Annotated in this window: 104 protein-coding genes and 3 pseudogenes (1 of these 107 running past the window's edge); 37 read left to right on the top strand and 70 right to left on the bottom strand. The window is 64.9% G+C overall.

The annotated features are described in order from the left end of the window. Positions 1-465 (top strand): annotated as a pseudogene (locus tag HHL21_RS17175) (DUF817 family protein); its annotated part reaches 66 nt to the left of the window's first position; the annotation flags it as partial. A 57-nt stretch (positions 466-522) separates the two neighbouring features. Here the strand turns inward: HHL21_RS17175 and HHL21_RS22190 are convergent. After that, a pseudogene (locus HHL21_RS22190) lies at positions 523-774 on the bottom strand (Cache 3/Cache 2 fusion domain-containing protein); the annotation flags it as partial. Positions 775-1139: 365 nt separating this feature from the next. Here HHL21_RS22190 and HHL21_RS17165 point away from each other — a divergent pair. Further along, positions 1140-2165 carry an LLM class flavin-dependent oxidoreductase gene (locus HHL21_RS17165; protein ID WP_169468075.1) on the top strand — a complete coding sequence of 342 codons (1026 nt, stop codon included), beginning with the start codon at positions 1140-1142 and terminating at the stop codon, positions 2163-2165. 48 nt (positions 2166-2213) lie between these two features. On the opposite strand, the gene HHL21_RS17160 is transcribed toward HHL21_RS17165, so the two are convergent. After that, entirely contained in the window at positions 2214-3320 is a 1107-nt protein-coding gene (locus HHL21_RS17160; protein ID WP_169468073.1) for an S-(hydroxymethyl)glutathione dehydrogenase/class III alcohol dehydrogenase, read from the bottom strand. A 182-nt stretch (positions 3321-3502) separates the two neighbouring features. Between HHL21_RS17160 and kefC the strand changes: the two genes are divergently transcribed. Continuing rightward, positions 3503-5284, top strand: coding sequence for a glutathione-regulated potassium-efflux system protein KefC (kefC, locus tag HHL21_RS17155; protein ID WP_169468071.1), 1782 nt, complete (start codon positions 3503-3505; stop codon positions 5282-5284). Between the two features lie 21 nt (positions 5285-5305). Here the strand turns inward: kefC and HHL21_RS17150 are convergent. Continuing rightward, positions 5306-6033 (bottom strand): annotated as a pseudogene (locus HHL21_RS17150) (class I SAM-dependent methyltransferase). Between the two features lie 155 nt (positions 6034-6188). Beyond that, positions 6189-7535: a metal-dependent hydrolase family protein gene (locus HHL21_RS17145; RefSeq protein WP_206085848.1), complete on the bottom strand. Its 1347-nt coding sequence runs from the start codon at positions 7533-7535 to the stop codon at positions 6189-6191. A gap of 196 nt (positions 7536-7731) precedes the next feature. On the opposite strand from HHL21_RS17145, the gene HHL21_RS17140 reads away from it, so the two are divergent. Next, positions 7732-9534, top strand: a complete 1803-nt coding sequence (locus HHL21_RS17140) for a tetratricopeptide repeat protein (RefSeq protein ID WP_229496532.1) — start codon at positions 7732-7734, stop codon at positions 9532-9534. Between the two features lie 65 nt (positions 9535-9599). On the opposite strand, the gene HHL21_RS17135 is transcribed toward HHL21_RS17140, so the two are convergent. Further along, on the bottom strand, positions 9600-9995 hold the full coding sequence (locus HHL21_RS17135) for a hypothetical protein (RefSeq protein WP_308640250.1): 396 nt from the start codon (positions 9993-9995) through the stop codon (positions 9600-9602). After that, complete coding sequence (locus HHL21_RS17130) at positions 9992-12673, bottom strand: bifunctional diguanylate cyclase/phosphodiesterase (protein WP_169468069.1); 2682 nt, start codon at positions 12671-12673, stop codon at positions 9992-9994. The genes HHL21_RS17135 and HHL21_RS17130 overlap by 4 nt, the downstream gene beginning before the upstream one ends. A gap of 255 nt (positions 12674-12928) precedes the next feature. Here HHL21_RS17130 and HHL21_RS17125 point away from each other — a divergent pair, with 255 nt between their 5' ends. From HHL21_RS17125 to HHL21_RS17110, 4 genes are all read left to right on the top strand, one after another. Beyond that, complete coding sequence (locus HHL21_RS17125; RefSeq protein WP_169468067.1) at positions 12929-13948, top strand: sulfate ABC transporter substrate-binding protein; 1020 nt, start codon at positions 12929-12931, stop codon at positions 13946-13948. A gap of 17 nt (positions 13949-13965) precedes the next feature. Further along, positions 13966-14634: an RBBP9/YdeN family alpha/beta hydrolase gene (locus HHL21_RS17120; RefSeq protein WP_169468065.1), complete on the top strand. Its 669-nt coding sequence runs from the start codon at positions 13966-13968 to the stop codon at positions 14632-14634. A 92-nt stretch (positions 14635-14726) separates the two neighbouring features. Continuing rightward, on the top strand, positions 14727-15668 hold the full coding sequence (locus HHL21_RS17115) for a CysB family HTH-type transcriptional regulator (RefSeq protein ID WP_169468063.1): 942 nt from the start codon (positions 14727-14729) through the stop codon (positions 15666-15668). Positions 15669-15914: 246 nt separating this feature from the next. Continuing rightward, positions 15915-17546 (top strand): methyl-accepting chemotaxis protein, encoded by a 1632-nt coding sequence (locus HHL21_RS17110; RefSeq protein WP_229496530.1) that lies wholly within the window; start codon positions 15915-15917, stop codon positions 17544-17546. Positions 17547-17613: 67 nt separating this feature from the next. On the opposite strand, the gene HHL21_RS17105 is transcribed toward HHL21_RS17110, so the two are convergent. Further along, positions 17614-19671, bottom strand: a complete 2058-nt coding sequence (locus tag HHL21_RS17105) for a S9 family peptidase (RefSeq protein ID WP_169468061.1) — start codon at positions 19669-19671, stop codon at positions 17614-17616. A 67-nt stretch (positions 19672-19738) separates the two neighbouring features. Between HHL21_RS17105 and HHL21_RS22275 the strand changes: the two genes are divergently transcribed. From HHL21_RS22275 to HHL21_RS17080, 6 genes are all read left to right on the top strand, one after another. After that, entirely contained in the window at positions 19739-19924 is a 186-nt protein-coding gene (locus tag HHL21_RS22275) for a hypothetical protein (protein WP_229496528.1), read from the top strand. Then, positions 19921-20043, top strand: a complete 123-nt coding sequence (locus HHL21_RS21960) for a hypothetical protein (protein ID WP_267874100.1) — start codon at positions 19921-19923, stop codon at positions 20041-20043. Before HHL21_RS22275 ends, HHL21_RS21960 begins: the two co-directional genes overlap by 4 nt. 122 nt (positions 20044-20165) lie before the next feature. Further along, complete coding sequence (locus HHL21_RS17095; RefSeq protein WP_169468059.1) at positions 20166-21443, top strand: HD-GYP domain-containing protein; 1278 nt, start codon at positions 20166-20168, stop codon at positions 21441-21443. Continuing rightward, entirely contained in the window at positions 21443-23119 is a 1677-nt protein-coding gene (locus HHL21_RS17090; protein WP_169468057.1) for a PAS domain-containing sensor histidine kinase, read from the top strand. Before HHL21_RS17095 ends, HHL21_RS17090 begins: the two co-directional genes overlap by 1 nt. A 405-nt stretch (positions 23120-23524) precedes the next feature. Then, a complete protein-coding gene (locus tag HHL21_RS17085) occupies positions 23525-23875 on the top strand; it encodes a hypothetical protein (RefSeq protein WP_169468055.1) in 351 nt (116 codons plus the stop codon). Between the two features lie 106 nt (positions 23876-23981). Beyond that, positions 23982-24263, top strand: coding sequence for a hypothetical protein (locus HHL21_RS17080; protein ID WP_169468053.1), 282 nt, complete (start codon positions 23982-23984; stop codon positions 24261-24263). An 89-nt stretch (positions 24264-24352) separates the two neighbouring features. Here HHL21_RS17080 and HHL21_RS17075 read toward each other — a convergent pair whose 3' ends face one another. The 16 genes from HHL21_RS17075 to HHL21_RS17005 form a co-directional block, all read right to left on the bottom strand. Next, positions 24353-26035: a 4Fe-4S binding protein gene (locus tag HHL21_RS17075; protein WP_169468051.1), complete on the bottom strand. Its 1683-nt coding sequence runs from the start codon at positions 26033-26035 to the stop codon at positions 24353-24355. Next, on the bottom strand, positions 26032-26562 hold the full coding sequence (locus HHL21_RS17070) for a DUF3306 domain-containing protein (protein ID WP_169468049.1): 531 nt from the start codon (positions 26560-26562) through the stop codon (positions 26032-26034). Before HHL21_RS17070 ends, HHL21_RS17075 begins: the two co-directional genes overlap by 4 nt. Next, positions 26552-27016, bottom strand: coding sequence for a DUF3305 domain-containing protein (locus HHL21_RS17065; protein ID WP_169468047.1), 465 nt, complete (start codon positions 27014-27016; stop codon positions 26552-26554). Before HHL21_RS17065 ends, HHL21_RS17070 begins: the two co-directional genes overlap by 11 nt. 9 nt (positions 27017-27025) lie before the next feature. Beyond that, on the bottom strand, positions 27026-27451 hold the full coding sequence (locus tag HHL21_RS17060; protein ID WP_169468045.1) for a hypothetical protein: 426 nt from the start codon (positions 27449-27451) through the stop codon (positions 27026-27028). A 4-nt stretch (positions 27452-27455) separates the two neighbouring features. Beyond that, complete coding sequence (locus tag HHL21_RS17055; protein ID WP_206085846.1) at positions 27456-27938, bottom strand: hypothetical protein; 483 nt, start codon at positions 27936-27938, stop codon at positions 27456-27458. 18 nt (positions 27939-27956) lie between these two features. After that, the gene (locus tag HHL21_RS17050) at positions 27957-29054 is read right to left on the bottom strand and encodes a formate dehydrogenase subunit gamma (RefSeq protein ID WP_169468043.1); all 1098 of its coding nucleotides are present in this window, start codon (positions 29052-29054) and stop codon (positions 27957-27959) included. A 13-nt stretch (positions 29055-29067) separates the two neighbouring features. Further along, positions 29068-29286, bottom strand: a complete 219-nt coding sequence (locus HHL21_RS17045; protein ID WP_169468041.1) for a hypothetical protein — start codon at positions 29284-29286, stop codon at positions 29068-29070. After that, entirely contained in the window at positions 29283-29954 is a 672-nt protein-coding gene (gene fdh3B / locus HHL21_RS17040; RefSeq protein ID WP_206085844.1) for a formate dehydrogenase FDH3 subunit beta, read from the bottom strand. Before fdh3B ends, HHL21_RS17045 begins: the two co-directional genes overlap by 4 nt. A 31-nt stretch (positions 29955-29985) precedes the next feature. Beyond that, a complete protein-coding gene (locus tag HHL21_RS17035; protein ID WP_169468040.1) occupies positions 29986-32868 on the bottom strand; it encodes a molybdopterin-dependent oxidoreductase in 2883 nt (960 codons plus the stop codon). A 27-nt stretch (positions 32869-32895) separates the two neighbouring features. Then, positions 32896-33114 carry a formate dehydrogenase gene (locus tag HHL21_RS17030; RefSeq protein ID WP_169468037.1) on the bottom strand — a complete coding sequence of 73 codons (219 nt, stop codon included), beginning with the start codon at positions 33112-33114 and terminating at the stop codon, positions 32896-32898. 18 nt (positions 33115-33132) lie between these two features. Continuing rightward, positions 33133-33747: a TorD/DmsD family molecular chaperone gene (locus HHL21_RS17025; protein WP_169468035.1), complete on the bottom strand. Its 615-nt coding sequence runs from the start codon at positions 33745-33747 to the stop codon at positions 33133-33135. Between the two features lie 160 nt (positions 33748-33907). After that, positions 33908-35116, bottom strand: a complete 1209-nt coding sequence (locus HHL21_RS17020; protein WP_229496526.1) for a serine hydrolase domain-containing protein — start codon at positions 35114-35116, stop codon at positions 33908-33910. A 168-nt stretch (positions 35117-35284) separates the two neighbouring features. Next, entirely contained in the window at positions 35285-35905 is a 621-nt protein-coding gene (locus tag HHL21_RS17015) for an SAM-dependent methyltransferase (RefSeq protein WP_169468031.1), read from the bottom strand. A gap of 41 nt (positions 35906-35946) precedes the next feature. Continuing rightward, positions 35947-36927: an APC family permease gene (locus tag HHL21_RS17010; protein WP_267874098.1), complete on the bottom strand. Its 981-nt coding sequence runs from the start codon at positions 36925-36927 to the stop codon at positions 35947-35949. Next, a complete protein-coding gene (locus HHL21_RS21955) occupies positions 36831-37349 on the bottom strand; it encodes an amino acid permease (protein ID WP_267874097.1) in 519 nt (172 codons plus the stop codon). Before HHL21_RS21955 ends, HHL21_RS17010 begins: the two co-directional genes overlap by 97 nt. A 110-nt stretch (positions 37350-37459) precedes the next feature. Next, the gene (locus HHL21_RS17005; protein WP_169468029.1) at positions 37460-39085 is read right to left on the bottom strand and encodes a M28 family metallopeptidase; all 1626 of its coding nucleotides are present in this window, start codon (positions 39083-39085) and stop codon (positions 37460-37462) included. Between the two features lie 137 nt (positions 39086-39222). Between HHL21_RS17005 and HHL21_RS17000 the strand changes: the two genes are divergently transcribed. The 12 genes from HHL21_RS17000 (at position 39223) to HHL21_RS16945 (ending at position 48585) form a co-directional block, all read left to right on the top strand. Next, positions 39223-39663, top strand: coding sequence for a hypothetical protein (locus HHL21_RS17000; RefSeq protein ID WP_169468027.1), 441 nt, complete (start codon positions 39223-39225; stop codon positions 39661-39663). 115 nt (positions 39664-39778) lie between these two features. Then, positions 39779-40324, top strand: a complete 546-nt coding sequence (gene mepK / locus HHL21_RS16995; protein WP_169468025.1) for a peptidoglycan L,D-endopeptidase MepK — start codon at positions 39779-39781, stop codon at positions 40322-40324. Between the two features lie 70 nt (positions 40325-40394). After that, the gene (locus HHL21_RS16990; RefSeq protein ID WP_169468023.1) at positions 40395-40907 is read left to right on the top strand and encodes a DEAD/DEAH box helicase family protein; all 513 of its coding nucleotides are present in this window, start codon (positions 40395-40397) and stop codon (positions 40905-40907) included. Then, positions 40856-41572: a hypothetical protein gene (locus tag HHL21_RS16985; RefSeq protein ID WP_370659749.1), complete on the top strand. Its 717-nt coding sequence runs from the start codon at positions 40856-40858 to the stop codon at positions 41570-41572. The genes HHL21_RS16990 and HHL21_RS16985 overlap by 52 nt, the downstream gene beginning before the upstream one ends. Next, positions 41569-41874 carry a hypothetical protein gene (locus HHL21_RS16980; RefSeq protein WP_169468021.1) on the top strand — a complete coding sequence of 102 codons (306 nt, stop codon included), beginning with the start codon at positions 41569-41571 and terminating at the stop codon, positions 41872-41874. The genes HHL21_RS16985 and HHL21_RS16980 overlap by 4 nt, the downstream gene beginning before the upstream one ends. A gap of 60 nt (positions 41875-41934) precedes the next feature. Beyond that, on the top strand, positions 41935-43176 hold the full coding sequence (locus tag HHL21_RS16975; RefSeq protein ID WP_370659748.1) for an MFS transporter: 1242 nt from the start codon (positions 41935-41937) through the stop codon (positions 43174-43176). Positions 43177-43191: 15 nt separating this feature from the next. Next, positions 43192-44487, top strand: a complete 1296-nt coding sequence (locus HHL21_RS16970; protein WP_169468019.1) for a M20/M25/M40 family metallo-hydrolase — start codon at positions 43192-43194, stop codon at positions 44485-44487. A 105-nt stretch (positions 44488-44592) separates the two neighbouring features. Then, positions 44593-46044, top strand: a complete 1452-nt coding sequence (locus tag HHL21_RS16965; protein WP_169468017.1) for a PQQ-dependent sugar dehydrogenase — start codon at positions 44593-44595, stop codon at positions 46042-46044. A 31-nt stretch (positions 46045-46075) separates the two neighbouring features. Next, a complete protein-coding gene (locus HHL21_RS16960) occupies positions 46076-46519 on the top strand; it encodes a thioesterase family protein (protein WP_169468015.1) in 444 nt (147 codons plus the stop codon). Between the two features lie 76 nt (positions 46520-46595). Next, complete coding sequence (locus HHL21_RS16955; protein WP_169468013.1) at positions 46596-47183, top strand: RNA polymerase sigma factor; 588 nt, start codon at positions 46596-46598, stop codon at positions 47181-47183. A 14-nt stretch (positions 47184-47197) separates the two neighbouring features. Continuing rightward, positions 47198-47662 (top strand): hypothetical protein, encoded by a 465-nt coding sequence (locus tag HHL21_RS16950; protein WP_169468011.1) that lies wholly within the window; start codon positions 47198-47200, stop codon positions 47660-47662. Positions 47663-47685: 23 nt separating this feature from the next. Further along, complete coding sequence (locus tag HHL21_RS16945; protein ID WP_169468009.1) at positions 47686-48585, top strand: hypothetical protein; 900 nt, start codon at positions 47686-47688, stop codon at positions 48583-48585. A gap of 48 nt (positions 48586-48633) precedes the next feature. Here HHL21_RS16945 and HHL21_RS16940 read toward each other — a convergent pair whose 3' ends face one another. Next, positions 48634-49122, bottom strand: coding sequence for a DUF3016 domain-containing protein (locus HHL21_RS16940; protein ID WP_169468007.1), 489 nt, complete (start codon positions 49120-49122; stop codon positions 48634-48636). A gap of 298 nt (positions 49123-49420) precedes the next feature. Between HHL21_RS16940 and HHL21_RS16935 the strand changes: the two genes are divergently transcribed. Next, entirely contained in the window at positions 49421-50926 is a 1506-nt protein-coding gene (locus HHL21_RS16935; RefSeq protein ID WP_169468005.1) for a DUF3369 domain-containing protein, read from the top strand. Positions 50927-50960: 34 nt separating this feature from the next. On the opposite strand, the gene HHL21_RS16930 is transcribed toward HHL21_RS16935, so the two are convergent. The 3 genes from HHL21_RS16930 to HHL21_RS16920 all read right to left on the bottom strand — a co-directional run bounded on the left by HHL21_RS16930 (position 50961) and on the right by HHL21_RS16920 (position 53807). Then, positions 50961-52919 (bottom strand): GAF domain-containing sensor histidine kinase, encoded by a 1959-nt coding sequence (locus tag HHL21_RS16930; protein ID WP_169468003.1) that lies wholly within the window; start codon positions 52917-52919, stop codon positions 50961-50963. A gap of 111 nt (positions 52920-53030) precedes the next feature. After that, positions 53031-53522: a hypothetical protein gene (locus HHL21_RS16925; RefSeq protein WP_169468001.1), complete on the bottom strand. Its 492-nt coding sequence runs from the start codon at positions 53520-53522 to the stop codon at positions 53031-53033. 114 nt (positions 53523-53636) lie between these two features. Continuing rightward, positions 53637-53807, bottom strand: a complete 171-nt coding sequence (locus HHL21_RS16920) for a hypothetical protein (RefSeq protein ID WP_169467999.1) — start codon at positions 53805-53807, stop codon at positions 53637-53639. Positions 53808-54006: 199 nt separating this feature from the next. On the opposite strand from HHL21_RS16920, the gene HHL21_RS16915 reads away from it, so the two are divergent. Then, positions 54007-54387: a hypothetical protein gene (locus HHL21_RS16915; protein WP_169467997.1), complete on the top strand. Its 381-nt coding sequence runs from the start codon at positions 54007-54009 to the stop codon at positions 54385-54387. A 16-nt stretch (positions 54388-54403) separates the two neighbouring features. Here the strand turns inward: HHL21_RS16915 and HHL21_RS16910 are convergent, their stop codons facing one another. Continuing rightward, entirely contained in the window at positions 54404-55147 is a 744-nt protein-coding gene (locus tag HHL21_RS16910; protein WP_169467995.1) for a metallophosphoesterase family protein, read from the bottom strand. A 3-nt stretch (positions 55148-55150) separates the two neighbouring features. Further along, a complete protein-coding gene (gene queC / locus HHL21_RS16905) occupies positions 55151-55864 on the bottom strand; it encodes a 7-cyano-7-deazaguanine synthase QueC (protein WP_169467993.1) in 714 nt (237 codons plus the stop codon). A gap of 138 nt (positions 55865-56002) precedes the next feature. On the opposite strand from queC, the gene HHL21_RS16900 reads away from it, so the two are divergent. Both HHL21_RS16900 and HHL21_RS16895 read left to right on the top strand, forming a co-directional pair. Further along, positions 56003-57799, top strand: coding sequence for an autotransporter assembly complex protein TamA (locus HHL21_RS16900; RefSeq protein WP_229496524.1), 1797 nt, complete (start codon positions 56003-56005; stop codon positions 57797-57799). Beyond that, positions 57799-62199 (top strand): translocation/assembly module TamB domain-containing protein, encoded by a 4401-nt coding sequence (locus HHL21_RS16895; protein ID WP_169467989.1) that lies wholly within the window; start codon positions 57799-57801, stop codon positions 62197-62199. Before HHL21_RS16900 ends, HHL21_RS16895 begins: the two co-directional genes overlap by 1 nt. On the opposite strand, the gene HHL21_RS16890 is transcribed toward HHL21_RS16895, so the two are convergent. After that, a complete protein-coding gene (locus tag HHL21_RS16890; protein ID WP_169467987.1) occupies positions 62196-62360 on the bottom strand; it encodes a hypothetical protein in 165 nt (54 codons plus the stop codon). The genes HHL21_RS16895 and HHL21_RS16890 overlap by 4 nt on opposite strands. 111 nt (positions 62361-62471) lie before the next feature. Between HHL21_RS16890 and HHL21_RS16885 the strand changes: the two genes are divergently transcribed. Continuing rightward, positions 62472-62984 carry a CcdC protein domain-containing protein gene (locus HHL21_RS16885; protein WP_169467985.1) on the top strand — a complete coding sequence of 171 codons (513 nt, stop codon included), beginning with the start codon at positions 62472-62474 and terminating at the stop codon, positions 62982-62984. A 35-nt stretch (positions 62985-63019) separates the two neighbouring features. Here the strand turns inward: HHL21_RS16885 and HHL21_RS16880 are convergent, their stop codons facing one another. From HHL21_RS16880 to HHL21_RS16860, 5 genes are all read right to left on the bottom strand, one after another. Next, positions 63020-65848, bottom strand: coding sequence for an AAA family ATPase (locus HHL21_RS16880; RefSeq protein WP_169467984.1), 2829 nt, complete (start codon positions 65846-65848; stop codon positions 63020-63022). 9 nt (positions 65849-65857) lie between these two features. After that, a complete protein-coding gene (locus HHL21_RS16875) occupies positions 65858-66598 on the bottom strand; it encodes a hypothetical protein (protein WP_169467982.1) in 741 nt (246 codons plus the stop codon). Continuing rightward, a complete protein-coding gene (locus HHL21_RS16870; protein ID WP_206085843.1) occupies positions 66591-67961 on the bottom strand; it encodes a hypothetical protein in 1371 nt (456 codons plus the stop codon). The genes HHL21_RS16875 and HHL21_RS16870 overlap by 8 nt, the downstream gene beginning before the upstream one ends. Before the next feature lie 186 nt (positions 67962-68147). Then, complete coding sequence (locus HHL21_RS16865) at positions 68148-68888, bottom strand: DUF3108 domain-containing protein (RefSeq protein ID WP_169467980.1); 741 nt, start codon at positions 68886-68888, stop codon at positions 68148-68150. After that, the gene (locus HHL21_RS16860) at positions 68878-70035 is read right to left on the bottom strand and encodes a DUF3108 domain-containing protein (RefSeq protein WP_370659747.1); all 1158 of its coding nucleotides are present in this window, start codon (positions 70033-70035) and stop codon (positions 68878-68880) included. Before HHL21_RS16860 ends, HHL21_RS16865 begins: the two co-directional genes overlap by 11 nt. 121 nt (positions 70036-70156) lie before the next feature. On the opposite strand from HHL21_RS16860, the gene HHL21_RS16855 reads away from it, so the two are divergent. Beyond that, positions 70157-70711 (top strand): PhaM family polyhydroxyalkanoate granule multifunctional regulatory protein, encoded by a 555-nt coding sequence (locus tag HHL21_RS16855; RefSeq protein ID WP_169467978.1) that lies wholly within the window; start codon positions 70157-70159, stop codon positions 70709-70711. A gap of 36 nt (positions 70712-70747) precedes the next feature. Here HHL21_RS16855 and HHL21_RS16850 read toward each other — a convergent pair whose 3' ends face one another. From HHL21_RS16850 to pdxR, 6 genes are read right to left on the bottom strand one after another with little or no spacing between them, the layout of a single operon-like run. After that, entirely contained in the window at positions 70748-71062 is a 315-nt protein-coding gene (locus tag HHL21_RS16850) for a hypothetical protein (protein ID WP_206085841.1), read from the bottom strand. Positions 71063-71097: 35 nt separating this feature from the next. Next, a complete protein-coding gene (locus HHL21_RS16845; protein WP_169467976.1) occupies positions 71098-72765 on the bottom strand; it encodes a response regulator in 1668 nt (555 codons plus the stop codon). Further along, on the bottom strand, positions 72762-73469 hold the full coding sequence (locus HHL21_RS16840; protein WP_169467974.1) for a sensor histidine kinase: 708 nt from the start codon (positions 73467-73469) through the stop codon (positions 72762-72764). The genes HHL21_RS16845 and HHL21_RS16840 overlap by 4 nt, the downstream gene beginning before the upstream one ends. After that, positions 73462-75153 (bottom strand): FAD-dependent 5-carboxymethylaminomethyl-2-thiouridine(34) oxidoreductase MnmC1, encoded by a 1692-nt coding sequence (mnmC1, locus tag HHL21_RS16835; protein ID WP_370659746.1) that lies wholly within the window; start codon positions 75151-75153, stop codon positions 73462-73464. Before mnmC1 ends, HHL21_RS16840 begins: the two co-directional genes overlap by 8 nt. Beyond that, complete coding sequence (locus tag HHL21_RS16830; RefSeq protein ID WP_169467973.1) at positions 75132-75692, bottom strand: DNA-3-methyladenine glycosylase I; 561 nt, start codon at positions 75690-75692, stop codon at positions 75132-75134. The genes mnmC1 and HHL21_RS16830 overlap by 22 nt, the downstream gene beginning before the upstream one ends. Before the next feature lie 14 nt (positions 75693-75706). After that, positions 75707-77185: a MocR-like pyridoxine biosynthesis transcription factor PdxR gene (pdxR, locus tag HHL21_RS16825; protein WP_169467971.1), complete on the bottom strand. Its 1479-nt coding sequence runs from the start codon at positions 77183-77185 to the stop codon at positions 75707-75709. A 109-nt stretch (positions 77186-77294) separates the two neighbouring features. Here pdxR and HHL21_RS16820 point away from each other — a divergent pair, with 109 nt between their 5' ends. Next, the gene (locus HHL21_RS16820; RefSeq protein ID WP_169467969.1) at positions 77295-77756 is read left to right on the top strand and encodes an OsmC family protein; all 462 of its coding nucleotides are present in this window, start codon (positions 77295-77297) and stop codon (positions 77754-77756) included. A 2-nt stretch (positions 77757-77758) separates the two neighbouring features. Next, the gene (locus tag HHL21_RS16815) at positions 77759-78307 is read left to right on the top strand and encodes an FMN-binding negative transcriptional regulator (RefSeq protein ID WP_169467967.1); all 549 of its coding nucleotides are present in this window, start codon (positions 77759-77761) and stop codon (positions 78305-78307) included. Here HHL21_RS16815 and HHL21_RS16810 read toward each other — a convergent pair. From HHL21_RS16810 to HHL21_RS16790, 5 genes are all read right to left on the bottom strand, one after another. Continuing rightward, a complete protein-coding gene (locus HHL21_RS16810) occupies positions 78297-81134 on the bottom strand; it encodes a sensor domain-containing diguanylate cyclase (RefSeq protein WP_169467965.1) in 2838 nt (945 codons plus the stop codon). The genes HHL21_RS16815 and HHL21_RS16810 overlap by 11 nt on opposite strands. Before the next feature lie 125 nt (positions 81135-81259). Beyond that, positions 81260-83701, bottom strand: a complete 2442-nt coding sequence (locus HHL21_RS16805) for a glycosyltransferase family 4 protein (RefSeq protein ID WP_169467963.1) — start codon at positions 83699-83701, stop codon at positions 81260-81262. Positions 83702-83777: 76 nt separating this feature from the next. Further along, positions 83778-84815, bottom strand: a complete 1038-nt coding sequence (locus HHL21_RS16800) for a CapA family protein (RefSeq protein ID WP_169467961.1) — start codon at positions 84813-84815, stop codon at positions 83778-83780. An 84-nt stretch (positions 84816-84899) separates the two neighbouring features. Then, the gene (locus HHL21_RS16795; RefSeq protein WP_169467959.1) at positions 84900-85586 is read right to left on the bottom strand and encodes a DUF4336 domain-containing protein; all 687 of its coding nucleotides are present in this window, start codon (positions 85584-85586) and stop codon (positions 84900-84902) included. A 59-nt stretch (positions 85587-85645) separates the two neighbouring features. Next, a complete protein-coding gene (locus HHL21_RS16790; protein WP_169467957.1) occupies positions 85646-85846 on the bottom strand; it encodes a hypothetical protein in 201 nt (66 codons plus the stop codon). A gap of 109 nt (positions 85847-85955) precedes the next feature. Here HHL21_RS16790 and HHL21_RS16785 point away from each other — a divergent pair, with 109 nt between their 5' ends. Beyond that, the gene (locus HHL21_RS16785) at positions 85956-87020 is read left to right on the top strand and encodes a WD40/YVTN/BNR-like repeat-containing protein (RefSeq protein WP_169467955.1); all 1065 of its coding nucleotides are present in this window, start codon (positions 85956-85958) and stop codon (positions 87018-87020) included. Here the strand turns inward: HHL21_RS16785 and HHL21_RS16780 are convergent. From HHL21_RS16780 to HHL21_RS16690, 19 genes are all read right to left on the bottom strand, one after another. Beyond that, the gene (locus tag HHL21_RS16780) at positions 86998-88113 is read right to left on the bottom strand and encodes an HAF repeat-containing protein (RefSeq protein ID WP_169467953.1); all 1116 of its coding nucleotides are present in this window, start codon (positions 88111-88113) and stop codon (positions 86998-87000) included. The genes HHL21_RS16785 and HHL21_RS16780 overlap by 23 nt on opposite strands. 115 nt (positions 88114-88228) lie before the next feature. Continuing rightward, positions 88229-89287, bottom strand: coding sequence for an AI-2E family transporter (locus tag HHL21_RS16775; protein WP_169467951.1), 1059 nt, complete (start codon positions 89285-89287; stop codon positions 88229-88231). A 151-nt stretch (positions 89288-89438) separates the two neighbouring features. Further along, complete coding sequence (locus HHL21_RS16770; protein ID WP_169467950.1) at positions 89439-90737, bottom strand: putative bifunctional diguanylate cyclase/phosphodiesterase; 1299 nt, start codon at positions 90735-90737, stop codon at positions 89439-89441. Then, positions 90665-91135, bottom strand: a complete 471-nt coding sequence (locus HHL21_RS16765) for a PAS domain S-box protein (RefSeq protein ID WP_169467948.1) — start codon at positions 91133-91135, stop codon at positions 90665-90667. The genes HHL21_RS16770 and HHL21_RS16765 overlap by 73 nt, the downstream gene beginning before the upstream one ends. Before the next feature lie 314 nt (positions 91136-91449). Continuing rightward, entirely contained in the window at positions 91450-92229 is a 780-nt protein-coding gene (locus tag HHL21_RS16760; RefSeq protein ID WP_169467946.1) for an enoyl-CoA hydratase, read from the bottom strand. A gap of 187 nt (positions 92230-92416) precedes the next feature. Beyond that, entirely contained in the window at positions 92417-93613 is a 1197-nt protein-coding gene (locus HHL21_RS16755; RefSeq protein ID WP_169467944.1) for an acetyl-CoA C-acyltransferase, read from the bottom strand. 28 nt (positions 93614-93641) lie between these two features. Continuing rightward, complete coding sequence (locus HHL21_RS16750; RefSeq protein ID WP_169468198.1) at positions 93642-96041, bottom strand: 3-hydroxyacyl-CoA dehydrogenase/enoyl-CoA hydratase family protein; 2400 nt, start codon at positions 96039-96041, stop codon at positions 93642-93644. 73 nt (positions 96042-96114) lie between these two features. Beyond that, positions 96115-97905 (bottom strand): acyl-CoA dehydrogenase C-terminal domain-containing protein, encoded by a 1791-nt coding sequence (locus HHL21_RS16745; protein ID WP_169467942.1) that lies wholly within the window; start codon positions 97903-97905, stop codon positions 96115-96117. A 51-nt stretch (positions 97906-97956) separates the two neighbouring features. Beyond that, positions 97957-98556, bottom strand: coding sequence for a TetR/AcrR family transcriptional regulator (locus HHL21_RS16740; RefSeq protein ID WP_169468196.1), 600 nt, complete (start codon positions 98554-98556; stop codon positions 97957-97959). A gap of 193 nt (positions 98557-98749) precedes the next feature. Continuing rightward, on the bottom strand, positions 98750-99124 hold the full coding sequence (locus HHL21_RS16735; protein ID WP_169467940.1) for an RNA-binding S4 domain-containing protein: 375 nt from the start codon (positions 99122-99124) through the stop codon (positions 98750-98752). 6 nt (positions 99125-99130) lie between these two features. Then, positions 99131-100291 (bottom strand): cardiolipin synthase ClsB, encoded by a 1161-nt coding sequence (gene clsB, locus HHL21_RS16730; protein WP_169467938.1) that lies wholly within the window; start codon positions 100289-100291, stop codon positions 99131-99133. 20 nt (positions 100292-100311) lie between these two features. After that, positions 100312-101136: an endonuclease/exonuclease/phosphatase family protein gene (locus HHL21_RS16725; RefSeq protein ID WP_169467936.1), complete on the bottom strand. Its 825-nt coding sequence runs from the start codon at positions 101134-101136 to the stop codon at positions 100312-100314. A 184-nt stretch (positions 101137-101320) separates the two neighbouring features. Then, complete coding sequence (locus tag HHL21_RS16720; protein WP_169467935.1) at positions 101321-101602, bottom strand: DUF2442 domain-containing protein; 282 nt, start codon at positions 101600-101602, stop codon at positions 101321-101323. Further along, positions 101577-101804 carry a DUF4160 domain-containing protein gene (locus HHL21_RS22180; RefSeq protein WP_370659751.1) on the bottom strand — a complete coding sequence of 76 codons (228 nt, stop codon included), beginning with the start codon at positions 101802-101804 and terminating at the stop codon, positions 101577-101579. The genes HHL21_RS16720 and HHL21_RS22180 overlap by 26 nt, the downstream gene beginning before the upstream one ends. A gap of 94 nt (positions 101805-101898) precedes the next feature. Next, positions 101899-103164 carry a hypothetical protein gene (locus HHL21_RS16710; protein WP_169467931.1) on the bottom strand — a complete coding sequence of 422 codons (1266 nt, stop codon included), beginning with the start codon at positions 103162-103164 and terminating at the stop codon, positions 101899-101901. 9 nt (positions 103165-103173) lie between these two features. Then, positions 103174-103635 carry a dihydroneopterin triphosphate diphosphatase gene (gene nudB / locus HHL21_RS16705; RefSeq protein WP_169467929.1) on the bottom strand — a complete coding sequence of 154 codons (462 nt, stop codon included), beginning with the start codon at positions 103633-103635 and terminating at the stop codon, positions 103174-103176. Positions 103636-103735: 100 nt separating this feature from the next. Next, positions 103736-105532 carry an aspartate--tRNA ligase gene (gene aspS / locus HHL21_RS16700; protein WP_206085853.1) on the bottom strand — a complete coding sequence of 599 codons (1797 nt, stop codon included), beginning with the start codon at positions 105530-105532 and terminating at the stop codon, positions 103736-103738. 58 nt (positions 105533-105590) lie between these two features. Continuing rightward, positions 105591-106196: a DUF502 domain-containing protein gene (locus tag HHL21_RS16695; RefSeq protein WP_169467924.1), complete on the bottom strand. Its 606-nt coding sequence runs from the start codon at positions 106194-106196 to the stop codon at positions 105591-105593. 42 nt (positions 106197-106238) lie between these two features. Beyond that, the gene (locus HHL21_RS16690) at positions 106239-106529 is read right to left on the bottom strand and encodes an FmdB family zinc ribbon protein (protein WP_169467922.1); all 291 of its coding nucleotides are present in this window, start codon (positions 106527-106529) and stop codon (positions 106239-106241) included. A 170-nt stretch (positions 106530-106699) separates the two neighbouring features. Here HHL21_RS16690 and HHL21_RS16685 point away from each other — a divergent pair, with 170 nt between their 5' ends. Further along, the gene (locus tag HHL21_RS16685; protein WP_229496522.1) at positions 106700-107551 is read left to right on the top strand and encodes a foldase protein PrsA; all 852 of its coding nucleotides are present in this window, start codon (positions 106700-106702) and stop codon (positions 107549-107551) included. A 51-nt stretch (positions 107552-107602) separates the two neighbouring features. Here HHL21_RS16685 and HHL21_RS16680 read toward each other — a convergent pair whose 3' ends face one another. The 5 genes from HHL21_RS16680 to ubiE all read right to left on the bottom strand — a co-directional run bounded on the left by HHL21_RS16680 (position 107603) and on the right by ubiE (position 112250). Next, positions 107603-108196, bottom strand: a complete 594-nt coding sequence (locus tag HHL21_RS16680; RefSeq protein WP_169467920.1) for a methyltransferase — start codon at positions 108194-108196, stop codon at positions 107603-107605. Continuing rightward, positions 108197-109765, bottom strand: coding sequence for a ubiquinone biosynthesis regulatory protein kinase UbiB (gene ubiB, locus HHL21_RS16675; protein WP_169467918.1), 1569 nt, complete (start codon positions 109763-109765; stop codon positions 108197-108199). 13 nt (positions 109766-109778) lie between these two features. After that, positions 109779-110429, bottom strand: coding sequence for a ubiquinone biosynthesis accessory factor UbiJ (locus HHL21_RS16670; protein WP_169467916.1), 651 nt, complete (start codon positions 110427-110429; stop codon positions 109779-109781). Positions 110430-110537: 108 nt separating this feature from the next. Then, a complete protein-coding gene (locus HHL21_RS16665) occupies positions 110538-111503 on the bottom strand; it encodes a Tim44 domain-containing protein (protein ID WP_169467914.1) in 966 nt (321 codons plus the stop codon). A 12-nt stretch (positions 111504-111515) separates the two neighbouring features. Further along, the gene (gene ubiE / locus HHL21_RS16660; RefSeq protein ID WP_169467913.1) at positions 111516-112250 is read right to left on the bottom strand and encodes a bifunctional demethylmenaquinone methyltransferase/2-methoxy-6-polyprenyl-1,4-benzoquinol methylase UbiE; all 735 of its coding nucleotides are present in this window, start codon (positions 112248-112250) and stop codon (positions 111516-111518) included. Positions 112251-112389: 139 nt separating this feature from the next. Here ubiE and HHL21_RS16655 point away from each other — a divergent pair, with 139 nt between their 5' ends. Continuing rightward, the gene (locus HHL21_RS16655; RefSeq protein WP_169467911.1) at positions 112390-113229 is read left to right on the top strand and encodes a phytanoyl-CoA dioxygenase family protein; all 840 of its coding nucleotides are present in this window, start codon (positions 112390-112392) and stop codon (positions 113227-113229) included. Positions 113230-113372 lie beyond the last annotated feature (143 nt).

Raw genomic sequence — 113372 nt, 5'->3', positions numbered from 1 at the left:
CGCCGCGGCTTGCTCGAATTCTGCTACTTCGGCATCAAGAATGCGCGCGCATGCCTGTTCGTCGGGCTGTTCTTCATCGCGATGATGGTGATTCCGCGGACCGGCATCGCAGGACTGCCGCGCTACGACGTGCTGCTGGCAGTGGCCTTGCTCATCCAGTTCTGGATGGTCTGTTCGAAGCTCGAAACGATGGATGAGCTGAAAGCCATCTGCCTGTTCCATATGGTCGGCTTCGCACTTGAGGCGTTCAAGGTCTCGGGCAGCATCAGGTCATGGAGCTATCCCGACTTCGGTTATACCAAGATACTCGACGTGCCGTTGTTCGCGGGCTTCATGTACGCGGCGGTGGGCAGCTACGTGGTCCAGGCCTGGCGCCTGTTCGACCTGCGCATCCGCCACCATCCGCCGTACTGGATGGCGACGACCGTGGCCATCCTCATCTACGCGAATTTCTTCACCCATCACTAAGTCGTCACCTTGCTTGATGAAGACAGTCGCGTTGCCGCCGGTCATGGCAGAGAAGCGGTCGACGGCCTCGAAATTGAGGTTCAGGTCCACGTCGTCATGCTTCATGACCGGCAACTCCTTCCCGCCCGTGTCGACGGTACGGCTGGCGTCTACCGAGAACGCCCCCGGCAGCAGGCTGGAGAACACCCGCGAAAACTTCTCAACCGCGCTCAGCTGCGCGCGGTTGAACGTGTCGATCATTGTCCCGACGCCTTCAGCCTGCGTATTGACGAGTTCAGTCGCCCTTCTTTCGAGGGAACCCGACATCGTATGTGCAACGAAGAGGATAAAGGCAATAAAAATGCTGCTAATCAGTGCCAGGGTAAAGGCGGACAGCTTGGTACCGACCATGAAATTGCGGCCGGTCGTGATCGAAGTTTTCATTGAGGGGAACTAGTTGGGGCTCGCCGACCGTCGTGATGTGTGGACTTGGAGCAATATCGAACGATACCGGAAGTCTTTCTGTAGGGCACCATATTTAGACCGTTAATGACGCGATTGGGGCTTTTGCACAACGGCACAAAATAGCCGTTATTGAAATCGCAAGAGCTCAAAAATTCAGCTTTCAAATGCCCCTTGTCGTCCCCATAACTGGAACAGCAACCGCCTCTCTACCGCAAGCGAAAGAACTAATGATTCCCTTTTCCGTACTCGACCTCTCCCCTATCACAGAAGGCAGCGACGCACGCACGTCGTTTCACAATTCCCTCGACCTGGCCCAAAGCGCCGAGCGCTGGGGATTCAACCGCTACTGGCTTGCCGAACACCACGGCATGCCCGGCATCGCCAGTGCGGCGACGGCGGTGCTGCTTGGCTATATCGCAGGAGGGACCTCGACGATCCGCGTCGGCGCCGGCGGCGTCATGCTGCCGAATCACTCGCCGCTCGTGATTGCCGAGCAGTTCGGCACGCTCGAATCGCTCTACCCCGGCCGGATCGACCTTGGCCTGGGCCGCGCGCCCGGCTCCGACCAGGCTGCCGCGCGCGCGATGCGCCGCAATCTCGCTTCCAGCGCGGATGAATTCCCGCAGGACGTGGTCGAATTGATGGATTACTTTGCCGGCTCGTCGCGGCGCTCAGTCCAGGCGGTGCCGGGCGCCGGCCTGAAGGTGCCGGTCTGGATCCTCGGCTCCAGCCTGTTCGGCGCGCAACTGGCCGCGACGCTGGGCCTGCCGTACGCGTTCGCCTCGCATTTTGCACCGGCGATGATGATGCAGGCCGTCGACTTCTACCGCAGCAACTTCAAGCCTTCCGCGCAGCTGGCCAAGCCCTACGTCATGCTCGGCTATAACGTGTTCGCCGCCGACACGGACGCCGAAGCACAAGTGCTGGCAACGTCGATGCAGCAAGCTTTCGTCAACCTGCACAGCGGGCGCGCCTCGCGCCTGCAGCCGCCGGTGCCCGGCTACCTGGACCAGGTCGGCCCTGCCGGCCGCGCGATGCTCGACCAGGTGCTGTCGTGCTCGGCCATCGGCTCGCCCGGCACGGTGACCCGCCAGTTGCAGGAGTTCGTGGCCCGGACCGGCGCGGACGAACTGATGATCACCTCGCAGATCTACCACCACGCCGCGCGCCTGCGCTCGTACCAGATCACGGCCCAGGCCCACCGCGACTTGTCCGAACCGCTCGACCCGGCCGACACGCACCGGACGGCGTGATAGAAAAGGGCGGCGCACTGCGCCGCCCAATTGCCTTGCCTGGCCCGCTTAGTACAGGACCACCGAGCGGATCGATTCGCCCCGCTTCATCAGGTCGAAACCTTCATTGATGCGTTCGAGCGGCAAGGTGTGCGTGATCAGCTCGTCGATGCGCAGCTTGCCGTCCATATACCAGTCGACGATCTTCGGCACGTCGGTACGGCCGCGCGCGCCGCCGAAAGCGGAACCTTTCCATTCGCGCCCGGTCACCAGCTGGAACGGACGGGTGCTGATTTCCTGGCCTGCCGCCGCCACGCCGATGATGTACGACTGTCCCCAGCCCTTGTGGCAGCACTCGAGCGCCTGGCGCATCGTGGTGGTGTTGCCGATGCACTCGAACGAGTAGTCGGCGCCGCCATCGGTCAGCTGCACGATGTGGTCGACCACATTGGCCACTTCGTTCGGATTGATGAAGTCAGTCATGCCGAAGCGCGTCGCCATTTCGATGCGCGCCGGGTTGATGTCGACGCCGATGATCTTGTTGGCGCCAACCATCTTGGCCGCCTGGATGACGTTCAGCCCGATGCCGCCGAGGCCGAACACAACCACGTTGGCGCCCGCCTCGACCTTGGCCGAGAACACCACCGCGCCCACGCCGGTGGTCACGCCGCAGCCGATATAGCAGGCGGTTGCGAACGGCGCATCCTTGCGGATGTTGGCCAGTGCGATCTCGGGCACCACGATGTAGTTCGAGAACGTCGACGTGCCCATGTAGTGGAACAGCTGCTTGCCGCCGATCGAGAAGCGCGAGGTGGCGTCGGGCATCAGGCCCCTGCCCTGGGTCGAGCGGATCGCCTGGCACAGGTTGGTCTTGCGCGACAGGCAGAACTTGCACTGGCGGCATTCCGGCGTGTACAGCGGGATCACGTGGTCGTCTTTCTTCACCGTCGTCACGCCCGGACCGACGTCGACCACCACGCCCGCGCCCTCATGTCCCAGGATCGCCGGGAAAATGCCTTCCGGGTCGGCCCCGGACAAGGTGTAGTAGTCGGTGTGGCAAATGCCGGTGGCCTTGATCTCGACCAGCACTTCGCCCGCCTTCGGGCCCTCAAGGTCCACTTCCTCGACCGTCAGCGGGGCGCCGGCCTGCCATGCGATTGCGGCTTTTGTTTTCATAGTGAGCAATTATTCATTGGAATAGATGAAGAAAGATCATATCCCACCCGCGCCACGCGCGTCGGCGCGCCCCGGGGAAGCGGTGCGCGGGAGTGGCTCCGATATAATACTGACAAGGCCTCTCGCGGCCAGGAACCCGGCCGCACGGCTGGGAAATTTCCATTCCAGGCCAGAGGCGCGCCATGCCCGAATTTCTGCTGACCCCCATCGTCTTCCTGCTCACCGCCGTCCTGCTGGTACCGCTGGCCCAGCGCCTCGGACTTGGATCGGTGCTCGGCTACCTGATCGGCGGCTGCATCATCGGCCCGTGGGGCCTGGCGCTGATCCAGAACGTCGAAATGATCAGCCATGTGGCCGAGATCGGCGTGGTGATGATGCTGTTCCTGATCGGGCTGGAACTGCAGCCGAAAAAACTGCTGGAAATGCGCATGCTGGTGCTGGGCGGCGGCACCCTGCAGGTGGCCGCCTGCGGAGCGGCATTGGCCGCGGCGGCCTTTTTCCTCGATATGCAATGGACCGCCGCGCTGGTTGCCGGCTTCGCGCTGGCGCTGTCGTCGACCGCCATCGTGGTCCAGAACATGCACGAACGGCATCTCGAGCACACGCCGGCCGGCAAGGCCGCGTTTGCGATCCTGCTGTTCCAGGACATGGCCGCCATCCCCCTGCTCGTCGTGACGCCCCTGCTCGGCGCCGCCGCAAGCAGCGGGCCCGGTTTCAACTGGCCATTGACGGCCGCGGCCATCGCTGCCGTCCTCGTCATCGGCCGCTACGCGATTCCACCAGCGTTGCGGCTGATCGCCAAAAGCGGGCTGCGTGAAATCTTTACCGCGTTCGCGCTGCTGCTGGTGCTCGGCATCGCACAGCTGATGACGCTGGCCGACCTGTCGATGGGCCTGGGCGCCTTCCTTGCCGGCGTGCTGCTGGCCGGGTCCGAATACCGCAAGGCATTGGAAGCCGACCTGGAACCGTTCAAGGGCTTGTTGCTGGGGCTGTTTTTCACGTCAGTGGGCATGTCCGTCAACATGGGGCTGCTGTCCGACGGACCGCTGCATATCTTGGGCCTGACGCTTGCCTACATGGCGCTCAAGATGGCGCTGCTGGCGCTGATCGCGCGCGCGATGCCGATCCCGGCGGTGCAGCGCTGGCCGTTCGCCGGCCTGCTGGCCCAGGGGAGCGAATTCGCGTTCGTGGTGTTCGCGGTGGCGCGCCAGGCCCAGGTGCTGCCGCCGGCACTGAACGAAACGCTGGTCGTGGTCGTGGCCGTGTCGATGGCGCTGACGCCTTTGGCGGTGATGGGCGGCAGCTGGATCAGTAGCCGTCTGCACGCGCCACCGCCGATGGAACCGGACGTGATCGAGCCGGAGGGCGCGCGCGTCATCATTGCGGGACTCGGACGCGTCGGGCAGATTACCGCGCGCCTGCTGATCGCATCGGGCATCAAGGTGACCGTGCTCGACAACGACCCCGACCTGATCGACATGCTGCGCAGGTTCGGCATGCGCGTGTTCTACGGCGACGCAACCCGCCTCGACCTGCTGCACGCGGCCGGAGCGCGCAAGGCGCATTTGCTGATCAACGCCATCGATGACATGGAAGGCAGCCTGAAGCTGACCGACCTGGTGCGCGAGAACTTCCCCCACCTGGAGATCATTGCCAGGGCGCGCAACCTGACGCATTTGTTCGAGCTGCGCAGCCGCGGCGTCGAACAGGTCGAACGAGAAACCTTCGAGTCGGCGCTGCTGATCGGCCAGCACGCACTCGAAAAAATGGGCATCGATCCCCTTACCGCCGAGCGCGCGCGCATCAAGTTCCGCGAGCATAACCTGTCGACCCTCGACGCGATCTTCCCGCATTATCGCGACGAAAAAACGATGATCTCCATCCAACAGGCAGCGCGCGACGAGCTGGAGCGTTCCTTCGAACAAGATCGAATCCGCCTGGCGCCGGAGCAAGCGCAACGCTGAATCCATGCGGCCGCGCCGGCTTTATCCGCTGCGCTTGGTAATCACCACCTCCAGGTACTCGGCCGGCACAACCAGCGACGACGAACCCGCAATGTTGAAGCGGTCGAGCAAGGCGAGGATGTCTTGCTCCAACGCCTGCTGCCCACCCGCGTCGAGCGCGCCAAACGCCTTATTGGTCGGCCCGTAGAAGTCGCGGAAGACCTGCAGCCAGTGCGCGGACGATGCGTATTGAACAGCTGGCCAATAAAACCTTCGGGCGTCCAGTTCGCCAGCGCGATACGGCCGCCATCCCGCACGACGCGCAGCAGTTCACTGGCGGAGCGAGTATGGTCCGGCGTGAACATCACGCCGGAGGTCGAGATGGCCACGTCGAAGCTTGCATCGGGGAATGGCAGGTTTTCCGCATCGGCTTCGCGGAAGTCTATTTGCAGGCCTTCGGCTTCGGCACGCTTGCGCCCTTTGTCCAGCAGCGCCGGAACGTAATCGGTGGACGTGACTTTCGCGAAGCGGTGTGCAGCGGCCAGGGTGGCGTTGCCGTTGCCGGCGGCGACATCGATCACTCGTTCATTGGCGCGGATGTCAGCGGCCTCGGCCAGCGATTCGCCGACAATCTGCAAGGTGACACCGATGACGGCAAAGTCGCCGCTCGCCCATGTCGCTTGCTGGCGTTGCTTGATCGCCGCGAAATCCGGCATGTCGGGCGGCCGCGACTCCTGGCCGGAAGCGGGGGATGGACCAGGTTGGGGCATGGCGAATCCTCCTTGCGTCGGAATTGATTGCGTATCCCATTTGACTCGGACGGCATCTCCAAGTTCGCCGGTATGGGCATAACCCAAATACCGTCGTTTCGCCCCCCGGAGAAACGCCGTGCCGGCGGCGCAGCTTCCCTCAGATTCCCTTTAATTTAGTGGCGGCTCTTGACCACTTGTCCCGACTTCATCACGAAGTCGACCTTCTTGAGCGCGGTCACGTCGGCGAGCGGATTCGCGGCGACGGCGATCAGGTCGGCGCCCTTGCCCGCCTCGAGCGTGCCGGCCACGGCGCTGATACCGAGCAGGTCCGCGGCATTGACGGTGGCGGACTTGATCGCTTCGGCTGGCGTCATCCCGAACTGGACCATCAATTCGAATTCGTCGGCATTGCGGCCGTGCTTCGACACGCCGGCGTCGGTGCCGAAGGCGATCCTGATGCCTCGGCTGTGCGCCTGGCGCAGCGCCTTGCCGGTGATGCCAATGCGCCAGTCGATCTTCGCACGCACGGCCGGCGGGTAAGCATCCGGATTATTGGCGATCCGCTCCTTGTAGCCGTTGATGGTCGACAGGGTCGGGACGTAATACGCGCCTGATTTCAGGAACAGTTTGACGCCCTCCTCGTCCAGCAGCGTGCCGTGTTCGATGGAATCGGCGCCGACCGCCAGCGCCAGGTTGATACCGCCGGCGCCATGCGCGTGCACCGCCACCTTCTTGCCGTACAAGTGGGCGGCCTCGATCAGCGACTTCGCTTCATCGTCGAACATCTGCTTGCCGACGCCGGCGCCGACCACGCTGTTCACGCCGCCCGTGGTGGCGATCTTGATGACGTCGACGCCGCGCCCGATCTGCACCCGTACCGCCTTGCGGCAACTCTCCGGGCCATCGCACAGGTTTGCGGTCGGCACGCCATGCTGCACCCAGTCGGCGTACCCGAGCCGGCCGTCCATGTGGCCGGAGGTGGCCGAAATCGGCATGCCGGCGTCGATGATGCGCGGTCCTTGCACCCAGCCCCGGGCAATGGCGTCGCGCAGCGCCAGCGTTACGCCGTTGCCGTCGCCAAGGTTGCGCACTGTGGTGAATCCGGCCTGCAGGGTCTTCCCGGCGTTCATCTGCGCCTCGTAGGCCGCCGCTGCGACGCTGTCGGTCACGCCGGCCAGCTGGCCTTCGATGCCGGCGCGGTCGCTGGTCAGGTGCACGTGGCTGTCGATCAGTCCGGGAAGCACGAAGCGGTCGCGCAGGTTGACGATGGTAGCGCCGGCGTAGCGTTCAACGCCGGCGTAGCCGTCCAGTACCTCGGCCACTTTGCCATCCCTGATGACCAGCGTCGATGCGCCGCGTTGCGGATGGCCGGGACGGTCGAGCAGGTGCCCGGCCTGCACCAGCGTGACGGCGCCTGCCGCAGCGGCATTGATCGATAGCGCCAGCAAGGCGCTGGCAAGAATGGTCCTGGTTGGCAAAGTGCGCATGGCGGTCATGGTCTCGAGTGGCAAACCACGCATGCTGGCACAAGTTTAGAAGCAAGGCAATCACGGCTGCGGCCGCAAGCAGGCCGGCCTGGCAAAACTGAATAACTCGGTGCACAGGATGGCCGGCATCCGGTAAAGCCGCCGTGCGGAACTCGGAAAAACGTTGCGACTCTAAAAAGCCAATGACGATACAATCCGATGATCTGCATGTTCCCGCCGAAAGGGGGAGATGATGAAAAAGAAAAAGCTTGCAGCCGCCTTTGCCGGTGCGGCTTGCCTGGGGCTCGCGTTTGCGCCGACACTGGCCGAACGCCAGCCGGACGGCGCTGCTTTCGATCCCTTGTTTGCCGGCGGCGCCAGTTGCGCGCCCCCCCAGGGCGGGCGTCCTCGGCTGCTTGAACAGCTGGTACTGGCGCAGGCGGAAACCGCGCCCTTCAAACCCGGCCAGCAAGCGCCGGCACCCGCCGCCGCCGAGAAGCCACCGCTGTACAAGGACCTCGGCAAGCTGCACGTACCGGTCAGCACCCGCAACCCCACCGCGCAAGCCTATTTCAACCAGGGCATGCGGCTGACGTTCAGCTTCAACCATGCCGAAGCTGCGCGCGCCTTCCGCGCGGCCCAGCAACTCGATCCCAACTGCGCGATGTGCTACTGGGGCGAGGCGTTGGTGTTAGGGCCCAACATCAATGCGCCAATGTTCCCGACCGCAGTTGCACCGGCCGTCGCGGCGGCGGCTAACGCCGCCAGACATGCCGCAAGCGCCACGCCTGCGGAGCAAGCGCTGATCCGCGCCGTCGCGCGCCGCTATGACGCAGCCGCCGGCGCCGACCGCTCGGCGCTCGACAAAGCCTATGCCGACGCCATGACCGACGCCGCCAAGGCATTTCCCAACAACGACACGATCCAGGTGCTGTTTGCGGAATCGCTGATGGACCTGTCGCCATGGGACTACTGGGAAGGAGGCGGCACGCGGCCCAAGAACCGCACCGCCGAACTGGTCGATGCGCTGGAACGCGTGCTGGAACGCAATCCAACCCATCCGGGCGCCGCCCACTATTACATCCACGCGATGGAAGCGTCGGTCCATCCCGAGAAAGCGCTCGCGCCGGCGCGCGTGCTGGCGAAGCAGATCCCCGGGGCGGGCCACATCGTCCACATGCCCTCGCACATTTACTACCGGGTCGGGCTGTACAAGGAGGCGCTTGAATCGAACCTTGCCGCCATCGCAGCGGACGAGCGCTACTTCCGCCGCTCTGGCAGCGACCCGGTGTACCGGGGCGCCTATTACCCGCACAACATCCACTTCGTGATGGTCTCCGCGCTGATGGGAGGGGATGGCAAGACCGCGCTCGAATCGGCGGCCAAGCTGGACAAGTCGCTGCCTCCCGAACTGCTCAAGGATTTTGCCGGCATGCAGCCGGTCAAAGCCGCGCCCTACTTCTCGCACGTCCAGTTCAGCAGCCCGGACGTGCTGATTGCGCTGCCCGATCCGGGGCCTGACTTCGTGCTGGTCAAGGCGATGTGGCACTATGCGCGCGCCACCGGATATGCGCGCAAGGGCGCGCTGCCTGAAAGCCGCAAGGAAATTGAGGCGCTGGACCAGCTGGAGCGCACGGCCAACTTCAAGCCCATTGAAGACTGGGCCGTGCCCGCCAGGGATATCGTGCGCACCGCGCGCGCGGTGGCCAGCGGCCGGCTGGCGGACGCGCAAGGCGACGTGCCCGGCGCGATCAAGGCTTACCAGGAGGCTGTGGCGGTGCAGGACAGCCTGCCTTACACGGAACCGCCGTACTGGTATTACCCGGTGCGCCAGTCGCTGGGAGCGGCGCTGCTCAGGGCCGGCCAGCTGGAGGCGGCCGAGCAGGTGTTTCGCGCATCGCTGGCGCGCACGCCGAGCAATGGGTGGGCGCTGCGGGGGCTGATTGAGGTTTATCGCAAGCGTGGCGATACGGCCGCGCTTGCTGCGGCGCAGAAGCGGTTCGAGACGACGTGGCTGGGCAAGAAAGGCGGGCCGGATTTGGCGTTGTTGTGAGCGAACGTTAGAACGGCGGATGCGCGCTTATCCGCCGAAATTGTGCGCGTCGCGATCCGGCTTGCTTACTTCGGCGCGTCCGCCACACACTTCTTCATGAACGACGTCTTCGCAGCGCCAGCCAACGCCTTGCCAGTCTTGCCCATCGCCTTGGCCTCGCAGCTGCGCGACACCGGATCCATCATGTCCGCTTCGCATTTCTTCAAGAACGATTTTTTCGCCGCACCGGCAAGCATCTTGCCGCTCTTGTCGATGGCGCGCGACTCGCAGGCCTTCGCGCCCGGGGCGGTAGCGGCTGAGGAAACAGGAGCCTGCGCGAAAGCAAGGTTCGACAAAAGCAGACCAGCTACAGCAAAAATGAACTTGTTCATTGCGTTTTCCTCAGTAAATGGCGAAATACCAATAAAAAAAACGCGCGGCGGAACTGTCTCGTTGACATCTTTCTTCAGCCAACAACTCAAGCCAGTGTCTTGTTCACTTCAAGCAGCGCCAGCACCTTGTCGGCGGCCACCGCCCGGCTGAACAGGAATCCCTGGTACTCGTCGCAGGCCATGTCGCGCAGCATCGCCAGCTGCTCTTCAGTCTCGACACCTTCCGCCACCACCCCGAGCTTGAGGTTGCGCGCCAGGCTGATCACGGAGTGGACGATCGCGGCGCTGTCGTCGTCCTGGCCGAGGTCGCGGATGAATGCGCGGTCCACCTTCAGGCGCTGCACGGGGAAGCGCTTCAGGTAGGCCAGGCTCGAATAACCGGTGCCGAAATCGTCGATCGACAACTCGACCCCGAGCGCGCGGATGCCGCGCATCAGCACATCGACTTCCTGCTCGCGGCTGACCAGCGCGGTCTCGGTAATTTCCAGCTCGAGCGCGCCCGCCGGAACGTTCCAGCGGTCGATGCAGTCGCGTATACTCGGCAGCAAGTCTTTCTGGTGGAACTGGCGCGGCGACAGGTTGACCGCCACCTTGACCGGCGCGCCGGTGCTGGCAGTCCAGCTGCGCATCTGGCGGCAGGTCTCGTCCAGCACCCAGGCGCCGATTGCGATGATCAGGCCGGTACGTTCGGCGATCGGGACGAACAGGACCGGCGACACTTCGCCCAGCACCGGGTTATTCCAGCGCAGCAGCGCCTCGAAACCGACGATGCGGCCGTCGGCAATGTTGACCTTCGGCTGGTATTCAAGACGGAATTCACGGCGTTCCAACGCGCGCCGCAACTGCGCTTCGATGGCCAGGCGCTCGTCCAGGTCGGTGTGGGTGCTGGGCGAGAAGAAGTGGATTGCCTCGTCGTCGTCGCCGCCTTCCCGGTTGCGGGCGCTTTCGGCACGCCGGTACAGTTCGTCCGCCGTGGTCCCGTCCTCGGGGAACACCGAGACGCCCATCACTGGGCCGAGGTAGAAATCGCGCCCGCCGATGGTCATCAGACCCGACAGGCGCTGCTGGAGGTCGATCACGAATTCCTCGATCGCGAGACGGCCACGCTCGGCGGCGATCAGCACCGCGAATTCGCTGCCCTTGATGCGCGCAACGACGACTGCTGGCGGTAGCAAGGTGCGGAAGGTCTCGCCAACCTGGCGCAGTGCGCCGTCGCCCGCCTCCTGCCCAAGCAGGTCGCTGATCTCGTGCAGGCGCTTGAGCGACACGACCACGGTGCCGACGATGCGGTCGTGTGTGGCGGCATCGCCGATCACCGCTTCCAGCACGCGCAGGAACTGGTGCTGGTTCGGCAGGCCGGTGAGCGAATCGAAGTCCGCCAGGTAGGCAAGGCGCTGTTCGGCCCGCTGGCGCTCGGTGATGTCGGTCAGCACGCTCACCAGCTGGGCCTGGCCGGCCTCGTTGACCAGTTTCGACGTCAGCTGGATCACGGTGCGGGTCTCGCCGGCGCCATCGCGCAGTCGGGCCAGCGCCTCGCTGGTGGCGGCGTCGTCCAGTACCTGGCGGTAGCGGCGCTCGCGGTCGCCCAGGTTGCCCGGGTCCAGTACCTCGTGTTCGGGCAGCCCGGCCAGGTCGGCTGTGGGCCGCCCGACAAAGCGGCTGAACGCCTCATTCGTCGTGACAAACTTGCGCGCACTGTCGAGCACCCAGATCGGCGTGCCGACCGCGTTCAGGATGTTGGCCAGGTACTCGGCGCTCGCTTCCGCGCGCGCTTCGCTGGCGGCCAGCCGCTCGATCAGCTTGACCTGGCGCGCAGTGTCGCGCGCCACCCGCCATGCGAGGAAGACCAGCGTCAGCGAGACGAGGCTGAAGAAACCGAGCGCGGTCCGCAGGCGCCCATACCATGCGGCCAGTGCATCGGTTTTGTTCGTGCCGGTAATGATCACGAGCGGGAAGCCCGGCACCGAATCGTAGCCGTACAGGCGGATGACCCCGTCGATCGGGCTGACGCTCTCGAACCCGCCGCGCTCGGCAATCGGCAAATGCTGCACGAACAGCGGTGTCGTCTTGAAGGAGCGTCCGATGCCTGAAGGAAGATTCGGACCGCGCACCAGCATGGTGCCATCGCGCTGGAGCAGCGTGACCGAGCCGCCCTCGCCCAGTTCGACCAGCGTGTATATCCGTTCGAAACGTTTTGAATCGACCTGGGCGAGGATGGTGCCGAGACGCTCGCCGCGCGCGTTGCTGATAGCGCGCGCAAAATTAATGACACCGCGCCCCGTGGCCGGGTCGATGTTGCTGATCGTGATGCTGACCGGCGTGGGGCCGTCCTGCTGGGGCGCATTGGGCGGCGGCTGGATCGGTTCCGAAGCAATGGCGACGCTGGCCGGTACACCGCTGGCAATCAGGTGGCCGGCCGCATCGTACAGGTGCACGCCGAGCAGATATTCCTGGGCCGGGCCATTCTCTTCAAAATAGGGTGACAGCGACGGCGGCGTGGCGGCGCCGCCACGGTGCACGCGCCCCACCTGGCGCATCACCTGGTCGACCGCCTGCGCCACGGTGAGGGTCTGGGCCGCAAAGGCAATCGACAGGTTGCGCAGGCTGGTCTGTTGTTCGCGCAAGGCGTCGTTGTAGCTCACATACAACATCGCCGAGTTCGCCACTGCCAGCACCGAGATCAACAAGGCAGTCGCGGCAACCAGGCGCGTGCGCGCATACGGCCTGGTCTTGCCTACGGAGGCTGTCGGATCTTGTGGCAGGGTCATGTGCGATCTGCAAATCTATGGCGGTGGTGAATGGACTAATTCTACACGCGACACCAAGGTCCTCCACGTATTAAATGCGCCATGAATACCCCGCTTCGCCGATGGTTCGATGCCCTTGCTGCCCCATCAGCTCGCGCCCTGCAACGGGGCCATTACGCATGAGCTGATAAGCATTGCAGAATTTCTTGGTTCGGTTTCGCGAACCCGGCCGGTAGACTCGATCCATACCAAATCCACCACAGACCGAGGAAAACCATGTTCCGCCCTACCCGCCGTTCGCTCATTCTCGCCGCCCTGCTCTCCGGTCTTGCCGGCCTTTCCGGCGCAGCGCTTGCGCAAACCACCCTGCTCAACGTCTCCTACGATCCAACCCGCGAGCTGTATGCGGAATACGACCTGGAATTTGCCAAATACTGGAAAGGCAAGACCGGCGAAACCGTGACGGTGCGCCAGTCGCATGGCGGTTCCGGCAAGCAGGCGCGCGCCGTCATCGACGGACTCGAAGCCGATGTCGTCACACTCGCGCTGGCCTATGACATCGACGCCATCGCCGAGAAAACCAAACGTGTTCCTGCCGACTGGCAAAAAGCCCGCGCCAACAACAGCTCGCCGTATGTGTCGACCATCGTGTTCCTGGTTCGCAAGGGAAATCCAAAGGGCATCAAGGACTGGGGCGACCTGGTCAAGCCAGGCGTACAGGTCATCACGCCGAATCCGAAGACCTCGGGCGGCGCGCGCTGGAACTATCTCGCCGCATGGGGCTACGCCCTGAAACGCCCGGGCGGCACCGAAGCAAAGGCCAAGGCTTTCGTGGCTGAACTATTCAAGCACGTTCCGGTATTCGATTCGGGCGCGCGCGCATCGACCAACACCTTTGTCCAGCGCGGCCTTGGCGACGTATTGCTGGCATGGGAAAACGAAGCCTTCCTGTCCGTCAATGAACTGGGCCCGGACAAGTTCGAGATCGTGGTGCCGTCGGTTTCCGTGCTGGCCGAGCCGCCGGTCGCTGTGGTGCGAGGCGTGACCGATCGCCGCGGCACCACCAAGGTCGCCACCGCCTACCTCGACTACCTGTACTCGCCGGCCGGCCAGAAGCTGGTGGCCAAGCACTACTACCGCCCGGTCAAGCCCGAACTGGCCGATCCGAAAGACGTGGCGCGCTTTCCGAAGCTGAAGACCTTCACGGTCGACGACACCTTCGGCGGCTGGCAGAAGGCGCAGAAAACCCACTTCGCCGACGGCGGCACCTTCGACCAGATCTACGCATCGAAGTAAGCAAGGGCGGAGGCATCGTGCACCACACCACCCTGATCGTCCCGGGTTTTCACGGCAGCGGCCCGGCGCACTGGCAAACATGGCTGGAAGGCCGGCTGCCCGACGCCCGGCGCGTGACGGGCATCGACTGGGAACTGCCGGTGCTGGCGCTGTGGGCAGCCGAGGTCAGGCGCGAAATCGATGCCACGCCGGGCGCCGTCTGGATCGTCGCGCACAGTTTCGGCTGCCTGGCCAGCGTGATCGCGGCGGCCGACCGGCCCGCCAAGGTCGCCGGGCTGCTGCTGGTGGCGCCAGCCGAGCCGCGCCGTTTTTCGCTGCTTGGAACTCGTGAGCAATATCCCGGCGGCGACAGCGTTGCCGCCGCACTGCCTGCCGAGCAACTCGGCTCTCCCAGCCTGCTGGTTGCCAGCCGCAACGATCCCTGGCTCGACTTCGGCCGCGCCCGCGAGCTGGCGGAACGCTGGGGCAGCCGGCTGGTCGATATCGGCGAGGCTGGCCATGTCAACACCGCGTCCGGCCACGGCGCCTGGCCACAAGGCATGGGGCTGCTGGCGGAGCTGCAGCAGGCCTGCGACGGTTTCCCGCTCGGCGCCATCGACGACGCCGGCAAGGCGCCAGCCGCAGGGCGACGCTTCAGTGCGCTCGCGCGCCTGCGCCGCCAGACCCGCGCCAACATGGGGGCTTAGCTCTTTTCGTAATAAATTGTTGAGTTTTATGTATTTCCAGATAGTGGACCTTACAGCATAGACTGGCTGTCAATCCTCGATCCGGAACAATCATGAAGTTCCAGCAATTGCGCATCATCCGCGAAACAGTACGCCGCGGCTTCAACCTGACCGAAGTGGCCGGTGCGCTGTTCACCTCGCAATCGGGCGTGTCCAAGCACATCAAGGACCTTGAGGACGAGCTCGGCATCGAGCTGTTCGCGCGCAAAGGCAAGCGCCTGCTGGGACTGACCGAGCCGGGACAGGAACTGCTGGTGATGGTCGAGCGCATGCTGCTGGAAGCGGCCAACATCAAGCGGCTCGGCGACCAGTACAGCCAGCGTGACGTCGGCCAGTTGACCGTCGCCACCACGCATACCCAGGCACGTTACGCGCTGCCGGCCGTGATTACCGAATTCAAACGCGCCTATCCGAAGGTCCACCTCAAGCTGCACCAGGCCAGCCCTGGCGAAATCGTCAAGCTGCTGCTCGACGGCGAAGCCGACATCGGCGTGGCGACCGAAGCGCTGGCCGACGTGCCGGCGTTCGCCTCGTTCCCGTTCTACCGCTGGCACCATTCGGTGATCGTGCCGTCCGGCCATCCGCTGGAAGACGTGCGCCCGCTGACACTGGAAGCGATGACCGACTATCCGGTCATCACGTATCACGAAGGTTTCACCGGCCGCACCCACCTGGACAAGGCGTTCGCGGCGGCCGGGGCGGTGCCGGACATCGTGATGTCGGCGCTGGACGCCGACGTCATCAAGACCTATGTCGGGCTGGGCCTGGGCGTCGGGATCGTTGCGTCGATGGCGGTCGACCCGGCGCGCGACAGCGACCTGCGCCAGCTCGACAGCGCCCACCTGTTCCCCGAAAACGTCGCGCGCATCGCGGTGCGGCGTGGCCACTACCTGCGGCGCTACGCCTACCGCTTCATCGAACTGTGCGCGGCGGAGCTGACCGAAGCGAAAGTGACGCAGGCGCTGCGCAAGGACGCAGAGGCAGAAACGTTCTGACCCTGCGATGTAACTTTGGACAATGCTTGTCCTGCAAGCTTGCGATTCTGCGAAGTCGTTGACTGCCGAAGTATCCGTGCCATTTCCGACACAGCCGTATCAATACGTTGACCGCTTTCCCGACGACAGCTACTATTTCCGCACGGAATCATCGGGACGGCATGCGCTCCCGCCCTCCTGTTTCCCCATTGTTAGCCCGCATCGGGCGGCCGCAACACCCGCTTGCCATCGTCGAAGGATCGCGTCATGAACATCCAGTTTCTCCACTCTATGAGCATGGCGAGGAAGCTCGCCGTGCTGATCGTCAGCTCCCTTGTCGGCATTGTCTTGCTGACCTCGCTCTTCCTGGTATCCGAACGCAACCTGATCCTCGACGAACGCAAGAGCAACGTGCGCCAGGCGGTGCAGACCGCACACGGCGTGCTGGTGCACTTCCACACACTGTCCACCAGCGGCGCGATGAGCGACGCCGACGCCCGCAAGGCAGCGCTCGCCACCTTGCGCGGACTGCGTTATGGCGGCAACGAATATTTCTGGGTCAACGACATGCAGCCGGTGATGGTCATGCACCCGATCAAGCCCGAGCTGGACGGCAAGGACCTGTCGACCAACAAGGATCCCGACGGCAAGCTGCTGTTCGTGGAATTCGTCAACACCGTCAAGGCGCAAGGCGCGGGCGGGGTCGATTACAAGTGGCCGAAACCGGGCAGCGATGTGCCGGTGCAGAAAGTGTCGTACGTGCAAGGCTTTGCGCCCTGGGGCTGGATCATCGGCTCGGGCGTGTACGCCGACACCGTCGCCGCAACCATCAAGGGCCGCATCATCACCTTCTCGCTGGCCGCACTGGCGATGGCGGCGGTGCTGCTGGCGCTGGGCGTGGTGATCCGCCGCGCACTGCTGGGACAGCTTGGCGGCGAGCCGGCCTACGCCGCAGGCATCGCGCGCCGCATCGCCGCGGGCGACCTGGGCGTGCACATCGAGGTGGCGCCGAACGACCGCTCCAGCCTGCTGCATGCGATCCGCGCGATGCGCGACGACCTGGCCAAGATCGTCAGCGAGGTGCGCGCCGGCACCGACACCATCGCCACCGCATCGGGTGAAATCGCATCCGGCAATATCGACCTGTCCGCACGCACCGAGGAACAGGCCAGCTCGCTGGAGGAAACGGCCGCCTCGATGGAAGAGCTGACCAGTACCGTCAAGCAGAACGCCGACAACGCGCGCCAGGCCAACCAGCTGGCCGCCTCGGCGTCGGAAGTGGCCAGCCGCGGCGGTGTCGTGGTGGCGCAGGTGGTCGACACGATGCAGTCGATCAACGACTCGTCGAAGAAGATTGTCGACATCATCAGCGTGATCGACGGCATCGCGTTCCAGACCAACATCCTCGCGCTGAACGCCGCCGTCGAAGCGGCCCGTGCAGGCGAACAGGGCCGCGGCTTCGCGGTCGTCGCCTCGGAAGTGCGCAACCTGGCCCAGCGCAGCGCGTCGGCGGCGAAGGAAATCAAGGCGCTGATCGGCGATTCGGTCGACAAGGTCGAAGTGGGCAACAAGCTGGTGTCGGACGCCGGTCACACGATGGAAGAAGTGGTGGCGAGCGTGCGCCGGGTGACCGACATCATGGGCGAAATCACCGCCGCCAGCAGCGAGCAGAGCGCCGGCATTTCGCAGGTGAACCAGGCGATCGCCCAGATGGATGCGGCGACCCAGCAGAACGCGGCACTGGTCGAGCAGGCCGCGGCCGCCGCCGAAAGCATGCAGGACCAGGCGGCCCGCCTGCTGCAGGCGGTGCGCGTGTTCCATCTCGAACCGGCGACGGCCGCGCCAGCCGGCCGGCCGCTGGCAGCACCCGCGCGGCCACGCCCTGCCCTGGTTCGTTAACAAGCTTCGAGGCACAAAAAAACCCGCCTGATCAGTTCAAGTTCAGGCGGGTTTTTGTATTTGGTGCTTAGTTCTTCGGTTTCAGGTACTGGTCGAGCCAGCCAATCACCGTGTGGTGCCACATCAGCGAGTTGGCCGGTTTCAGGACCCAGTGATTCTCGTCCGGGAACACCAGCAGCTTGCTGTCGATACCCCGGCGCTGCAGCGCGGTAAAGGCGCCCAGTGCCTGCGAGGTCGGGATGCGGAAATCCTTTTCGCCCTGGATCACCAGCATCGGCGTCTTCCACTTGGCGACGTGGTGCACCGGATTGAAGCGCTCGTAGTTGTCCGGCACGGCGTAGTAGGTGCCGCCGTTTTCCCATTCGGTGAACCACAATTCCTCGGTCGCGTACGCCATGCCGCGGTTGTCGAACACGCCGTCGTGGTTGACGATGCAGCGGAAGCCGTCCGGCCAGTTACCCTGGATCCAGTTCATCATGTAGCCGCCGTAGGATGCGCCCAGCGCGCAGCTGCGCTCGCGGTCCAGCCACGGGAACTTCGTGACCGCCGCCTCGAGGCCCTTCTGCAGGTCGACCAAGGGTTTGCCGCCCCAGTCGTTGCTGATCGAATCGGTGAACGCCTGGCCGTAGCCGGTCGAACCGTGGAAGTCGATGAACACGGTGGCGTAGCCGGCGCCCGCGTACACCTGCGGGTTCCAGCGGTAGCTCCAGCCGTTGCCGAAACTGCCCTGCGGGCCGCCGTGCACCAGGAAGGCGATTGGGTATTTCTGGCCCGGCACCGCATTCCATGGCTTCATCACGTGGCCGTACACCGTTGCGCCATTGGCGCCGGCGAACGAGAACTGCTCGTACTGGCCGAAACGCACATCGGCGAGCGCTTCGCGGTTCTGCCAGGTCAGCTGCACAGGCTTGCCGCCCAGCTTGGCCTTGAACAGTTGCGCGTCCGACTCCAGCGTCGACAGGCTGTACGCGATCGTGTCGCCGCGCACGTCGAAGCCGCCTACGGAACCAGGGCCGGTCAGCGCGCTGACCTTGCCGCTGGCGACGTCGATGGCGAACAGGCGGTGCTGGCCGACATCCTGGGCGTCCACCACCAGGGTCTTGCCGTCCGCTGTCCAGCGCAGCTCGCCCGCGGAACGGTCCCAGCTCTCGGCCAGCTTGCGCTTCTTGCCGGTCGCAACATCCATCAGCATGACCTGGTAGCGGTCCGCCTCGAAGCCGGGCTTGGCCATCGCCAGCCAGGCCAGCGTGCGGCCGTCCGGCGAGAACGTGCCCTTGGTATCCCAGGCCGGATTTTCCGCCGTCAGGTTGCGCGGCGCGGCGCCGCCGGCGGCTGGCACGCTGTACAGGTCGAAGTTGGTCGACCACGATTCGTCCTTGCCGGCGATGCGTACCGAGAACACGATGCTCTTTCCATCCGGGCTGAAGCGGTATTCCTCATGGTCGCCGAACGGCTTGGATGGCACGTCGCCGTCCAGGCTGCCGGTCAGGCTGACCGGCGCGGCGCTGACCTTGCCGCTGCGCTCGACCGGCGCCGAGTACAGCACCGAGTTGCGGCCATCGGCCCAGGTATCCCAATGGCGCACGAACATGCGGTCGAACACGCGGCCCGACGCCTTCTGCTTGCCGGCCTGTTCGAGGCGCGTCTTGGTGCATGCGAGGTCGGCGCAGTCGCGGAATACCGACAGGCTCATCGCCATGCGGTCGCCCGCCGGCGCCAGGCGGAAGTTGTCGATGTCGAGCGGCAGGTCGGTGACGCGCGCGGCCTCGCCGCCGGCCAGCGGCAGGCGCCAGACCTGCGACGAGCCGGAGCGGCCCGACAGGAAGAACACCGCGTCGCCGTCCGGCGCCCATTGCGGGTCGCTGCTGCTGGCGGCGTGGTTGGTCAGGCGTTGCGGCGCCGGCTTGGCGGCGCGCAGGTCAACCATCCACAGTTCGGTATGGCCGCGGTTCTTGTCCAGTTCGGTGGTGCGCACGGTGTACACGGCGCGGCTGGCGTCCGGCGACAGCACCGGGCTGCCGACCCGCTCCATCGCGACCAGGTCTTCGACGGTAAGGCCGCGCGGCGCGGCGATCGCGCTGCCGGCCGCGACAGCCGTCCCCAACAACAGTAAACGTAACTTCATTCGATCCCCTCCTGGCGCTATGGCCAATGATTTATCGTGTGGCAATTCAGGAGGGGGATTGTATCCGATGCGGCGGCCCCGTCATGAAGGGCTGGCTGGCCAGCAGCAGCTCGAATTCGTCCGGCAGGACCGGCTGGCCGAACAGGAAGCCTTGCACGTCATCGCAGTGCTGGGACGCCAGCCAGTCGCGCTGGTCGGCCGATTCGACGCCTTCGGCGATGACTTTCAGGCCGCTTGTGGGCCATCACGATGATGGTTTCGGTGACGGTCTGGCTGGTCGGGTCGTGCATCGCCCGCCAGCAGCATGGCGCCGGCATCGTGGCCGAGCAGGTCGTGGCCCGCGACGTGGTCGACATCTTCCCCCCCCCGTAAACGCGCCTTGATCGAAATACCAATCATACACTTGAGGCTAGGCTGGTACAGGGCGCACGCTGCCACTGTTGCCCTCGGCGCGAGGGCCGAGTATCCTAGAAGCACGAAAAGGATGGCTGACGATGCTCGACAATTTCGAAATTTCGGTGGACCGGCTTGAAGTCGGCCTGTACATCCACCTCGACCTGAAGTGGTTTGAACATCCGTTCGCTTTCAGCCACTTCAAGATCAAGAACGAAGAACAGATCCGCACCATCCAGGGCCTCGGCCTGGCCAGGGTGCGTTACGACCCCGCGCTGTCGGACGTGGCGCCGCGCCCGCCCGCCGCCGCCCAGCCTGCCCGCAATGAGGCGCCGCCGGCCGCGCCGGTTGAAGCTGCGCCGCTGTCGCCCGCACTGCAGGCCAAGCTGGCGCTGATGGAGCGCATCAAGGACCAGCGCGCGGCCGCCGCACGCATCGAGGACGCCTTCCTGAACACGGCGCGCGCGATCCGCGACATCGAAAAAAACCTGTTCCCGCAGCCGCAAGAGAGCATGCGCAAGGCCACCGCGCTGATCGGCCAGATCGTCGATTCGATCCTGGTGGCGCCGGAAATGGCGATCCACGTGATGGGCGACAAGATGGGCGGCGAGGAGGTCTACTACCACTCGATGAACGTGACGATGCTGTCGATGATCATCGCGCGCGACATCAAGCTGCCGCAGGAAGTGGCGGCGCCGCTGGCGCTGAGCGCGCTGTTCCACGACGTCGGCCACAAGAACATCCCGGACAAGATCCTGAACAAGCTCGACCCGCTGACCCAGGCCGAGCGCAACTTCTACGAACTGCACACCCAGTACGGCGTCGAGATCGGCGAGCGCCTGCATTTCGCGGCGCCGGTGGTGTCGGTCATCCGCGACCACCATGAAGCCTTCGACGGCACCGGCTACCCGCGCAAGCTGAAAGGCGAAGCCATCGGCGTGCTGGCGCGGGTTATCGCGATCGCCAACTGCTACGACGAGCTGTGCAATCCCTTGAACGTGGCGGCGGCGCTGACGCCGCACGAGGCGCTGTCGATGATGTTCACCAAGCTGCGCAGCAAGTTCGATCCCAAGCTGCTGCAAGTGTTCATCCGCTGCCTCGGCGTGTATCCGCCCGGGACCATCGTCCAGCTGTCGAACGGCGTGATCGGCATGGTCGCGACGGTCAACACCACGCGGCCGATGAAGCCGGTGCTGGTGATCTACGACGAGGGCGTGCCGCGCGAAGAGGCGATCCTGGTCGACATGGACCGCGAGCCCGACCTGAACATCGTCAAGTCGATCCGGCCGGCGCAAGTGCCGCGCGAGATCTACATGTACCTGAGCCCGCGCAAGCGGGTCAGCTACTACTTCGACGCCGGCGCAGGAGCGCCTGCCTGATGAGCAACCTGCAGCAATTGATGCTGGACCATAGCCCGAACATGATGCTGCTGGTCGAGCCGGCCGAACTGCGCATCGTGCTGGCCAACCGCACCGCCGCCCAAGCGCTCGGTTACAGCAATGAGCAGCTGCTGTCGATGGCCATCACCGATATCGAGAGTTCGCTGCAGGACGTGTTTTACTGGGAAGACGTGCGCAACGGCCAGTACCTGGAGATCGATGCGCAGGAGGGCGAGTACCAGTGCGCCGACGCCTCGCAGCTGACCGTCACCAAGCAGGTGCGCGTGGTCGATCACGGCGGCGCCGCGCTGATACTGGTGCAGGCGCGCGACATCCGCCACGAGCGCAAGGTCGAGGATGCGCTCGAACATACGCTGTCGCAGCTGCGCGCGACCTTGGAGTCGACCGGCAACGGCATCCTGGTGCTGGACTGGCATGGCAAGATCGCCAGCATGAACCGGCTGTTCAGCAAGATGTGGGCGATTCCCGAGTCCCTGCTGCTGGCGCGCAATGACGATGCAATCCTCGGCTACCTGTGCAGCCAGGTGGTCGACGGCGAGCTGTGCCGCAAGCGCCTGAACGAGGTCGTGGACCGCAACGAAGCCGAGGATGTGTTCCGGCTGCGCGACGGCCGCGTCTTCGAGTGCCGCTCGCGCCCGCAATACCTGGGCGAGCGCATCATCGGCCGGGTATTCGGCTATACCGACATCACCGAGCGCCAGCTGGCCGCCGAGGCGCTGCGCGAATCGCGCGACCAGCTCGAACAGCGCGTGCAGGAACGCACCGCCGCGCTGCGTCAGGCCAACGCCACGCTGGAGACGGAAAAGTCGCTGCAGGCGGAGCTGATCCGCAAGCTGGGCGAAGCCCAGAGCCAGCTGTTGCAGTCGGAGAAAATGGCGTCGATCGGCGTGCTGGCGGCCGGCGTCGCGCACGAGATCAATAACCCGATCGGTTTCGTCAATTCCAACCTCGGCACCTTGCAGCGCTACACCACCGACATGCTGCGCCTGATCGACGCCTACGAGCAGCGCGAACCGGGCCTGAGCCCGGCGGAGCGCGCGGAACTGGGCCAGCTCAAACAGGACATCGACGCCGGCTACCTGCGCGAAGACGTCGGCAGCCTGCTGGCCGAGTCGCTCGACGGGCTGGAACGGGTCAAGCGCATCGTGCGCGACCTGAAGGATTTTTCGCACGTCGACAGCGGCGGCCACCAGCAGGCCAACCTCGAAATGGGGCTCGACAGCACGCTGAATGTGGTGTGGAACGAACTGAAGTACAAGACCGAGGTCATCAAGGAATACGCGGGCATCCCGGCGATCGACTGTTTCCCGTCGCAGCTGAACCAGGTGTTCATGAACCTGATCGTCAACGCGGCCCACGCCATCGAGGAACGCGGGAAGATCACCTTGCGCACCGGCTTCAACGACGACTCTGTGTGGGTCGAGGTCGAGGACACCGGCAAGGGCATCCGCGAGGAACATTTGGGGCGCATCTTCGAACCCTTCTTCACCACCAAGCCGGTCGGCAAGGGCACCGGCCTCGGACTGTCGCTGTCGTACGGCATCGTCAAGAAGCACGGCGGCCAGTTCGACGTGCGCAGCGAAGTCGGGACCGGCACCGTGTTCAAGCTCGTGCTGCCGCGCAAGGCGGTATTCGACGAGGGCGACAACGCATGAACGGGCGATGTCAGGCCACGCGTTAGTGCAGCCGGAGCAGGCCCGGGAACAAGCGCTTGTGGGAACTGATAACGAGCGGGTCCGTTACGGGAATGTTGCGGTGCTTACCAACGTCGGATGTCGGCCGGCCAAATCCTATTGCCAATTAACCCCTGGTTCTTTGCAAAACCAAGAGGCTCGCCCCACCCGGCGTGGCGCTGCCTGATGTCACGCCAGCGACAGTGCGATGTTCCTTCCTGATCGCCGAGGTCCACCGGCGAGCTTGGAGGACTTGATCGAGCCTAGGAGCCACGAACCAGAGATGCGCAATCAGCGCCTATGTGTGTTGGTATCAAGAGAGACTTGACGTCTTCGGCATGCGGGCGTATCGTTTGTCTCGTCTAACTATAAATAGAAAAAAACTCTATGACTACCAATAACGAAGGATTCCGACGCAGCGTATTGCAACAGGTGGCCGCACTCGAGATCAAGATGGAAAACATGCTCGCTTCCATCAGGGTACTGATGGCGCTGGTCGCGGACCCAGAGCCCGAGGACAAGCTGGCGGGCATCGACCCGAAGGATCCGCGAAACAAGCTCTCGGACAAGAAACTCAGCGATCGAGGTGCAGAGGTGTGCTACCGCCTGTTCGATGCCGGCAAGTCGCGGTATGCAGTCGGCGCATTGATGGGCATCAGCTTCTCCGCAGCCAGCTATCGCTATGACATGTGGCAGCAGGCTGGTGGCCCCAAGCGCACACCCCAACCGCTCGCCTAAGTGCCACCGGCCACACTGTTGCCACGACGATGGGGGGCCGGCGGCCTCCCGTTTCGCCGCACATGCATCCCAATCCCACCATGCACCACTACGACAAGGAGCTGATATGACCCTGGATTCGCCCCGCCTGAAAGGCGTAATCCCCGCCATCGCTTGCGGGATTTTGAAGATTAGCATTCTCCACACCCGCACTTGCCGTGCATTGGCGGGTGCCATTTGGAACGAGCTGACCGACAAGGAGAAGCAGGAATTCGGCCGCGCGTTTTATCACAGCGGCGAGTACGCCCGCCTGGGGTTATCGGTCGCACGCCGATGCGGTGAAGGTTCTGCTCAAACGTACCGGCTGGCCAATGGCCTCGACGTCAGCCAACACGCCCAGGCCGTTTAGGCTTCCACAGAAGGGCGGTCGCTCCGCCCGGAGGGCGGCCGCTTGGGCAACTCTTCGTCACGTAGGCGTTGTCCAACTTCAAAGCCACGCTAGCGGTGGCTCCCTCCGCCCTCGGGCGAATTTGACTGCATCATGTCGATCACGCGGCAGTCGCCGCACATGCGGATGCGGTCGAGGTTGCCCTGGAAGGCGCTGTGCTGCGACAGTTTTCCCAGCATGCTCTGGATCATCAGCAAGGTGCCGAACGGCTTGTTGCAGCGGATGCAGCAGAACGGCTCGGTTTCGTTCAGCAGCACCGTTTTGTTCCGGGTGTCGGCAAACGACATGCGCGGCAGCAGCGAGATCGCGTCTTCCGGACAGGTGTTGGCGCACAGCCCGCACTGCACACAATTCTTTTCCACGAAGCGCAACTGCGGCGCCGTGTCGCTGTCCATCAAGGCCGACGAAGGACAGGCGCCGACGCAGGACATGCACAAGGTGCAGCGGCCCTTGTCGACAGCAATCGCGCCGAACGGCGAACGGGGCGGCAGCGGCACGTACTCCGGCTGGAGCGTGGCGTGGCGGAACAAATGGTCGAGCGCCATGTCGAGCGCGTTGCGCTTTTCCTGGGCCACGTGGAAGGTGGCGCTCTGCTGCGGCGCGATGCCGGCCGGTGCGTTGGCCAGCGCCTCGCCCAGCCCGCCAGGCGTCGCCGCCCGCACCAGCTGGAAATGCACGCCCGCGTAACCGAGGCCGGACAGGATTTCCTGCGCCATGCCCATCTGGTCTTCCAGCGCCTCGGCGTACTGCGGCGCTTCCGATTCGGTGACGAGGACCGAGATGCCGCTGGCGCCGTATGCCACCGCGGTCAGCCAGACGTCGATGCCAGTCGAGGCCATGTGGTGCAGCTCCATCGGGATGACCCGCGCCGGCATGCCGTATGGCTGGCCTTCGCTGTTGGCGTCGAGCGCGGACACCAGGCCGGTGCCGTGGCCGGCGCCGTGGAACAGGATCACCGGATCGAGGCCGCCTTCGCCCTTGTAACTGGCGAGCACGGCACGCAGGCGGTCGCCGGTGTAGGGCGCGCCCGGATACGCATATGCCAGCGCGCCGGTCGGGCACGCCGTCGTGCAGGCGCCGCAGCCGGCGCACAGGTAGGGGTTGACCCGGACCAGGTCGCCGGCGCTGGCGATGGCCCTGGCCGAGCAGATGTCGATGCAGGCGGTGCAGCCGGTCTGGCCGTTCCGGCTGTGCGCGCACAGCCTGTCCTTGTAGCGGAAGTATTTCGGCTTTTCGAATTCGCCGATCATCTGGGCCAGCTCCCCGATCGCTGTTGCGATGTCCGGTTCGCTACTGCCAGGCGCGAAGTAGCCGTGCGGTTTCTGGTGGGCAGGGATCAGCGGGATGGCCGACAGGTCGAGCACCAGGTCGAAGCGGCCCTCGCGCCGCAGCACGCCGCGGCCGGCGTCGCGCCAGCGCGCGTCGAATGCGCCCAACCAGCCGCTGACCTGGATCTCGCTGCAATGCAGTGCCGAATAACTGCGCGGCGCTGGCTGCGCGGCGACGCCGCCGGGACTTGTGAGCAGTACCGTCACGGGAAGCACGCCGCACAGCTGGTCTGCGCACTTGAGGGCGATCTCGGCGCTGCCGATAATCAGCGTCTTTCCTGCCGACGTATAGGCGACCGTTTGCAGGCTGTCGGACGGCGGCGGCGGCGCGACCGCCAGCGCTGCCGCGCGCGCGGCGGCGTTGCGGTGTTCCTGTACCCAATCGATTCCTGGCCTGTCGTTCATGTGTCATCCTCGCTGGCGGCGCTGGCGGCGCCTGTGGTGTCAGCCATCTGTGGTTCCGGATTAGTTAAGTTATCGTGAATTGGAGGTTCATCGTGGACCGCAGTGGCGTCTTCAATCCCGGTCTCCTTGTCGGGATAGGCCTGGGCGAAGAAGCTCTGGGTATGGCGCAGCGCGCTCATCATCGCGGCGGGAATCGGATCGGGCTTGTTGTAGTCGCCCATGTATAGGTCGAGGCCATCGCCCATGTTGAAGTGGGGGTCGGCGAACAATTTCTTCAGGGCGCTGCGCTGCACCGACTTGTCGACGCCGCGCGCGACGAAGGCGGAGTAATCGGAGTCGGCGCGCAGCTGTGCAACATCTTCCAGGCTCGGCTGGCGTAAAGGTGCGCCTTCTACCTGCCCGTCCTGGCCGGCCGGTGCAGCGGGGGGAGGCGCCGGACTGACTGCGAGCTCGTCCGGAACCGGCGCAGGAGGCGCGGGCTCGGTTTTCAGGCGTGACCAGCGATGGAAAAAACCCTCAGTCGGCATGCTCGCCCTGCTTGCGTTGTTTGTATTCCTTGCCGCGCCGTACTGGCGGCTCGTAATGGGTGCGCAGGTATTCGGCCAGCCAGGCATGGATCTCGGCCGGCATGGCGACGCCGTCTGCGCTCTCGCCCGAATCGAACATGCGGGCGCCGTCGGCGTAGCTGACCGAGGCCTGCACCGGCATCGCGCGGCCTTGGTCCATGCGCCACTTGATAAACACCTTCGCTTCCGGGGCGACGCAGTTTTCGAAGTAGCCGTCGTTTTCGTCGGGGTACAGGTCGAGCGTCAGGCCGCTGACCAGGTAGGTTTCGCGGCCCTCGTCCTGGCTCAGCAGCCGGTACGGCGGCAAGCCGCCGTCGGCCACGACGCCGATGGCGGACCATGCTTCGGTGGCCCAGCGGTGATTCAACGAGCGCCGCTGCATGATGACTGCGATCGGCAGGCTGGCCATGCGCATGCTGTTCCTTTACCTTTTCTGCGGTGTCGACGGCGGCGGCGAGGGCGCCTTCTTCACGTCCGCGCTGGGTGCGGCGGTACCGTTTTTCTCGCTGGTGATTGGCGCAGCTTTCGCGACCGCCCCCATCACGCCGCCCGGTTGTCCCGACGCGCTGCTCTGGGTGTTGGGCTGCACCAGCGCCGGCATCGGCGCGGCAACTGCCACCGGCGCATTCGCTTGCCAGCCCTCGGTGGCGGCGCGGCTGCGCCAGCGCGCCGTGAGCGCGTCCATCGTCGCGAGCAGCGCCTGCTTGTCCTTGTCGGCCTGGGCTGCGGCCTGAGCCTTCTTGTCGGCGGCTACCTGCGCCTGCGCCTGCGTGGGCGGCGGCAGCTTGCCCAGCGCCAGCGCCGGAATGGCCAGCAACAGCAAGATCGTTGTCTTCTTTAGCAGGGCCATGGTGTCACCGCCGTTCAGGGTTGGGCTGGCCGGATGGCGGCGGCGGACTGCCGGCCGTCGGGATCTCGCCGCTGGTGGGCGCCGTGCCGCCGCGCGGCGAAGCGCCTGCGGCAGGCGTGGTACCGGCCGGCGTGGCAGTGGCGGTCGGCGGCGTGACGCCCGGTCCCGCGCCGGTCACCGGTGTGGTTCCGGAGGATGGTCCCTGCCCGGCCTCGGCCACCGTGCCTGCCGTGGCCGCGCCGCCGGTGGTGCCGCCGGCGCCGCCGGCATGGCCCGGCGTGCCGCCCGCGTAGGTGGCGTCGGTTTCCGGCCGTGCAGTGCTTGCCATTACCGCACCGCTGCTGCCGCCGCCGGCGGTAATCTGTCCGGGGAACGAGGTCTGGCGCACGCCGGTCTTGGCGCTGGTGTGGGCAAGGTCGCGCTCGCCGCATGCGGCGAGCGTCGCCAGCGCTGTCAGCGCGGCGGCGATGTAGAGGGTTGGTTTCATGTGCGGTTCTCCACGCTCTCAGTGCGCCCGGCCGGGGCTGGCCGGATCCGGAACATAGGGGCCGGAATCCGGCGGCGCCGCGCCAGGCGTCCCATCGATGACCTTCTGGTACCAGATCTCATGGTGGGTGCGCGCCCACTCCTCGTCGACCGTGCCGTGCCGCATGCCCTCGTAGGCGCCCGGCGTGCCAAGCGTGCCGATGTAGATATGGCCGAGCGAGGCGGCGATGTACAGTGTGGCGCCGACGATGTGCAGGATGTTCGCGACCTGCAGCACATAGCGGGTCTGGCCGACGGTCACGAAGTCGAGCACCAGCCCGGTGACCGACATCAGCAGGCCCAGCAGGACGACGCCGCCCCAGAACCACAACTTTTCACCGGCATTGAAGTAATCGGCGGGGATGTGCTTATGGCTGACCAGTCCGCCGCCCTGCCTGATCCAGTTCCAGTCCCAGCGGCGGAAAAAATTACGGTGCAGGAAGGTGAAGAACATGATCACCGAACACACGATGAACAGCGGTCCGATGACGTTGTGGACGTATTTGGAAATGATCGCCAGCCACGAGAACGCGGCGTGGCCGATCAGCGGGATCAGCAGCTTGCCGAACATGATCAGCAGGCCCGTGATGGCGAGCAGCAGGAAGCTGATTGCGGTGGCCCAGTGCACCAGCCGTTCCCACGCGGTGAAGCGGACGATGCGCCGGCCCGATTCGCGGTGCTCGACCCGGGCCGGACCAGCCATCAGGTAGAAGCCGAACAGCAGCAGCGGCACCACCAGCAGCACGGTGCCGCTGAGCGTGGCCATGGGCCCGTTGCGCAGCACGCGCCAGGTATTGCCGCCACGCTGGAGGATCACGTTGTGTTCGCTGGCGCCATACTCGCCGAGGAAGTGGCGGTCGACATGCACCTTGCCCGAGGCCGCCGAACCCCATCCTGGACTGCGCGCGACCGCGTCGTGCTCGGCCTGCAGGATGGTCTGTTCTTCGGCGTAGGCCGGCTGCGCATCCTTGTTCGGCACTTCGGCGCGGCCGGCGGAAGGCAGCAGCAGCAACAGCGCGCACAGCAGCGCCAGCAAGGCCGCCAACGGCAGCCGGCGCAGGAGGTCGATCGGAGTCATTGTGTATCCTTCCTCATGGCTTGGCGCGGAGGTACTCGTTCTGCTTCAAGGTGCGGTCCTGGATCGCTGCGGCCCATGCCAGCTTGTCGTTGTGGAACCTGGCCTGGTACGGCAGGTTGTCCGGCTTGCCGGCGATGTCGCCCTTGATCCATACCGGGTACTGGTCGACTTCGAGGCAGCCGCCCAGCAAGGCGCACAGCGCGGCCGCCGCGATGCGGCGTGCGGGCCTCATGTCGGGAACCTGCGCGGGTTGTTCTGGGCGTCGCCGGTGTCCTGGTTTTCGCGCCGGAGTTCGGTCGCTTTGGTACGCGTCTTTTTCCCATAGGCGATTTTCCAGCCCCACAGTTCCGGGCCGTAGCCGCGGATTTCCACGCGCTGCCGGTAGATGTCGGCGATCACGTCGGCGTCGCCGGCCAGCAGGGCCTTGGTGGCGCACTGTTCGGCGCAGGCCGGCAGCTTGCCTTCGGCGATCCGGTTGCGGCCGTACTTCTTGAATTCCGCCTCGGACGTGTCGGCCTCCGGGCCGCCGGCGCAGAAGGTGCACTTGTCCATCTTGCCGCGGTGGTTGAACATGCCGGTTTCCGGGAACTGCGGCGCGCCGAACGGACAGGCGTAGTAGCAGTAGCCGCAGCCGATGCACTGGTCCTTGCTGTGCAGGACGATGCCGTCTTCGGTATGGTAGATGCAGTTGGTCGGGCACACCGCCAGGCAGGGCGCGTCGGTGCAGTGCATGCAGGCGACCGAGATCGAGCGCTCGCCCGGCACGCCGTCGTTGATGGTGACCACGCGCCGGCGGTTGACGCCCCACGGCGTCTCATGCTCGCTCTTGCACGCCGTGACGCAGCCGTTGCAGTCAATGCAGCGCTCGGTGTCGCAAATGAACTTCATCCTTGCTGCCATCTTTGTCTCCTGTTAATCGCGCGCGCAGCCGTCAGGCGGCCGCCAGCCTGCATAAGGACACCTTGGTTTCCTGCATCATCGTCACCGCGTCGTAGCCGTAGGTCCAGCCGGTGTTGACCGACTCGCCGCGCGCGATCGGCGCTGCCCCTTCGGGATACTTTTCAAGCAGGTCATCGCCCATCCACCATCCGGCGAAGTGGAATGGCATCCAGACGATCCCGGCCGGTACGCGCGGCGTCACCAGCGCCATGATTTTCAGGCGCGCGCCGCTCGGTGTTTCGACCCACAGGTAGCGCCCGGTCTGGGCGCCGACCTGGGTCGCGTCATGCGGGTTGACCTCGATGAACATGTCCTGCTGCAGTTCGGCCAGCCACGGGTTGGAGCGCGTCTCGTCGCCGCCGCCTTCGTATTCGACCAGCCGGCCGGAGGTCATGATCAGCGGGTAATCCTTGGCGAAGTCGACCGCCTGCACCGACTTGTACAGCGTCGGCAGGCGCCAGAAGTTGGCCTTGTCCTCGTAGGTCGGATATTGGGCGACCAGGTCGCGCCGCGGCGACATCAGCGGTTCGCGGTGCACCGGTACCGGGTCGGGGAAGTTCCACACATGGCAGCGGGCCCGCGCATTGCCGAACGGCGCGCAGCCGTGCGCGATGGCGACCCGGATGATGCCGCCCGACGCATCGGTCTTCCAGTTCTTGCCTTCGGCCAGCGCCTGTTCGGCCGCCGTCAGCTCGCTCCACCAGCCCAGCTTTTTGAGGAACACGTGGTCGAATTCCGGATAGCCGGTGTCCAGTTCGCTGTCCTTGGTGGTCGAACCGTCCGACGCGAGCAGGGTCTTGCCGTCGTGCTCGACGCCCCAGTTGGCGCGGAACGGCAGTCCCCCTTCGGCCACTGTCTTCGACTCGTCATACAAGATAGGCGTGCCCGGATGCTTCATTTCCGGCGTCCCCCAGCACGGCCACGGCAAGCCGTAGTAGTCGCCCTTGCAGGGACCGGACTCGGCGCGCAGGGTGGTCGGGTCGAAGGTGTGCTTGTTCAACATGTGCAGCTTGAGGCGCTCCGGCGAACAGCCGGTGTAGCCGATGGTCCAGCACGAGCGGTTGATCTCGCGCAGGATGTCCTCGATGAGCGGCTCGTTGTGCACCACCTTGATGTTCTTGCAGAACTCGTTCGCGAAGCCGAATTTTTTGGCGAACAGGTACATGATCTCCTGGTCGGTCTTGCATTCGAACAGCGGCTGGATGACCCGCTCGCGCCACTGCAGGCTGCGGTTCGACGCAGTCACCGAGCCCGAGGTTTCGAATTGCGTGGTGGCCGGCAGCAGGTAAACGCCGTCCTGGCGGCCGTGCATGGCGGCGGTGGCGGTCGGGTAAGGATCGATGACGACCAGCAGGTCGAGCTTCTGCATCGCCTCCTTCATGTCCGGCAGGCGGGTCTGGCTGTTGGGCGCGTGGCCCCAGTACAGCACCGCTTTCAGGTTGGTCGGCTGGTCGACGTAGTCGTTCCGTTCGAGCACGCCGTCGAACCAGCGCGAGACCGTCATGCCGGGCTTCTCCATCAGTTCCTTGGAGCCGTAGCGCGACAGCAGCCAGTTGTAGTCGACGCCCCAGGCGTTGGCGAAATGCTTCCATGCGCCTTCGGCCAGGCCGTAGTAGCCGGGCAGCGAATCGGGATTCGGTCCGACGTCGGTGGCGCCCTGCACGTTGTCATGGCCGCGGTAAATGTTGGCGCCGCCCCCAGCCACGCCGATGTTGCCAAGGGCCAGCTGCAGGATCGACAGCGCGCGCACATTGGCGGTGCCGACGTGGTGCTGGGTGATGCCCATGCACCAGACCACCGACGATGGACGGTGCTTGGCCAGCATTTCGGCCGCCAGGAACACCGCCGACTCCGGCACGCCGGTGACGTCCGACACTTTATCGGGCGTCCATTTGGCGACTTCCTTGCGTACCTCGTCCATGCCGTAGGTGCGCTGCTCGATGAAGGCCTTGTCCTCCCAGCCGTTCTGGAAGATGTGCCACAGCATGCCCCACACCAGCGGGATGTCGGTGCCCGGGCGCACGCGCACGTAATGATCGGCAAAGCGCGCAGTGCGCGTGAAGCGCGGGTCGATCACGATCATCTTCGCGCCCAGTTCCTTGGCGTGCAGGAAGTGCAGCATCGAGATCGGATGCGCCTCGGCAGGATTGGAACCGATGAACAGCACGGCCTTGCTGTAATGCAGGTCGTTGAACGAGTTCGTCATCGCCCCATAGCCGAAGGTCTGGGCGACGCCGGCCACCGTGGTCGAGTGGCAGATGCGGGCCTGGTGGTCGCAGTTGTTCGAGCCCCACATCGAGGCGAACTTGCGCATCATGTAGGCCTGCTCGTTGTTGTGCTTGCTGCCGCCGATGATCATGATCGAATCCGGGCCGGCCTGCTGGCGCAGCGACAGCAGCTTGTCGCCGATTTCATTGATGGCCTGGTCCCAGGAGATGCGCTGGTATCTGCCGCCGACCAGCTTCATCGGGTAGCGCAGGCGGTGTTCGCCGTGGCCGTGCTCGCGCACCGAGGCGCCCTTGGCGCAGTGCGCGCCCATGTTGAAGGGCGAATCGAAGGCCGGCTCCTGGCGGATCCAGACGCCGTTGCTGACCACCGCCTCGACCGAGCAGCCGACCGAGCAGTGGGTGCACACGGTGTGCTTGATTTCGGGCGCAGCCGGCGCCGCGGCAGTGTCGGCAGCCTGGGCCGGCTGGATGACGTTGAGCGGCAGCTTGCGCGCCAGCGCCGCCGCGCCCGCCGTCACCCCGGCGCCGACCAGGAAGGAACGGCGCCGCAGCACGGCCCCCGCCGAACGGGTCATCCCCTGGGGCAGCGCGGCGCTTGCCGTGGACGCGCCGCTGCCAGCAGTGTTGTCAGTCTTCACCAGCGTCATGGCGTATCGCTCCTGTGCGTGCCCGCCTTACCAGTAGCGGGCGGTACGGTAGTACTTCTGGATGTGTTCGGTTACGCGGTAGCCCCTGGCGTCCGGTGCGGCCGGGGTTTGCTCCGGCTGCGGGGCCGCCTCGGCCGCCCCGCTTGCGGCGGCGGCCGCCAGCACACCGAGCGCGCCAGCCCCCCTGGCCGCCTTGAGGAAGGAGCGCCGGGATTCGTCGGGGGTGTCGGTGTCATGCTTGTCCATGTGTGCTCCGTCAGCCGCTCAGGCGGCCTCGCATGCGTCGTCGAGGGCGAAGGCTTGCGCCTCCAGGTCGAAAAATGCTTGTGCAAAATCGGCCACCAGGCGGTAGAAATTCGCCTCCGGGGCCGAGCGGATGTCGTGCAGGCAGCGCAGGTACCATGGCGCGATGTGGGTATGGAAAAATTGCTGCTGGTGTGCCAGCGGCTGAGCGGCGGCGTCCGACGCTCCCACGACCATCAGGCGCATCGCTTCGCACAAGGCGCCGAGGTGGTCTTCCATCTCGCGCTGTCCGGGCGCGCGCCCCAGTCCGAGGCGGGCGAGGTCGTCGCGCAAGGCGACCAGCGGCTTCTCGTTGATGAAGCCGGTCAGGTACAGCGAAGCGTAGGGATTGATCTTGGGCGTGCCGACGCTGATGAACAGCGCGTTGAATTCTGCGGCCACGGAAGCCTCGTCCACGACGCTGGCGCCAAGCACCAGCCGTTCCCACGCGCGGTCGAGCGGGTGGCCGGACTGGCCCACGATGGCGTCGGCGCGAGCCAGGGTCGAAAGCAGCGTCGCGTCGGGGGCAGCATGCAGCAGGCGGGCGAGCAGCGCGTACATGTCGGCCCTGGCCTGTTCTTCAGGCTCGGCCGCCATGCCAACGCTTGTGCCTGTTTCGAGCTGCCCTGCTATTGGCGGCTGCCTCACATGACCCCCTTGCCGTTATGGACACAGCCGAGTCTAAGCCGGTATGTATATCTTGTCTACCCCGCACGATTGCCGTGCAGGGTAGAATTTTCCACACGCCAGGCGGTACCTATTTGCCGGGGTTTGTCTTGTGCAGCGCGGCGAAATCGAAGCCGGCGACCGCCTTGGCGGAGAGCGTCCCGAGCCGGGTGTACAGGTCGAGGATGTTGTTCTGGTCGTCAGGATAGACCCGGTTCGACAGCAGCACATAGAAGGTGCCCGAGGCCGGGTCGATCCACAGGATGCAGCCAGTGAAGCCGGTATGGCCGTAGCTGCCGACCGGGAACAGCTTGCCGCGCGGGCGCGCGAACGGCGAGTCGATGTCCATGCCCATGCCGCGCAGCGCCACGATGCCCGGGCCGGTCTGCGCGGTCGTCATCAGGCGCACGCTGTCGCGCGACAGCACCCGCACGCCATCGAGCTCGCCGCCGGCCAGCAGCATGCGGGCGAAGCGGGCCAGGTCGTGTGCGGTGGTGAACAGCCCGGCCGAGCCAGCCACGCCCTCCATGCGGCGCGCGGTCGGGTCGTGCACCTCGCCCTGCAGGAGGCGCAGGCCGTCGCCCGGCAGGCGCTGGGTCGGCGCGATGCGGACCGCATCGAACGCCGCCAGCGGCACGAAGCCGCTGTCGCGCATGGCCAGCGGCGTAAAGATGCGCTCCCGCGCAAAGCGGTCGAGCGGCGTGCCCGAAACGCGCCGCACCAGTTCGCCAAGCAGGATGTAGTTCACGTCCGAATAGCGGAAAGCGCTGCCGGGCGCATCGGTCGGGGTGCGGCTGCAGGCCAGTTCGAGCGCGCGCGCCAGGCCCTGCCACGCCGGCATGGCCGGCAAGCCGGCCGGCAGGCCCGAGGTATGCGTCAGCAGGTGGCGCACGGTGATCGGGTCGCGACCCTGGCCCGCGCATTCGGGCAGGTAGCGCACCAGCGGGGCGTCGAGCGCGATGCGCCCGTCCTCGGCCAGCAGCAGCACCGACGGCGCCGTGGCGACGATCTTGGTCAGCGAGGCCGCATCGAACACGGTGGCTGGCGTGACCGCCGCCGCGCCCTCCTCATAACTGTAGCTGCCGAACGCCTTCTGGTAGGCCATGCCGGCGCGTTCCAGGTGGAAGACCGCGCCCGGCATGCGCCGTTCGCCGATCACGCTGTCGATCGCATGGTCGATCTGCGCGAAGCGCGCGGCGTCGAGCGGGGCGGTGCGCGGCGCGAGCACGGCGCAACCGGCAGTGCTAAGGACAATACACGCGCTGGCAGTCATGGCAATGGCACGGAGGAGCACCCTCATTGGCAGGTCGGCATCGGCAGGTCCAGTCGAAGATTGGCAGGTTTAACAATTGCCGGCTCCGGTGGACGAACACGGCGGTACCCGAAAAGCATAGATAGGTCGCGCCGCCAGGTCAAGGCCGGCGGCGCGGCGCCAGCCTAGGTGCCGTGCCTGGCCGCTTTGCTCAGCTCAGCGCCGCGACCGGCCGTCCGCGCCCGCGCTGCGCTGCGCCGCGCGCTTGTTCGCCTCGCTGATGGTCCAGTAATAAATGGTGCGGCCCTCGACCTCATCGACCCGCTCCGGCGGCCACTCGTCGCCCATGTCGAAGGCATGCGACACCACCCGCGTGCCGACCTTGAGCTGCTTCCACAACTGGGGCCGCAGGTCGCGGTTGACGCTGTTGAGCAAATACAGCGTCACCACGCTGGCGTTCGACAGGTCAGTCTTGAACAGGTCGCCGTTGACGAACTGGACCTTGCCTTCGACGCCGGCCTCGCGCGCGTTGTCGCGCGCTTCGCGGATGCGTCGCGGGTCGAGGTCGATGCCGATGCCGCGCGCGCCGTAGCGCTTGGCCGCCGTGATGACGATGCGGCCGTCGCCGCTGCCGAGGTCGTAGATCAGGTCGTCGGGCCTGACCTTGGCCAGGTCGAGCATGCGGTCGACCACCGGCTGGGGCGTCGGCACGAAAGGAACGTCCAGGCGCGGCGACTGGGCCCAGGCCTGCGCGGCGGCGCCACTGGCCAGCATGGCGATCAGCGCCAGCCGGGCAAGCAAGCCGGAGGGACGGTCGGTGCGATGTGGGGATCTCATGGCGGCTCCTTAAGAAAGTCTACAAAATTAAAGGGAAAGTGTCACGCCGCCCTGCTGCGGCCGGCAAAATGGAGCAGTACGCAGCCCAGCGCCAGCACGGCGACGCCGACCCATGCCGCGTTCCAGCCGCCCAGCGACTGGCTGTAAACATACGACAGGCGCGACCAGAGCATGTAGGCGCACATCGCACAGAACGCCAGCGGCACCAACGGGAACAGCGGCACGCGGAACGGCCGCGCCGTGGCCGGCTCGCGCACCCGCAGCACGAACAGCCACAGGCCGGCCAGCAGGAAGAACAGCCAGAACACGGGTGCGGTGAATTCGACCATCGACTTGAAGCCGCTGCCGCTCCAGGCGCCTGCCAGCACCAGCAGCAGCGCGGCGGCGCACTGGGCCCGCAGCGCGTTGGCGGGGGTGCCGCGGCGCGCGTCCCACACGGCGAGGCGGCGCAGCACCGGCCAGTCGCGCCCGGCCGCGTAGCTGCAGCGGGCGCCGACGATGATGGTGGCGTTGATCGAGGTCAGCGCGGCGATGGCGATGACCAGCGAGATGGTGGCGGCGCCGGGCGCGCCGAACGCCGCCCGCAGCAGGTCGGCGGCGACGGCGTCGGAACGGCTCATCGCGGCCATGCCAAGGCCCTTCCAGCAGGCCCAGGTCACCAGCAGGTACAGCGCGGTGATGATGAGCAGCGACAGCACCAGCGCGCGCACCATGTTGCGGCGCACGTCCAGCAGTTCGGCGCTCAGGCAGGCCGCTTCGTTCCAGCCGCCGTAGGTCAGCAGCACGAACACCATCGCCAGGCCGAACGACGCCGGCCAGGCCGGGGTGGCGGCCGCCGCGGTCTCTGCGGGCGGCGCGCCGCCGCCGGCGACCAGGAACAGCGCCGCGAACACGATCAGCGCCAGCCCGCTGACCTCGATCGTGGTCAGCCAGGCCTGGGCGAAGGTGCCCGTCCTGACGCTGCGAATGTTGAGCCACGACAGCGCGATGATGGCCAGCGCCGCATACGCCGCCGCCCCCATGGCGCGCCAGGGTCGCCCAGCGGCAGCACGCGCTGCATGTAGTCGCCGAACACGAAGCCGAGCAGCGCGATCGAGCCGGTGGCGATGACCGAAAAGCGGGCCCAGGCAAACAGGAAGGACACCTGGCGCCCGTAGGCCCGGTGCAGGAAATGATAGTCGCCGCCGACGTGCGCGTACGCGGTGCTCAGTTCGGCGTAGCAGAGCGCGCCGGCCACCGACATCAGCCCGCCCAGCGCCCAGGCGGCGAACATCCAGCCGGCCTGGCCGGTCAGGCCCGCGACCAGCGAGGGCGCCTTGAAGATGCCGGCGCCGATGACCACGCCGATGATCAGCGCGACGGCCTCGGCCAGCCCGATCACCGCGCGCGGCGCGGCGCCGCCGGGCTGGATGTCAGCTTGCGGATCGGGGGGCATTCTGGCCATTGGGAAGCACAGCGCAAAAGTCGGGGTCCAGGTAGGACGGACCTGCGCTCGCTCCGTTTTGGCATTCGGTGCCGCGCTTGAGGCATCTCAACGATGCCTGCGCGGACCGCTTATTTCGAGAACGTATCTCCGAAGAAGTCGTCCTTGTTCCAGGCCGGGCGCACCGGCGCATCGGCGATCTCGCGCGCAATGTTGTAATTGAGCTGGGCGAAACGCGCGGCGGCGTCGTAGTTGATCGGCTGGGTCAGGTCGTCGTTCGGCTGGTGGTAGCGTTTGGTCAGGAACTCGTTCCACAGCTTGCCCGGATTCTCGTCCTTGCGCGCCGAGCCCATGCCGGTGGCGAGGAAGATCGACGGGATCCCCTGGCGCACGAACATGTAGTGGTCGGAACGGGTGAACAGGCCCATCTCCGGCCACGGGTCGGGAATCAGGTCCATGCCCATCTTCTTCAGCGCGCGCGTGGCGGTGCCCTTCAGGGTCGAGTGCTCGGCGCCGAACGCCATCACATTATTGAAGTCGTATACAAGCAGCGGCATGTCGAGGTTGACATTGGCGACGATCGAGCCGCGCGGCACGGTCGGGTTGGTGGCAAAGTAGTCGGCCCCCAGCAATCCCTTTTCCTCGCCGGTGACGGCGACGAACAGGATCGAGCGTTTCGGCTGCACGCCCGATGCGGTGAACAGGCGCGCAGCTTCGATCAGCGTCGCCACGCCGGTGCTGTTGTCCATGGCGCCGTTGAAAATATTGTCGCCGCTGCGTTCCTTGACCTGCCCGAGGTGGTCGAGGTGGGCGGTGAACACCACGTACTCGTTCTTAAGCACCGGGTCGCTGCCCTCGATCATGCCGGCCACGTTGCTGCTGCTGACCTCGGAGCGCAGGCTCTTCTTAAACATGCGCATCGACATGTTCAGGTCCAGGTGCGGGACCGGCCGGTTGGCGGTGGCCAGCGCATAGATATCGTCGAGCCGCAGGTCGACCTGCGAGAACAGTTTCTTCGATGCGGGAATGCTGAGGCTGACCCGGTTCTGCATGCTCGCCACTTCGCGCGCCGGCGTGCCGTCGGCCTGCACCCAGCTCATCGCCGGGATGTGGCGGTAGTCCTTGTTCTTCGAGAACGGCGCGGCTTTTTCGGCCACCGGGGTCTGCAGGGTGACCATGCCGACCGCCCCATGCTGCACCGCCAGGCCGCGCTTGTGGTCGCCGCTGGCGAAGTGGGCGCCCTCTTCGGTCGGGAAACTGCCCGGCTTGCCGGCCAGCACCACCACAATCTTGCCCTTGACATCGATGTTGGCGTAATCGTTATGGCCGAGGCGAGCTGCCTGGATGCCGTAGCCGACGAACACCAGCGGCGCCGTCACCTCCGACTGGTCTTCCAGCAGGCTGCCGCTGACCGCGTAATCGTCGAGCCAGGCCAGCGTCTCGGTGCCGCGCGCCGTGCGCAGCTCGACCACCGGCGACTCCTGCACCAGGTGCGTCGCGCGCAGCGGCACGTGCTGCAGGTAGCCATCCTTGTCGCCCTTCGGCTTGACGCCGTACTGGAGGAATTGCGACGCCACATAGCGGGCCGCGATGTCGTAGCCGCGGCTGCCGGTCTCGCGGCCCTCGAGCAGGTCATCGGCCAGGAAGCTCAGGTGGGCGCGGATCATGTTCTTGTCGGCAACGGCTGCGGCGCCGGCGCTGCAACTGGCGGCCAGCGCCAGCATGCCGCCGGCAAGGATCAGTCGGTGTTTTAGCACGGGTATTTCCTCGGGGATTCGGGTGTGGATCGGAGCCTCACTCTAGCAGAAGCCCGGAGTCGATGGTGCTGCATCGCAACGTATCGGCAAACGTGCGGCGCTTGCCATTTTAGTATTGACGGTAGAAGATAGGCGGCATGAAAAATACGACTCGATTCGGCGCCGTGCGATTCGGCGCGCTTGCCCTGCTGTTCGGCCTGGCGGCCTGCAGTGGCGTTTCCGCTAACGGCGACTCGCCCGCGGCAGCGGCCCCGGCCGGCCAGATGCACCAGGGATTGTGGCAAAAGATCCAGGCAGAAATTGGCAGCGCCGCCTGCGACAACGGCGGCCAGTGCCGCACCATGCCTGTCGGACACAAATCCTGTGGCGGTCCCGAGGGCTATGCAGCCTATTCGACCAAATCGGGCGACAGCAAGCGCCTGATGGCCCTGGGTGAGCAGTACGCGGCGGCCCGCAAGGCTGAAAACGAACGTAGCGGGATGCTGTCCAATTGCATGATGGAAAGCGACCCGGGCGCGTCCTGCGTGGCCAGCCGTTGCGTGCTCAACAAGGGAGGGGCCGGCGTCAGCGTCGAATAGCTTGCAAGGCCGGCAAGCCCGCCACAGTTGGCGGCGTGCATGCACACGGTTGCATGCACGATTTCGCTCTCGTCCGTGTATGATGGAAGGTCTGTGAACATGGAGGAGGATCACCATGAACCAACGCCGCTCATTCCTTAAAAGCTCAGTCGTCCTGGCGTCTGCCCTCAGCGTCCCGGCTTTTGCCCGCGCCACCCAAACCACCAAAGTCGAGCCAGTCGAGCGCACCGTGCGCTTGTACAACACGCACACCGGTGAAAGCCTGCGCAGCATTTTCTGGGCCGAAGGCCAGTACGTGCCCGACGCGCTGAAGGACATCAACAAGCTGTTGCGCGATCACCGCAGCAACACCATTTCGCAGATCGATCCGCAGCTGCTGATGCTGCTCGACCGTGTGTCGGACAAATTCGGCGGTACCGATGTGCTGCACGTCATTTCCGGCTACCGTTCGCCCGAGACCAACCGCAAGCTGGCAGCGGCCAGCGGCGGCGTGGCCAGGCACAGCATGCACCTGGAAGGCAAGGCGATCGACATCCGCATGCCGGGCCGCGACCTGGCGCAGCTGCACAAGGCGGCACTGGCCGTGCGTGGCGGTGGCGTCGGCTACTATCCGAGCTCGCAATTCGTGCACATGGACACAGGCCGGGTCCGTACCTGGTAGCAATCGGGGGCTGAACTTGGCCCCCGGACCTGGGTCTAATGGTCTTTGCTAACCACACCGGGTGTAGGCAATGCACAGCCATGGGCCGCAGGCCCACCTTGTCCAGTTCTACGAGAACGAACGTTTCCTCATTGCCGGGCTGGCCGATTTTATCGGCGCAGCCCTGTCCGGCGGCGATAAAGGCATCGTGATCGCCGCGCGCAATCACCTCGACCAGCTGGAAAACACGCTGGCCCAGCGCGGCCTGCTCGGCGGCGACACCGCGCACAACTACATCCCCATCGACGCCAACCACATGCTGCCGCTGTTCATGGCGAACGGCCTGCCGGACCAGACCTGGCCGGGCAGCCCCTGCACGCCTGACCAGCCCACCCCGCAGCTGTGCGCCGGGCACAGGCGCGAACGCCGTACACTTGGCAAATGTTTAAACACTTGCTCCCTGCCGCCGCCGTTGCCGCGCTCGCGTGGAGCAGCGGCCTGCCCGCGTTCGCGGCCCGGGATGGCAAGGCGCAGGCAGGACCCATCGCAACCGTGCACGTCCCGTACGTGCGCGACCCGGTCGACAAGTCCTACCGCAAGATGATCAGGGGCATGGACCGGTTCGTCCGCGACCGCGGCTACGCGCCTGCCGCCACCTTGCGCTTCCGCCTGCTGCCGCGCCTGCCGAATGCCAAAATGGACGACATCAGCTTGCGCGTCGCGGGCGACAACATCACCTTGCCGGTAAAACTTGCCCCCGACAACAGCTTTATCCTGGAACGCAATGAACAGGCGCTGCGCGAAGACGCGGCGGTCGTCGCCAACCGCAAGTCGACCAGCATGACCTGGCGCGCCTGGGTCCAGACCCCCGGCCTGCCGGAAGGCACGCGCCGCCTTGGCGACCTGCGCCTCGAATGCCGGGTCGGCATGGACTCCGGCCTGATCTCGAATACGTCGCCGATGTTCGCCTGGCTGACCAATGCGCTGACCGACACCGAGCAGGTATGTTCCTCGGAGGACGGCAACTATCTGTTCTTTGCCGGGAGGCCGGTGTTCAGCGTCACCTTGCGCCACGGCGCCCGCAGCGAAGTGCTGCCGTTCAAGCTGCTGTACGCGGGCGGCAATGAAACACGGGAATCGCTGCCCTTCTGCGACTGCCAGGTGCTGCTCGACCGCAGCTACTACGCGCCGCTCTGGGACAAGTCCTGGCCCGACGACACCATGGTCGAATTCGCGTACATGGAAGAACCGGCGGGAGCGCCGCCATGACTACCCAGTGCGTCCGCCTGCTGCCGGTGCTGTGCGCCGTGCTGCTGGGCGCCTGCGCCAGCGCCCCGCCGCCTCCCGGCACGGTGGTCGCCCCGGCCCGTTTTTCGCAGGCGGTCATTGCCGGCGTCACCACCCGGGCCGAACTGCTTGCGGCCCTCGGCAACACCAAAGCCATCGTGTTCGACAGCGGCTACGAAGCCTGGCTCTACCTGTCGCCGGCCGGTGCCGATCGCTACACCGAGTTCGTGGTGCTGGTCGGCCCCGACGGCGTGGTCAGGAAGACGCGCCGGCGCGATCCCTGAGTGCCAGGCCCCATCCCGGCAATTTCTCCTAAGCATGTTATTCTTTCACGATAGGTGCGAGTGCAAGCGCCAACCCGTGAAGACATGAATAACGCCGCGCCCGCCCGCAATACGATTCCCATCCTCGCAGTCACCCAGGTCATTGCCTGGGGCACCTTGTACTACGCGTTCGCGATTCTCGCCGGCGATATCCAGCGCGAACTCGGCTGGCGTGCCGAGCTCGTGTTCGGCGCTTTCTCGTGGTGCCTGCTGGTCGGCGGGCTGGTGTCGGCGCCGGTCGGCATGCTGCTCGACCGGTTCGGGGGCCGCTTCGTGATGGGGGCCGGGTCGCTGGCCTGCGGCCTCGGCTTCATCGTCCTCAGCCAGGCGCGCGACGTGCCGACCTACTACCTGGCGTGGACCATGCTCGGGATGTCGATGGCGGCAACCTTGTATGAAGCGGCCTTCGCCGCCATCAACCACCAATACGGACTGTCCGCGCGCAAGGCCATTTCCACCCTGACCCTGTTCGGCGGCTTTGCCAGCACCGTGTTCTGGCCGCTGACGCTCAAGCTCAATACCCTGATCGGCTGGCGCGAGACCTACCTGTGGTACGCCGCGCTCCAGCTGTGCGTGTGCCTGCCGCTGCACCTGATGCTGAGCGGCAGCGCGCCACGCCACGCGCAAGCCGTCCGCACGCCGGGCGCGCGCGCCGACTTCACGTTGAAGGAAGCGCTGCGCCACCCGGCGTTCTGGACGCTGGCCTTCGCGTTTTCGGCCAACAGCTTCATTTTCTCGGCCCTGTCGGTGCACCTGATCCCGATCCTGCAGCACTTCGGCCACCCGATCGCCACCGTCGTCTTCATGGCGGCGCTGATCGGGCCGATGCAGGTGGCCGGGCGGATCGGCGAAATGACGATCGGGCGCGGCCTGATGCCGCAGACCGTCGGCAAGATCACCTTTGCGCTGCTGCCCGCGGCCCTGCTGGCCTTGCTGTTCTTCGGGACCCGGCAATGGGCGATGGCCTTGTTCTGCACCTTGTACGGCTTATCCAACGGTATCCTGACCATCGTGCGCGGCACCGTTCCGCAGGCCATGTTCGGCAGCAGGAACTACGGCGCGATCTCCGGCGCGATGGCGGGCCCGTCGATGCTGTCGAAAGCCGCCGGGCCGCTGGCGGTGGCTGCCCTCATCCAGCACAACCCCTCGCCCGTATTATTGTTCAGCGTGCTGTTTGCCTTCGCCGTCGCGTCACTGATGTGCTACCTGATGGCGGTCCGCACCACGCCCCACCTCGCCCACGATGTTCCCAGCCCGACCTGAATGGAAACCCCGCCCATGAAACGCTGCGCCCTTGCCCTGATTACCTTTCTTTCCGCCAGCACCGCGTGCGCCCAGCAGCTGTCGCCGGTCGAGGAGCGCATCGTCGCCGAAGTCCGGGCGCGCTCGGCCGCGGCGCTGGGCCTGCTCGAACGCAGCGTCAACATCAACAGCGGCACCATGAACCATGCCGGCGTGCGCGCCGTGGGCAAGGTGTTCCGCACCGAGCTCGACCAGTTGGGCTTCAAGACGCGCTGGATCGACATGCCGGCCGCGATGCAGCGCGCCGGCCACCTGGTCGCCACGCGTGAAGGCAGCCAGGGCAAGCGCCTGCTGCTGCTCGGCCACCTCGACACCGTCTTCGAGCCCGACAGCCCGGTGCAGAAGTGGCAGCTCAACGGCGACCGGGTCAGCGGCCAGGGCGTGTCCGATATGAAGGGCGGCAACGTCGTCGTCATCGAGGCCTTGCGCGCCCTGCACAAGGCCGGCGCGCTCGACAACACGAATATCGCCGTCATGTTCACCGGCGACGAAGAAGATGCGGGCGATCCGAAGGACGTCTCGCGCGCCGACATGATTGCGCTGGCGAAAAGGAGCGATATCGCGCTGGCCTTCGAGGGTACCGTGCTCGACAAGGAAGGGCGCGCCACCGCCACCGTCGGGCGCCGTTCATCGTCCGGCTTCGCACTCGAAGTGCACGGCAAACAAGGGCATTCGTCGGGCATCTTCAGCGAGCGCGCCGGCTACGGCGCAGTCTACGAGGCCGCGCGCATCCTCGATGGCTTCCGCCAGCACGTCATCGAGCCGGACCTGACCTTCAATCCCGGCGTGATTCTCGGCGGCACCCAGGTCGGCTACGACGACACCGGCTCGCGCGGCACCGCGTTCGGCAAGACCAACGTGATCGCCAACGCCGTCACCGTCAAGGGCGACCTGCGCTACCTCGACACGGTCCAGCGCGACCGCGCCCACGAGAAAATGCGCGCCATCGTCGCGCAAAGCCTGCCGGGCACCAGCGCCAGCATCACCTTCGACGAATCCTACCCGCCGATGGCGGTCACGGCCGGCAACCTGAAGGTGCTTGAACTGTACTCCCAGGCCAGCGACGACGCCGGCCTCGGCGCCATTGCCGCCGTGCCGGCCGGCCTGCGCGGCGCCGGCGACATCCAGTTCGTGGCGCCCTACGTCGACAGCCTCGACGGTATCGGCGCTACCGGCAGCGGCGCCCATTCGCCGTCCGAAGACCTGGAGCTGGCGTCGATCGAGCGCGCGGCGATCCGCACCGCCATCTTTATCTACCGCTTGACGCGCTGACCGTCGACGCGGCCAAAGGCCGCGTCATTTCCGCGACGCCTGCCGCCAAAAAAGCGGTAAACTGGCTGCTGGACACAGCTTCCATCCTGCCCTACGGAGAACCAGATGCTGATCGATCGTGTGCGCTTCATCCTGCTGTCGTTTGCGTTTTCCCTGCTGGCCGCATGCGGCGGCGGTGGCGGCGATCCGGACGATCCGCCGCCGGCCGGCACGGCCAGCCTGGCCGTCACCCTGGCGGGACTGCCTTCAGGCGTCACCAGCCCGGTCAAGCTCACCGGTCCCTCCGGCTATTCGCGCGACATCACCCAGACCACCACCCTGAGCGGCCTTGTCGCTGGCAACTACACCGTCAGCGCATCGAACGTGGTCAGCGGCGGCACCACCTACGCCCCTGTGCCGGCGCAACAGACGGTGGCCGTTGCCGCCGGCGTCAACACCACGGTCACGGTCAACTACACTGCAGCCACGCTGGCGCTCGGCCTGCGCGAGGTCGCCCGCGTCGAGAATGCCGTCTTCGTGGCCGCGCCCGAAGGCGACGACCGCCTGTTCATCGTCGACCGCGGCGGCCGCATCCTCATCCTGCGCGACGGCCGCATGCTGACCCAGCCCTTCCTCGACATCTCCGGGCGTATCAACATGCAGGGCGAAGGCGGCCTGCTGTCGATGGCCTTCCACCCGCAGTTCAGCACCAACGGCCAGTTCTTCGTCTATTTCACCGACTTCGACCGCAATATCGTCGTCGACCGCTATACCGTCTCGCTTAACCGCGACGTCGCCAACGCCACCTCGGCGCTGCAGATCATCGGCATCCCGCACGCCGCCTTCACCAACCACTACGGCGGACTGGCCGCGTTCGGCCCGGACGGCTTCCTGTACCTGGGCACCGGCGACGGCGGCGGCGCCGGCGATCCGCAGCGCAACGGCCAGAACCTCGGTTCGCTGCTGGGCAAGATGCTGCGGCTGGACGTCAACAACGCCACCGCCGCCCGGCGCTACGTGATCCCGCCGAGCAATCCCTACATTAACCAGACCGGGCGCCGCGCCGAGATCTGGGCCAGCGGCCTGCGCAACCCGTGGCGCTTCGCCTTCGATACGAGCGGCCTGTACATCGCCGACGCCGGCCAGGACCGGCGCGAGGAAGTCAACCTCGCCACCCTGTCGCAGGGGGCGCTGAACTACGGCTGGAACCTGATGGAAGGCACCTTGTGCTTCGGCACCGCCACCTGCAACCAGGCGGCACTGACCTTGCCGGCCTACGAATACGACCACGGCACCAACGACATCAACGGCTGCTCGATCATCGGCGGCTACGTCTACCGCGGCCAGGCGATCCCCGAGCTGGCCGGGCGCTACTTCTACTCGGACTTCTGCGGCGGCTACCTGAAGAGCCTGCAGGCTACCGGCACCGGCAACGGCGTGCGCGAGCCGGTGGACTGGAACATCCCCGTCATCGGCAACGTCGTTTCCTTCGGCCGCGACGCCGACGGCGAACTGTACATCGTCGGCGCGGATGGCCGGGTGCATAAAATTATCCGGACTTCCGCGCCGGCAAGCTAAAATTGACTCCGCACAACTGCAAGAGACCCACATGGCCCGTCTGCACCTGGATTTTCCCGAAGACCAGTATTACTACACAACACCGCTGACCGTCAGGGTCACCGACATCAACGCCGGCAACCACCTCGGCAACGATTCGATGATCTCGATGATTTCCGAGGCACGCGCGCGCTTCCTGTTCGAATTCGGCGTGCCCGAGACCGAGCGCGACGGCACCGGCATCATCGTCACCGACCTGGCCACCACCTACCGCGCCGAAGCGCACGCGCGCGACCAGCTGCTGTTCGAAGTGGGCGTCATGGACTTCAACAAATACGGCGGCGACATCACCTTCCGGGTCACCCGTCCCAGGGACAAGGTGCTGGTCGCCATGGCCAAGTCCGGCTTTGTCTTCTTCAACTACAAGACCAGCCAGGTGGTCGCCATGCCGGAAGAATTCCGCAACAAGTTCAGCCGGGTCAACTGGATCGACTAGCCCGTCCACGCCATCGCCGTAAAAATAACTGGAACTTTTTGGCCGCGAGCCGGGAATACAGTTAAAGAAGACGACGATGACCACCACCCCCACCCCCATCCCCGACGCCGAACTGCTGCGCCAGATGCGCAGCGGGACGGCGGCCGCCTTCCAGGCGCTGTACCGGCGCCACCAGGGCCCGCTCTACCGCTTCGCCGTGCTGCGCAGCGGTTCGCCCGACACGGCTGCCGACGTGGTACAGGAAGTCTTCATGGGCGTGCTAACCGACGCCCTGCGCTTCGACCCGCTGCGCGGCCAGCTCCAGCATTTCCTGTTCGGCGTGGCGCGCAAGCTGATCCTCAGGCACGAACAGGCGCGCGGCCGCACCGGCAGCCTGCCCGAAACCGGGGACGGCGACGAGGACGCCGATGGCGACAGCAACGCCGAACCGCTGGCGCGCATGCTGAGCAACGAACTGGCTGACGACGTGCGCCGCGCGCTGGCCCAGCTGGCGCCGCACTACCGCGACGCGCTCATCCTCTATGAAATGCACGACCTGTCCTACCAGGAGATCGCCGCGATCTGCCAGGTGGACATCGGGACGGTCCGTTCGCGCCTGTCGCGCGGCCGCGCCCTGCTCGCTAAACGGCTGGGCGCGCACCACCCCGGCACCATCAACGCCTGAGCATTGGAGAACATATGGATACCCGCAACGACGGCCTCGACGGCCCACTCGGCACCCTGCGCAACGCGATGGACGACATCGACGCCCCGCGCTGCGTCGAGAAAGAACTGATGGCCGCATTCGCCCGGCAGCATGTGCGTACCCGCTGGCACCAGCGTATCCCGCGCCTGGCGTTCGCCGGCGCCGGTGCTGTGGCGATGCTGGCCGTGGCCGCCATCGTGGTCCTCAAAGCGCCGCTTCGCGCGGCCGACGGACTGCTCCAACGCGACGAAGCCGGTTTTTTCATCGCGCTCGAATCGCTCGAACGCATCGAAAGCGAACCGAACCCGCGCATGATCGAAACCGAGGTGCCGCGCATGGAACTGGCCAGCCTCGGCGTGCCGGTCACGCCTGAAAACGCGGGCGACACCGTGCTCGCGGAAATGCTGGTCAGCGCCGACGGCGACCCGCTGGCGCTGCGGCTGACATCGACCGAATAACCACCCCACCAATTGAGGATGACATGAAGACCAATAAACTTGTACTCGCAATATTGATGGCCGCCTGCCTGCCGGCGATGGCAAACCCATCCCCGGCGCCGGTGGCGCTGGCGCGCGCCCGCGCCGTCGCCCTCGCCAGTCCCTTGATGGTCCACGAAGGGAAGATTGTCAAAAACGCGCCGTACTCGGCGCAGGCCATTTCGGAAAAGGTGCAATCCCTGCCCGACGGCAACCAGATCACGGTGCGCAATACCACCACGGTGTACCGCGACAGCGCCGGCCGCACGCGCCGCGAAATGGCTTTGCCGGACGGCGAGGTGCGCAACATCACGATCCGCGACGCCGACGGCGTCACTTACGTGCTGCGTCCCCGCGACAAGACCGCCACCCGCATCGGCGCGGCACGCGAAATGGCGGCGGCGGCGCGCGAGCAAGCACGCGAACGCATTGCGCAGCTGCGCAAGGAAGGCAAATTGCCGGCAGACGCGGCCGGGCGCGAGGCGATCATCGTCAAGCGCATCGAGCGCGCCACCGGAGAGCATGGCCATGGCTTCGGGCTCGGCACGGCGATCGCCGGCGCGTTCGGCGACCGCGAATGGTCGTCCAAGGCGGTCACGCGCGACCTCGGCACGCGCGAATTTGGCGCCGTCAAGGCGGAAGGGAAAAGGCGCAGCTACGAGATCCCGGCCGGCGAACTGGGCAACCGCAATCCGATCGCCGTCTCGCAGGAGACCTGGTATTCGCCGGAACTGCAGGTGACGGTGTACACGAAACACAGCGACCCGCGCACCGGCGAGAACACCTATCGCCTGGAAAACCTGAAACGTGAAGAGCCGGCAGCGACGCTGTTCGCGGTGCCAGCGGACTACACGGTCACGGATGCGCGGGTACGGATGGAAATGCGCAAGGACGAAAACAAGTAAGACAACGCCGGGTACCTGATGGATACCCGGTTTTCATCGACGCCGCGCCTAGCCGATGCGCTTCGGCGCGATTTTCTTGCTGAACCACTCGTCGATCATGTGCTTCTCGTAGCGCAGCGGATCGCCGGTCGAATAGCGGTTGCGCAGGGTGTCGAGATACATCATGTCGCGCAGCCGCTCATCGCCACTGGCGACCACCTCGCCATTCTGCGTCACTGAATAGCGCAAGTGGATGATCGGCCAGTCGGCGCCGCCGCGCAGCACCCGGATTTCATTCGCGCGGCGGTGATGGATGCGGCCGGCCAGGTCGATATCGAGCACCTCGACGTTCAGGTCCACGCCCGGGGGCAGCGTTTCCGCCAGCTTCTGGAAGTGTTCGGTCAGGTCGTCCAGGACCTGCTTGCGGTCCCATGATGCGAACGGCAGGTCCGAATAATTCTGGGGCTGCGCAAACCTTACCGTGACGCCGGCGAATGCGCTGCCGGACGACATCAGCACGAGGCTGGCCAGGGCCAGGCCCTTGATCGCGGTTTTCATGCTGGTTTCCTTTCAAAATTCGTTTGTTCCTCATCCCAATATACGCCGTTTCAGTGCATGCCGTTAGCGACGAAATGTCGTGTTTTGTATCGAAATGTTATGCGCCGTACCGGTCGTCTTTGCGCCGCTCGTCAATACAACGACGCAAATCCTGCAAAACAATGTCTCATTCTACATAAAGCACGACTATTGCCTGTTGTTAATAGAGTGGGGTCATACTACAATCGAAGGGAAAGTCGGCCGTTTAATGCCTGTTGCGGCCGTAGCGTATAGTCGAAACATTACCGGAATCGCAATCATGTCATTCTTGTCCTCTGCTACGCCTAAGCTAGCGCCGTGGAAAATCCTGCTCGTCGACGACGAGCCCGATATCCACGACATTACCAAGCTCACGCTCAACCGGTTCCGGCTCGATGGCCGCGCCCTTTCCTTCCTGCACGCCTACAGCGGCACGGAAGCCAAGGAAGTGCTGGCGCGTGAATCGGACATCGCGCTGGTGTTCCTCGACGTGGTGATGGAGAACGAAGACAGCGGCCTCGAAGTGGCGCGCTGGATGCGCGAAGACCTGAACAACACCTTTACCCGTATCGTGCTGCGCACCGGCCAGCCGGGCCAGGCGCCGGAAGAGCGCGTGATCGTCAACTACGACATCAACGACTACAAGGAAAAGACCGAGCTCGATCGCACCAAGCTGTTCACCACCACCTTCGCCGCGCTGCGCGCCTACCGCGACATCATGAAGGTGGAAGACGCCCGCCGCGTGCAGCTGACCTACCGCGAAGGCCTCGAGCGCGTGATCGCCGCCTCGGCCCACATTTTCCAGCAGCGCAACCTGAAGGACTTCGCCAGCGGCTTGCTGCAGCAGGTCGTGGCGCTGCTGCGCCTTGAGCAAAGCATGCTGCTGCGCATTTCCGGTGCCAGCATCCTGGCCGGCGACGCCGAATACGAAGTCCTCGCGCAGATCGGCGATATCGGCGAAGAGATGCTCGGGCCTGAACTGATGGCCCAGCTCGACGAGGCGCGCAGCAACCGGATATCCAAGCTGCAGGGTGACACCTACGTCGGCTACTTCCCGAACAGCAGCGGCAAGGCATCGCTGCTGGTGCTCAAGGGCGTGGAAGAAATCTCCGAAATCGACGCGCAGTTGCTGGAAGTCTTCTGCTCCGGCGTCGCGATCGCTTTCGACAACATCCTGCTGACCCAGGAGATTACCGATACCCAGGCCGAACTGATTCTGCGCCTCGGCGACGTGGTCGAATCGCGTTCGAACGAAGCCGGCAACCACGTGCGCCGCATGTCGCAGGTCTGCCACCTGCTGGCGCAGGCATCCGGCTTGCCGGACGACGAAACGGCGGTGCTGATGCACGCCGCGCCGATGCACGACATCGGCAAGATCGCCACGCCGGACGCGGTGCTGCTCAAGCCTGGCGCGCTGTCGCCGGACGAGTGGGAAATCATGAAGCAGCACCCGACGGTGGGGCTGTCGATCCTCGATGGCTCGACGCGGCCGATCCTGAAGGCGGCCGCGGTGATCGCGCACCAGCACCATGAAAAGTACGATGGCAGCGGCTATCCGCAAGGCCTGAAGGGCAAAGACATCCACAAGTATGCACGCATTGTGGCGGTGGCCGACGTGTTCGATGCGCTGAGCCACAAGCGCTGCTACAAGGAAGCATGGCCGATCGAGCAGGTCGTTGGCCACATGCGCGAAGTCGCCGGACGCCACCTTGACCCGCAATATGTCGAGTTGTTGATCCAGAATATCGACAAGGCGCAGGAAATCAACCGCAACTGGCCGGACTGACGGTCGTTCCCGCCATTGGCGGGAACGACGACGTTTACGCCGCGGCCTTCACTTCCCGCCTGCTGCGCGGGAACCGCAACGCATACTGCAGCCCCATCCCCGGCGCGCTTTCCACCTTCACGGTCCCGCCCAGCGGCCCGGTCGCGAGGTTGTACAAAATGTGCGCGCCAAGCCCGCTGCCGCCCTGCCCGCGCCGCGTCGTAAAGAACGGGTCGAACAGCTTGGCCAGCATCTCCGGCTCCATCCCGGCGCCATCGTCGCTGTACTCGAACACCACCGTATCGTCCTCCAGCACCGCCGAAATCCGGATCTTGCCCGCCTGTTCGCGCTGGTACCCGTGCACCAGCGAATTCATCACCATGTTGGTGACGATCTGCGACACCGCGCCCGGGAAGCTCTCCAGATGGAGATCGTCCGCGCACGCCACTTCCACTTTCACCGGCCGGCCCTTGAGCTTCGGCTGCAGCGACAGCAGCACTTCATCCAGGTAGCTCTTCAGCCTGAACGTGCGGATGTCGTCCGATGACTGGTCGACCGCGACCTGCTTGAAGCTGCGCACCAGCGCCGCCGCGCGCTGCGTGTTGGTCGTGAGTATGCGCAGCGACTGGTCGATGATCTCCAGGAATTGCTGCAGGCTGTCCTCGGTCAGCTCGCCCGCTTCCAGTTCCTCGCGCGTGAGCTTAAGCTCCTGGACCAGGTGGCTGGTCGCCGTCACGCAAATGCCGAGCGGCGTATTGATCTCGTGCGCGACGCCTGCCACCAGGCGCCCCAGCGACGCCAGTTTTTCCTGCCGCACCAGTTCAGACTGCGCTTCCTGCAATGCCGTCAGCGCCGAATTGAGCGCGGCGTTCTGTTCTTCCAGCCGTTCCTTGGACTTGCGGATGGCCTGGCCGGCCTGCATGCGCGCCAGCGCCACCGCCACGTGGCTGGCCATGAAGGCCAGCAGCTCGAGGTCGGCCGCTGTGTAGATGATGGCCGGGTCGTAGCTCTGGACGATGATCACGCCGTATGCCTGGTCGTGCACCAGCATCGGCGCGCCCATCCAGCTGGCGATATCGGTGCAGCCGAGCGGCTCGTTGACGACGCCGTCGGCCACCAGCTTGGCGAAGCTGGCGCCGTCGTGCAGGCTGGCCCGCTTGCTCGACAAAACGTATGAGCTCATGCCGGCTCCGTAGCGGAAGCGAGCAACCGGCGCGCTGTCGTGCTTCTGGTCGACAAAGTAGGGAATGCTGATTTCGCCGGTGCCAGGATGGTACAGGGCGATCAGGAAGTTGTCGGCGACGATCATGTCGCTGATAATGCGGTGCAGCGCGGCCGACAGCTTGTCCGATTCGATCGCCGACGCCGACAGGCTGGCGATTTCATACAGCGCGTGCTGCACCGTCTCGGCGCGGCGGCGCTCGGCCACTTCATGCGCCAGCAGCGCGGTGCGCTCCTGCACCGCGCGTTCCAGCCGGTCCATGCTCTGCAGTCCCTGCAGCGCGTTCGACACATGGCTGGCGATCAGCGAGAACAGGGCCTGGTCTTCGTCGCTGTAGGTGTGTTCCGGGGTATAGCTCTGGATGACGATCGCGCCCAGCGCCTGGTGCTGCTGGTCGAGCAGCGGGCAGCCCATCCAGTGTTCGGACATGCTGCCCAGCCCCCAGCCGCCGCCGTCGGCGCCGCCGCGCGCGTTGAATTCGTCTGCCGTCACGACCATGTTGCGCCGGTTCAGGATCACCCAGGCGGTGGGGGACTGGTCGGGCGAGGCCAGGGTGACCCTTTCAGCAGGGTCCGGCGTCTCGTCGCGCTCGTCGACGAAGTAGACGAAACGGACGGTGCCGTCCTCGCGGTCGCTCAGCGCCACATAGAAGTTCGCGGCGTACATGATGCGTCCGAGCGCGCGGTGCACGGCGCGGATGAATTCGGTGATGTCGACGCACGAGGTCGACAACTGGCCGATTTCCAGCACCATGGCTTGTACCGCTTCGAGGCGTTTAAGACGGCTTTCCATCAATAGTCCCTTTTCTAATGCACTCGGGAAATACTATCAGGAGAGGGGTGAAAAGCGAAGCAAGATCGCCGACTATCATCGGGGCGGCGCCCCGATTTCGCACAGCGGCAACTAGCGCGGCGCGCGGAAGCCGGATTCGACCCAGGCGGCGGCGCTGGCTGGCGACAGCTTGAAGCTGGCGGCGACTCGTTCCTGGGCCAGCTGGTCGCCCATTTCGTCGATCGCGGTCAGCACCGCGTACGGGTGGTCATCATCCGGGACGATGTCGAGCGTCACTTTGATGACGGCTTCGGCGGTCGCGACGACGGTGCTCTTGTGCAGTTGCGCGTGCAGTTGCTGTTCGTGGCGGCGCAGCACCTCGGATGCCGTCTTGACCAGCGTATTGAAGGCGTTGGTGTCGAGCGGTTTCGGGTTTTTCTTGTCGCGGCCCATCGTCCAGGGACCGACCAGCGCCGGTTCCGGCTCGCCGTCCTTGATCATTGCAACCGCCCAGCCTTCGTCGTCTTCGTTCTTGATAACGCGGGCAGTCCAGCCGTTGCCTTGCCAGACACGCGCCTCCTGGATGGGCTCGTCGTCCGGCACTTCAGGTCCATCATCGATCATCGGGTAACTTTGCTAATAAACATCAGAGCTTGGCATGATAGTCGAATTTCTCCGGGCGCACACTGGCGCACGGCCAAAACCATCCGTGTTTACAGGTAGTTAGGATCACTCAGCTCAGGCGCGGATGCTCGGCAAGCATGGGGGCCGCAGGGGCGGGCGCGCCGGCGCGATGGCCGGGTCGATCGCCGGACGCGGCGTGTGGTAGCTGAACGGGTTGATGATGATGGGCGGCACGGCAGGCGGCGCCGACGGCGGGCCCTTTTCGCCAAGGTAGTCGTATAGCATCGGATCACTCCAGGAACCCAGGCATTCAGTATAGGAAATGTTCCCGGTTTTACAAGGGACGAAGCTGGCGGCGCCTCTTCGTCACGCATTTTTGCTGGCCCGACCCGTCAAAAATGCAGTCTGTCGCAATCCGGTGGCTGATGCATATGGGCGTGGCTACAGTGGAGCCATACCAACGACACAACCCAAAGGTCCTGCCATGAAAAAGATCGCCCCGTTCATCATCCTGTTCCTGGTCGCACTGATCGCCTGGGACATGCTCGCCGATACCAGCGGCTTCCACATGGACATCGACGGCGACGAGTTCGACGGCCCGCTGGGCGCCCTGCTCGGCCTGCTGTTCGGCAGCCTGGGACTGATCATCGGCACCATCGTCGCCTTGTGCGTCGGGGCCTTGCTGGTGGTGGTGTTTGCCGGAGTCGGCGTGCTGCTGGTGGGTGCACTGGCGCTGGCCGCGTCGCTCGGGCTGCTGGCGGTGTCGCCGCTGCTGCTGCCGATCCTGATCCCGGTCGCGATCATCTGGTTCTTCGTCAGCCGCTCGCGCCGCAACCGCATCAAGGACGAAGCGCCCGCAGTCTAAGGGTGGAATGCAGGGTTCAAATGCCTTCCACCAGCCGCATCGCAAACACGATCGGCAAGCCTTCCGCGATCACGCGCCGCGCCGCGGCGCCGTGATCGTAAGCCACCCTGAAGTAAGTCAGTTCGCGCGACTCGTCGTCGTACATCGCGTAGCACGCAGCGCAGTTGCCGTCGCGCGGCTGGCCCACCGAACCGGGAATCACCAGGTACTGGTGCCGCGCCTCGATCTTCACCCTTGTCCCGGCCTGCGGCGCGTGCGCGCCCATGCGGCCGTCATCGGCGCGGCGGTACAGCGCGGGCGCATGCACATGGCCGGAGAACACCATGCGGCTGTGGCTCGCGCGCAGGCTGCGTTCCGCTTCCACCAGTCCCATCACGTATTCCCAGCGCTGCGGTTCGTGCGCGCTGGCGTGCACGAACATCATGCTGCCAAGTTCAAAGGTCAGCGGCAGCGCATCGAGGAACGCCAGCTGTTCCGGACGCAGCTGCCCGCGCGTCCAGGCGATCACTTCGCGCGCTTCGGCATGCATGCCGGGACGCGGCCCGCCCGCAGTGGCTTCGTCGTGGTTGCCCTTGACGACGATGGCGCCGCGCGCCGCGTGCTCCATCACCGTGTCGAGCACGCGCGCGGGATCGCCGCCGTAACCGACCAGGTCGCCCGTGAAGGCGTACCTGTCGGCGCCCTGCCCGGCCGCGTGCGCGAGACAGGCGTCAAGCGCTTCGCGGTTGGCGTGCAGGTCGGTCAGCAGCGCGATCCGCATGCCTTAGCCGGCGCCTTTGGACTGCACATATTGCTGGTAGCCGCGGGCGCGCAGTTCGCACGCCGGGCAGGCGCCGCAGCCGTAACCCCACGGATGCAGCGCGCCGCGCTCGCCGAGGTAGCAGGTGTGCGTATCGGTGCGGATCAGGTCGACCAGCGCCTCGCCGCCGGTTTGTTCGGCCAGCTGCCAGGTCTCTTTTTTGTCGATCCACATCAGCGGCGTCTCGACCTTCAGGCGGGTCGCCATGCCCAGGTTGAGGGCGACCTGCAGCGCCTTCATGGTGTCGTCGCGGCAGTCCGGATAGCCCGAGAAATCGGTCTCGCACATGCCGCCGACCAGCACCGTCAGGCCGCGCCGGTAAGCCAGCGTGGCCGCGACCATCATGAACATCAGGTTGCGGCCGGGGACGAAGGTGTTGGGCAGGCCGTTCGCCTGCATCGCGATCTCGACATCGCTGGTGAGCGCGGTGTCCGAGATTTTGCCGATCAGGGACAGGTCGATCATGTGGTCTTCACCGAGGCGCGCGTCCCACGCGGGCGTCAGGGCCCGCACGCCGGCCAGTACCGCCGGCCGCACCGCCAGTTCGATCGCGTGGCGCTGGCCGTAGTCGAAACCGATGGTCTCGACCCGCGCGTAACGCTCGAGGGCCCAGGCCAGGCAGGTGGTGGAGTCTTGTCCGCCGCTGAACAAGACCAGCGCGCTGTCGGATTGATGCATGTTTTGGGTTCCAGAGTGTTAGACGTTCGCCATCATTTTTGCCGATCCGGTAATATGCTTCAACATTTTCCCAGACGGATAGACATGTTTCACGCAAGACCAACAATAAGCTCAGTGCCGGCGGGGCGAACACGAATTTTGGCACAGATTGCCATCATCGTGTTCGCACTGCCTGCCACTGGGAGCGTGTGCGCGCAGGCCATCGACTACACCGTGCAAATCGATGCGCCAGGCCGTCTCGACGATCTCCTCGAGGACAACCTCGACCTGGTGCGCTGGCGCGGCAACCCGCGCCTCGACCTCGAACAGCTGCAGCGCCTCGTCAAGGACGCGCCGGAGCAGGCCCGCACGCTGATCGCCACCGAAGGCTATTACTCGCCCAAGGTCAGCGCCGGCCTCGATACCAGCACCACGGTGCCGGTGGCGCGCGTGATTGTCGACCCGGGCGAGCCGGTGCTGGTCGGCGACGTCGACCTGGTGCTGCGCGGCTTCGAGCCGCTGTCCGCAGGCAGCAAGCCATTCGATCCGGCCACCCTGCGCAACAACTGGACCCTGAACGTGGGCGAACGCTTTCGCCAGGCCGACTGGGAAGCGGCCAAGCGCAACCTGCTGCGCCAGGTGATGCAGACGCGCTATCCGCGCGCCCAGCTGGCCGAGACCAGCGCCACCGTCGATCCGGACGTGCGCCGCGCGCTGCTGCACGTGGTGGTCGACAGCGGCCCCGAAGTGCGCCTTGGCGATCTGCGCATCGAAGGCCTGAGCCGCTACCCTGAACGGATCGTCACCAACCTCAACCAGATCAAACGGGGCGACGAGTACAGCGAAGCGGCGCTGCAGTCGTTCCAGGCGCGCCTGCAGGACACCGGCTACTTCAGTACCGTCGAAGTCTCGGCCGACAGCGCGGCGGCGCTGGAAGAGAACATCGAGGAGCTGAAGGAGCAGCAGCAAGGCGCGCCAGCGGCCAAGCCATCCGGCCCCGAAGTGCTGCCGGTGCTGGTGCGCGTCACCGAAAACAAGCGTCGCAACGCGTCCGTCGGTCTCGGCTACTCGACCAACACCGGCGCCCGCGCACAGGTCAACTACGACGACCTGAACGTCTACGGACTGCGCATGAAAAGCCAGGTCATCGCGGAGACCAAACGGCAGGCGGCGCGCGCCGACTTCTACCTCCCGACCACGGCCAAAGGCTACAACGACAGCTTCGGCGCGGGCTTCGAGCGCAACGACCTGCGCGGCGAAATCACCAATGTCGCCACCGTCGCGGTACGGCGCGCATGGGGAACGCCGCTGCTGGAACGCAGCCTGACCTTCGAATACCTGTCCGAAAAACAGACAGTCGAAGGCCAGCTGTCGCGCAACAGCAAGAGCCTGCCGCTCACCTACAGCATCACCAGGCGCGAACTGGACAACCTGGTGCTGCCGACGCGCGGCTACGTCATCAACGCGCAGCTCGGCGGCGCATTGCTGCCGGTGCTGACCGACGAACGCTTCGTACGCGCGTACACGCGCTTCGTTAACTACCGCCCGATCTCGGTCGACTCCACCCTGATCCTGCGCGCCGAAGCCGGCGCGCTCGGCTCGAAGGACAAGCGCGGCGTGCCGGGCACCTTCCTGTTCCGCGCCGGCGGCGACCAGTCGGTGCGCGGCTACGGCTACCAGCAGCTGGGCGTCGAGGAAGGCGAAGCAGTCGTCGGCGGGCGCTACCTGCTGACCGGGGGCGTCGAATACCAGTACTGGTTCAAGCCGCCATGGGGCGTGGCAGTGTTCGTCGACGCCGGCAACGCTGCCGACCGCTTCAAAGACCTGAAGCCGGAGTTCGGCTACGGCATCGGCGCGCGCTGGCGCAGCCCGGTCGGCCCGATCAACGTCGACCTTGCCTATGGCCAGGCGGTTAAGGAAGCACGCCTGCATTTCTCCGTCGGGTTCACGTTCTGATGACTACTGAAGAAACCACATCACCACCTGCGCCGGTTGCGCACAAGCGCCGCTGGCCGCGCAACCTCGCCATCGGCGTCGCCGCCACCGGCGCGCTGCTGGCGGGCGCCTACTGGTACCTGGGCCGCGAGACTACCTTGCAGATGATCGTGCAGCGGGTCGCCGACGCCAGCGGCGGCAGCATCGTCGTCACCGGCGTCACCGGTTCGCTGTATAGCTCGATGCACATGGAGAGCGTCGTCTACCGCAGTCCCGAACAGCTGATCACCGCGCAAAAACTCGATATCGACTGGTCGCCGTGGCAGTACCTGTCGAGCGGGATTGCGATCAGCAAGCTGCACGTGGCCAGCGTGAAGGTCGATACGCTGCGCGAAAAGGACGAGCCGGCAAAGATGCCGGTGTCGCTGGCGCCGCCGTTCATCTTGTCGATCGCCGATGCGCGCGTGGCACAGCTGACGATGACCAACGCCGGCGTGAAGACCATCATCGACGACGTGCGCTTCAAGTTAAACGGCAACAAGCAAAAGTGGGAACTGCGCGACGCCAGCGCCCTCACGCCATGGGGCCGCGCCGCCGCCAGCGGCAGTATCGAGTCCACACGGCCGTTCAAGCTCGATGCCGCCGGCACCCTGGTGCAGACCCAGGTCAAGGCGGGCCATGCGCCGGCGCAGCTGTCGGTGCGCGCGGGCGGCGACTTGGTGAAGACCCAGGTCAATGCGGCCGGCCAGGCCGGCAAGGCAGTCGGCGACATGAAATTGACACTGGCGCCTTTCGAACCGGTTCCGCTGCGCGCGCTCAATCTCAAGGGTCGCAACATCAATCCCGGCTTCTTCAACCCCGCCCTGCCCGCCGCCGACCTGTCGATGGCGATCAATGCGAACATCGATCCGGCCAGGGCAATTTCGGGCACCGTCGATATCGCCAACGACGGCAAGGTCGGCCCACTCGACAAGCAGCTGCTGCCGCTGCTGGCAATGCGCGGACGCCTCGGTGGCACGCTGGCGGCGATGCAGATCGACGACGTGCTGCTCGACCTTGGCGCCGCGGGCAAATTTTCCGGGGGCGGCACAGTACAGCGCGGCCCGGACGACAAAGGCATCGGCAGCGCCCAGTTCAAGCTGCATACCGACCGCATCAACCTGAAGTCCGTGTACAGCACCATGAAGGCGACGGCGATTGCCGGCGATATCCAGCTCACCAGCACCGGCGACGTGCAGACGCTGGGCGCGCAGCTTTCCGAGCGCGGCATGCGCCTGGATGCGCAGGCTACCCTGGCCAAACAGATACTGGAGATCAAACGCGCCCGGCTGACGGCCGGCAGCGGCCATCTCGACCTCGCGGGCACCGCAAGCCTTGAAGATAAACGCGAGTTCAGGATCGGCGCGACTGCGGTGCACTTCAATCCCGCGGCGCTGGGCGACTTCCCTGCCGCCGACATCAATGCGCTGGTCAACGCCAGCGGCGCGCTGTCGCCTTCATTACAAGTAGCGTCCAGCTTCACGCTGCGCCCGAGCCGGCTGTTCGGGCAGCCCTTGTCCGGCAAAGGCAGGTTCAACGCGGACGCGAAGCAGATCACCGGCGTGGATGCCAGCTTCGCGATGGGCCAGAACGCGGTCGACCTGCGCGGCAGCTTCGGCGCGCCCGGCGAACGGCTGCTGTGGAAGCTGGATGCGCGCCAGCTGTCGGCGCTGCGCAGCGACCTGGATGGCGCGCTAGCCGCCAACGGCGTCATCACAGGCACGATGAAAGCGCCGCGCACCACCTTCGTGGCCGACGCGCGCGGTCTCGGCTTCGCCCGGAAGGGCCGCAAAACCGGTAACAGCGTATTGCATGCGAGCGGCGATGCATGGCTGGCCGCAGGCGACATCAACCTCAGGACCAGCGGCACCGCACGCGGCTTCGACCCGGCGGCCTTCGGTTCGCCGCTGGCCGGCAGCATCAACGGCAAATTCGACGCCAGCGGACGCCTCGGAAAGGACTGGAATGGCACGGCCGGCGTCGTGCTCGAACAGTCGACCTTGTCCAACGCCCCGCTGTGGGGACATGCACGTCTTGGCGGCAGCGCGCAGCGCATCTCCAGCGCCGACGTCGACCTGCACATCGGGCCGAACGTGATCGCGGCGAACGGCAAGTTCGGCGCGCCATCGGACCGCCTCGACTGGCGCATCGATGCGCCGCAGCTCGCGGTGCTCGGCGGCGACTATGGCGGCCTGCTGCGCGGCTCGGGCACCCTGTCCGGCACCGCGCAGGCGCCCGCGCTGACGGCTTCGCTGGAAGGCCAGAACGTCAAGCTGCTCGGACGACACCAGGTCAAGGCGCTGCGCGCCAGCGCAAACATCGGCGCGCGCCAGGGCGGCGCCACGCCGATGGTGTCGAACGTCGAAATCACCGGCTACACCAGCGGCGACACCCGCATCGACAGCGCGCGCCTGCAAACGACCGGCACGCGCGCCGCGCACACCCTCAGCCTCGCGGCGCGCGGCGAAGCCTTCGATGTCGCCGTCCAGGCGCGCGGCGGCTGGACTGGCGATGCGTGGGCCGGCGTCATCGGCAGCCTGCAGAACCGCGGCCGCTACGCCATGACGCTGGCGCAGCCGGTGCCCTTGCGCCTCGCCGTAGCGCCGGGCGCGGGCGCGATGGGCCTGATGCGGCCGCAGCAGATCGCCTTCAACGGCGCGGTGATCGCCCTGCCCGCCGGCACCATCAACATCGCCTCGCTGGCCAAGAACGGCCCGCGCTGGAGCAGCAAAGGCGCGGCGACCGGCGTGCCGCTCAATTACCTCGCCCAGTTTTCGTCCGCGCTGCGCGAGAACATGCGCGGCGACCTCGCGCTGGGCGGCGAATGGGGGCTCGACCTCCAGACCGCCGCGGTGGCGGGCGGCGTTCCGCAACTGTCCGGCATGGTCCACGTGTTCCGCGAAAAAGGCGACCTGATTGTCGGCGCCGACGTGCCGGTGGTGCTCGGCCTGCGCACGCTCGACCTGCGCGCCGATGTGGCCGGCGGCGCGCTGCGCACCCGGGTCGAAGTCGACGGCACCCGTGCCGGCGCCGCGCGCATCGACGCGACCACCCAGCTGGTCAACGGAAGGCTCGGCACCGGCAGCCCGCTGCGGTTGTCGGCCAGCGCCGACATGGCGTCGATCGCATGGATGGCTCCGCTGACGGGCCAGCCGGGACTGGAACTGGACGGCACGATGAAGCTCGCGCTGACCGCGGCTGGCACCATCGGCGCACCGGCCTTGAACGGCACGATCAACGGCGACGCCATGGCGGTGCGCTGGCCCGAGCAGGGCGTCCGGCTGCGCAACGGCCAGCTGCGCGCGCAGCTGGCGGGCGACCAGATGCTGCTGCAGCGCCTCAGCTTCGACGGCGTGGAGGGCAATGCGGTGGCCGACGGCGCGATCCGCTTTGCCGGAGGCGAAGCCACGATGCAGCTCAAGCTGGTGGCCAACAAGCTGGAAGCGCTGTCGCGGCCTGACCGCACCGTGGTCGTCAGCGGAACGGGTACCGTCAACCGCACCGCGACCAGCTTCAATGTCGACGGCAAGTTCCGCGTCGACCGCGCGCTGGTCGAACTGGCGCCGCAAGGGCGCCCGACGCTGTCGGACGATGTCATCGTACTGGGCCGCACCAGCGCCGCCGCCAGGGCGCGCGAGAAAGCGGCGATGCCGCTTGCCGCCGATATCGAGATCGACCTGGGTGACGCGTTCCGCATGCGCGGCATGGGCGCAGATGCCGAACTGGCAGGCACGGTGCGGGTACGCACCGGCGACAACCGTGCGCCGCGCGTCAACGGCACCATCCGCGCCGTCAGCGGCAATTACGCCGCATACGGCCAGAAGCTGTCCATCGAACGCGGCATCCTGACCTTCAGCGGGCGTTACGACAACCCGTCGCTGAACATCCGCGCGGTGCGCAAGCGTCCGGAAGGCGAGACGCTGTCGGAGACCAATGTCGAGGCGGGCGTCGAGGTGCGCGGAACGGCGCTGGCGCCGGTGGCGAAACTGGTGTCGACGCCGTCGGTGCCGGACAGCGAAAAGCTGTCATGGCTGGTGCTTGGACACGGCATCGAAGGCACCTCGGGCAATGAGGCCGGCGTCCTGAGCGCCGCGGCCAGCGCTCTGCTGGGCGGTTCGGGCAGCGGCGGCTTCCAGTCGCGCCTCGCCACCTCGCTGGGCGTGGACGAACTGGGCGTGTCGCAGGCCAAGGGACTTGAAAGCACCGTGGTCACGGTCGGCAAGCGCCTGTCGTCGCGCGCCTACCTGAGCTTCGAGCAGGGCGCGACGTCGGCATCGAGCCTGGTGCGCATTCGCTACAAGCTCAATCCGAGAGTGACGCTGCAATTCCAGACCGGCACCAACACCGCCCTGGACGTACTGTATTCGTGGGCGTTCGATTAATGCAGGGTCTCCGGGTTGGGATCCGGGATCGGGTCCTCGTTTTGCGGCGTATGAACCGGCGGATGGTGGGGATGCGGATTATCGAACGGCTCGGGCGTCGGTTCATCGATGGGGCCCTGCGGTTCCGGGGCGCGGTGCGCTTCGACGGCGGCTGGATTCATGGTCGACCCTCGGTTGTCATTAAACCATGACGTTACCATGGGCCGCCATGGGCGGGCGTACGGTACGCGGCCTTGGTTTACAATTGCCGCTCTTTAAAACTTTGACACGCCATGAACATTCAAACCATCGTCCTGCTCATCCTGGTACCGCTGCTGATGTGGCGCGTCTACGCGCGCCTGAAGCGCATGATGGCGCGCCAGCAGTCGGTCATGTCGCGCCACTGGACCGGCCTGGCGGTGTTCGCCGCGATGGTGCTGGTGCCGGGCTCGGAACTGCTGTCGCAACCGGCGTCGCTCGGCTGGCTGGCGGTCGGCACGGCGGCGGGCACCGCCTACGGCATCTGGGGCCTGCGCAAGACCCGCTACGAAGTCACGCCTGAAGGCTACTTCTTCACGCCGAATGAGCGCCTCGGCATGCTGGTCGCGATGCTGTTCGTCGGCCGGATCATCTATGTCGGCCTCGAAATATTCGTCAACCAGGGCAGCGCCAACACGCTGCCGCGCTTTACCGACAGCCCGCTGACGCTGGTCTGCCTGGGCGTCTTCGCCGGCTACTTCGGCGCCTACTCGGCCGGCATGCTGCGCTGGCGCTACGCCATGAAAAAAGCCGCCGCCAGCGATTAAGCTGGCAACGGCTTCATGCGATCGCGCGGCTGCTTTCAGGCAGCCGCTTTTGCGTCCGGGGTACGGCGCTGCAGCACGAAGATCGGCTGCGCCCACGGCATATCCTTCTTCTTCTTGCTGGTGATGAGCGTCAGTTCGGAAGGATCGTAGACGTCGGTGTTGTGCGTCAGCGGCGTCGTCATCAGGTACTGCGCCTCGGTGTTCTTGAGGAACTCGCCGACCAGCTGGATATTGCGGATGTCCAGGTGGGCGAACGGTTCGTCGATGAACACGAAGCCGCCCGAGCCCTCTTCCGACTTCAGCAAGCCAATCAGCAGCACCAGCGACTTCATCACCTGCTGGCCGCCCGACGCTTCGCCGTCGTTCATCCCGATCTGGTCCTTGCCGTCGAACTTGAAGCGCACGTGCAGGCCGGCCTGCGACAGCTGCACATCGTCGTTCTCCAGCCGCACCGGATCGGCATGCACGTCGATACCCGCCAGCTCGCCCAGTTCCCTGATGTTCTTGCTGTAGGTCTTGATCGTATAGCGCAGCCGCTCGATGTAGGCGCCGCGCGCATTGCCGGTCGCTTCGATCGCACGGTTGTTCTGGTAGCGCCGTTCGTCGGTTTCCGACTGGCGACCGTGCAGCTGGTCGTTCAGGCGCTGATACTGGTCGATCACAGTTGCATCGAGCTCCCAGTCGTCGCGCGCCAGCGAATGCTGCAGCGACGTGACGCGCAGGTCGACCTGGTGCGAGTTCTGGTGCTCGGATACCAGCGACGCGCGGCGCGCGCTGCGGCGCCAGCTCTTCGGCAGGTGGCGCCAGGTGCGGCGCAGCTCAAGCAGCGCCTGCGCGTGTTCGGCGCGCTGTTCGATCTGGCGGCGGTGGCCAAGGCGCAGCCCCGCTTCGGCTTCCGACAGCGCCATGCGCGCGTTCTGCCAGGTGGTGTCGGCGCGGGTGCGCGTCACCGTCGCGGCCTTGGTCAGCGACTGCAGCTCGCCGAGGCGCGAACCGACTTCAAGGCGTTCCGCCTTCAGCGGTTCGATGCCGCGCAGCGCTTCCTCGAACTCGGCCTGGCGCGCGGCCAGTTCCTTGGCGGCGTCGACGCCGGCGATGCGGCCCTTGAGCGCGCCCACTTCCGCCGCCAGCTTGCTGATCGCGAGCGTCAGCGTGTCTTCCTGCGCTTCCAGTGCCGGCAGCGACTTCTGGATCGCTTCCATGCGCTGGGTGCGGCCGGCCTGGCCGAAGCGGTAGCGCGACGCTTCCACGAACAGCGAGCGGCCGCCGCGGCGTTCGCGGTGGTAGGCGTCCGGCGTGATCCACTCTTCGTCTTTCGACAGGCGGAATCCTTGGTCGACCGAGTCGACCCGGCTGATGCGCGACAGCTGGTCGATCAGCCATGAAGGAGCGGCCGCGGAGAAGCGCACCACCGACAGCAGGCTGTCGTCCTGCGATTGCGGCGCATCGACGCATTCCGGCACGATGAAGTGGCGGTAGCGTTCCTTTTCGGCGAGGCGGTAGGCCGCGGCGGCGTCCCTGGCGCGTTCCAGCAGCACCACCGACGCATAACCACCGAGCACGCCTTCGACTGCGCCCTGCCATTTCGCGTCGGTCACCTCGACAATATCGGACAGCATCGCATGCGGGATGCCGGCGTCGCGCAGTGCGCGGCGCATGCCGCGAACCGCTTCCGGTTCCGGCATCGCGGTCTTGCCCTGCAATGCGGAGATGGTCGACATTTCGGAAGCGATGCGGGCCGAGATGGCTTCGCGGGCCTGCTTCTGGCGCGCCAGTTCGGCTTCCTTCGCGTCCAGCTGGGCCGCCACTTCGGCGATGTCGGCGCCAGCGTCAAGCGCCAGCTTCTGCAGGCGTTCCTTCTGTTCCAGCAGGCTGTCGAGCGGCTTGAGCTTGCCGTTAAGCTGGGTCAGGCGGCTCGCCAATGCGGCTGCTTCCTGTTCCAGCAGGGTTTCCTGCTGCTGTGCGTCGGTCAGTGCGCGCGCCTGTGCCGCGACCGCGTTGCGCTTTTCGGTCAGCTGCGAATCTGCCTGCGCCAGCGGACGGCGCGCATCGCGCAGCGAACGGCTGACTGAAGACGCCTTCTCGCGCGCCTCGTGGTACTGCAGGCTTGGCAGCACTTCTTCCAGCAAGTTGCGGCGCTCCTTATGCAGGTCGTCCCACTGGTGGTAGTTCGCCACGCGCAGGCGCAGGCCTTCCAGGTTGGTGCGCGAAGCTTCCAATTCGGATTCGAAGCGCTTCAGTTCCGTCTCGGTGTCGCGCTGGTGGCGCTTGGCCTCGTCGTAGGCGTCCAGCACTTCCTTGTCGCCGAAGACCTGGAACACCAGGTCGAGCAGCTGGCGCGGCGCGTATTCGCACAGCTTGTCGGTTTCGCCCTGCTCGAGCGCCAGCACTTTTGCCATCGCCGGCGACAGGCCGGCGTTGGCGAGGCGCTTGCGGTAGTTCTCGACGCCGAGCCAGTCGGTCGCTTCGGTGACTTCCTCGATCTGCACGTTCCCCGGCCGCATCAGGTACTGGCGCTTCCAGTCGCCGCCGTTTTTCTGGATCTGGCAGAACAGCGTGACTTCATCGTCGCTGAAAAAACCGGAGCTGCGGAACGGCCGGTTCGACAGCTGGCGCCCGACGGCCTTGTTGTCGACGACCGCGCGGATCCATGCGGTCTGCTGGCCGGAGTGGCGCGCATAGTGCTTGTAGGTGCGGCCCATCGAGCAATCGAGGCCGAACAGGGTGCGCAGCGCATCCAGCAAGGTGGTCTTGCCCGAACCGTTCTGGCCGGCGATGGTGATGATCTTCGCGTCCAGCGGGATGTTCTTGATCCGCTGCCAGTAATCCCAATGGACCAGTTCTAGTGATTTGATGTGGAACATGGCTTAGCCTCAGGTTGGGGTGTCGATGGCATCGGGGGCATCGGCGTCAAGGTCCGCTTCGGCGACGGGCGCTTCCTGGACTGCCACTTCTTCAGCGGCAGCGCGCCGCGCCGGCGCCACCGCCAGCGGCGCGCGCTTGAACACGTCGGCCAGCGCGCCGTTGATGATGCGCTCCTTGAGCATGTCGGTGTCCATCATCAGGTCCAGCAGCGGGCCTTCGAGGATCACGTCGCCGCGCCGTTCGATGAAGCCCAGCTTGGACAGCGTGCCGAGGTTCATGTCCATGCGCGTCTTCTTGCCGAGCTTTTCGCCGAAGTCGGCCAGCAGCGCGGTGTACGAAATACCGATCGAGGTATCTTCCGCACGCGGCATCGGTTTCTCCTTGCCGAACAGGTCGGTCTGGTCGTCGTCGGCGCTCTGGTGGGTCTCCTGGCGTTCGCGCTTGGGCAGGATGATCTGCGCCCACAGCACCACCAGCAGCGCCACGCCGTCGCGCGTCAGGCCGAAGTTATTGTTCTGCCAGATGTCCTTGGCGCCGAAGATCTTCGGTTCCACCGCGCGGTGCAGCGCCAGCGTGACGTGGTCGGCGTAGACGTTATCGAGCAGCTTCAGGCCCGATTCGAGCAGGCGTTTGTCGACTTCGGCGCGGAACTGCTCGTCCGACAGCACGCGCTTGACCATCTTGTCGTCGCGGCGCAGGGTCTGGTGCGTCAGCAGGCGCGCAATCAGGATTTGGGAATCGTCATTCATCTGGCGGGCCGCTTTCGAGGTCTAGTGAGAGGGTCGCAATCGAGATGGCAGCGACGTGCGGATCGTCCAGCTGCACCATTTCGTCGGTCGGGGTGAAGGTCACGGGCAGGCGCGCCAGCTGCGCGGTGGCACCCTGCAGGCTGGCCTCGGCGGCGTCGCCCAGCAGCGGCAGCATCGACGCGCGGTAGGACGCCACCGCGAAACTGGCCGGCAGCAGCGAATCCTGGATCGGCACCGATTTCGGGCCCTCTTCGGAGAAGCTCGGGAAGTTACCCAGGTTGGCGAAATCGGACAGGCGCGCCAGCCAGTCGTCGAGCTCGACCTGGATGGCAGGCGCATCGTTGACGGTCAGCGGCGCATCCTGGCCCTCCGGAAGGCCGGCCGGGCCGGCCACCGCGCTGCGCTCGGTGAGCAGTTCGGTTTCGGCCACGTCGATCATCTCGGCCGGGGTGCCGAACAGCGGCACCACCGGGCGGTCGATTGCGCCCTGGGCCAGCGAGGACAGGTCGTCGTGGGCCAGCAGCCAGCGCTTGACGTCGGTGGTCGACAGTCCGGACTGGCCGAGGTGGACGCGCTGGCGTTCGATCTGGTTGAGCGCGCGCGAGAACATGCCCTGCATGTTCAGCAGCGCGCTCTGGGCGCGGCCGATCGCCTGCGCCGCCTTGTGGGTGGCCGAGTCGGCGCGCTCGTCGGAGGTGATCGCGCGCAGGATCTCGGAGCCCTTCTCGACCCAGTCGCAGGCCATGTGCCACTTGGCCTGCGAGGTACGCAGGCGGAATTCGGAACCGGAGGCGATCGCATCGCGGAACTCCTCGGTCAGGTCGACCAGGCGGCCCAGCAGGTGCTTCAATTGTTCGACGGTGACGCCGCCGACCGCCTGCGCGCCCGCGACCTGCGACAGCAGGAAGCCCATTTCGGCTTCGTCGTCGGCCTGGCCCATCGACAGCATGGTGTCGAGCGAGGACAGCACGTTGCGCGCCATCGGCGTGATGCGGTAGACGGCGGCCGACGCGTCCCACGCCAGCAGGCCGTGCGAGCGCAGGCGCCCAAGCACGGTCTCGAGGCTCTCGGGAATCAGGTAAGCGAGCTTCTGATTGATATCGGAGCGCGAAAATCCGGCGCTGGCCGTGTCCGACGCCAGTTCGCGCAGCACCAGCAGGCGGATCAGCACGCCGTCGAAGCCGCCGTGGAACAGCGCGGTGAACGCCGTCAAGGTCGGCTGGGCGCGCTTGAGGTGGAAAACCTGCTCGATTTCATCGGCGGCGATGCCGGCGTGGAAATGCGCCTGCAGCGAATCCGCGTCGTCTTGCCCGATTGTCAGTATTTCCGCGGCCGAGGCCACACCTGCCGTTAATTCCATCATTGTTTCGGGCATTTCTTTAACTCATACACGGGGCGTCAGTATATCAGTTAAGCCCGGGCAACCAGAACCAAAACCATCCCCCAAAGCAACACCACCATGGGGGTCAGGTCTGGCATTCGGACACGGGCCTCAGGCGCCTTGCGCCTGGGCCCGTGTCCGAATGCCAGACCTGACCCCCATGGTGACTTACCGCCTTGTGATTTTGGCAATGGTTTGTTCGACGACGTCGCCGCCGTCATGGTCGCTGAAGCGCACTTTCACCGGATACCACTCGTGCGCCGGCGCCAGCCAGATATCGATTTGCTGCTCTTTTGTGCCGGACGACGGCTCCTTGACCAGGTGGACGGCGTCCAGCTGGCCCATCGGGGTGCGCAGCTTTTCCGTCCTGGCGACCTTGAATACCCACGCCTCGGCATCGCGGCGGCCGGCGACGACGGTGCGCCATTCGGAACCCGGGACGAATTTACCCGGCATCCCGCGCGCCATGGCCGACAGCTGCCACGGCACCGAGGCACGGTCCTGCTCCCCGCCCTTGATCGGGTAGCTCTGCTCCCCTTCGGTGAAGCGGATGGTGCGCGAATCGCGGTCGAAGGTGACGCTGTACGGGTCCTTGCGGAAGCGCTTCTCGGTGAACGTTTCGGGCGCGAGACCGTTCTCGTCGACCAGGCCTTCGCTGCGGTTCTCGTTGATCTTGCCGAGGATGGACGCGCGCGACTCGCTCGACAGCGTGTATTTACCATCGCCAGCGCGCCACTTGACGGTCGCTTCGCCGTCCAGCGCCAGCCCTTTTTGTACGGCCTTGATCGCGTACCTCAGGTCCGCCGATGGCGGCAGGTCGAAGGCGCGCGCCGGCGCCGCGTGGCTCGCGGCCACCGACAGCGCAAGCGCCGTTCCCGCCAGGGCCGTTCTGATGACCTTACTGTGCATTTGCTGTTCCCGAATCTGTGACTACGATATGCGCAACCGTCTGCGTGGTCACTGCGCCGCTGGCCTCTGTGTTGCGGATGCGGACCGGATACCATCCCCGGCCAGGCGCCAGCCACACGTCAAGGCGTGAATTGTAAGAGCCAGGCTTGGGAGGGCGCGACAGCCGCCAGGTTTGCAGCTTGCCCAGCTTCGTCTCGATCTCTTCCTGGCCCACCACTACAAATGTATAAACGCTTGCGGCGCGCTCTTCGCCGACAGTAATTTCGAGGCCGCCCTCGAATTGCGCCGGATCGGCCCTCGCGATCGCGGCAAGCTGCAGCGGCAGCGTGGCCTTGTCCTGCGCACCCGCCACCAGAGGGGCCGCATTCTGCGAGGCCGAAAACGTGATGCTGCCTTGCTCGTTGTTGAAGTGGGTCGCGGTCTGCGCCCGGCCCCGGCGCTTTTCGGTGGCCACGCGCGGCACGAAACCGCCCTCGCCGACACTGCCTTCGCTGGCCAGCGACAGCAGGTTGACCCTGGTGACCAGCATGCTGATCCCGGCATCGAACGTCATCGCGTAGCTGCCGCCATCGACCTTCCACGACATCTCGGCCACGCCGTGCCAGAGCGTGCCTTTGGCGTCAATACGTTCCAGTTCCAGCGCCAGGTGGGACGACGGCGGCACATTGGCCTTGTACTGGCGCGGCAGCGGCGCGGCAGGCGCTTCGGCTGGCGGTTCTTCTGCCGGGACTTCCTCGGCCACGACCGGCGTTTCGGGCACGACTTCCGGCTCGGCCGGAGTAGGCTCGGCCGGAGTAGGCGCGGCCGGAGTAGGCGCGGCCGGAGTTGGCGCGGCTGGAGCTGGCTCCTCCTGCGCCACAGCTTCCACTGGGGCCGCTTTCTTGATCGGCGCCGGGATTCTTCGCTTCGGCGGCGGCTTTGGCGCCACATCCGCAGCCGCTGGCTGCCGGACCGGCGGAGGCGGTGCGCGCAACTGCGCCACGATAGGCGCGGGCGCGGCTGGCTCGCTTCGCTGCTGCAATCCCATGCCGTTTCCGACCCAGCCGATCGCCACATAGTGCAGCAGCAGCGTCGCGCCGATCAGCAAAGGCAGGCGCAAACGGAATGATGGCAAGGCAAAGGTCATGTCGCTAGTGTAACGCGGCACAGCGAATTTCCGCTGAACACTACTCCGAGCCAGCGATGCCGCTTGGTTTTTTCATAAGATTCGTTTGAGCGCCGCTTGCATAATCTGCTACGCTTAGGGTTCGATTCTTTGGAGAGACAAGATGCCAAATTCTGCTATGCCAAACATGTCCGGCGCCGGCGCCGTCACCGACACACTCGAGTTCGTCAAGAATCTGTGGGGCGGGATGGGCGTGCCCGGCATGGCTGCGCCGACCCTTTCCGTCGACGACCTCGACAAGAAAATCACCGACTTGAAGGCGGTCGAAGCCTGGCTTGCACTCAATTCGTCGATGGTGCGCGGGACCATCCAGGCGCTGGAAGTGCAGCGCGGGACGCTGGCTGCGCTGAAATCGATGGGCGACGCGTTTGCCAAGGCGGCAGCGCAACCGGCTCCCGGCAAAGAAGGTCAGGCGGGCGCGGCCGGCGCGGCTGCGACGCAGTTCGCCGATCCTGCCGCTTGGTGGAATATGCTCCAGGACCAGTTCAAGCTGGCGGTCAGCTCGGCGATATCGCCCGAGGCGATGACCGAGGCGACCGCAAAGATGGCGGCGGCGATGCCGGGCGCCGACATGGGCAAGTCGGTGGTGGACTCGATGGTTGAATCAGCCCTCGCAACGACCAAGCGCAAGCCCCGTGCAGGGAAATCAGGCGGCTGAATAAAAAGGACAGGCGCGGACAGCGGTGGTGCGCCGCTACCGGCCTGTTTCACATTTCACTTCTTCCTTGAATTCGTCGCGCTTGGCTTCTTGCTTGACGAAGCACCGGCCATCGCGGAATTCCCTGTTCCACTCGCCGCGCCAGCGCGCGCCCACGCCGTCTTTGCACTTGACTTCGCGTTTGAATTCACCCTTCTTCGACTCCCGCTTTACCTCGCATGGGCCGTCCCGGTATTCCTCTTTCCATTCGCTGCGCGACCAGCGCTTTCCATTATCGCCGGCCAGCGCAATCGCCGGGAAAGCGAGGGCCGATGCCATGACAATGGCAAGGGTGGATTTCATTGGATGCATAATCAACCTCCTCGTGTTGAGACCTGGACCATCGTTCAGTCCTGCGCGGCTTCGTCCGCGGCGTGGTCCGGTGGCGCTGGCGTCAGCGCCGCCAGTTGTTCCATCAGCTGCGCGAAGCGCTGCTGCCCCGGCTGTATCTTATCGACGTGCAGCAGCACCCCGGTCGCCTCGGCCGACAGGTCTGCATCGTAACCATGCGCCTGCATGTGCGAGATCAGGATCTGGGCCGCGTTGAACAGGATGCGAAGGTTGTTCGGCAGCGCCGCGCGCGCGTCGCGCATCCACGCCACCGCTTCCGGCAGCTTGCCGGTCTTCCAGAGCAGCACGCCCTGGTTCATCATGTCGGTCGCTTCCTTGCGCGACTTCCGGATCAGCAGCTCGCCCTCATCGCCAAGGCGGGCCTTGTCGAAAATGCGCTGCACTTCGTCGAGCAGCAAGATGTTGTCGTGGTTGTTCCGGATGACGTAGCACAGCAGTTCGGCCGGCGCATCCTTGACGCCCACGGCAAACAGCAGCGTCGCCAGCTCGATGCAGGTCGCCGTGTCCGGGCGCGCCGGGTCGGCATTGAGCATCTCCTCCAGCTCGTCGCCGGCCTTGCGCGCGCGGCGGAAGTCGCCGCTCTCGTGGTACACCAGGCCCTCGGTGATCTTGGCGCGCAGCTCGATGTCCTCGTCCGGAAAATCGCGCCGCGCGGCCGCCAGCAGTAGCAGCGCTTCCTTGGTTTCGTTCTTCTGGCCGCACACGCGCGCCAGGCCGAAGTAGGCATCGACCGTTTTCGTGACCGAGTATTCGCCGATCGAGATGCACTTGCGGAAGGCCTTCTCTGCCACGCCGATATTTCCCAGCTTGAGCGACACCTCGCCCAGCCTGCGCTGCCGCTGCACCGAATTTGGCGACAGCCTGGCGGCGCGCTCCAGCACGTCGCAGGCCGCCTCGGGCTGGCCCATGTGCTGATGCGCCAGCGCCATCTGGTCATACGCATCGATGTAGTTGCGGTTCTCGGCGATCACGCCCTGGAAAATCTGGCGCGCCTGTTCGTGCTCGCCATTGGCCATGCGGATCTTCGCCAGTCCCGCCCTCGCCCACTGGTACTCGCGCTCCTTCAGTACGCGCTCGTAGGCCTCGCGCGCTTTCTCCGGTTCGCCGCTCTTGAGCATCAGCGCCGCTTTCATGCGCAGCAGTTCTGTTTCGTGCACCTTGTTTGCTTCGATCTGCTCGTCGCACAGCTTCGCCGCGCGCAGGTAGTCCTTTTCGGCGTAGGCCTGGTCGATCGCGCGGAACACCTGCTTCTTGTGCCACACTCGGTTCAGCCGCGTGAGCAGCATGCCTTCGGTGATCGGCTTGATCAGGTAGGCGTCGGGCTGGTGCTCGGCCGCGCCCATCACCGATTCGACGCTCTTCTCGGCCGACACCATCAGCCACACGCTGCTGGGCAGGAGCAGGTTGCGTATGCGCGCTTCCTCCAGGACCTGCTGGCCGTTCTTGCCCTCGCCGAGGTTGAAGTCGCACAGCACGACGTCGTAGCGGACCTTGGCCAGCATGCCCATCGCCTCGCCGCCCGATGAAGCCTGGTCGATGTTCTTCGCGCCCAGGTTGCGCAGGCTTTCGCGCAGCAGCTGGCGGATGCCGACAAAGTCGTCGACTACCAGGTAGTTCTTGCTGGCCCAGTCCACTGACCGTTCGTCCACGCTGGCGACGCTCATGGCAGCCTCAGTACAAAGCACCCGCCGCCGTAGGCGCCGCCGTTTTCCAGCCTGATTGCGCCGCTGCGCTGGCGGTGCTTGTGCATCTTCGCCACTTCGCTGGAAAAATAGAGCCCGAGGCCGGTGCTGTTGGTGAGGAAGTTGACGCCCGAGTGAATCCCGCTCATGGCCGACACGCCCGCATCCAGCATCGCCTGCGGATAGCCGCGGCCATTGTCCTCGACGCGGATCTCGAGACACTCGTCGACGACGCCGATCGCGAAGCGAATCTTGTCATGCGTGTAGTTGACCGCATTGTTGATGGCGTGCCCCACTACGCCGATGACGAGGTCCTCGTCGAAGTGCCAGACAAGGTTCGGGTCGCATTCCGTCTCCAGCGTGATGCCGCGCGAATCGAGCAGGACGCGCACGCTGGCGATGACTTGCTCGACGAAGTCGCCGACCTGCAGCGGCTGGAGGTCGAACGGATAGTCGGGCTTGCCAACCTGCTTGTACAGCGCCAGCAGCTGGATCAGGTTGTCGTTCAGGCGTTTGGTCTGGTACAGCATGTGCGCCATCTGCGGGTACGCCGCCTCGGTCTCCGGCGACGCGCCGACGAGCAGCTTCTCCAGCGTGCCGGCCAGCACGCTGACGGAGTTTTTCATGTCGTGCGCGGTGGACGCGAGGAACAGGGGCAGCTCGTTCGAGCCAGGCGATTCATTCATTGGCGGCGTCTCTACTTGGGGATGACGCCACTATATCGTGTTTCCGCGCGCGGCCGAGCATGAACCGGGCGGGGTCGAGCGCTTCGGCCAGCGAACGTTCGAGCGGTATCGGTTCGCCTTCCAGCTGCGCGGCCAGCAGTTCCGCCGCCAGCGGCGCCCAGATCAGGCCACGCGAGGCATAACCGAGCAGTCCATACAGGCCGGGATGGCGCGGCAGGTCGCGCAGGCGCTCGGCGCGGCCGGTCGGCGTGGCATCGGCCAGCGCGCCCACCAGCGGCAGCCGGTCCGGGCCAACGCAGCGGAAGCCGGTGCGGCCGCGCAGGGGCGCCTCGATATTCTCGTCGCCCAGCAGCGAGCGGACCTTGGCCAGGTTTTCGTCATGGCTCGACTGCCGCACCTGCGGGTCGGAGTCGTTCAGGTCGTAGGTCGCACCGGCGCTGTGGATGCCATGGGAAGCCGGCGTCAGGTAAGCCTCGCGGCACAAGACGAACGGCAGCGCCGGAGCGGTGCTCTCATCGAGGTGGGAAACCTGTCCGCGCACGCTCGCCAGCGGCAGTGCCGACGCCTCGCTCACGGCAGTGGCCCCGATGCCATTCGCGAGCACAAGGACCGGAGCCTGCGCCAGGACGGCGCCGGCGGCGTCGATGACCCGCCACTGGCCGTCACAGCGTTCGATCCGGATGCCGCCCGCGCCAAACAGGGCGGTCAAGCTGTCGCCACAGGCAGCCAGCATCGCCGCGCAAACGCTGCCCGGACGCGCCCACCCGCCGTTCCGGAACAGCCATGCGCCGTCTGGCGCCGGAGAGCCGAGCATGCTGCTTGCTTCTCCAGCTTCGAGCCACCGCGCGAATTCGGCGGGATAGCCCCACAGCTGCGCGATGCCGCGTTGTACCTGTGCGTGCCCTGCGTCGCGCGCCAGCTGCATCACGCCGCACTGGTCGCCGTCGATGGCGCGGCCGATACCGCCCAGCTTTTCCCAGTAGTCCAGCGCGAACAGGAAGGCGGCGCGCGTCAGGCGTGTCGGGATATTGTCGTCCTTGGACAGCAGCGGCATGAAGATGCCCGCCAGGTTGCCCGATGCCTCCATCGCTGGCTGCGCGTGGCGTTCCACCAATGTCACCTGCCAGCCGCGCGCGCATAAACGCTCGCAGGCGGCGCTGCCCGCAAGGCCGGCGCCGACGACGATCGCGCGCCGCTCGCCAGGCGACGAACGCGGGGCGAAGGGCTTGCGGCTCGCGAAAATGGATGGGCCACCGGCGCGCGGGACAAAGCCGGCTTTCGCCAGCGCTTCGCCCTGCTCCTCGCTGAGACCGTCGGCAAACAGTAACGTGCCTGGCGTTGCAAGCTTCGCCAACGGACGGACCATGGCCGCGCCGTGCCGATGCAGGACAATCGCGTCGGGGCGCGCATCGAGCTGCGCGAGTGCCTGTTCGGGCGCGGCGTGCAGGAGGTCGAGCGTAACGAGGTCGTCCGGTTGGGGAATGCGCCGGAAGCCCGGCAATGCCGGGTCGGCAATGGCGATGTAATGCAGGCGGCGCGGCCGCTGTTCGTCGGCGCGCCAGGCGGCCAGTATCGCGCGATAACGTTCACCGTTATCCCACGCGGAATCGAGGATGACGAAGCGCTCCCGCCCGCGCCAGTGCGGCGCCAGGTTCACGCCTGTCACCCCGTGCGGCAGAAGCACGCCATGTCGTGGTCGTTGACCATGCCGATGCCCTGCATGTAGGCGTAGATGATGGTCGAGCCGACGAATTTGAAGCCGCGCCTGGCCAGGTCTTTGGAGATGCGGTCCGACAGTTCTGTCTTCGCCGGACGCTCTCCATTCGGGAAGCAATTGACGATCGCTTGTCCGCCGACGAAGTCCCACAGGTGCTGGTCGAGCGAACTGCCTTCGCCGCGCAGTCGCAGGTAAGCCTGCGCGTTGGTGATGGCCGCGGCCACCTTAAGGCGGTTGCGCACGATGCCGGCGTTCGACAGCAGTTCGGCCACCTTGTCGTCGCCGTAGCGCGCGATTTTTTCGGCGTCCCATCCATCGAAGGCGAGCCGGTAGTTCTCGCGCTTGTTCAGGATGGTCTCCCAGCTCAGGCCCGCCTGCGCGCCTTCCAGGTTGAGCATTTCGAACAGCCGGTTCTCGTCGTGGCAGGGCACGCCCCACTCCTCGTCGTGATATTGAACGTAGCGGGGGTTGGCCATATTGGCCCAGGTGCAGCGGATCGGAGTCATGGGTGAAGTATAAATCATCGCGTGCGCCGCAGCACCGAGGCCAGCACATCGACGCCGTGCCGGATTTCGGCCGGCGGTATCGCTGCAAAACCCAGCAGCAGCCCGGGCCCGACCGCGCATTCCGGCGTGGCCGCGCGGTTCGCGTAGTACGAGAGCGGCCGCAGTTCGATGCCCTTCGCGAGCGCTTCGCGCACGACTGCGGCTTCGTCGCGCGGCTGGCGGAACTGGACGCACAGGTCGAGGCCCGCGTCGGACGGGCCGCAAACGAGTTCGTCATCGAGTTCGCTGCCAATCGCCGACAGCAGCGCTTCGCGCCGCTCGGCGTACGCGTCGCGCGTGCGCTTGATGTGGCGTCCGAAATGGCCGCCCGCCATGAAGTCGGCCATGACCATCTGCGGAATGATCGGGCTGTGGCGGTCGACGACGGCCTTGGCGCGCACCAGCGGTTCGACCAGCGCGGGCGGCGCCACCACGTAGCCTAGGCGCAGTCCGGGAAACAGCACCTTCGACAGCGTGCCGACATAGATCGTGCAGCCGGCGCGGTCCAGGCTTTGCAGCGACGCGAGCGGCGGGCCGGTGTAGCGGTATTCGCTGTCGTAGTCGTCCTCGACGATCCACGCCTTGTTCGCCGCGGCCCAGCGCAGCAGCGCAAGGCGCCGCTGCAAGCTCATGGTCACGCCCAGCGGAAGCTGGTGCGACGGTGTCGCCAGCACCATCTTTGCATCCGGGTAGCGGCGCGCGGCGTAGTCGACATCCATGCCTTCCGCGTCCACCGGGACAGTGCACACCTTTGCCGACGCGGCAAACAGGGGCGCGCTCGCCCCCTGGTAGCCCGGCGACTCGATCCAGACGCCGTCGCCGGGCGCCAGCAGCAGCTGCGACAGCAGGAACAGGGCTTGCTGCGAGCCCGACGTGATCACGATTTGGTCGGGCGTGCAGTTGACGCCGCGCGAGGCGCGCAGGTACACGCACAGCAGCTCGCGCAGCGGCAGGTAGCCGGCCGGGTCGCTATAACCGAGGTGGTAGTCGGGCCGGCGCCAGCGGCGTGCTTCGAGGCGGCTCCAGGTATCGAAGCGGAACAGGTCGACGCCGGGCATGCTGGCGCGGAAAGCGCGCAGCTTGCCCTCGTGGTAGCGCACGTAGGCCATCGCGCCGGCGTACTCCTCGCCGCGCGCCGACAAGGGCCGCAGCAGGCCTTCGCTTGCGGGCGCGTTGTCGCGCACCGCGACCGGCAGGTGCGCGCTGACGAAGGTGCCCTTCCCCACGCTGCCGCTCAGGTAGCCCTCCGCCATCAGCTGGTCGTAGGCGTTAAGTACAGTCTGGCGCGACACGCCGAGCAGGCGGCAGAACTCGCGCGTGGGCGGAAGCTGCATGCCGGGACGCAGCGTGCCGCGCAGGATGGCGTCCCTGACCTGTCCGTACAGCTGGCGGAACAGCGGTTCCGCGCAAGCGCGGTCGAGCGGCATGGCCGCGAGGATGTCCGAAATGTGCATGCTGGGTATGGAGGGATTGGTATTCCGATTTTAGACGTTATTGGTCATTCAAGAAAGCCAAGTTAAACGCTACGATGACTTAATTTTCCAATAAATGCAGGAGTGAAGCATGAAGCAGTTCGAGGCAAGACTGGCCTGGCAGCGCGGCGCGCAATCGTTCGCGGACCAGCGCTACAGCCGCGCGCACGAGTGGATTTTCGATGGCGGCCTGCGCGTGCCGGCATCGTCGTCGCCCCTGTCGGTTCCGGCGCCAATGTCGGACCCCGCCGCGATCGACCCGGAAGAAGCACTGGTGGCTGCGGCGTCGAGCTGCCACATGCTGTTCTTCCTGTCGATCGCCGCGCAGCGCGGCTTCGTGGTCGACGACTACCGCGATCACGCGCTCGGCTACATGGAAAAGAACGAGGAAGGAAATATCTCGATGACCAAAATCGCGCTGCGCCCGGTCATCACGTTTGCGCTGACGCCGCCCACCGCAGCCGAACTCGCGGCAATCCACCATGCCGCCCATGCGAAGTGCTACATCGCCAATTCGATCAAGGCCGATGTCGTGGTTGAAGCGCCGCACTGACGATGTACATCCCTGCGAAATATGGAGAGGCGCGCACTGACGTGCTGCATGGGCTGATCGCCAGCCATCCTTTGGGCCTGGTGGTGACGCACGGCGCGGATGGACTGTCGGCCGACCACATTCCCTTCGAGGTGTCGGCGCCGGCCACTGAGGCGCCGTTCGGCATCCTGCGCGCCCACGTCGCGCGCGCCAATCCCTTGTGGCGGCGCGATGGGATGCAGGTAATGGCAGTGTTCCAGGGCGACTCCAGGTATGTGTCGCCGTCGGAGTTTGAAGAGAAGGCGCTGACCGGCAGGGTCGTGCCGACGTGGGACTATGCCGTGGTGCACGCGCATGGCAGCTTGCGGGCAGTGGACGATCCGGAGTGGCTGGCGGCGCTGCTGGCGCGCCTCACCGGACGCCATGAGGCCGGGCAAAGCGCGCCGTGGGCGGTCAGCGACGCGCCGCCGGACTACCTCGCCAAACTGATGGCGGCCATCGTCGGCATCGAGATCCGCATCGACCGCATGGAAGGCAAGTGGAAGATAAAGCCGCCGCGCCCTACGCCTTGAGTTCCGACTGCATGACCAGCCGGCGCTTCTTCGGCCCGGCGCTCACCAGCGGGCTTACCAGATTGGTCACCAGCTTGACTTCGCCATCGGCCAGGACCTCGTCGAAATGGTGGATCAGTCGCTGGAACAAGCCGTCGGGCCTGGTCTCCGGCGTGCTGTAGATCGCCGCCCATGCGTTGCGGCCCGAGCGCTTGGCAAGGTACAGGCCCTGGTCGGCCAGTTCGACAACCTCGGACCATGACATCAGCCTTGGTTGCGACTGCATGAACGGGAAGCAGGCAAAGCCGATCGAACAGGTTTTCTTCAGGCGGGTGCCGTCCGCCAGTTCGAAATCGCGGTTGGCGACGGCGCTGCGGATACGCTCGGCCACCAGGTTGGCATCGTCGCGGTAGGTCGCGCGCGCCAGCACCAGGAATTCCTCGCCGCCCCAGCGGATCACATAGTCCGACTCGCGGAACACTTCGCGCAGGCGCTCCTGCATCTGCACCAGCACCGCGTCGCCGCTGGCGTGGCCGTGCTGGTCGTTCACTTCCTTGAAATGGTCGATGTCGACCATGAAGAACACCAGGTCGCGCGGCGGCGAGTCGCGCTCGACCGCGCTCGGACGCCTGGTTTCGTCGTAGCTGCGCATGCTGAGGCCAACGTCGGCATCCACATGCTGCAGGAAGAAGCGGCGGTTGCGCAGGCCAGTCAGCTGGTCGGTCAGGCTGACGTCTTCCAGCGCCTTGTACGCTTCCTCGAGTTCCAGGTTCTTTTCAACCAGCTGCGCCTGCGTGGTGCGCAGCGCCTTGAGCGTCGCCGCGACCTGGCGGTACGCATCCGCGTTGTCGAGGGCGATGGCGCCGTAGGCGCACAAGGTTCGGAAAATCAGCCGTTCACGCTCGCCATAGGCGCGCGGCGCCAGCGACTGCACCGTCATCACGCCGAGCACGCGCTCGCCGATCAGCAGCGGCGCGAACAGCAGGCTGAGGGTTTCCAAGGTGCCCGGAATCAGGTTCGGGGTGCTGTCCTCGGCGTCGATTTCAACCAGGATTTCGCGCCGCTCGCGCACGCAGCGCACCGAATTGGCGTGCGTGTCCGACAGTTCGAGCTGGGTCGCCGGCAGCGGCTGGCCGGCTTCGATGCCGAACGCGCAGCGCAGCGAGCGGCCGTCCGGCGCGATCATGAAGATCGAGAAATGGGTCGCGTCGAGCAGCCCGTGGACGTGGCGGTCGAGTGCGCGGAACACGGCCGCGGCGTCGAGGTGGGTGGTGATTTCCTGACCGATGGCGGAGAGATGCTCCAGCGTCGCGCTGGTCTGCAGCAGGACTTCGGCGCGCTGCGCTTCGGCTGCGGCCAGTTCGCGATGGTGCTCGCCCTCGGTCTCGGCGCGTTCGGTCTGGTACTGCACCTGCATCGCGATGGCGCGGTTGGTCGCTTCCTGGCTGTGGGTCTGGTCGCGCGCCGCGCTGGCCTGCAGCGCCACCGCGTACGCTTGCGCGTAGTCGCCGATGCCGGCGTATTCACGCGCGACCGCGTCGAGCAGTTCGCCGGGAACCGCATAGCCTGCGATGGCCGCGGCGACGTCGAGCGCCTGTTGCAGGTAGTGCAGCGCCGGGCTCGGCGCGGCCGCCGCTTCCGGCGCAGGCAGGGAATGGCGCGTATGGATTGCGGCCAGTACCCGAAGCGCGGAGATCTGGTTGCTGGCGTCGCCGTATTCGCGCGCCAGCGCCAGCGCCGCCTGCGCTACCGCCAGCGCTTCCTGCGGACGGTTCAGGTGCGACAGCGCGTGCGCCTGCCCGCGCCGCGCGCCGCTGCGGAAATCGGCCTGGCCAAGCGCGTCGCCGCGCGCTTCCAGCAGGCGGAAGCTCTCCAGCGCGCGTTCGTTGTCGCCCGCGTCGAGCGCCAGGTCGCCCTGGTATTCGAGCGTGATCGCGTAAGCGCGCGAGTTGGGCAGGGGCGCGAAGGCTGCGAGCGCCTCGGACAGCAGCTTGGCCGCGGCATCGCGCTGGCCGAGCTGGCGCAGCGTTTCGGCGCTTTGCATCAGGCCCAGGCCGATGCACATCGGCCAGCCGGTCGGGCGCGCGAGGTCGAGCCCGCGCTGCATCCATTCGAGCGCGGCGTGGTGGGCGTTCAGGCCGGTGAAGGCATTGCCGATGTTGGTGGCGATGCTGGTGGCGCGGCGCAGCTGGCCGGTTTCCATGGCCGCCTGGTAGGACCGGGTCAGCAGGCTGACCGCGCGCCCGTAGTCGCTGGCGTGGAAGGCGGCGATGCCGCGGAAGTCGCTGATCCATCCGCTGGCCGCCGGGTGCAGGTCGGCGGCGTCGGGATCGAAGCGCGTTCCCCAGCGCGCCATGGCCTGGCGCAGGTCGCAGAACACGGCGAACAGGGCCGCCGCCGCGTCGAACACGTCGGTGCGCAGCTTGTCGCCGGCCGCGCGGGCGTCGACCGCACCGGCGGCCAGTTCGGCGTCGCAGGCGTCGGAATTACCGCGGTCGGATTCGATCCAGGCGCCCAGCCAGCGCGCGTCGGCGCGGCCAGCCGCGTCATCGAGGGCGTCAAAGACCACGAGGGCCTGGTCGGCAAGCGCGCGCGCCGCGTCGAGCTGGCCGGACAGCCAGCAGGCTTCCCCTTCGACCAGCATGAAGCGCGCCTGTGCATTGCGGCGGGCGCCGTCGGGCAGCATGTCGAGCACGGACGCCGCTTCGGCCGCCAGCGCGGCGGCGCGTTGCGGGTCGCGCTGGCGCAGGTGCCACGCCAGCCGGACGGCGAGGTGTACCCGCGCAGTCCCGCGCAGGGATGGCAGCTCGGCCTCCCATGGCAGGAGGTCCCGGTCCAATGCAAACATGTTCAACAATTGACGTCCTTCGTTAACCGATTAAGCGCGACAAAGCGTGTGATTATTTCACGAACTGGCGATTAACAAAAGACAACTTTTTATTGAGAAAGAATAATTTCTTTTTGCTTAGGGGATTACCCCTTTTGCAGCGATGGATACCAGCGCGCCAGCGCCTTGAGCCGGTCGGCGACCAGCTTGCCGACCGCGTCCGGATGCAGCTGGCGGCTGACGTCGCGGGCAGCACGCTGGCCGATCGCTTCGCGCAGGCCGGCGTCGTCCAGCAGCCGGCCGATGCACTCGGCGGCATGGCCAACGTCGGCTTCGGCCCATACCGGTCCGGCCGGATAGGCGCCCACTGCCTCGGCCAGCGGCTCCAGCGCGTAGTGGACCGGCATCGAGTTCTCGGCATTCATGAAGTCCATGTTGGCCGACCACCCGGTCGCGACGACTGGTTTACCGAGGTACATCATCTCGGCGGGCGCCAGGCCAAAGCCTTCGGCGCGGTGCAGCGAGACCAGCATGTCGCAGCAGGACTGCAAATCCCAGGTCTGCTGGCGCGTCAGGAATTCGTCGATCACCACGGTGCCGGGCAGGTCCGCCAGGCTGGCGCGCAGCTCGGCCTCGGCTTCCGGATGGTGGCTGCCGTTGATCGTCTTGACCACCAGCGCGCAGTCGGTGCGGCCGCCCTGCGCCATGCGGAAGGCGGCGATCGCCGCTTGCGGATTCTTGCGGTGCTGGTAGGAGTGGAAGTCGTACATCACCAGCGCCAGCACTTTGCCGGCCGGCAGGCCGAAGGCGCTGCGGTCGATGCCCGGCGTCGGCGCGAACTGCAAGGCGTGCGGAATCACCACCACCGGCAGCGGCGACACGGCGGCCACCGCGTCGCGCACGAAATTGGATGGCACCCACACCTCGTCGAGCATGCTGAATGCGCCGAGATGGGCATCCGGCAGCTGCGGCTGCTCCCAATGCCAGAACCCGATCCGGTAGGTCGAGGACAGTCCTTTGGATTTGAGGTGGGCGACCGTGCCCGGCGTCTGGTCCGCATTCACATACAGCAGGTCGATCTTGAAGCGCTTGGCACTGGCGTTACCCAGCGCGTATGTGTCGCGCTGCAGGTTGGAGGTCTGGTAGCCGACGTCGAGCACCGAATACGGCACGCCAGCAGCGGTGCAGGCGCGCGCCAGCGAACGTGCGGCTTCACCCAGTCCCAGTTCCGCGGCGATGTAGCCGACCAGGTTGATGCCGGGCGCCGCGCCAGGAACTGGCCCTGGGTGTTGCGGCAAGGACGAAGCGGCCCGCCCGCCCGCCGGTGCGGCCGCACCGGCCGCTGGCGCCTGGCTTACGGCCGCCATGCGCATGCCGGTCATTGGCCACATCAGCAAGCGCCACTGCCAGCCCGGTTTCTTGCGGCTTTCGGCGGAACGTCCGACACCGATTGCGGTGCGCAGATAGCCGGGCAGCGTGGCGCAACGGTCCGCGAAGTCCCTGAGCGCGGTCTCATCAACCTGACGTTTGAGGAAATAGTCGTAGATCGCGGACAGGCGGGCCGGGCCCGTAAACGCGGCGCTTTCGCCAAGACCCGGGTGGTCGAACGGTTTGCCGGCCGCCAGCCGGCGCAGCGGCTGGCTGACCCTGAACGCCGAGCGCACATGGGCGGGGACGGCCGAGCCGTCGCGAAAGGCCCCGAAACCGTAAGGCAGGCTGCGGTAATTTTCCTGGCCGTTGGCGATCACGCGCTGGCAGTACTCGACGACCAGCCCGCGCACGATGGGGCCGACCGTGTCGAGCTTATGGCGGTCCTGGTACTTCGACAGGGGCTGCGGATTTTGTGGGTCCATGCCGCTGTAGTGGAAAAACACGAGCGGCTCGCCGTTGACCAGCAGGCCGCTCTCGCCTTGCGTGAAGCTGCGCTGCGCCAGGTTCCAGTACGCGACGTTATAACCGGGATGGCGCAGGATGCGCACGTTCTCGAACATGCCCGGCACCAGGTCGATCCAGCTCTGGTCGACGAACACGCCATGGGCAAAGTCGACCACGCAATCGCGCGCCAGCTTGCCCTGCCACCAGCGCAGGAAAGCGCGCGTCTCGAGGCGGTCGGCGATCGCGCAGAAGCCGAGGTTGTAGGTGCCCGCCATGCGGATCGACGCCTCGGTCGGATTGCGGTCGTCGTCGTACGGCGCCAGCATGTGCGGCGTGAGCACGACGCTGGCGCCGTTGGACAGGTGCGCCAGCACGTCCGCCAGCGGGCGATAGAGGTAGATATCGGGATCGATGTACAGCACTTCCGTGTGGCCACGGTCGAGCAGGTGTTCCAGCGTCCACGGCTTGACGGCGGTGTTGAGCTCCAGGATCGTGTACTGGAAGTAGAATTCGTCGCCGAAGGGAAGCCCAAGCTGCGGCAAGGCGATCGCTTCGAATTCACCCGCCAGCGCCGCTGCAGGCGCCATGTCCGTATCGACGATCACGCAGTAACGTTCGGCTTCCGGATGCTGGAGCGCCACGCTCTGCATCAGCGTGCGCGCATAGTGGAGGTAATTGTTCGAGACGATCGTGACGACGGCAGTTTTTTTCATGGAGACGGGCAGGTGGGTGGGTTCCGAGCGACACTCTACAATAAATCCGCCGGTTGCCGCGGCGGATGCGCTTTGCTTATCCGCCCTGGGTGCCCAGCTTCTCAGGCACCGCATCAATCCACAACTGTTCGTGGAACCTGTTCACCGGCGTGTCCATCGCATCGCATAGCGCGGTGATCCGCTTGGCGATGAACTCGTACTGCGCCCCGGTCGCCGGGCGCGCCTGGCAGTCGGCGATCCATACCGGATGCAGCACGATGCGCTGGACGGCGCCGCCGCCAATCTCCATCTCGAACATCAACTGATGATCGTTCCTCAGCACAGGATCGACCGCATAATCGTCGACCAAATCGCCGGCCGCGTAGAGGATCGGGCAACCGCGGTAGATCTCCACCCCGTGGAAGATATGCGCGCTGTGTCCGAACAATATCTTCCAGCCCATCTCGATGGCTGCGTGCGCGATGCGGCGAAATTGCGGCGACGGTTCCGGCACCATGTTCGGCCCCCAGTGCAGCGACAGGATCGGCCAGTGCACGCCCGCATCGCGCACCGGCGCCAGCGCTTTCTCCATCAGGTCGAGCGCCTCGGACTCGTCGGCAAAGTCGATGTAGGCCATCCCGGGCCGGTTGTTTGTGGCGGCAAAGTCGGCCTGGTGGTCGCACATGGCCACCATCGCGAAGCGCGTCCCGTTGCGCTCGACGATGGCGGGCGCCAGCGCTTGCCGGATGTCCGCGCCAGCGCCCGCGTTGCCGATGCCCTGCGCATGCAGCTGCCTCAGCGTGTCGGCGAGGCCCTGGAATTCGAAGTCGAGAATGTGGTTGTTGGCGAGGCTGACGAGGTCGATGCTGGAATCGGACAGCGCATGGACGGCCGCCAGCGGCGCGCCGAAGTAGAACGCCTTCGGCGCGCCCTTCCAGCGCTGGACCGAGGCTGTGATGGCGCACTCGAGGTTGACGATAGCCAGGTCGGCGTCGCGCAACTGGCGCGCGACGCCGCGCAGCGGATAGTGCGGACCGAGGCGGCGGATCCACGCCGATACCGTGCGGCCGAGCATGACGTCGCCGCCGAACATCAGCCGCAGCAGCGGCTTGGCGGCATGCGTGCCAGGTAGCATGCAAACTCCGAAAACGTCGAGGTGAGCGATCCATGATCGTACACCCAACGGTCCAGGCTTGATGTGAATCAGTCGTGCGGAACGTCAGTACTTGTCGGTGAAGCAGGCAAAGGCACGCTCGACTTGCGCGTGGGCGCCGCTATCGACGATCGAATCGTGCGCGACGATGGCGCGGTCGAACGGCCACGCCAGGATCTTGCGCGCGCTGGCCGCAAACGCCGCCGGATCGCGCACGCCGGCGCGGATGGTGCGTGGCACCCCAAGCCGTGCACGCACACCGGTAACGCCCGCATACAGCCTTGCCGGCAGGTTCAGGTCGCCGGTCCACCACTGGCACAGGTCGGTCATGATGACAGTGCGCGAGGCCTTGTGATAGAACACGGTTTCATTGGCAAACGGGAAGCCGGCGGCAAACACCTGGTCAATCTCGGCGGCCCATGCCGGCGGCGCCTCGGGCGTGAGCGTTTGCATGTTGCGCAGGCCGGGACGCTTTTGCGCCAGTCCGGGCGCGCCGTACAGCACCGCATTCGGAAACGCCCTGGCCGCGTCGCCGGCAAACATGTGGTGCACCTTGTTCGGCGCGACGATGAAAGCGACCTCGCCGAGTCCGGCAAGCTGTTCGCGCACCGGTGCGCTGAGCGGTACGGGAGAATGCAGCCACAAGCGTCCGTCGGCGAACCGCACTACCGTCATGCGCGCGGTGACGCCAATACCCAGCGCGGAAAATCCATGCTGGAGGTGCCAGAGGTTGGCGGCGATCGGTTGCAGCAAGGCGGGCTCCTGTTCAGATAATGACACTGGATACTACCTTGAAAGTGTAACTACGGAAACTATTCAACTTGCTGGGGCAAAGCGCCCGCGATGCGCATGTCGCGCTTGTGCGGCGTGGTGAGGACACGCACCGCCACGTGCATCGGTACGCCGCGCGCCGACAGGTACTGGGCAGCGTCATTGGTCGACGAACTGCGCTGGATGATGAGTCCCTTCTCCACCTTGAGTGCGGTCCGCCGGTCCGTGCGTACTTGTCTCATGAAGCCTCCCGGCCTCAATATACCTCTGCACCGCAAGGCGCACAAGGAAACCTGTAATATTGCCAGCGATTACGAAACGCTGCGAATACCTCACCAAGGACTCCCTGACATGCGTCGAACCCTGCTCTCCCTGTGCTTGCTATCCATTGTCTCCACCAGCGCGCTGGCCCAGCCAGCGTGGACGCCTGCCTCGAGCGGCACCAGCGCCGAGCTGCGCGGCTTGTCGGTGGTCAGCACCAGCGTCGCGTGGGCCAGCGGCGCGCGCGGCACCGTGCTGCGCACCACCGACGGCGCGCAATGGCAGGCGATGAGCGTGGCGGGCGCGGAGAAGCTCGACTTCCGCGACATCCATGCGATCGACGCCAACACCGCCCTGGTGATGGGCGCAGGACCGGGCGACGCCTCGCGCATCATGCGCACCGACGACGGCGGCAAGACGTGGCGCCAGGTTGCGCTGAACAGCTACAAGGAGGGCTTCTGGGATTCGATGGCGTTCTGGGATGCCGGCAACGGCATCGTGTTCGGCGATCCGGTGGACGGCAAGTTCCAGGTGTACGTGACGGCGGACGGCGGCGCGACCTGGCGCGAAGTGCAGGCGACCGGACTGGAGTCGCTGAAGGACGAAGGCGCATTCGCCGCCAGCGGCACGGCGTTGACTGTGCATGGCGCGCGCGACGTATGGATTGCAACGGGTGGCGCGTCAAGCGCGCGCGTGCTGCGCTCTGCCGACCGGGGCCTTACCTGGCGCGCCGCGAGCCTGCCGATTCCTGCGGCGGCGCCCGGCAAGGGAATCTTCTCCGTCGGCTTCCTTGATGCGCAACACGGCATGGCGGTGGGCGGCGACTACAAGCAACCTTTGCTGGACTCGGTCAATGGTGCGCGCACGATCGACGGCGGCGCGAGCTGGCAGCCGGTTTCGGTGCAGCCAACCGGCTATATGTCGGTGGTGATGGCGGTGCCGGGCGCTCCGCGCGCACTCGTCGCAGGCGGGCTGGCCGGTTCGGGATATTCGGTCGACGGCGGCCAGAACTGGAAGGTACTCGACCGCACGCCGGTCAATACCATCGGTTTCGCCAGCCCTGCCATCGGGTGGGCGGTCGGACCGAAGGGCCTGCTGATGAAGTACTCAGGCCCTTCGCTGGGTGCGGCGGTTAAACAAGCGCGACGTTATTGATGTCGATGCCGCGGTAGCGGCGGCGGTACAGCACCAATGCCGCGGCGGCCAGCAGCGTGACGATCACGCTGAGCAGGAATTTCGATCCGCCGTGGTCCACCACCGGGCGCGCGGTTGAACGCATCGTCGCGGCCTCCAGCTTGCGGCTGTAGGTCGCGCCGATGACCTGCTCGACGTCGTTGATGCTGTTGGTGAGGTGCAGGCCCTTGCCGCCGCGGTGGACGGTCATCACGCCGTCGCGCCAGACGAAGGAGCGGCGCTCGTCGCCGATCAGCACGGTGCCGACCACGTGACCGGCGTTGTTGATGTCGGTTGCGTAGCTGGAGCCGTAGCCGATCAACGCGCCGAGATCGACCATCCGCGTGCCGTCATGCAGGAAGGCGCGCCACCGGCGGTCGCCGGTTTCGGACGCGCCAACCACCACGCCCGCGTCGTTGATTGCGGTGGCCGAGCTGGAGCGCCCGCCCAAGGTGCCGAGGTCGACCATGCCACGGTTGGCATCCCAGATGAACGCATGGCGGTAGTTGCTGGACAGCGCTGCCGTGCCGACGACCTGCCCGAGATTGTTCACGCCCGCCGCATAGCTGATTTTCCCGCCGAGCGTGCCCAGGTCGGTCATCGCGCCGGTTCCGCTGTAAAGGAAGGCGCGGTAGTCGCCATCGAGATTGTCCGCATACCCTGCGACATGCCCGGCGTCGTTGATAGCCATGCCGAAGCTGCCCGGGCCGCCCAAGGTTCCGATGTCGCGCATTCCGCCCGAACGGTCGTACATGAAGGCGCGCCAGCGGCCGTCCGTCCGCTGCGCCGCGCCAGCCACCTGCCCGGAACGGTTGATCGCGCGGGCTTCGCTGTAGTCGCCGCCCAGCGAACCCATGCTGGTCAGCGCGCCTTTTTCGAACAGGACGGCGCGCCGGCGGCCGTTCTCGTCCTCCACCACGGCCGCGACCTGGCCGCGCGCGTTGACGTCGTAGGCGATGGTGGAGTCGTCGGCGGGGATGCCGAGTGCTTTGGTAATGGTGGCGGTGGAGACGGCGCCAGCGTGGCTGGCGGCGATGGACAGGAGGAGCAGGCAGCCTTTCAGAACGCGTGACATAGGCGAATCCTTTCGGAGGATGAAGTGCGGGAGGGGTTCAAAATGTTGAGTAAATATACGTCACTACTCACAAAATAAATACAAATCGCGCACCTGCTGTCCGGATTCGAACAGTTCACTCCGAATGGAATTCTTCGGCCGTCGCAAACAGGTCCCAGGCCGCGATGAACAGCGCTGCAATCACGGGGCCGATCACGAAACCGTTGAGGCCGAACAGCGCCATGCCACCCAGGGTCGACAGCAGCACCACGTAGTCGGGCATCTTGGTGTCCTTTCCCACCAGGATCGGGCGCAGGACGTTGTCGACCAGTCCGATCACCAGCACGCCGAAAGCGATCAGTACGACGCCTTTCCAGACCGCGCCCGCGATCAGGAAATAGATGGCGACCGGAGCCCATACCAGTGCGGCGCCGACGGCGGGCAGCAAGGACAGGAACGCCATCAGCACGCCCCACAACAGCGCGGCCTGCACGCCGAGGAACCACAAGATCAGCCCGCCCAGCGCGCCCTGCGCCGCAGCCACAAGGACATTCCCTTTGACGGTGGCGCGGATGACGGTGGTGAAATTGGTGAACAGGCGCTGCTTGTATTTGCGGCTCATCGGCAGCGCGTGCCGGATACGCCCTGCCAATCCCTGGCCGTCGCGCAGCAGGAAGAACAGCAGGTACAGCATGACGGTCAGGCTGACCAGGAAGTCGAAGGTGTTGCGCCCGAGACTGATGGCCTGGGCTGCGATCATCTGGCTGATTTGGGTGGCGACGGCCGACAGTTTTTGCTGCAGTGTCGCCAGGTTGGTGAGGTCGAAGCGTTCCAGCAGATTGACCAGCCAGTGCGGCAAAGCCTGGATGATCTGCTGGAAGGAAGCGGCCAGATCGAGCCGGGCGGGGTTGAGCAGTTCGTAAGCCTGCGCCGCCTGGTCGATCAGCGATGCGCCGACCAGCGAGAGCGGCAGGATCACCATGACCAGGATCGACAGGAGCGCGATCAGGGCCGCGCCGTTTGGCTTTTTCCCGGTCGCCAGCAGCAGCCGGCGGTATAGCGGCGCGAACAGGATGGCGAGAACGACGCCCCAAAAAACCGCGCCGAAAAATGGCCAGAGAATCCAGCCGAAGCCGATCGTGACAACGGCCAGAAGCAGGAGGAAGGTTTTTTGGTGGAGCGTGAATTGGGTCATAAGGAGGCTGCAATATTATTTAGTAATTTAGCAACCTCATCATAAACGATCCAGCTCACTGTGTTTTGTAATAAGTTGAGATTGAACAGCGCGAGCGCGCCGCTGGCTGTTTCGCGGCAGCCTCGTGGAACGGCGCGACCGGCGTGTATTCCTAAGCTATCGTCGCTGCGTCGAGACAGCGGATGGCTAGTTCATCGGCCGCGATCGGTGGGGAAACGAGGAATCCCTGAATTTCATTACATCCTTCCGCGCGCAGGAAATCGACTTGTTCCCGCGTCTCGACCCCTTCGGCAATGACCGACAGGCCAAGGTTTTTTGCCATCGCTATGATGGTGCGCGCAATCGCACAATCATGCGGATTGAGCGGAATGTCCCTGACAAACGCTTGATCGATTTTCAGCCGGTCGATCGGCAGTTCCTTCAAGTACGACAATGATGAATAGCCCGTGCCGAAGTCATCGATCGCCACTGTCACTCCCAGCGCCTTGATCTGGCGTAGCTTGTTGACCGTTTCCTCGATGTTTTCAACTATGGAACCTTCGGTGATTTCCAGTTCCAGCAGCTGTGGCGGCAAGCCGCTGTCATCCAACGCATCGCGCACCTGGTCGACAAACGCCTTATGATGAATCTGTTTAGCCGTTATATTGACGGCAATACGCAGTTCGAGCTGATTTTCCCTGCGCCAGGTAGCAGCCTGATGGCAGGCCGATAGCAGTATCCAGTCGCCAATCGGTATGATCGTTCCACTTTCTTCGGCGAGCGGAATGAACTCGTTCGGTGGAACCATGCCGACGTCTGGGCGTGACCACCGAACCAATGTTTCGGCCCCGATGATCCGTCCAGTTTCCAGTGACGTCTGCGGCTGATAGAGAAGCCGCAATTCCTTGCGCTCGACCGCGCGCCGCAACGCGGTGTCCATATCCAGGCGGCGCGCCACATGGCGAGCCATGGATTCATCGAAGAATCGCCAGCAATTGCGCCCCGCCGCCTTGGCACGGTGCAGCGCCGTGTCGGCGTTGCGCATCAGGGTTTCGCAGTCTTGCCCATCCTGGGGAAACAGGCTGATGCCCATGCTCAGTCCCACATAGAGTTCGGTGCCATCGATGGCGATTATTTCGCCGGCCGCTTTGGAGATCCGTTCCGCCAGTTGCTCGATGACGAGGATGTCGCTTTCGATATTCTCTACCAGGACAACGAATTCGTCGCCACCGATGCGGGCCAGCGTATCGCTTGGGCGCAGGCACGCATGAATTCGTTGCCCGACCTGGACCAGGACCTTGTTGCCGACCTCATGTCCGAGGCTGTCGTTGATGGTCTTGAATTCGTCCAGATCCATCAGCATGACAGCTACCCATGCCTTGCCGCCGGCGGCGATGGTCAGTCCGTGCTCGAGGCGGTCCACAAGGGTCTGCCGATTTGGCAGCTTGGTGAGCTGGTCGAAATGGGCCATCTGAAACAAAAGCACTTCTCGGACTTTTTTTGCTGGGTAATGTCTACCGTCACGCCGCGCAGTTGAATCAGGTCTTTGGTCGCTGCCGCCACAACAATATTGCTACGTAACCAGATTTCGCGCCCGTCCGGAGCGAACACGTGGTGTTCGACTGGCCGCAACACCGTCGTATGGCTGTTTAAGGCCAGTATCGCTTCGGCGCGTTGGCCATCGACATTGCTGGATAATTTATCGTGCCAGAAGTGTGGATCGGATAACCATTCATCGGCCGAATAGCCCGAGATCGCGGCGGCATTGGCGCTGACAAAAGTAAGACGAAAGTCCGGCAATTCTGCTTCCCATACGATGCCATCGATGCCGTCTACCAGTTCGTGGTAGCGCCGTTCCGACGCTGCCAAGGCATCGTTTTGCCGCCAGGCTCGCCTGCGTCACCACCAAATCGTTCAGGCGCCGCCACAGTAGCGCGATCAGGGTAAGCAGCATGGCCGTCGAGATGGTGCCGATGAGCCCGATCTGCTCCGCTTGCCGGCGCCAGGCTTGCAGCACAATGGCTTGCGACATGCTGGCGGTCGCAATGACTGGGTAGGTGCTGGAAGCGGCATAGCCGACCACGCGCGCAGTGCGGTCCACCGCGCCCACGTATCGAATCGAAACGAGCGTCCAAAGTTAAGCACTGCGAAATCCAGTCTTTCATCCGCTGGTGAACCTTCGGTCAAGCGAACTGCGAGAAATCCGGCTTTCGCTTTTCCATGAAGGCAGTCATCGCTTCCTTGGCTTCAGGCGCCAGCAGCATGTTCGCGAACAGCGCGTTCTCTGCTGCCATGGCGTCGTTGATGGCTGGGGTGCGGGCGCGCTTCATCAGGGCCTTGGTGGCGCGGACGGAGGCTGCAGGCAGTGCGACCAGCCTGGCGGCCTGGCGTTCGGCGAACGGGCGCAGTTCGTCGAGCGGCAGTATCTTGGAGACGAGGCCCATCTCCAGCGCTTCCTGGGCCAGGAAGGCTTCGCCGAGCAGCAGCTTTTCGGCTGCGCGCGGGTAGCCCGCGAGCTGCGGCAGCAGCAGGCTCGATGCGAATTCAGGGCACAGGCCAAGCTGCGAGAACGGCAGCGAGAACTTGGCGTTGTCGGCCGCGTAGACCAGGTCGCAGTGCATCAGCATCGTGGTGCCGATGCCGACTGCGGCGCCGGATACCGCTGCGACCACTGGCTTGGTGCTGCCGGACAGGGCGCGCATGAACTGGAAGACCGGACGCGCTTCCGGTGGGACGCCTTCGACTGGCTTCGAATTCTGCAGGAAGTCGGGAAGGTCGTTACCGGCCGTGAAAATTTCTGGCTTGCCGGTGATGAGGATGGCGCGGATCGAGTTGTCGGTTTCAGCTTCGTTGATCGCGTCTGCCACGGCCTGGTACATCACCGCGGTGATCGCGTTCTTGCGCTCCGGGCGGTTGAATTCGATTGTCAGGATGCCGTTGGCTTTGCTGGTAAGGATATCCATTGTGTCTCTCGTTCCTTTGTTGGCCCGTCGTTCCCGCGAAAGCGGGAACCCATAGAGCGCGGAAGATAGACGCTCAGTATGGGTTCCCGCTTTCGCGGGAACGACGGTATTGCGTGTGGTGGATAGAACAAAGGGCGCCGGGTAATCTACCGCAGCGCCCTCTTTATTCGACTATTTTAAACGACGTTTAAACGCGTTCGATGATGCCTGCGGCGCCCATGCCGGCGCCGACGCACATCGTCACCATGCCGTACTTCAGGTTGTTACGGCGCAGTGCGTGCACGACGGTCGCGGCGCGGATCGCACCGGTTGCGCCCAGCGGGTGGCCCAGAGCAATCGCGCCGCCCATCGGGTTGACCTTGCTCGTATCGAGGCCCAGGTCGCGGATCACCGCCAGCGCCTGCGCTGCGAACGCTTCGTTCAGTTCGATCCAGTCCAGCTGGTCCTGGGTGATGCCAGCGGCTGCCAGCGCCGCAGGAATCGCGAACTTAGGACCGATGCCCATGATCTCTGGCGGCACGCCGCGCACCGCGAACGACGAGAACTTCGCGAGCGGGGTCAGGTTGTGCTCGCGCAGGATCTTCTCGCTGACGACGATCAGCGCACCAGCGCCGTCCGACATCTGCGACGAGGTCGCGGCGGTAACCGTGCCCTTGGCCGCGAACACCGGCTTCAGCTTGCCCATCGATTCCATGCTGGCGTCCGAACGCGGACCTTCGTCCAAATCCACGGTGCGCTTGCCGATCCGGATCTCGCCGCTTGCCAGGTCTGGCGTGCGGGTGGTGATTTCAACCGGGGTGATCTCGTCCTTGAACAGGCCGGCCTGCTGTGCTGCGATGGCGCGGCGGTGCGATTCGAGACCGAATGCGTCCTGGTCTTCGCGCGACACCTTCCACTGCTGCGCCACTTTTTCAGCGGTCAGGCCCATGCCGTAGGCGAGGCCCACGTTCTCGTCCCTGAAGGTCTCCATGTTGATCGACGGGTGGTGGCCCATCATCGGGACCATCGACATCGATTCGACACCGCCCGCGATCATCACATCGGCTTCGCCAACGCGGATGCGGTCGGCCGCCATCGCCAGCGCGGTGATGCCCGAGGCGCAGTAGCGGTTGACGGTGACGCCGCCCACCGTGTTCGGCAGGCCTGCCAGCACCACGGCGTTACGCGCCACGTTGAAGCCCTGCTCCGCTTCCGGGAACGAGCAGCCGATGATGGCGTCGATGATCAGCGCCGGGTCGAGGTTCGGCACGGCCGCCATCGCGCCGCGGATCGCGTGCACCAGCAGGTCGTCCGGGCGGGTCTTGTTGAACATCCCGCGCGGCGCCTTGCCAATCGGGGTGCGGGTCGCTGCGACGATGTATGCGTCTTGAAGTTGTTTGCTCATGATTTTCGTCCTAAGTGTTCTGCGGCGATCAATTGCGGACCGGTTTGCCAGTCTGAAGCATGCCCATGATCCGTTCCTGCGATTTCGGGTTGTTCAGCAGTTCAAGGAATGCCTTGCGCTCCATGTCGAGCAGCCACTGCTCGCTGACCATGCTGCCCTGGTCGATGTCGCCGCCGCTCACGATCTCGGCGATCATGTCCGCCAGCTTGAAGTCGTGCGCGGAGATGAAGCCGCCGTCGCGCATGTTGACCAGCTGGCCGCGGATCGTCGCCCAGCCGTAGCGGCCGGTGACCGGCACCATGCGCTGGATCGGCGCGCGGTAGCCTGCGTCGAACATCGAGCGCGCGGTGACCTTCGCCACGTGCAGCAGTTCGTACGGGTTGAAGACGATGATGTCGTCGTCCTTCAGGTAGCCCATCGCCTTCGCTTCCAGCGCCGACTTCGACACGTTGGCCATCGCCGCGTTGGTGAAGCCGTTCTTCAGGAATTGCAGGATGTCGTTGCCCTTGGCGTCACGCGCTGCGCGCACTGCCGCTTCTTTCAGGCCGCCGCCGGCAGGAATCAGACCGACGCCTACTTCCACCAGGCCGATGTACGACTCGATCGAGGCGACGCGCTTCGATGCGTGCAGCGCCATTTCGCAGCCGCCGCCCAGTGCCAGGCCAGCAACCGCAGCCACGACAGGGACGTTCGAGTACTTCAGCTTCATGAAGGTGTTCTGCAGTTCGGCCACGATCGGGCCGAGCGCCTTGGCGCCGCCTTGCATGAACAGCGGGAGCGATTCCTGCAGGTCGGCGCCCGCCGAGAATGCGCCGCCGTCGGCTGCATCGGTGTTCCAGATGACCAGGCCCTTGTAGCCTTTTTCAGCTTCTTCCAGGCCGCGCTGCAGGCCTTTGATGACGCCGCCGCCGATGACGTGCATCTTGGTCTTGAGCGACAGGACCAGCACTTCGTCGCCCGAGTGCCACAGGCGCACGGATTCGTCTTCGAACACAGTGGTGCCAGCAGTCTTGGCATCAAGGCCGCCGGTGCCGACCACTGGCGCGCGGAATTCCTGGCGCTTGTAGACGTCCAGCGTCGAACGCGGTACGTAGCTGTTCGACTTCGCGGAGTACGAACCTTCAGCGGTGTGCACGCCCTTCTCCGCGACCTGGCCTTCGAACACCCATGCTGGCAGCGGTGCATTGGTCAGCGCCTTGCCTTCGTCGATGTCCTGCTTGACCCATTCAGCGATCTGGGTCCAGCCGGCGGCCTGCCACGTTTCGAACGGGCCGACGCTCCAGCCGAAGCCCCAGCGCATCGCGAAGTCGATGTCGCGCGCGTTGTCGGCGATGGTGTCGAGGTGGTAGGCAATGTAGTGGAACGCGTCGCGGAAGATCGCCCACAGGAACTGGCCTTGCGGGTTGGTCGACTCGCGCAGCGCCTTGAATTTCTTGACCGGGTCTTTCTCTTTCAGGATGCGGCCGATGATGTCCGCTGCCTTGGCGCCGCCAGCGACGTATTCGCCGGTGGCGAAGTCGAGGCGCTGGATGTCCTTGCCGACCTTCTTGTAGAAGCCTGCGCCGGTCTTCTGGCCCAGCGCGCCTTTTTCGACCAGCTTGGCCAGTACGTCAGGCGTCTTGTAGAGCGCGAAGAACGGGTCGTCGGCCAGGTTGTCCTGCATGGTCTTGATGACGTGGCCCATCGTGTCCAGGCCGACCACGTCCGCGGTGCGGAAGGTGCCGGACTTGGCGCGGCCAAGCTTGGCGCCGGTCAGGTCGTCGACCACGTCCACCGACAGGCCGAACTTCTCGGCTTCGTGGATGGTGGCCAGCATGCCGAAAATGCCGACACGGTTGGCGATGAAGTTAGGCGTGTCCTTGGCGCGCACGACGCCTTTGCCGAGCACCGACGTCAAGAAAGTCTCGAGCTGGTCGAGGATTTCAGGACGGGTCGCTTCGGTCGGGATCAGCTCGACCAGGTGCATGTAGCGCGGTGGGTTGAAGAAGTGGACGCCGCAGAAGCGAGCCTTCAGTTCTGCGTCGAAGCCTTCGGCCAGCTTGTTGATCGACAGGCCCGAGGTGTTCGATGCGAAGATCGCGTTGGCGCCGATGTGCGGAGCGACCTTCTTGTACAGGTCGTGTTTCCAGTCCATGCGCTCGGCGATCGCTTCGATGATCAGGTCGCAGTCGGCCAGCTGGTCGAGGTTGTCGTCGTAGTTCGCGACCTGGATCAGGGCTGCGTCTTCCTTGTCGCCGAACGGCGCAGGGGACAGCTTCTTCAGGTTCTCGATGGCGCGCAGGACGATGCCGTTCTTCGGCGTGCCTTCCTTTCCTGGCAGGTCGAACAGGACGACCGGAACTTTCGCATTCACGCAGTGGGCGGCAATCTGCGCGCCCATCACGCCGGCGCCAAGCACGGCTACTTTTTTAACGGTGAAGTTAGTCATCATTTATTCCTAAGTGGAGCCTTCGTTCCCGCATGCGCGGGAACGACGGTATCTTCGTTTCGAGCGTGCGTGGTTAGAACAGGTCTGCGTCGAGAGCCATCAGGTTGGCCGAGCCGGAACGGGCCTGGCGAATCAGCATCGCGGTTTCCGGGTACAGGCGCGCGAAGTAGAAGCGCGTGGTCGCCAGTTTCGCCTTGTAGAAGTTGTCGCCCGAGTCTTCCTTGGCCAGTGCGATCTTCGCCATCTGCGCGAAGAAGTAGCTGTACACCAGGTGACCGACAACCCGCAGGTAAGGAACAGCTGCCGCGCCGACTTCGTCCGGATTCTGGAATGCCTTCATGCCGATTTCCATGGTCAGCTTGGTGACCTTGTCGCCCAGGTCGCCCAGCGGGGTGATGAACTCGGACAGTGCTTCATCGGTGCCGTTCTCTTCGACGAAGGCCTTGATCTTCTCGCCGAACTTGCGCAGCTTGGCGCCGTTGTCCATCAGGATCTTGCGGCCCAGGAGGTCGAGCGACTGGATCGTGTTGGTGCCTTCGTAGATCATGTTGATGCGCGCGTCGCGCACGTACTGCTCCATGCCCCACTCGGCGATGTAGCCGTGACCGCCGTAAACCTGCATCGCTTCCGAAGTAGCGATCCATGCGTTGTCGGTCAGGAAGGCCTTGATCACTGGCGTCAGCAGCGCGACTTCGTCTGCCGCGTCCTTGCGCACTTCTTCGTCAGGGTGGTTCAGTTCGCGGTCGATCTGCAGCGCGACGTACGACGAGAAGGCGCGCGCGCCTTCTGCGTAGGCTTTCGCGGTCAGCAGCATGCGGCGAACGTCCGGGTGAACGATGATCGGGTCAGCTGGTTTCTCAGGGGCTTTAGGACCGGACAGGCTGCGCATCTGCAGGCGGTCCTTGGCGTACACCAGCGCGTTCTGGTACGCGACTTCGGTCAGGCCGAGCGACTGCATGCCGACGCCGAGGCGCGCTGCGTTCATGAACACGAACATCGCGTTCAGGCCCTTGTTCGGCTGGCCGATGATCCAGCCCTTGGCGCCGTCCAGGTTCATCTGGCAGGTCGAGTTACCGTGGATGCCCATTTTTTCTTCGATCGCGCCGCAGGCGATCGGGTTGCGCTCGCCGACGGTACCGTCAGCGTTCGGCAGGAACTTCGGCACCAGGAACAGCGAGATGCCTTTCGAGCCTTCCGGCGCGTCCGGCACGCGTGCCAGCACCAGGTGCAGGATGTTCTCGGCCATATCGTGCTCGCCGGCCGAGATGAAGATCTTCGAACCGGTGATGTTCCACGAACCGTCCGCGTTCGGCAGCGCTTTCGTGCGCAGCATGCCGAGGTCGGTGCCGCAGTGCGCTTCGGTCAGGCACATGGTGCCGGTCCAGTCGCCCGAGACCAGCTTCGGCAGGTAGGTTTTCTTCTGTTCGTCGGTGCCGTGCTCCAGCAGGCACTCGTAGGCGCCGTGCGACAGGCCCGGGTACATCGACCATGCCTGGTTGGAGGAGTTGAGCATCTCGTAGAACGAGTTGTTCAACACGATAGGCAGGCCCTGGCCGCCGTATTCAGGATCGCATGCCAGCGCAGCCCAGCCGCCTTCGACGTACTTCTTGTACGCTTCCTTGAAGCCCTTCGGAGTCGTCACGGCCTTGCTGCCGGCGTCGAACGAGCAGCCTTCGCGGTCGCCCGAGTGGTTCAGCGGGAACAGCACGTCCTGCGTGAACTTGGCGCCTTCTTCCAGCACCTGGTTGATGATGTCGGCGTCGACATCTTCGAATTTCGGCATCTGCTTCAATTCGTCGGTGACGTTGAGGAACTCGTGCAGCAAGAACTGCATATCCCGAATTGGCGCGACGTACTGACCCATGGTTTTCTCCTGACGAACTACGATTGAATGACTGAGCGAGCGGGGGCGCGCTTAAACTTTTTGCGGATTCTGGTAATTCTGGATCAGGCGCTCGAAGCCGGCGCGGGCACGATCGACGCTGCCCGGCATGCGCAGGAAGCGCGCATCGTGATGCAGGGCCAGGATCAGGCCATACATCTCGTAGACCATCTGCTGCGCATCGGTGCCGGCCTTGAGGTCGCCCACTTCGATGCACTGCTCGACGCAACGCAGCATCGCGCCCTGCCATGAGCGCACCATCGACACCAGCTCCTCGCGGATCGGGCCCGGACGGTCGTCGTATTCGACGGCGCCGCTGATGTAGATGCAGCCCGAGGCGATTTCGACGCTGACGCGCTTGATCCAGCGCGTGTACATTGCCTTCAGGCGCGCGATGCCGCGCGCTTCCTTCAGCGCAGGGTAGAAGACTTCCTGCTCGAAGCGGTGGTGGTACAGCTTCAATACTTCCAGCTGCAAATCTTCGCGCGAACCGAAGTGCGCGAATACGCCGGACTTGCTCATGTTCATCTTATCGGCGAGCAAGCCAATGGTCATGCCTTCGAGGCCATCGCGGCTGGCGAGGTCGAGTGCTACGTCAAGGATGGCGGCCCTGGTAAGTTCGCCCTTGCGCATGAATTTGACTGAAGTATTAATAGATTTACCCATCAGAGGTTAAAAATCCGAACGCTCGTACTATTATCCACTGGGAGTGAAATGTCAAACACGAACTTTAGAGGGCAGGTTCTATTGAGCCAGAACAAGGAATGGCCTCGGGCCGGATCGCGCGGATGCGGGCCTTGCCCTTATCCGCCGAACGAGGTGTCCACTACTCGCCGGCCTTCCCCAACTGCCTTCGATCGCGCTTGGTCGGCCGCCCCTTGATGGTACTGGCCGGCTCCCGGTATATCTTGCGCGCCTGCGAATCATTCTCCCGCTTGACGATGCTGGCCTCGGTCTCCTCGTACAACGCGCGCGCCACCGGCGCCGCGCCGCGCTTGTCCGAAATCCCAAGCACCACCACTTCCCACGCATCCGATCCGTTATCGATCGCCAGCTTATCCCCCACCTTCACCGCGCGGGCCGGTTTGATGCGGTCGCCGTCGAGCTTCACCCGCCCGGTATCCACCGCGTCCGTCGCCAGCGAACGCGTTTTGAAGAAGCGCGCCGCCCACAGCCATTTGTCGGTTCGTACGTTATCCATGTGTCGTCAAGCGTAACCGATTGCGAAGATACGCATCGTCAATTTATAGAAAAGATAGGCGATCCCATACCCCGTTCGCCGCACCCAGCTTTCGTTGGCGAAGTCGTCGCGGTGGACCAGTACGCCATCGGCCATGCCGCGCTCGATGTGCGCGCGCATGCTGGCCGCGAACTTCACATCCCTGACTACGATATTGGCCTCCTGGTTCAGGAACAGCGACAGCCCGTCGCAGTTGCTCGAGCCGACCGTCGACCAGTCGTCGTCGATCACCGCCACCTTGGCATGCAGCTGCGTCGTGCGGTATTCGATCACCTGCACGCCGCTGGCCAGCAGCTTCGGGTAGAACGAGCGCGCGACCATATCCTGCAGCCAGATCTCGCCGACGCCGATCAGCAGCCGCACCTCGACGCCGCGCTGGGCCGCGTGCGCCAGCGCCAGGCGGAACTCGTGACCGGGCGCGAAGTAAGGATTCGCGAGCAGGATGCTTTTTTTGGCTCGGCCGATCGCCTGGAGGTAGGCGCGCTGGATCGTGTGGCGGTTGCGCAGGTTGTCGCGCACGACAAATGCGGCCTGCATCGGCTTGTCGCCATCCATCGGCAGCGGCTTGCGCATTTCGCGGAACAAGCCGAAACGCCGGATCAGGCCAAGGCGGCCGACGCGCGCCCACTGCACCTGCATTTCGAAATGGATGGCGCTGACCAGCGGACCGCGCACCTTGGCCGCAAAGTCCCAGCGCGGCGCGGGCAGGCGTGTATCGGGATCGTAGTCGCAGTACCAGTCGTCGTTGACGTTGATGCCGCCCACAAATGCGACCTCGCGGTCGATCACGGCGATCTTGCGATGGGTGCGCGTGACGCCGCGCCTGAACCAGGGATTGAACACGCGGTAGCGCACGCCCGCTTCAGCGAACGCGATGCCAAGGCGCGCACAGCCGCGGTGGCCGGTGCCCCACCAGTCGGCCAGCACGCGCACCTTGACGCCACGCCCGGCGGCGCGGATCAGCGCATCCTGGACCGCGTTGCCGGCCTCGTCGCAGGCCCAGATATAGGTTTCAAAATAGATGTCGTGCCGGGCCGATTCGATCGCCGCCAGCATGGCCGGGAACAGCGCAAGGCCGCTTTCCAGCAGTTGAATGTCGTTATTGGAGACGAATTGTATCGGGCGCATTTTCAGTAGTGTTGCCGGCCTCAGGTCAGCTTCAGTTCCGCCACGATTGGTGCGTGGTCCGACAGCTTTGCCCATAAAGTACCATGCAACACTAATGCCGACTCAACCTTGAAGCCGCGCACATAAATGCGGTCGAGGCGGAACCATGGCAGTGCGGCCGGGAAAGTCCGGGCCGGACTGATGGCCGGCTCGCGGCGCGCGAAGCTGTTGACCAGCCTGCTGATTTTCGACTCGGCCTTGCGCCCACCGTTGAGTTCGTCGAATACCTCGGCCACGCCCAGTTCCTTGCGCAGGCGGTCGCTGAGCGTGTTGCGCCAGTCGTTGAAATCGCCCGCGATGATGACCGGCTCGCCATTCGGCGCCGATTCCTTGACGGCGTCGATCAGCGCCTGGGTCTGGCGGCCGCGCCCGGCTTCGAACAGTCCGAGGTGGACCACATAGCAGTGCACCGGGCCCTTCTCGGTCTTGAGTACGCAATGCAGGATGCCGCGTTGTTCGTAGGCGTGGTCGGAAACGTCGTGGTTGCGCGAATTTTCGATCTCGAAGGAGCTGAGCAGCGCATTGCCGTGGTGGCCGTGGTCGTAGAGGGCGTTCATGCCGTAGGCGCAATGATGGGAATCGCCGGCAAAGAATTCGTGCTGTGCGCGCGCGGGCCAGTTGCGGTGGCCGCGGCTTTCCTCACCGTAACGCGCAGTCAGGTGGTCGTGCCGGCCCTGCACTTCCTGCAAGAACACGACATCGGCATGGAATTGCGTGATCGCCTTCTTCAGGGCGTGCACTCGTGGCTGGGTCCGGATCGAGGAGACGCCCTTGTGGATATTGTATGTTGCTACACGAATCTTCATGGGAACATTCTAACCCCATCGGTCCGTGTTTTTCAGGAGCAAGGCAATCGTGCGCGGGCCATCCAGCCACGTGTTAGTGAGTGCCATCAAGACTGGTGGGACTGTACGAACCGGAAACGTTGCGTCCTGCCGTCACTTAGTGCCACGCGCACCAGTTCCCGCAGTTTCTGTGCGGCCCTGTCCGCTATCTGTCCGAACGCTGTGCGGCCCGTACCATTGGAGCTGGCTGCTGCCGTAGCAATCCCTCCGTACTGAGGTCCTCGTCCAACTCGCTCCAATGGATTCCGTACCCGGCGCCGCATACGGACCACTGTGCCAATTGCTCAGCCGTAGCGGCCGCCAAGCGGGGATACCAAGCCAAGGGCGCGCTCACCTGGCGTCCATCCATCAGCTCAACATGGATCGAGTCGTCGTCGAATGCAACCGCTTTTACGCGCTCATCAGGTATCGGAGTTGAAGTACTCATTCCACTTCCTTTGAAAGTCGTCCCGATGGTTAGCGATGATACGCCCTATCCTCCGCAATTCAACAGGGGAATAGCCGCGGCTTCTGGCACAAGTGTTCTCGCGCAACCAGAATTTCGCAGACTTTCCTTGATGCTCCACATGGACGTGCGGCGGTTCCCCGGTCTCATGGCTATAGAAATAAAAGCGATAGCCATGCAGCATTAACAGCGTTGGCACTATTTCCACCGATTCGAGCACGAAATGATGAATCGTATAGGCTTCACAATGCCACGAGTCTGCCTGCCGTCAAGAGATCCTAATCCTCTACCGCGATACGGAACTCCCCCTTAGGCAACATCAGCTTTGGCACTGGTTTGCCCGCCTCGACGAGTACGTTATCAGCAGGCACAGCGTCAGGGCCATCCGACTTCCGGTACGCCATCACCAGCCGTCGTCCTGTTTTTGGCAGCAATCCAGGCGGGATATCGCGCGGCGCGCGGCCGGCGAGCGTACCCAGCCATTCCGGCCGGCCGAACTGTATGGCGTAGCGGGGGAATACTACCTGCATGTCGACCCGGCCGCCCATCCCTTCAAGGATCGGATAGGTACCGTCCTTCGCGCGCAGGGTGAATGGCGCGTTTTTCCCGGACGCCTTGGCAAGCAGTGCCTCATATAGCGGGCTCTCGTCCTCCCGTTTTGGATGCGCGAAGAAATGCGTCTGGTCCACGTGCAGCATGTCCAGCCCGGTCATCCTCCGCAGATGTTCGCCCATCATCACGGGCGCCGCACCATTCGGCGATTTGTACAAGTGGCCGTAGCCGACGAAGATCAGCACCCTGGCCTCCTTGTCTTTGGAGAAGATGCGATCGACCAAGTTCCTTGCCTGCCCCGTTTCGCGCGCGGCGATCCGTTCCGCGAAGCTCCCGGTGACGTCCTGGGTGCCGTGCTCGTACGACACCAGCTTCCAGCCATCCGCTATTGCGCTGTTGACGAAGCCTGCGAATACTGGATCCAATGTGAAGAAGCCTGAGGTAAGACCGACGTAGGTTGAAGGTGGCACGGGCCCGTCGTCGTTCCTGAACGTTTCCGCAGCCAGGTAGCCGTAACCGATCTTGCGGAGCTCGGCGGCCAATTTTTGCGCGAACGCGCGATGCATGGATATGTTGTGCGCCTCATTCAACAGAACGACCCGCTTGGTGCGCGCCTCGGCAACAATCGCCTGGATCGCGTCGTCAGCGACGGCCTCGTCAATCGCCTGCAGGTCCGCGGCCTTGCCTTTGAGATGGGGCGGACGTGTGCGTTGGAAATCGTATGCGGCGATCGCGCCGTCGTGATCGCCCACGAAAGCGCGCCAGTTACCGAGCTTCTGAAAGGCAGACGACGCTTTTCTCAAGGCCGTCCCGGTTTCGCTGCCAGGAGGCTGGATGTTCGCATCGGCGGCAAGCGAAGGAAGGGCTGCTTCAGCCCTTCGCAGCTGCTCCATGTACGATCCACCAACCCACAACACTTGCGCATTGGACGGCACATGGAGCGTGAGAAGGATGCATGCAATCTGAAGGATCACTACCGCGCGTTGTTTCATGCGACGCCTTTAAGTTGGGTGAACGTGCCTCGATAACTGGAGAATAGCTTCTGCGTTGGACGACGAAAAGCAGCGGTCGGCCGCTTCGAGGAAAGGCAACCAGGCGTACTGAAGATGCTCGCGGTCGCTGAGGACGATCGGGATATCGCGCGGTACGCACACGCTGAACACGTGCTCGGTGTTGCGCGTGACGCCGGGCGCGTAGCGGTGCCGCCAGGTCGGGTAGATTTCGTAGATGTTGGACAGGTGCCAGTCGCGCAGCACGATGTCGCTGCCGTCGGCGACGATGCCGGTTTCTTCGAACAGCTCGCGCGCGGCGGTGTCGATCAGCGGTTCGTCAAGCGTGTCGAGGGAGCCGGTTACCGATTGCCAGAAGCCTGGACGGTCGGCGCGCTCAATGAGGAGTACTTCCAGGTCGGGCGTGTGGATCACGACCAGGACTGATTCGGGGATTTTGTGGGGCGTGGTCACGCTTGCTCAGCATGGGTTACCGCGGGGCCGCCGAGGCATGCGCGGGAACGACGACTGCGCGTCGTTCCCGTGAAAACGGGAACCCAATTTGCTTCTTGGCTTACCCTACCTTCGGCTCTGCATTACGCAGGCGGATGTGCAGTTCGCGCAGTTGCTTCTCATCGACCTCGGAAGGTGCGTTGGTCAGCAGGCACTGCGCGCGCTGGGTTTTCGGGAAGGCGATCACGTCGCGGATCGAGTCGGAACCGGTCATCATGGTCACGATGCGATCGAGGCCGAACGCCAGGCCGCCGTGCGGTGGCGCGCCATATTGCAGCGCGTCGAGCAGGAAGCCGAACTTCAGCTGCGCTTCTTCCGCATCGATCTTCAGCGCGCGGAATACCTTGCTCTGCACTTCTTCGCGGTGGATACGGATCGAACCGCCGCCCAGCTCCCAGCCGTTCAGCACCATGTCGTAGGCCTTGGCGATGCACGCGCCCGGATTCGTCTCGAGCATGTCTTCGTGGCCGTCTTTTGGCGCGGTGAACGGGTGGTGGGTCGCGGTCCAGCGGCCCGACTCTTCGTCGTAGTCGAACATCGGGAAATCGACAACCCACAGCGGGCGCCAAGCGTCGTCGAACAGGCCGGCCTTCTTGCCGAAGTCCGAGTGGCCGATCTTGACGCGCAGCGCGCCGATCGCGTCGTTGACGACCTTCGCCTTGTCGGCGCCGAAGAACACCAGGTCGCCGTCCTGGGCGCCGGTCAGGGCCAAGACCTTGGCCAGCGCTTCGTCGGACAGGTTCTTGACGATCGGCGACTGCAGGCCGTCACGGCCCTTCGCCTTTTCGTTGACCTTGATGTAGGCCAGGCCCTTGGCGCCGTAGATCGCGACGAACTGGGTGTATGCGTCGATCTCCGAACGTGGCATCGCGCCGCCCTGCGGTACGCGCAGGCCGACCACGCGGCCGCCTTCCATGTTCGCAGCACCGGAGAACACCTTGAACTCGACGTCCTTCATGATCTCGGTCAGGTCGGTGAATTCGAGCTTGACGCGCATGTCCGGCTTGTCCGAACCGTACAGGCCCATCGCGGTAGCGAAGTCCATGACCGGGAACGGGTTTGGCAGTTCGATGCCGAGGGTGTTCTTGAAGACGATACGGATCATGTCTTCAAACAGGTCGCGGATCTCCTGTTCGGTCAGGAACGAGGTCTCGCAGTCGATCTGGGTGAATTCAGGCTGGCGGTCGGCGCGCAGGTCTTCGTCGCGGAAGCACTTGGTGATCTGGTAGTAGCGGTCGAAGTTCGACACCATCAGCAGCTGCTTGAACAGCTGCGGCGACTGCGGCAGCGCGAAGAAGTTACCGGCGTTGACGCGCGACGGCACCAGGTAGTCGCGTGCGCCTTCAGGCGTCGACTTGGTCAGCATCGGGGTTTCGATGTCGATGAAGCCCAGGTTGTCGAGATACTTGCGCACTTCCATCGTGACCTTGTAACGCAGGCGCAGGTTGTTCTGCATTTGCGGACGGCGCAGGTCGAGCACGCGGTGGGTCAGGCGGGTGGTTTCCGACAGGTTGTCGTCGTCGAGCTGGAACGGCACCGGCACCGACGCGTTCAGCACTTCAACCTGCGACGCGACCACTTCGATGGTGCCCGACGCCAGGTTGGCGTTGGCAGTGCCTTCGAGGCGCTTGTTGACTACGCCGGTGATGCGCAGGCAGTACTCGTTGCGGACGTGTTCCGCAGCCTTGAATACGTCGGCATTGTCGGGATGGCAGACTACCTGCACCAGGCCTTCACGGTCGCGCAGGTCGATGAAGATCACGCCGCCGTGGTCGCGGCGACGATGCACCCAGCCGCACAGGCTGACGGTTTGGCCGAGCAGCGCTTCAGTGGTGAGGCCGCAGTAGTGTGAACGCATGGTGGACATAGGATTTTCAGTCTAGGTTGGTTATTCGGTGGAGGCGCTGAAGCGCGCCTCAGATCTTGGTTGGCGAATGCTCGGGGGCGACGACGCCCATCGAGACGATGTATTTCAGGGCCGCGTCGACACTCATGTCGAGTTCGACGACCTTGCTGCGTTCCATCATCAGGAAGAAGCCCGAGGTCGGGTTCGGCGTGGTCGGCACATAGACACTGACAAAGTCGCCGAGCAAATGGTTCTTGACGTCGCCGCCAGGGGTGCCGGTCAGGAAGGCGATGGTATAGCTGTCCGCATGCGGGTAAGGAATCAGCACCGCCTTGCGGAACGCGTTGCCGGACGACGAGAACAGCGTGTCCGACACCTGCTTGACGCTGCCGTACAGCGAGCTGACCACGGGAATGCGGTGCAGCAGGCGTTCCCACAGGCGTACGAAGTAATTGCCGATCAGGTTGTTGGCCAGCAGGCCGGTCACGAACACGATGGCGATGGTCAGGATCGTGCCAAGGCCCGGGATGTCGAAGCCGACGATGTTATGCGGCTGCCAGCGTTCCGGCAGGATCAGCAGCGACTGGTCCATGGTACTGATGACCGCGTTCAGGACCCACGCCGTGATGGCGATCGGGACCAGAATCAGCAATCCGGTAATGAAGTATTTACGCATCAAGCTCTCAAGTTATCGGGGCGGGCCGCAGCCCGGCCGTTCTCAGTCCGTACTGGTCTTGGCGGCCGGCGCGGGCGTGGCCGGCGCAGGAGCGGCCGCGGGCGCAGCAGGTTCGGCAGGTCCGGTCGCGGTTCCCTTGGACGGCGCAGCGCCTCCGCGGAAGTCGGTCGCATACCAGCCAGTGCCCTTCAGCTGGAAGCCGGCGGCGGTTAATTGCTTCTTGAAGGCTGACTTGCCGCAGGACGGACACTCGGTCAGTACCGGGTCAGAGATCTTTTGCAAGACATCCTTGGCAAAACCGCATTCATCGCAGCGGTAGGCGTAAATCGGCATTTATTACTCCGCAAAAATCGTCAAAACCCTGAATTATATGCCTTTTTCCCTCCTCCCAGCAGAAAGTCGGCGGATCGGCTGCCTGCGTGCAACGCGTCCGGCTTCGTGGCGGAATGGTAATATGCGCGCTTCCCTGCATCCGCCGGGCCAGAACTGAAAAAGGAAATGCAATGATGTTGAAGAAGTCCCGTATTTTGCTCATTGGCGCGGCATCCGTGCTGGCCCTGGGTGCGTGTGATTCGAAAGACGCGATCAAGACTGCCCCGAGCAAAGAGCCGGTCGCGGCGACGGTGAATGGCGTGGCGATCCCTGCCAGCACGGTTGAACTGATGGTCAAGGAGCGCACCGCCCAAGGCCAGCCGGACAGCCCTGAGCTGCGCAAGGCGATCATCGAGAACCTGGCGATGCAGCACCTGGTCGCGGCTGAAGCGGTCAAGAAAGGCGTCGACAAGCAGCCAGAGACCCAGCGCCAGCTGGAACTGGTGCGCCAGTCGATCCTGGCCAACGCGTTCGTCGCCGACTACATCAAGAACACCCCGGTCACCGACGAGATGCTGAAGGCGGAGTACGACAAGGTCGCGGCGCTGGCCGGCGAGTACAAGGCGCGTCACATCCTGGTCAAGGAAGAAGCTGAAGCAAAGGCGATCGTCGCCGAGCTGCAGAAGGACGTGACCAAGTTCGCGGCGATGGCACAGGAAAAGTCGATGGACCCGGGCTCGAAAGTCAACGGCGGCGACCTGGGCTGGTTCGACCCGCGCAGCATGGTGCCGGAATTCGGCGCGGCTGTGGCCAAGCTCGAAAAAGGCAAGTTCACCGAAGTGCCGGTCAAGACCCAGTTCGGCTACCACGTGATTTTGCTGGAAGATTCGAAGAAGGCGGAAGCGCCTCCGCTTGAATCAGTCAAGGAACAGCTGAAGCAGCAAGTGCAGCGCACCAACCTGACCAAGCTGTTCGACGACATGAAGACGAAGGCGAAGATTGAGATCGCTGGCCAGCCTGCAGCACCTGCCGTAGCCAAGTAAGCTCAACAACGTCGTTCCCGCGTACGCCTCGGCGGCCCCGCGGGAACGACGTTATTTACGCCGCCACACCATCCATCGCTCCTTCCCCGCAAACACGGGAATGGAATCCGCGACCCCGGCGTCCTCGACGCATTCAAAATCCCCGCCCAATAAGCGATCCAACTCGTCGCGGCTGATGCCGAACGGCGGCCCTGTTGGCGCGTCATCGAAAAAGAAGAACCCGGCCAGCAGCCCGCCTGACGGCAGCAGTGCCGCCCAGCGCTTGGCCACCTGCGGCCACATCGCCCGCGGCAACGCGCACAGGAACGCGCGCTCGTAGATCATGTCCAGGCCCGCCGCCGGCTCATAAGCGAAGAAGTCCGCCTCCACCACGCGACTGCTCCACTGCCCCGTAATCGCGCGCGCCCGTTCGACGGCGGCCGGCGAAAAATCGAGCGCCGTCGCGTCCCACCCGGCCTCGGAAAAATAAACCAGTTCATATCCCGCGCCGCACCCTGGAATCAACACGTTCCTGGCCTGCGACGTCGCGACGAATCCGCGCACCTGCTCCGGCACCCCGCCCCTGTCCCACGGCGTGAACTCACGCTCGAAACGCTCGTCCCAGAATGCTGGCGTGCGCGGATCGCGGCTGTCGAATTCCGGCATTTACTGCCCCGCGTACAAGCGCAGGTAAAGCTGGATGCCCGCCAGTCCGAGGCCCAGCGTCGCCGCAAATACAACCATGAACGCCAGCATGCGGTTGGTGCGCCGCTGTTCGATCACGAGCGCCAGCAGCAGCTCGCTGTCCGGCCCGCGCGGCTCGGCCTGGCGCACCAGCGCGTTTTGCAGCAGCCGTGGCAGCTGCGGGATGATGTGCGTGTAGTGCGGCGCTTCGGCCTTCAGGCGCTCCCACAGGCCTTGCACGCCCACCTGCTCGGCCATCCAGCGCTCCAGGTAGGGCTTGGCGGTCTTCCACAGGTCGAGGTCCGGGTCGAGCTGGCGCCCGAGGCCTTCGATATTGAGCAGCGTCTTTTGCAGCAGCACCAGCTGCGGCTGGACTTCGACGTTGAAGCGGCGCGAGGTCTGGAACAGGCGCAGCAAAATCTGGCCGAACGAGATGTCCTTGAGCGGCCGGTCGAAGATCGGTTCGCAGCAGGCGCGCACCGCGGACTCCAGTTCGTCGACGCGGGTTTCGCGCGGCGCCCAGCCCGACTCGATGTGCGCTTCCGCCACGCGCTTGTAATCGCGCCGGAAGAACGCCAGGAAGTTCTGCGACAGGTAGTCCTTGTCGAAGTCGTTCAGCGTGCCGACGATGCCGAAGTCGAGCGCGATGTAGCGGCCGAAGGTCTTCGGGTCGATCGAGACCATGATGTTCCCCGGGTGCATATCCGCGTGGAAGAAGCCATCGCGAAACACCTGCGTGAAGAAGATTTCGACGCCATCGCTCGACAGTTTCTTGAGGTCCACGCCCTCGGCCTCGAGGCGGTCGATCTGCGAAATGGGAATGCCATGCATACGCTCCATGACGATCACGTCGGTGGAGCAATAGTCCCAGTACATTTCGGGCACCATCAGCAAGGTCGAGTTGGAGAAATTGCGGCGCAGCTGGCTGGCGTTAGCCGCTTCACGCATCAGGTCGAGCTCGTCGTGCAGGTACTTGTCGAACTCGGCGACAACTTCCTTCGGCTTCAGCCGCTTGCTGTCGGCCCACACGCGCGACAACAAATCGACCGCGATGTGCATCAGGGCGACGTCTTCATCGATCAGGCGCTTCATGCCCGGACGCAGCACCTTGACCGCAACTTCCTTGCCGTTCTTCAAGGTCGCGAAGTGCACCTGCGCAATCGACGCCGACGCGACCGGCGTGCGTTCGAAGCTGGCGAACAATTGATCCGGGTGGGCGCGCAGCGAGCGGGTAATCTGGGCAATGGCGAGGTCGGAAGGAAACGGCGGCACGCGGTCTTGCAGCAGCGCCAGCTCATCGGCGATGTCGAATGGCATCAGGTCGCGCCGGGTCGACAGCACCTGGCCGAACTTGACGAAAATCGGGCCCAGTTCTTCCAGCGCCATGCGCAGGCGCACGCCGCGCGGCTGGGCAATAGTGCGCCAGAAGAACATTGCATTGATCAGCCTGGCCGTGCGCGGAACCTTGAATCCGGAGAACGCAATTTCATCGAGGCCGTATTTGATCGCGACGCGAATGATTTTAAGGAGGCGCAGGAATTTCAAGATCATCAATGGTCCAGGTTTATTTTTGTCCGGCGTTTTTGGCCGGGGTGTTGTTTCTTGCGGCCAGCTTCTGCTCGAGTCGCGCGATGCGCTTGGCAGCGCGTTCGACGTCGTCGCGCAGGCGCGTTACGTCGTCGGTGAATTCTTCCACCGCCACTTTCGGCACCAGCAGCGGGTTTTCCTCGACAAAATACTCGGCGAGGTTTTCAGTGACCTTCTTGTGCGTCGTGCGCACGTGCTCGAACGCGGAGCGGGCCCCATCGGCGATGCGGGTCGCGGCAACCGGCCCCATCATCCGCTCGATGTCGTGCTCGGCTTCCCAGCGCAAGCCTTTCGCCAGCTGCGAGATGGTGTTGGCGAACTCGGCGTCGCCTTCGATCTTCACGTACGAAAACGCGCGCTCGCGGTTGCGCGCGATCAGCGGCAGGTCTGCCAGCTTGACCCGGATGGTGACGTTGGCCGCCTCCTCCGACCGGCTGGCCTCGACCATGCCGTCGCGCGTCACGCGCATGCGCAGCCCCATGCCGGAGGCGTCGATCAGCGCCTCCTTGCCGGCGTGCAGCTCGAGCGCGTCGCGCGCCCAAGCCTCCTGCGCCAGCAAGTGGTTGATGGCCTTGACGACCGGGGCCGTCAAGGCGGTCTGTGATGTGAACGGATTCGATGTCGCCATAATGTCGTACGCCTGAAAAACAAAAACCGCCCGGTGTTAGCGGGCGGCCTTGATCTTACCATTTGCGGGGGTTAATTCCGCCCACACAATTACTTTCCTAAATAATAATCAGGAAAGCTGCTGGATACCTGCGAGGACCCAACCGGTGCTGCCGTCGGTCGGCTTGCTCATGTTCCACACTTCGGTGAACGGCTCGGCCAGTGCGGTCGGGTCGGTCTTGATCTTGCCAACGAACTTGACGCTCGCCAGGTAGTCGGCCGCGGTGGTTTCGATACCAAGCAGTTCAGCGTCGATCGATACCACGTCGGTGAAGTCGGCCACGTCGCCGCGTTCCTGGATCTGCATCTTCAGCTCTGCGTATACTTCCGGCGTGGTGAATTCACGCAGGTCGGTGAAGTCGGCCTTGTCCCATGCGGCCTGCATGCGGATGAAGCTCGATTTCGCGTGGCGCAGGAAGGTCGCGCTGTCGAAGTCCGACGGCACGCCGTACGGGGTCGTTACGTGCGGCTGGCTGCTGCCGGCGCTGGCAGGCATCTGCTGCGCAGGCTGGAAGGCGGTTGGCTGCGCCGCAGGCTGGAAGCCCGAACGTGGCAGGCCGGAACCGATTTCAGGCGTCGCGCCGCCCGCACCGGCTGCCACTGGCTTGTTGAAGCCTTCGAATGCCGAGTTCGCAGGGGTGTCCTTGCGCTTGAACATGCGGAAGATGAACAGGCCAGCCATTGCCAGCAATGCGACCATCAGGATGGTCGAGATCATGCTGGCAGCGGCGCCGCCCAGACCCATGCTCGACAGCAGCGCGCCAAGGCCGAGGCCCAGCAGTGCACCGCCCAGCATGCCCTTCCACATACCGCCCTTGGCCGCTGCGGCGGCTGGCGCTGCGGCGGCCGCGCCGGCAGCTGCCGGACGCTGGGCCGCGGTTGGCGCCTGCGCTGGCGCAGGTGTATTAGCGCGCTGCATCGCTGCCGGCGACTGGCGGCCGAACGATTTCTTGCCGCCCATTGGACGCGCACTCGCCTCGACAACCATCGACATCGCCGTGATCGCAAGCATCATGGTCACAAGTAGTTTTTTCATTGCTTTGTCATCCTAAAGTTTGATACCGGTGTGAAGAGCGGCCACACCTGCCGTGAGATTGAAGTATTCCACCCGTTCCAGCCCGGCTTCCTGCATCATCGACTTCAGTGTTTCCTGGTCGGGATGCATGCGGATCGATTCAGCCAGGTAACGGTAGCTGTCTGAATCGCCGGCAATCTTCTGGCCCAGCCAAGGCAGGACCGAGAAGGAATATACGTCGTACGGCTTCTGCAACGGCGCCGCCACTTTCGAAAACTCCAGCACCAGCAATTTGCCGCCCGGCTTCAGGACGCGCTGCATTTCTTTCAGCGCCTGGTCCTTGTGCGTCATGTTGCGCAGGCCGAAGGCCACGCTGACGCGGTCGAAGTAGTTGTCCGGGAACGGCAGTTTTTCGGCATCACACAGCAACGTGGGGGTGACGATCCCGTTATTCAAGAGCCGGTCGCGGCCAACGCGCAGCATCGACTCGTTGATATCGGTGTGCCACACCTCGCCCGTCGGGCCCGCTTTTTTGGCGAAGGCCTTCGACAAGTCGCCGGTACCGCCCGCAATATCGAGCACCTTGAAGCCGGGACGGATCGCCGCGTTGGCGATCGTAAACGTCTTCCAGATGCGGTGCAGGCCGCCCGACATCAGGTCATTCATCACGTCATACTTCGACGCGACCGAATGGAAAACCTTGGCGACTTCACGGACCTTGTCGTCTTCCGACACGGTCTTGTAGCCGAAGTGGGTTGTGTTGGTCATATTTACAGGCAAGATTAATCTCCACGCATTATACAAGCGCGCTGCAATGAGGGGTGCATGCCTAAGTTCCGCTTAAGTTTCAAACGGATCGGCCCCGGATGCGTGGCAGAATATTCGGCTTGGAAGCGAGGGACTCCCTATGAACAACTCTACTTTCCCGCAGGACAGCAAGTTCGACGTGGCCAGCATCATGGGCGGGCTGTACGGTGATGGCTTCATTGCCTGCAAGGGTGCGTTTTCGCGCGAATGGGTGCAGTGGCTGGGCCACGACATCGCCATGCTGTTCGAGGAGGCGCTCAGCCAGCCGGGCGGTGCACTTGCCCGTGGGCCATCGCGGTACTACGTCGAGATCCATCCAGAGAAGCTGAGCGGGTTCGTCGACATCATCACTCATCCGTGGGTGGTGGCGGTATGTACGGCGGTTCTGGGGCCGGATTACAAGATCGTCGAGGCTGGGTTCGATGTCCCGGGACCGGGTGCGATGAAGCAGCCGTGGCACCGGGATTTCCCGTCGCCTGAAGCGACGCTGGTCGGACGCAGGTTGAATTCGCTGGCATTCAATATCACCACCGTGGATGTGACCGAGGAGATGGGGCCGTTCGAGATCGCGCCGGGGACGCAGTGGGATGACCTGAGTGGCGGGGACTTGATGTTCCCGGCGCCGGAGCTTACGGATCGGTATGAGGCGCGGGCACAGCGGAAACTGGCGCGTATGGGCGATATCACGGCCAGGTCGGCGCTGACCATTCACCGCGGGACGGCGAACCTGTCGCAGAAGTCACGACCGGTGTTTGTGCTGGGCGTCGATGCGCCGGATGGGACGAATGCCGATAAACATGACTTACAGGTGACGCGGGCGTACTACGACGGTTTGCCCGCCGAGATGCGCCGGCATCTGGCCGGGCGGGTGGTCGAGAAGCTGGCGCCGATCGTGCAGGGACACGCAATCGAGGGACTAAAGATGGGACAGATGGGGTAAAAGTCCGCCGACCTTGTCCATATATGGACTCCTCCGATATTGCAACATCAATTTCGGTTTTGGCTGTTAGGTGCAACTGCTTCCGTATATCCGGCCTCGTTGTGAGCACCGTCGCGCTCGGGCCATAATGGATTCTGCGCGCT

Origin of the sequence: Massilia polaris (genome assembly GCF_012927275.1) — a bacterium.
In the GTDB taxonomy this organism is placed as follows: Bacteria; Pseudomonadota; Gammaproteobacteria; order Burkholderiales; family Burkholderiaceae_D; genus Telluria_A; species Telluria_A polaris.
The sequence above is the reverse complement of the archived record's forward strand: the minus strand, read 5'-3'. Positions and strand labels throughout refer to the sequence as shown.

Excerpts from the sequence above, each read along its gene's own strand:
- HHL21_RS17165 (WP_169468075.1), top strand. The coding sequence starts at position 1,140 with ATGATTCCCTTTTCCGTACTCGACCTCTCCCCTATCACAGAAGGCAGC.
- HHL21_RS17160 (WP_169468073.1), bottom strand. The coding sequence starts at position 3,320 with ATGAAAACAAAAGCCGCAATCGCATGGCAGGCCGGCGCCCCGCTGACG.
- kefC (WP_169468071.1), top strand. The coding sequence starts at position 3,503 with ATGCCCGAATTTCTGCTGACCCCCATCGTCTTCCTGCTCACCGCCGTC.
- HHL21_RS17145 (WP_206085848.1), bottom strand. The coding sequence starts at position 7,535 with ATGCGTGGTTTGCCACTCGAGACCATGACCGCCATGCGCACTTTGCCA.
- HHL21_RS17140 (WP_229496532.1), top strand. The coding sequence starts at position 7,732 with ATGATGAAAAAGAAAAAGCTTGCAGCCGCCTTTGCCGGTGCGGCTTGC.
- HHL21_RS17130 (WP_169468069.1), bottom strand. The coding sequence starts at position 12,673 with ATGACCCTGCCACAAGATCCGACAGCCTCCGTAGGCAAGACCAGGCCG.
- HHL21_RS17125 (WP_169468067.1), top strand. The coding sequence starts at position 12,929 with ATGTTCCGCCCTACCCGCCGTTCGCTCATTCTCGCCGCCCTGCTCTCC.
- HHL21_RS17115 (WP_169468063.1), top strand. The coding sequence starts at position 14,727 with ATGAAGTTCCAGCAATTGCGCATCATCCGCGAAACAGTACGCCGCGGC.
- HHL21_RS17110 (WP_229496530.1), top strand. The coding sequence starts at position 15,915 with ATGAACATCCAGTTTCTCCACTCTATGAGCATGGCGAGGAAGCTCGCC.
- HHL21_RS17105 (WP_169468061.1), bottom strand. The coding sequence starts at position 19,671 with ATGAAGTTACGTTTACTGTTGTTGGGGACGGCTGTCGCGGCCGGCAGC.
- HHL21_RS22275 (WP_229496528.1), top strand. The coding sequence starts at position 19,739 with ATGCGGCGGCCCCGTCATGAAGGGCTGGCTGGCCAGCAGCAGCTCGAA.
- HHL21_RS21960 (WP_267874100.1), top strand. The coding sequence starts at position 19,921 with ATGATGGTTTCGGTGACGGTCTGGCTGGTCGGGTCGTGCATCGCCCGC.
- HHL21_RS17095 (WP_169468059.1), top strand. The coding sequence starts at position 20,166 with ATGCTCGACAATTTCGAAATTTCGGTGGACCGGCTTGAAGTCGGCCTG.
- HHL21_RS17090 (WP_169468057.1), top strand. The coding sequence starts at position 21,443 with ATGAGCAACCTGCAGCAATTGATGCTGGACCATAGCCCGAACATGATG.
- HHL21_RS17085 (WP_169468055.1), top strand. The coding sequence starts at position 23,525 with ATGACTACCAATAACGAAGGATTCCGACGCAGCGTATTGCAACAGGTG.
- HHL21_RS17080 (WP_169468053.1), top strand. The coding sequence starts at position 23,982 with ATGACCCTGGATTCGCCCCGCCTGAAAGGCGTAATCCCCGCCATCGCT.
- HHL21_RS17075 (WP_169468051.1), bottom strand. The coding sequence starts at position 26,035 with ATGAACGACAGGCCAGGAATCGATTGGGTACAGGAACACCGCAACGCC.
- HHL21_RS17070 (WP_169468049.1), bottom strand. The coding sequence starts at position 26,562 with ATGCCGACTGAGGGTTTTTTCCATCGCTGGTCACGCCTGAAAACCGAG.
- HHL21_RS17065 (WP_169468047.1), bottom strand. The coding sequence starts at position 27,016 with ATGCGCATGGCCAGCCTGCCGATCGCAGTCATCATGCAGCGGCGCTCG.
- HHL21_RS17060 (WP_169468045.1), bottom strand. The coding sequence starts at position 27,451 with ATGGCCCTGCTAAAGAAGACAACGATCTTGCTGTTGCTGGCCATTCCG.
- HHL21_RS17055 (WP_206085846.1), bottom strand. The coding sequence starts at position 27,938 with ATGAAACCAACCCTCTACATCGCCGCCGCGCTGACAGCGCTGGCGACG.
- HHL21_RS17050 (WP_169468043.1), bottom strand. The coding sequence starts at position 29,054 with ATGACTCCGATCGACCTCCTGCGCCGGCTGCCGTTGGCGGCCTTGCTG.
- HHL21_RS17045 (WP_169468041.1), bottom strand. The coding sequence starts at position 29,286 with ATGAGGCCCGCACGCCGCATCGCGGCGGCCGCGCTGTGCGCCTTGCTG.
- fdh3B (WP_206085844.1), bottom strand. The coding sequence starts at position 29,954 with ATGGCAGCAAGGATGAAGTTCATTTGCGACACCGAGCGCTGCATTGAC.
- HHL21_RS17035 (WP_169468040.1), bottom strand. The coding sequence starts at position 32,868 with ATGACGCTGGTGAAGACTGACAACACTGCTGGCAGCGGCGCGTCCACG.
- HHL21_RS17030 (WP_169468037.1), bottom strand. The coding sequence starts at position 33,114 with ATGGACAAGCATGACACCGACACCCCCGACGAATCCCGGCGCTCCTTC.
- HHL21_RS17025 (WP_169468035.1), bottom strand. The coding sequence starts at position 33,747 with ATGGCGGCCGAGCCTGAAGAACAGGCCAGGGCCGACATGTACGCGCTG.
- HHL21_RS17020 (WP_229496526.1), bottom strand. The coding sequence starts at position 35,116 with ATGAGGGTGCTCCTCCGTGCCATTGCCATGACTGCCAGCGCGTGTATT.
- HHL21_RS17015 (WP_169468031.1), bottom strand. The coding sequence starts at position 35,905 with ATGAGATCCCCACATCGCACCGACCGTCCCTCCGGCTTGCTTGCCCGG.
- HHL21_RS17010 (WP_267874098.1), bottom strand. The coding sequence starts at position 36,927 with ATGGGGGCGGCGGCGTATGCGGCGCTGGCCATCATCGCGCTGTCGTGG.
- HHL21_RS21955 (WP_267874097.1), bottom strand. The coding sequence starts at position 37,349 with ATGGCCAGAATGCCCCCCGATCCGCAAGCTGACATCCAGCCCGGCGGC.
- HHL21_RS17000 (WP_169468027.1), top strand. The coding sequence starts at position 39,223 with ATGAAAAATACGACTCGATTCGGCGCCGTGCGATTCGGCGCGCTTGCC.
- mepK (WP_169468025.1), top strand. The coding sequence starts at position 39,779 with ATGAACCAACGCCGCTCATTCCTTAAAAGCTCAGTCGTCCTGGCGTCT.
- HHL21_RS16990 (WP_169468023.1), top strand. The coding sequence starts at position 40,395 with ATGCACAGCCATGGGCCGCAGGCCCACCTTGTCCAGTTCTACGAGAAC.
- HHL21_RS16980 (WP_169468021.1), top strand. The coding sequence starts at position 41,569 with ATGACTACCCAGTGCGTCCGCCTGCTGCCGGTGCTGTGCGCCGTGCTG.
- HHL21_RS16970 (WP_169468019.1), top strand. The coding sequence starts at position 43,192 with ATGAAACGCTGCGCCCTTGCCCTGATTACCTTTCTTTCCGCCAGCACC.
- HHL21_RS16965 (WP_169468017.1), top strand. The coding sequence starts at position 44,593 with ATGCTGATCGATCGTGTGCGCTTCATCCTGCTGTCGTTTGCGTTTTCC.
- HHL21_RS16960 (WP_169468015.1), top strand. The coding sequence starts at position 46,076 with ATGGCCCGTCTGCACCTGGATTTTCCCGAAGACCAGTATTACTACACA.
- HHL21_RS16955 (WP_169468013.1), top strand. The coding sequence starts at position 46,596 with ATGACCACCACCCCCACCCCCATCCCCGACGCCGAACTGCTGCGCCAG.
- HHL21_RS16950 (WP_169468011.1), top strand. The coding sequence starts at position 47,198 with ATGGATACCCGCAACGACGGCCTCGACGGCCCACTCGGCACCCTGCGC.
- HHL21_RS16945 (WP_169468009.1), top strand. The coding sequence starts at position 47,686 with ATGAAGACCAATAAACTTGTACTCGCAATATTGATGGCCGCCTGCCTG.
- HHL21_RS16940 (WP_169468007.1), bottom strand. The coding sequence starts at position 49,122 with ATGAAAACCGCGATCAAGGGCCTGGCCCTGGCCAGCCTCGTGCTGATG.
- HHL21_RS16935 (WP_169468005.1), top strand. The coding sequence starts at position 49,421 with ATGTCATTCTTGTCCTCTGCTACGCCTAAGCTAGCGCCGTGGAAAATC.
- HHL21_RS16930 (WP_169468003.1), bottom strand. The coding sequence starts at position 52,919 with ATGGAAAGCCGTCTTAAACGCCTCGAAGCGGTACAAGCCATGGTGCTG.
- HHL21_RS16925 (WP_169468001.1), bottom strand. The coding sequence starts at position 53,522 with ATGATCGATGATGGACCTGAAGTGCCGGACGACGAGCCCATCCAGGAG.
- HHL21_RS16920 (WP_169467999.1), bottom strand. The coding sequence starts at position 53,807 with ATGCTATACGACTACCTTGGCGAAAAGGGCCCGCCGTCGGCGCCGCCT.
- HHL21_RS16915 (WP_169467997.1), top strand. The coding sequence starts at position 54,007 with ATGAAAAAGATCGCCCCGTTCATCATCCTGTTCCTGGTCGCACTGATC.
- HHL21_RS16910 (WP_169467995.1), bottom strand. The coding sequence starts at position 55,147 with ATGCGGATCGCGCTGCTGACCGACCTGCACGCCAACCGCGAAGCGCTT.
- queC (WP_169467993.1), bottom strand. The coding sequence starts at position 55,864 with ATGCATCAATCCGACAGCGCGCTGGTCTTGTTCAGCGGCGGACAAGAC.
- HHL21_RS16895 (WP_169467989.1), top strand. The coding sequence starts at position 57,799 with ATGACTACTGAAGAAACCACATCACCACCTGCGCCGGTTGCGCACAAG.
- HHL21_RS16890 (WP_169467987.1), bottom strand. The coding sequence starts at position 62,360 with ATGAATCCAGCCGCCGTCGAAGCGCACCGCGCCCCGGAACCGCAGGGC.
- HHL21_RS16885 (WP_169467985.1), top strand. The coding sequence starts at position 62,472 with ATGAACATTCAAACCATCGTCCTGCTCATCCTGGTACCGCTGCTGATG.
- HHL21_RS16880 (WP_169467984.1), bottom strand. The coding sequence starts at position 65,848 with ATGTTCCACATCAAATCACTAGAACTGGTCCATTGGGATTACTGGCAG.
- HHL21_RS16875 (WP_169467982.1), bottom strand. The coding sequence starts at position 66,598 with ATGAATGACGATTCCCAAATCCTGATTGCGCGCCTGCTGACGCACCAG.
- HHL21_RS16870 (WP_206085843.1), bottom strand. The coding sequence starts at position 67,961 with ATGATGGAATTAACGGCAGGTGTGGCCTCGGCCGCGGAAATACTGACA.
- HHL21_RS16865 (WP_169467980.1), bottom strand. The coding sequence starts at position 68,888 with ATGCACAGTAAGGTCATCAGAACGGCCCTGGCGGGAACGGCGCTTGCG.
- HHL21_RS16855 (WP_169467978.1), top strand. The coding sequence starts at position 70,157 with ATGCCAAATTCTGCTATGCCAAACATGTCCGGCGCCGGCGCCGTCACC.
- HHL21_RS16850 (WP_206085841.1), bottom strand. The coding sequence starts at position 71,062 with ATGCATCCAATGAAATCCACCCTTGCCATTGTCATGGCATCGGCCCTC.
- HHL21_RS16845 (WP_169467976.1), bottom strand. The coding sequence starts at position 72,765 with ATGAGCGTCGCCAGCGTGGACGAACGGTCAGTGGACTGGGCCAGCAAG.
- HHL21_RS16840 (WP_169467974.1), bottom strand. The coding sequence starts at position 73,469 with ATGAATGAATCGCCTGGCTCGAACGAGCTGCCCCTGTTCCTCGCGTCC.
- HHL21_RS16830 (WP_169467973.1), bottom strand. The coding sequence starts at position 75,692 with ATGACTCCGATCCGCTGCACCTGGGCCAATATGGCCAACCCCCGCTAC.
- pdxR (WP_169467971.1), bottom strand. The coding sequence starts at position 77,185 with ATGCACATTTCGGACATCCTCGCGGCCATGCCGCTCGACCGCGCTTGC.
- HHL21_RS16820 (WP_169467969.1), top strand. The coding sequence starts at position 77,295 with ATGAAGCAGTTCGAGGCAAGACTGGCCTGGCAGCGCGGCGCGCAATCG.
- HHL21_RS16815 (WP_169467967.1), top strand. The coding sequence starts at position 77,759 with ATGTACATCCCTGCGAAATATGGAGAGGCGCGCACTGACGTGCTGCAT.
- HHL21_RS16810 (WP_169467965.1), bottom strand. The coding sequence starts at position 81,134 with ATGTTTGCATTGGACCGGGACCTCCTGCCATGGGAGGCCGAGCTGCCA.
- HHL21_RS16805 (WP_169467963.1), bottom strand. The coding sequence starts at position 83,701 with ATGAAAAAAACTGCCGTCGTCACGATCGTCTCGAACAATTACCTCCAC.
- HHL21_RS16800 (WP_169467961.1), bottom strand. The coding sequence starts at position 84,815 with ATGCTACCTGGCACGCATGCCGCCAAGCCGCTGCTGCGGCTGATGTTC.
- HHL21_RS16790 (WP_169467957.1), bottom strand. The coding sequence starts at position 85,846 with ATGAGACAAGTACGCACGGACCGGCGGACCGCACTCAAGGTGGAGAAG.
- HHL21_RS16785 (WP_169467955.1), top strand. The coding sequence starts at position 85,956 with ATGCGTCGAACCCTGCTCTCCCTGTGCTTGCTATCCATTGTCTCCACC.
- HHL21_RS16780 (WP_169467953.1), bottom strand. The coding sequence starts at position 88,113 with ATGTCACGCGTTCTGAAAGGCTGCCTGCTCCTCCTGTCCATCGCCGCC.
- HHL21_RS16775 (WP_169467951.1), bottom strand. The coding sequence starts at position 89,287 with ATGACCCAATTCACGCTCCACCAAAAAACCTTCCTCCTGCTTCTGGCC.
- HHL21_RS16770 (WP_169467950.1), bottom strand. The coding sequence starts at position 90,737 with ATGGCCCATTTCGACCAGCTCACCAAGCTGCCAAATCGGCAGACCCTT.
- HHL21_RS16760 (WP_169467946.1), bottom strand. The coding sequence starts at position 92,229 with ATGGATATCCTTACCAGCAAAGCCAACGGCATCCTGACAATCGAATTC.
- HHL21_RS16755 (WP_169467944.1), bottom strand. The coding sequence starts at position 93,613 with ATGAGCAAACAACTTCAAGACGCATACATCGTCGCAGCGACCCGCACC.
- HHL21_RS16750 (WP_169468198.1), bottom strand. The coding sequence starts at position 96,041 with ATGACTAACTTCACCGTTAAAAAAGTAGCCGTGCTTGGCGCCGGCGTG.
- HHL21_RS16745 (WP_169467942.1), bottom strand. The coding sequence starts at position 97,905 with ATGGGTCAGTACGTCGCGCCAATTCGGGATATGCAGTTCTTGCTGCAC.
- HHL21_RS16740 (WP_169468196.1), bottom strand. The coding sequence starts at position 98,556 with ATGCGCAAGGGCGAACTTACCAGGGCCGCCATCCTTGACGTAGCACTC.
- HHL21_RS16735 (WP_169467940.1), bottom strand. The coding sequence starts at position 99,124 with ATGGATAACGTACGAACCGACAAATGGCTGTGGGCGGCGCGCTTCTTC.
- clsB (WP_169467938.1), bottom strand. The coding sequence starts at position 100,291 with ATGCGCCCGATACAATTCGTCTCCAATAACGACATTCAACTGCTGGAA.
- HHL21_RS16725 (WP_169467936.1), bottom strand. The coding sequence starts at position 101,136 with ATGAAGATTCGTGTAGCAACATACAATATCCACAAGGGCGTCTCCTCG.
- HHL21_RS16720 (WP_169467935.1), bottom strand. The coding sequence starts at position 101,602 with ATGAGTACTTCAACTCCGATACCTGATGAGCGCGTAAAAGCGGTTGCA.
- HHL21_RS22180 (WP_370659751.1), bottom strand. The coding sequence starts at position 101,804 with ATGCTGCATGGCTATCGCTTTTATTTCTATAGCCATGAGACCGGGGAA.
- HHL21_RS16710 (WP_169467931.1), bottom strand. The coding sequence starts at position 103,164 with ATGAAACAACGCGCGGTAGTGATCCTTCAGATTGCATGCATCCTTCTC.
- aspS (WP_206085853.1), bottom strand. The coding sequence starts at position 105,532 with ATGCGTTCACACTACTGCGGCCTCACCACTGAAGCGCTGCTCGGCCAA.
- HHL21_RS16695 (WP_169467924.1), bottom strand. The coding sequence starts at position 106,196 with ATGCGTAAATACTTCATTACCGGATTGCTGATTCTGGTCCCGATCGCC.
- HHL21_RS16690 (WP_169467922.1), bottom strand. The coding sequence starts at position 106,529 with ATGCCGATTTACGCCTACCGCTGCGATGAATGCGGTTTTGCCAAGGAT.
- HHL21_RS16685 (WP_229496522.1), top strand. The coding sequence starts at position 106,700 with ATGATGTTGAAGAAGTCCCGTATTTTGCTCATTGGCGCGGCATCCGTG.
- HHL21_RS16680 (WP_169467920.1), bottom strand. The coding sequence starts at position 108,196 with ATGCCGGAATTCGACAGCCGCGATCCGCGCACGCCAGCATTCTGGGAC.
- ubiB (WP_169467918.1), bottom strand. The coding sequence starts at position 109,765 with ATGATCTTGAAATTCCTGCGCCTCCTTAAAATCATTCGCGTCGCGATC.
- HHL21_RS16670 (WP_169467916.1), bottom strand. The coding sequence starts at position 110,429 with ATGGCGACATCGAATCCGTTCACATCACAGACCGCCTTGACGGCCCCG.
- HHL21_RS16665 (WP_169467914.1), bottom strand. The coding sequence starts at position 111,503 with ATGAAAAAACTACTTGTGACCATGATGCTTGCGATCACGGCGATGTCG.
- ubiE (WP_169467913.1), bottom strand. The coding sequence starts at position 112,250 with ATGACCAACACAACCCACTTCGGCTACAAGACCGTGTCGGAAGACGAC.
- HHL21_RS16655 (WP_169467911.1), top strand. The coding sequence starts at position 112,390 with ATGAACAACTCTACTTTCCCGCAGGACAGCAAGTTCGACGTGGCCAGC.